The organism is Streptomyces sp. NBC_01314 (assembly GCF_041435215.1).
GTDB lineage: Bacteria > Actinomycetota > Actinomycetes > Streptomycetales > Streptomycetaceae > Streptomyces.
In genome coordinates this window covers 10,396,579-10,511,921 of record NZ_CP108394.1, presented here as the reverse complement: position 1 = coordinate 10,511,921, position 115,343 = coordinate 10,396,579, and the positions used below count along the sequence as shown (strand labels likewise).

Here is a 115,343-nt window from a genome sequence, read left to right as displayed (position 1 = left end):
CCTCCGCGGCAGGCGTCGGTCGGCCTGGGGACGAAGCCGACTCAGGGCCGGTCACAGCATCGTAGCCCGGCGGATTCCGGGCGGTCCTACGTCATTCGACCTGTTCATCGGCGGGACGAAGCGCCGATCGGGTTCAGTCAATGCTCGCGTTCCCCCTGCTGAGGGCGGCTGCCTAGGTTGGAAGAGCGCCCCGTGGACCGTTACTCCCCCCAAAGGGTCTGCGGGGCCGCACGAGCGGCCTGCTCGATCATGTGGTCCGCGCGAGCCATCGAGGACGAGGAGGTCCGAGACGTGGACGTGTCCATCGGCACGATCTGGGAGGCGGTGTGCCATGCGCTGCCCCACGCCGTCGCCATCACGGAGCCCGGGCGCGAGATCACTTACCGTGAGTTCGACGAGCGGGCGTCACGGCTGGCCACCGCGATGGAAGAGGCCGGGGTCGGCGAGGGCGACACCGTGGCCTGCTACCTGTACAACGGCGCCACCTACCTGGAGACGGTCTTCGCCGCCTTCAAACTCGGTGCCGTACCGGTGAACGCCAACTACCGCTACACCGGCGAGGAGCTCTCCGAACTCCTCACCGACGCCGACGCGGCAGTGGTCGTCTTCAGCGGCGCCCTGGCCGCCCGGGTCACGCATGCCGCCGACCATGTGAGCACGCTGAAGCTGCTCGTGAGGGACGGCGCTGAGCCTGCCGACGGCCCGGCCGGGCCTGTCGTACCCGAGCTGGAAGAACTGCTGGCGGCGCATGAACCGCGTAAGCCGCAGCCACGCCCCGGATCCGATCGGCTCTTCATGTACACCGGCGGGACCACCGGCAAACCGAAGGGCGTGGTGTGGCGACAGAGCGATCTGCTGCACTCCCTGGTGGTCCCGATCTTCCATCCGCTCGGTGTCACCGAGCTGCCGGCGACGCTCGACGAGGCCGTGGCCATCGCGGTCGAGGCACACCGCGAAGGCCGCGCGCCGACCACCATGCCCGTCGTGCCGCTGATGCACGCCACCGGACTGTTCAACACCATGGGCGCTTTGATGGTGGGCGGCAGGGCGGTCACCGCGCGGCAGGGCGGGCTCGACCCGGAGCACGTCTGGCGCACGGTCGCCGAGCAGCGGGTCGCGACGGTCATCGTCGCGGGCAATGCCGTGTGCCGACCGCTCGTCGACGAGCTCGTGCGGGCGGAGCAGGCGGGGACGCCGCACGCTCTGCGCTCCGTGCGCAGGGTCCTCAGCTCCGGCACAGCTCTCAGCGACGTACTCAAGCGGCGACTGCACGAGCGAGCCGAGATCACGGTCATCGACGCCATCGCGTCGAGCGAAGGGGGGCCTTTCGCCTTCGCGATCACCTCCTCCCTCAGAGACCTGCCCGCCCGATTCTTCCCCGTGCCCGCGACGAGGGTGATCGGCGACAACGACCGGTTCGTCGAACCCGGCAGTGACGACGTCGGGAAGCTCGCCTACTGCGGGCCCATGCCACTCGGTTACTACAAGGACACCGAGAAGAGCGCGACGACGTTCCGCACCATCGACGGAGTCCGGTACGCCATCCCCGGTGACCTCGCCCGTCTTGAGGCCGACGGCGCGATCCGGTTCCTCGGACGCGGCTCGGGCGTGATCAACACGGGCGGCGAGAAGGTGCACCCGCAGGAAGTGGAGAATGCCCTGCTCTCCCACCCCGGTGTGACCGACTGTGTCGTCGTCGGCGTCCCTGACGAGACCTGGGGCGAGCGGGTCGCCGCCGTCGTGGCGGTCCGGGCGGACACGACCGTCACCGGCGAGGAGCTGCGCGACTGGGCTCGGCAGAGCCTCGCCGGCTACAAGGTGCCGCGCTCCGTGGTCCTGACGGACGTCCTGCCCCGAACCCCCACCGGCAAGCTCGAAGTCGCCTGGGCCAAGAAGACCGTCCAGGAGTCCGACGCGGGCGACAGAGTGTGACAGTCGGGTGCGAGCAGCCATGGCCGACCACCACGCCGCCGCGCGGCCCGTACGGCGGTCCACGCGGCGTTCCAGCGGCAGCGTCGGTCCGCAGGAGGCGTACGCCTCGTTCCCGCTCCTGGAAGGCGGAAGGGCACTTCGGGTGCCGCGGGTCCGCCGTGGCCTGCCGCCGCGGCGGGGCTCAGCTCGCGCGTTCCTGGCGGGCTTCGAGCGTCCGCAGTGCCTCCACCACGCTGGCCACGTGGTCCCGCATGGCGGCTTCGGCCGCTGCCGGGTCCTCGCTGACGATCGCCACGATGATCCGCTGGTGCTGGGGCAGCGACACATGGGCCCGGCCCGGCACCAGGGAGAGCACGAACTGGTGCCGGACCACCTGGGCCCGCAGCCGTTCGAGGACCTGCTCGGCCGTCTCGTGGTCGGCGATGTCGCGCACACAACCGTGAAGACGGGCGTTGAGGTCGCTGTAGGTCATCAGTTCGCCGTCGGCGACCGCCTTTGCCATGTCCGCGCCGATGTCGCGCAGTTTCTCGGCCTGCGCCCGGCTGACCCGCTGCGCCGCGCCAGCGGCGATCAGGCCCTCCACGACCCTCCGCACCTCGGTGATCCGGATGGCCTCGGCGAAGCTGATTTCCCGGACGCGCGCGCCGCGGTTGCGCCGGATCTCCGCCAGGCCTTCCGCCGCCGGCTGCCGGAGTGCCGACCTGACGTCGGCGCGGCCGGCGCCGAACTGTTCACAGAGGTCCGCCTCGACCAGGCGCTGTCGCGGCACGTACTCACCGCGCAGCAGCGCATCCCGGATCGCACCGGTGACGTCGGCTTCAACAGGAGTGCTCACGGTGCTCAGTCACCATCCACAGCAGGTTCACGGCTGGAAGTCGGGGGCCGGAGCGGCCACGCGTCCGTCGCGCCGCCTGCGCTGTGCCGCCGGAGGCGGGGGCTCCGGCGGCACAGCGGGGGCGCGGGCGTGCGGTCAGTCCTGATAGACGACACCCAGGTCGGCGAGCTTGGCGCGCAGTTTGTAGTGGTGGACGCCCAGAGTCCCGGAGCGCAGGACCTCGCGGGTGGCCGCCTTCTTGGCGATCCGCTTCTCCGCGAGCTCGGCCGCCTCCTCCGCCTCCGCGAGGGGCACCACGACCACGCCGTCGTCGTCTGCGACGACGACATCACCAGGGGAAACGGTCACCCCGCCGAGTGTCACGGGCACGTTGACCGATCCCGGGGACGCCTTCACCGTGCCCTGGGCGGACACCGCCCGGGCCCAGATGTGGAAGCCCATGTCCCGCAGCTCGGCGGTGTCGCGGACACCGGCTCCCGTGACCAGGCCGATGACGCCCCGGGTGGCCAGGGACGTCGCCAGCAGTTCGCCGAACATGCCGTTCGTGGACGGCGAGGTGGTGGTCACCACGAGGACGTCCCCGGGCCGGCAGACCTCTACGGCGGCGAGGATCATCAGGTTGTCCCCCGGGTGGGAGCTGACCGTCACCGCCACGCGCACGTTCCACTGAGTCGGCAGCAGGCCGGTCCCCGCGAAGCCGCGGCGGCCGATGGCTTCGTGGACCGTGGACACCCCCGCCTCGGCGAGCCGGGCGACGACGTCGACGGCGGGCCGGGCGATGTTCCTCACGACGACGTGGCGGTCGGGCATGTCTCCTCCGGGCTGCTCAGGGCTGGTGTCAGCCGCCACGTACCTGTCAAGTCCGTGTCAGGGCACGGGACTTCGGCGGACACCCGAGATCTCCCACTCGGCACGCCCAGCGCCACTCCGGCCGTCTCCGGCCCACATCCGGGCCCCTGCCCCACCCACGCCACCACCCACCCCACTCGACCCAAGGAGTCCTGATGAGCCACGACACCTCCACTACGTCCGAAGGCGCGCTGCTGGTGATCAGCGCGCACGCGGGCGACTTCGTCTGGCGGGCCGGCGGCGCCATCGCCTTGGCCGCCGAACGCGGTCAGCGCGCGAAGGTGCTGTGCCTGAGCTTCGGCGAGCGCGGCGAGTCCGCCCGTGCCTGGCGGGACGGTCTGCGCCTGGACGAGATCAAGGAACTCCGCCGCACCGAGGCCACGAACGCCGCGGCCGCGCTGGGTGCGGAGATCGAGTTCCTGGACGCCGGGGACTACCCGCTGCTGGAGACCCAGGAGTTGGTGGACCGCGTCGTGCACGTGTACCGGGAGGTGGATCCCGCGGTCGTCCTCACCCACACCCTCACGGACCCCTACAACGGCGACCATCCGGCCGCCGCCCGCATGGCGCTCCAGGCACGCGTGCTCGCCCAGGCGGTCGGTTACGACGCGCCCGGTGAACCGCTCGGCGCTCCCCCGGTGTTCTTCTTCGAGCCGCACCAGCCGGAGCAGTGCGACTTCAAGCCGAACGTCCTGCTGGACATCACCCCCGTCTTCGACAAGAAGCGCAAGGCCATGGAGTGCCTGGCCGCACAGCAGCACATGTGGGACTACTACACCGACCTCGCCAAGCGGCGCGGCGTTCAGCTGAAGCGCAACGCCGGACCCAACCTCGGCCTCGCACACGGGACCATGGGTGAGGCGTACGTGCGGCTCTACCCGCAAACGACGGATGTCCTGGCATGACGGCGCACAACGCGACGGGTGCCCGCGAGGCCACACACGTCTGGGTTCCCTTCCTCGACACGTCCCTGTACGTGCAGTTCACGGACGAAACCGACAGGGTGCACGGAACGGCCAGAACGTACGATCCCCGGAGTCTGTTGGCCGAGGCCGTCCCCGAGGACGCGCTCACACGCGACGACCGTTACGGCGTGGTGATGTGGCGCACCGACGTCGAACGGCTGCACGCCGTCGTGGAAGCCCTCTGGAACGAGGACGACCGCCAGGTGCGGATCCACCTCGACCAGGCCCCGCAGGCAGGCAGGGACGACGACATGCCCGGCCCGCGCGACGGATGACGTAGTCCGGGCCACGACCATACGCCGCCCCGGTCCGGTCATTCGAGCGATGACCTGGGCATCCTGCGGTGGCTAGCGTCGATCGTGCCGCCACCGACACCGGGCGGCCCGCCCTGCCGACCGTACCGAGGAGATGACGAACGTGACGAGCCCATCAGCCACCGCCCCGGACACGCGCCCTCTCGGTTCCGCCGCGGCCGGAACGCCGTCCGGGACCCGGCGCGGCACCGAGTTCGAAGGCACCGTCACGGTGCTGGCCCGGCAGGCGGTGGCGGACGACGTCGTGTCGCTGGAGCTCGCGGCGAGCTCGGGCGAACCGCTGCCGGTCTGGCAGCCGGGCGCGCACATCGACGTCGTCCTGCCCACGGGCGCCACCCGGCAGTACTCGCTGTGCGGCCCGGTGGGAGACACGGCTCATTGGCGTGTCGCGGTGCTCCGGGAGCCCGACGGGCGCGGCGGATCGCAGTGGATCCACGACCACGTCGAGGAGGGCGGCGAACTTCGGGTGCGCGGCCCGCGCAACAACTTCCCGCTGCGGCCCGCCACCCGATACCTGTTCGTCGGCGGCGGCATCGGCATCACCCCCTTGCTCCCGATGATCGCCGAGGCCGATGCCGCCATGGCCGAGTGGTCCCTGCTCTACGGTGGCCGCACAGGCTCCTCCATGGCGTTCCTGCCCGAACTGGAGGGCCACGGCGAGCGCGTGACAGTGCGGCCGCAGGACAAGCACGGACTGCTCGACCTCGCCGGCTTCCTCGGTGATCCCGACCCGTCCACCCTGGTGTACTGCTGCGGCCCCGCAGGGCTCATCGACGCGGTCGAAGCGCACTGCGCCGACTGGCCGACCGGTGCGCTGAACATCGAGCGGTTCGCCGCGGCGGCCGTCCGGCAGCCCGCCGACGACACGGCCGAGCAGCCGATCGAGGTGGAACTGCGGGCGTCCGGGACCACGGTGACCGTGCCGCCCGGCCTGTCGGTCCTCAAGGCCGTGGAGCAGGCGGGCGTCCCTGTCCTGTCCTCGTGCGAGGAAGGCATCTGCGGCTCGTGCGAGACCTCCGTCCTGGAGGGCGAGGTCGACCACCGCGACTCACTGCTCACCGAGGACGAGCGCGCCGCGAACGACACGATGCTGATCTGCGTCTCCCGGGCGCGCGGCGGACGCCTCGTCCTGGATCTCTGACACCCCCGACTCGGTCCGGACAGCGCCCTGTCGGTCGCAAGCGGACCGGCACACCTCAGTACCCATCACCGACCCGGCACACGCCCGAGCCGGACGGCCGACGCCGAAGAAAGGACCGCGATGACATTGACACAGCACGTGCGCAACGGCTGGTACCTGGGAGCCTGGTCCGACGAGATCGGCCGAACCCTCAAGCAGCGCTGGATCACCGACATCCCGGTCTGCTTCTACCGGCTGCCCGACCAGACCGTCACGGCCGTCGAGGACCGCTGCCCCCACCGCAAGTACCCGTTGTCCCTGGGCCACTTGGACGACGAGGGAACCCTCCAGTGCGACTACCACGGCTACCGCTTCAACGGCCAGGGCGTGTGCGTCGGGGTCGCCGAGCAGGCCGACCGGCCCAAGGCGGCACTGCGCCGGTTTCCCCTGGTCGAGCGGGACGGTGCCATATGGATCTGGCCCGGGGACCCCGAACTGGCCGACGAGAGCCTGCTGCCCGACACCTCGTGGCTGACCGACCCGAGCTGGACCCATGTGCACGGCGTCGTCCCGCTGAAGGCACGGCACATGCTGCTCCTGGAGAACCTGCTCGACCTCACCCATGAGACGTTCCTGCATCCGACGAGCATCGGCAACGCCGCCGTCGCCGCGACCCCGATCGACGTGACCGTGGACGGCGACCGGGTCGGCTTCAGCCGACGCATGATCGGCATCGAGGCCCCTCCGTTCTACGAGAAGTCCTGCGGGCTGACCTCTCCTGTGGACCGCTGGCAGGACGGCGACTTCTACCCGCCGGGCATCTTCGTCCTCAACATCCGCGTCGCGGCCACCGGCACCGAGGAGCCGGACGGCTTCCACATGAAGGTGCTGTACGGGATGACGCCGGGGCGCGGCAACGAGACGCACGACTTCTACGCACTGGGCCGCGACTACCTCATCGACGACCAGGAGCTCACGAAGTTCCAGCACGAGCAGCAACTCGCCGTGATGCAGGAGGACGTCGACGCCCTGGAGGCGCAGGAGATCATGTACGCCACCGATCCGGGCGGCACCGCCGAGTCCAGCATCAAGTCCGACCTCGCCGCCCTCCGCGGACGCCGTGCGGTGGCGAAGATGCTCGCCCGCGAACAGCGCGCGCAGCAGGACGCCCGCATCCCTCACAGCAGGGCGTCCGTATGAGCGGCCGCCCCGTCTTCGTACTGCTCCACGGAGCCTGGCACGGCGGATGGGTATGGCAGCACGTCACACCGCTGCTGCGTGCGGCCGGGCACGAAGTGCACTCCCCCACGCTGACCGGAGTGAGCGACCGTGCCCATCTGCTCAGCCCGCAGGTCGGGCTCAGCACCCACATCCAGGACGTCGTGGCGCTGATCGAGGCCCACGACGCCCGGGACGTCGTCCTCGTCGGGCACAGTTACGCCGGCCAGGTCGTCACCGGGGTCGCGGACCGGATCCCCGACCGGCTGGCCCGGCGCGTGCACCTCGACGCCTTCGTCGGCGACGACGCAGACGCGGCGATCGACCTCCTTCCCGAACGCATCGCCGGGCACTACCGGGAGTCCGTGGCCGACCCCGGCTTCGGCTGGCTCATCCCGGTGCGCTCGCTGAGTGTGCTGGGTGTCAAAGAACAGTCGGACCTGGACTGGCTCGGCCCCCGGCTGACCCCACACCCCTGGCTGACCTACACCGAACCCCTCCGTCTCACCGGGAAGGCCGACCAGGTTCCCGGCACCTTCATCGAGTGCACCGACTGGATGCGGGTGTTCACCCCGCACGCCGAGCGGGCCGCCGCCCGTAGCTGGCCGGTCCACGAGATCGCCACCGGCCACGAGGCCATGGTCACCGCCCCCGGCCGACTGGCCGAACTGCTGCTGGAGATCGCGGCAGCCTGACCGTGAAGGAACGCCCCCATGGAATTCCTCGTCCGTACCGAGAACATACTGCCCCCGGACACCCCCGACGACGTACGCGAGTCCCTGCGCAAGGGCGAGCGCGAACGGGCCATGCAGCTCAGGAAGTCGGGAATCCTCAAGCGGCTGTGGCGGGTTCCGGGCCGCAACGCGACCATCGGCCTGTACGAAGCAGCCGATCCGGCGGAACTGCACGACGCTCTGGTCTCCCTGCCCATGTGGAAATGGATGGACATCACCGTCGAGGCACTCGCCACCCATCCGCAGGAGAAGGCGCCGTGACCGTCGGTCCTGACGGTCGGAGCCCACGGGTCGCGGTGGTCACAGGTGCCGCCGGTGGCCTTGGGCTCGCCGTCGCCCGCAGACTGGCCGAGGACGGATTCACGGTCGCCGCCCTGGACATCGCCGAACCCGACAACACGGACGCGACTCCGGGTGTCCGGGCCTGGCGTTGCGACGTCACAGATCCGGCCGCGACCCGCCAGGCCGTGACGGAGATCGCCGAAACGTACGGCGGTGGCCGTATCGATGTACTCGTCAACAACGCCGGACTGCTCTCCGGCCGGGCACCACTGCTGGAGACGACCCCGGAGGAACTGCACCGATTCTTCGCCGTCAACGCCGTCGGCCCGCTACTCATGGTGCAGGCCTGCGTGCCCTGGCTGAGCGCAAGCCCGTACCGAGGGCGGGTGATCAATGTCGCGTCCCGCACCTTCTTCACGGGAGCACCTGGCCAGATCGCCTACGTGGCCAGCAAGGGCGCACTCATCGGCATGACCCGGGTGATGGCCCGCGAGCTGGGCGAGCACCGGATCACCGTCAACGCGGTGGCACCCGCGCAGGTGGCCACTCCGGGCACCCGGGCGCACTCCGACGACGAGGTGTTCGCCGCGACCATGCGCCGACAGGCGATCGAGGAGTTCGTCACCCCGGAGCACTTCGCGGGGCTCGTCTCCTATCTCGCGTCCCCCGACGCGGTCATGGTCACCGGCCAGACACTCGTCTGCGACGGCGGCGGACTCCTGCACTGACCGGCGACACCACGGGAGAGGAGAGGAACGAATGACCGGCATCACACCCCAGGTCCCAGGCACCTACGTCTTCGACGCCGCGGAAAGCCGACGCGCCCGGGCGCTCAACCGGCTCTGCGGTTCCCTCAAGAAGGCCGAGAACCGGGAGAAGTTCAAAGCCGACGAAGCGGCGTACTGCGAGACATACGGACTCACGGCCCAGCAGCGGGACGCCGTCCTGCGACGGGACTGGAACCGGATGATGGAGCTGGGCGGCTCCATCTTCTACGTCTTCAAGCTCGCCATGGTCGACCAGAGATCCATGCAGTACCTCGGCGGGGTGTTCACCGGCATGACCACCGAGGAGTTCGCGCAGGCACTCAAAGCGGGAGGGCGGAGCTTTGGCTGAGGTGATATGGGGTCTGGCCACCTCGCACGTGCCGTCGATCGGGGCGGCCATGGACCGCGGGAAGACCGAGGACCCCTACTGGAAGCCGCTGTTCGACGGATACGCGCCGGCCCGGGAGTGGATGGCCCGGCACACGCCCGACATCGCGGTCGTCGTCTACAACGACCACGCCAACGCCGTCGACCTGAGCGTCACCCCGACCTTCGCGCTCGGGACGGCGGAGTCGTACCGGGTGGCCGACGAGGGATGGGGCAGCCGCCCGGTGCCCGCTGTCACGGGCGCTCCCGAGTTCTCCGACCACCTCGTCAAGAGCCTGATCGATGCCTCGTTCGACCTCACCGTCTATCAGGAACTGGACGTCGACCACGGCCTGACCGTTCCCCTGTCGGTGTACTGCCCCGACCCCGGCGAACGCTGGCCCTGCGCGGTGGTGCCCCTCCTGGTGAACGTCATCCAGTACCCACAGCCGACCGCCGCACGGTGCCTGGCCCTCGGCCGCGCGCTCGGCGAGGCGATCCGGTCCTTCCCCGAGGACCTCAAAGTCGCCGTCTTCGGTACGGGCGGCATGTCCCACCAACTCGCGGGCGCCCGCGCGGGACTGATCAACCAGGACTTCGACCGAATGTTCCTGGACGCCATCGAGCACGACCCTGTGCAGTTGGCCGCACTGACGCGCGAGCAGTACATCCGCGAAGCCGGCTCCGAGGGCATCGAACTCATCATGTGGCTGATCATGCGCGGTGCGTTGGGACCACGGATCCGACGCGTGCACGAGACCTACCACGTACCCGCGTCCAACACGGCGGCCGGCATGGTGCTGTTCGAGAACCTGAGCCGGTGATTCACCGTCAGTCCTGACCGGCCGACGCTGGTGGCGTGGGAGCGACAGGGTGCTGGATCGACTGCTCGGGGTTTCGCCCGGCGTGATCGACATGACGCTCGATCCGCTGGTCGGAGCCCCGAACGGCGGCGTGACGACGGCCTCGTGGATGACCGGCGCGGTTCACGCCGATGGGCAACTGCCCCGCGTCCATGGAGGCGATCTCGCGGCGCTTGCTGTGTACGCCCAGCCGCTTGGTGTTCTCCGGTTCGCCGTTTCCTGAGTGGTTGGTGTGCTGTCGGACGCGTCCGGAGTCGGTTCCGCCCCTGCGGGAGCGCACGCCGAGCCCTTTTCGACGAGGGAAGAACGCAGGTCGCTCGGTGCTGTGGCGGGAGACGCGTGTGACCCGGTCCGGCGTGGACCGCGGGCCGGGTTTCCTCCGGTGTGGGTCTCGCGATCGAACGGAGCCCGACGGCCCTACCGCACCCGGCACGGGTGCGCCGCGCGACGAGGCCTGTCCTGGACACCCTTCGCACCGGGCTCCGAGCAGTACTGCGGAGGCACCGTCGTTGAGGGGGTCCGCTCCTCTCTCTCCGGCCGTTCCGCAGCATCGCTGGTGGCCGGGGTCACCGCCGCGACCTCCACGCTCGCGAGCCACTCGTTGCCGCGACGCAGCCGACTGGACGACCTACCGTCACCAGCGCTGGTCGGCCTCATCCAACCCCCACCTGCTCGTCAGCCAGAAGACCGCGGCCGACCCCGACCACCCGCCCATCAGCATCGGCACCCTGAGCGGAGCCCTTCCCCGCGGGCTGACACCGGGCGGCCTGAGACAAGACCGCATCCTCGACGAAGCAGCCGAAAGCGCCGACCCGCTCAGGCTGATGCGCCTGTTCGGTATCACCGAGCAGACCGCCATGCGCTACGTCGGCGCCACTCACCCGGAGCGAACAGCCAGGCTACCTCGGTAGGTAGTCCCGTCACCTGGTGGGCGGCTCTGGATCACCGAGCAACTGACAAGATCGGCGAAGTATTCTCCCACGTCGACACCCCATGCGTCAGCGAGAGCGGGCCTTGTCCAGCGAAACGTTGCGGCGACCGCCTTCAATACCTACGTAGAAGACGCAGTTCATGCTCGACGAGCTCCTTTCGCCGGTCCTGTGCGGCGGTGTCCAGCGTGTTCATGTGCTGTCGGTCCCGGCGCAGCGTGCCCATGACCGGGCGACTTCGAAACGAGGGTCATCGTCGCCTCAGCTGTCGTAGTCAACGGTCACCATCTCGGAGACCGGGTAGGCCTGGCAGGTCAGGACGTAGCCGGCGTCGCGCGTTCAGATGAGCTTCGACCAGTTCACCAACCTGGTCGACGACGCACAAGCCGGCAAGCTGGACGGCATCGCACTGCCCTGGCCTCACCGCCGACTGCCGTGCAGGGTCGGGGGCCAGCGTGGTGGCGGAGTAGGTTCGCTCCGTTTCCAGCCCCGCCGCATCGAACCGGGCGGGCTACGGCCGCGTCGCGCGGCATCAGCATCACGTCACGATCACGTAGACCTTGCGCACGGTTTCAATGGTCTTCCAGACACCGACGAAGCCCGGCTTCATGACAAAGCTGTCGCCTGCCTTGTAGACCGCCGGTTCGCCGCCTTCCGGCGTGAGTTCGACGATGCCGGAGAGGATGTGGCAGAACTCGAAGGTCTCGCCCTTGATCGAGCGCGTCTCGCCGGGCGTCGCTTCCCAGACGCCCGTACGGATCATCTCCCCGCGGGCGACGTCCTGGGCCCAGGTCTTGAAGGCGGGGTTGCCGGAGATCAGGCGTTCCGGGAGCGGGGCGGACTCGTGCGGAGCGGAGGAGGGATTGGTGTCGATGGTCTTCAGAAGGGACATGCCATTTCCTTTCGTGAGCTTGAGAGGTTGGTAGCCGCGGCACCGGTCACGGCTCACCACCCCGACGAAACCGCCTGTTGCCCGCCGGGCCGGTACGCCGGGCATGTCAGGTCAGGGCCCGGCTCCGGCCGGCCACGACCTCGGGGCGCAGCAGGTCGGCGAGGGTCTCGGCCGGCAACAGGCCCTTCTCCAGGACGAGTTCGGCGACGCCCCGGCCGCTGGCGAGGGCCTCTTTGGCGATGTCGGTGGCCGCGGTGTAGCCGATGTGCGGGTTGAGGGCGGTGACCAGGCCGATGGAGTTCTCCACGCTCGCGCGCAGCGCCTCGGTGTTGGCGGTGATGCCGTCGACGCAGCGTTCGGCGAGGGTGAGGCAGGCGTTGCGCAGGTGGGTGATGGACTCCGAGAGGGAGTGCAGGATGATCGGTTCGAAGGCGTTGAGCTGGAGCTGTCCGGCCTCGGCGGCCATGGTGATGGTGACGTCGTTGCCGATCACCTCGAAGGCGACCTGGTTGACGACCTCGGGGATCACCGGATTGACCTTGCCGGGCATGATGGACGAACCGGCCTGCACCGGCGGCAGGTTGATCTCGTTCAGGCCGGCACGCGGTCCCGAGGAGAGCAGCCGCAGGTCGTTGCAGCTCTTGGAGAGCTTGACGGCGATCCGCTTGAGCACGCCGGACATCTGGACGAACGCGCCGCAGTCCTGGGTGGCCTCGACCAGGTTGGCGGCGGTGACCAGCGGCAGCCCGGTGATCGCGGAGAGGTGGCGGCGCGCGGACTCGGCGTATCCGGCGGGGGCGTTGAGGCCGGTGCCGATGGCGGTGGCGCCCAGGTTGATCTCGTGGATCAGCTCGACCGCCTCCGCGAGTCGGCTGCGGTCCTCTTCGAGCATGACGGCGTATGCGGAGAATTCCTGGCCGAGCGTCATCGGCACCGCGTCCTGCAACTGTGTACGGCCCATCTTGAGGACCTCGCGGAACTCGACGGCCTTGTGGGCGAAGGAGTCCTGCAGTACGGCCATCGCCTTGAGCAGCCCGTGCACCGCGAAGACCGTCGCGACCTTGACGGCGGTCGGGTAGACGTCGTTGGTGGACTGGCCGAGGTTGACGTCCTCGTTGGGGTGCACGTACTGGTACTGGCCCTTTTCGTGGCCCAGCAGCTCCAACGCCCTGTTGGCGACGACCTCGTTGGCGTTCATGTTCGTCGAGGTGCCGGCTCCGCCCTGGATGACGTCGACGACGAACTGGTCATGGAGCTTGCCCTCGCGTATCTCCCGGCAGGCCTCGACGATCGCGGCGGCCTTCCTCGGCTCCAGCAGGCCGAGCTCCTCGTTGGCGAGGGCGGCGGCCTCCTTGACCGCGGCGAGCGCGTCGATCAGGTGCGGGTAGGCGGAGATGGTCATGCCCGAGATGGGGAAGTTCTCCGTGGCGCGCAGCGTGTGAACACCCCAGTACGCGTCTACGGGAACGTCACGGTCGCCAAGCAGATCGTGTTCACTGCGGGTGACGGCGGTCATTCCGGAACGGGCCCTTCCTCGATGCGGTTCAGGCGTGGACGTGAGTGGGTGCGGCAACAGGCCGCGAGACCGGAGAGCCGCGGGGACGTCCCAGGACCCTTGCTGGGGAAGTCCCCGCGGTTTCGACGCCGTCGGCAACGGCATCGCCATCGGCTCAGAGCAGCTTGTCCTTGGCCTTGTAGTAGGCGCCGCCGAACGGCAGGAACCAGGGGGTGCCGTTGTAGAAGGGGACGGGCACCTTCGGGAAGCCGAAGCCGCGCAGGGGGTTGGCGTCCGGCTTGCCGTCCATCATCTCGGCCACGGCCCGGCCCATGTACGTGGCCATCTGGACGCCGTGGCCGCAGTAACCCATGGAGTAGTACAGGCCGTCGACGTCACCCGCGTGCGGAACGCGGTCCCAGGAGAAACCGACCATGCCGCCCCAGACGTAGTCGATCCGCGTCCCGGCCAGCTGCGGGAAGATCTCCGTCATCTCCCGCTTGAGGATGTCGCCGCTCTTGACGTCGGAGGCCGGGTCGGAGGGGGCGAAGCGGGCGCGGCCGCCGAAGGCGAGGCGGTTGTCCGGGGTGAGGCGGACGTAGTGGCCGACGTTCTTGTGGGCGACCAGCAGGCGGCCGTTGGGGATGAGTTCCTTGGCGCGTGCCTCTCCCAGCGGCTCGGTGACGATGATGAAACTGCCGACGTTGATCAGTCGCTTGCGGAACCATGGCATCGACTTGTCGGTGTAGGCGTCCGTCGCCGCCATGACCTGCTTGGCACGGATGGTGCCGTTCATGGTCTCCACCAGGAAACCGCCGCCGGGGAGGCGGGTGAGGCCGGTGGCCGCGTTGCGCTCGTGGATCTCGGCGCCGGCCCGCTCGGCGGCGTCCGCCAGGCCGCCGACGAACTTGCCCACGTGCAGGCCCGCGCTGAGCGGGTCGAGCAGGGCACCATGGTAGTAGTCCGTGCCGAGCTCGGCCCGCAGTTCGCTCTTGCTCAGGACGACCGTCTCGTGGCCGAAGTTGTCGGCCAGGTCGCGCTGCTTGGCCCGCAGGCCGTCGAAGTGCCCGGGCTTGCAGACCGCGCCGAGGCGCCCGGAGCGGTTGAAGTCGCAGTCGATGTTCTCGGAGCGGGTGAGCTCCTCGACGACGTCGACCGCCTCGCGGAAGGCGTCGTACAGCTCACGGGCCCGCTCCTGCCCGTAGCGCTTGCGCGCCTCGGCCGGGCTGATGGTGATGCCCTGGGTACACATGCTGCCGTTGCGCCCGGAGGCGCCCGAGCCCACCTTGTCCTTCTCGACCAGGACGACCCGGGCGCCCTTGCGGGCGGCGTGGTAGGCGGTGGACAGGCCGGTGAGACCGCCGCCGATCACCACCACGTCCGCCTCGTCGGGCAGGTCCTTTCCGGAACGGTCGGGGAAGGCGGGGGCTGTGTCCAGCCAGTAGGGGATCTGCTTCATGGCGTGCGTCCTCTGCGTTCTCGGTCTGTTTCCGTTGCGCCGTCGGTCAGCAGCCGAGCAGCTTCGGCAGGCCCGACAGGTCGGGCAGCTCGTCGTAGGGCTGGTAGTCGGCGCTGCCGGGGCGGCCGTAGCGGTTGATCCACACCCGGCGCTTCAGGCCGAGGTCGCGGGTCGGGATGTGGTCGTACTCCCAGCCCTGGGCGGTGTGGATGACCTGCGACGGCTCGACGCCCATGGTCTTGAAGGCGTACTCGAAGGTCTGGCGGTCCGGCTTGTAGGCGCCGGCTTGCTGGGCGGTGATGACGTAGTCGAACTCGACCCCGATGTTCTCCACGTTCCGCGCGATCAGGTTGTCGTCGGTGTTGGAGATGATGGCGATCTCGTACTTGGTCTTCAGGGCGCGCAGCGCGTCCGGGACCTCCGGGAAGGGGCCGAAGGTGGGGACGGCCTCGACGAGGGCGTCACCGTCGGAGTCGCGGTACTCCAGGCCGTGCAGCCGCATGGCGTTGCGCAGGCTGGAGTGCAGGATCTCGTGGTAGGGGCGGTACGCCTCCAGGACGGCCTGGAAGCGCATGACGCGGAAGTCGTCGAGGAACTCGTCGACGTCCAGGTTGTCCAGGTCCAGCCGGTCCTCGAGGACCTTCAGGGTCGTGGGGCCGAGCTCGAAGTTGATCAGGGTCGCATAGGCGTCGAAGGTGACGATCTCTCGCATGGTGTTCAGCCTCAATTCGGATGACGAAGGGGATTCGGTGACGTCAGACGACGCGTTCGCCGGGGGTGACGATCGCGTCGAGTGCGGCCAGGTCGGCCGGGTCGGGGATCCAGTCGGCCGCCGCCGCGTTGGCGGTGACCTGTTCGGGGGTCATGGCGCCGCAGATGACGGAGCCGACGGCGGGGAGCGCGGCCAGCGCGCCCACGGCGACCTGGAGGAGGGTGAGTCCTCGTGCGGCGCCGTACGCGGTGAGTGCCTCGGCCTTGTCGAGGGCCGCGTCGGTGAGCCAGCCCTGCCGCCAGGACAGACGGCTGCCGGCCGGGGGCTCCTCTCCGCGCCGGTACTTTCCGCTGAGCAGGCCGTTGGCCAGCGGGTAGTACGGCAGCAGGCCGACGCCGTTGCGCAGGCAGGCCGGGATCAGGCCCTGCTCCACGCCGCGGTCGAGCAGGTGGTAGCGGGCCTGGACCGACACGAAGGCGCCGGTGAGCTGCTCGGGCGGGAGGTTGGAGCAGCCGATGTGACCGATCTTGCCCTCGCCGACCAGTTCACGGAGCGCGGCGACGGTCTCCTCCAGCGGGGTGACGCCGTCCGGCTCGTGGTACTGGTACAGGTCGATCCGGTCGGTGCCGAGCCGGCGCAGCGACGCCTCGACGGCGTACCGGATGTAGGAGCGGCCACCGCGTCGGCCGTAGAGGTCTGCCTCCGGCCCCATCTCCATACCGAACTTGGACGCCAGGACGACGTCGTCCCGGCGTCCCTTGAGGGCAGCGCCGAGAAGGCGTTCGCCGTCGCCGCGCGAGCCGCCCTGTTCGCCGAAGCCGCCGTACATGTCGGCCGTGTCGAAGAGAGTGATCCCGGCGTCGAGGGCCGCGTGGACGACGGCCTTCGTGCCCTCCTCGTCCAGACGTGCGCCGAAGTTGTTGCCGCCGACGCCGACCACTGAGACAACCGGACCGCGCTCGCCGAGCGTGCGGTATCTCATGACCGGCTCCCGAATCCGATGCACACGTTCTTGGTCTGCGTGTAGCTGTCGAGGGCCGCTAGGCCCTTCTCCCGCCCCCAGCCGCTGTGCTTGTAGCCACCGAAGGGGAGTTCGACGCCGGTGCCGACGCCGGTGGCGTTGACGTAGACCTGGCCGGCCCGGATGCCCTCGGCCAGACGCATCGCCTTGTCGATGTCGCGGGTCCAGACGTAGGACGCGAGGCCGTACGGGCTGTCGTTGGCGATGTCCAGGGCCTCGTCGGTGTCGTCGAACTCGATGACGGTGACGACGGGGCCGAAGATCTCCTCGCGGGCGCACCGGGCGTCGTTGGTCAGGCCGGTGAGGACGGTCGGCTCGACGTAGTAGCCGTCGGCCAGGGCCGGATCGGACGGCGCACCGCCGCCGGCCCGCGCCACCGCGCCCTCCTGCCGGGCCAGGTCCAGGTAGCCCAGCACCCGGTCGCGCTGCCTGCCGGCGACGAGCGGGCCGATGTCCGGGTCGGTGAGACCCGGGCCGATGCGCAGGGAGGCGGCGTGGGCGACCAGCTTGTCGAGGAACTTCTCGGCGCCCCGCTGGAGCAGCAGCCGGGTGCCGGCCGAGCAGGTCTGGCCGGCGTTGCCGAAGGCCGAGGCCGCGACGGCGGTCAGCGCCAGGTCGAAGTCGGCGTCGGCGAAGACGACGACCGGAGACTTGCCACCCAGCTCGGTGACGGAGGGCACCACGTTGGCTGCGGCGGCCTGGGCGACCTTGATGCCCGTCGGCACCGAGCCGGTGAAGGTGACCTGGTCGATCCCGGGGTGCCCGGCGAGAGCCGCACCCGTCTCCCCGTCACCGGGGACGACGTTCAGAACGCCCGGCGGCAGACCGCATTCCAGGGCGATCCTGCCGATCTCCAGCGGCGTGAGCGGTGCCTCCGGCGACGGCTTGAGCACCACGGTGCACCCTGCCGCCAGCGCCGGGGCGGAGCCCCTCGCGGTGTTCTGCAGCGGGTAGTTGAACGGGATGATCTGGCCGGAGACACCGATCGGCTCGCGGACGGTGTAGTCGATCAGGCCGGGCCCGAGAGGGATCGTCGTGCCGCCGAGCTTGTCGGCGACGCCCGCGTAGAACTCGAAGTAGCGGGCCGCCGCCTCGACATCGGCCTTGGCCTGGCGGAGCGGCTTGCCGACGTCCTGGCTCTCCAGGCGGGCCAGCCGTTCGCCCTGGTAGCGGATGGCCTCGGCGATCCGGTACAGGACCCGGCCCCGGTCGGCGGCGCGCATGCGGGCCCATTCGGGAGAGGTGAGGGCCGAGCGGGCCGCCGCCACCGCCTGGTCCACGTCCGCCTTGCCGGCCAGCGCCACCTGGGCGATGACCGCACCGTCGGACGGGTCGAGGACCGTGAAGAAGCGTCCGTCGGCGGCGGGCACCTGCTTGCCGTCGATCAGCAGCTCGGTCAACCGCAGTTCGCCGGTCATGGCCGGATCTCTCCCTGCACCTCGCCGAAGATGACGACCTCGTCGCCGGGGCGGACGGTACGGATCCGGCGGACCCAGAGCACGATGCCGTCCTGCGGGGCGAGGACCTCCTCCAGCGTGTTGCCGTAGTGGTCGACGATGTGGGCGATCAGGTCGCCTTCCTTGCAGGTGTCCCCCGGCTCGGCATGGCCGACGAAGAAGCCGCCGGCGTCGGAGCGGGCGAAAGTGCCGGAGACCGTGGTGTAGGTGTCCCGCAACTCCGCCGCACCGTCGATCATGCCGAGTTGCCGGAGGATGTTGCGGATGGAGTGCATGTGCAGGGCGACGTTCTCCTCGCGGTAGGTGCCGCCGCCGACCTCGATGGTGATGGCGGGCTTGCCCGCCGCGAGCGTGGGATGGCGCACCGTGCCGCCCCATTTGCCGCCCTTCCAGACCAGCTCGTGGCCGGCCGCGAGGGCCATCTCCGTCGCCAGTTCCTCATAGCCGCCCTGAAGGATGACCAGCGGGGCGATCTCACCGAACGTGCCGCCGGTGTGCAGGTCGACCAGGGCGTCGATGGCCGGGACGACCTGCTCGACGAAGGTGGCGGCCAGGCGCAGCGAGTACGAGCCGTCCGCGTCACCGGGGAAGATGCGGTTGAGGTTGAGGTGGTCCAGGCCGCTGGTGCGGGCCGCCGCCTCGAAGGCCGGGGTGTTCATGCAGGGGATGGCGACGAGCGTGCCGCGCAGGGTGGCCGGGTCGATCTCGGCGACCACGCGGCGGACGGCTTCCTGGCCGTCGTACTCGTCGCCGTGCACGCCGGCGTCCACACACAGGACCGGGCCGTCCTGCGCGCCGTTGACGACGATCAGTGGGATGCCGAGTTCCACACCGTAGCTGCTGGTGCCGACCGGGATGAGGCCTTGGGCGCACTCGCCGGGGGCGACGGTCAGCGGACCGATGGAGTACATGTCGTTCCTTTCCGAAACATGGATCAGATGCGGGCGGACGCCTCGGCGAGGGTCTCCGCGAGGATGTCGGCGATACGGTCGAGAAGGGCCCGGTCGCTGATCAGCGGGGGCGCGATCTGGACCAGTGGCGCGGACCGGTTGTAGACGCGGGCGAGGAGGCCGGCCTCGCGCAGCCGGCGCGGGATCAGGTCGACGATCAGGTCGGCGCGGGCGGTGTCGCCGAAGCCGCCGTCCTCGTGGTCGCCGACGAGTTCGCAGGCGTAGAAGAACCCGGCTCCCCGGACGTCGCCGACGATCGGCAGGTCCGCGAGGGATGCCATGCGGCCCGCCAAGTGGCCTTGGAGGTCACGGACGTTCTCCAGGATCCGGTCCCGCTCCATGATCTCCAGGTTGCGCAGGGCGATGGCCGCGCTCAGCGGGTGCCCGGCGAAGGTGTAGCCGTGGTTGAGGACCGCGCCGGGCCGGTTGATGACCTCGACGACGTGATTGCTGACCAGGGTTGCCCCCATGGGGGCGTAACCGGCGGTGATGCCCTTGGCGACGGTGACCATGTCCGGGCGGGCGCCGTAGCGGTCCCCGCCGAACCACTCCCCGAGCCGGCCGAAGGCCGTGATCACCTCGTCGGCGACGAGCAGGAGTCCGTACCGGTCGGCCAGCGCCCGCAGACCCTGCCAGTAACCCTGGGGCGGGGTGATGCAGCCGCCCCGGTTCTGCACCGGCTCGGCGATGAGCATGGCGACGGTCTCCGGGCCTTCGGCCAGGATCGCGTCCTCCAGCTCGACGAGCAGCCGGGCCGTGTACAGGCCGTCGTCCGCGTACTCCGGTGCGAGACCGAAGCGGTTGGTGTTGGCCACGAACCGGGTGTCGATCGCCGGCGGGCCGTACGGCTCCGTCAGGCCGGGGTCGTCGGTGAGGGAGAGGGTGCCGATGGTCAGTCCGTGGTAGGCGCCGCGCCGAGCGATGGCCTTGGTGCGGCCCGGTTCGCCGCGCAGCGCGTGGTAGCGGCGGGCGATCTTCCAGGCGGTCTCGACGGCTTCGGCGCCGCCGCTGGAGAAAAAGGTGTGCTCGATGTCCACGGGGGCGATCCGGGACAGCCGCTCGGCGAGTTCGATCGCCGTCGGGTGCGCGGAGGAGGTCCACAGCGGGCTGTAGCACAGCTCGCGCAGTTGCTTCTCCGCCGCCTCGGCGAAGTCGGGGCCGTAGGAGTAGCCGAGCTGGCAGCAGTACAGCCCGGACAGGCCGTCGATGTAGCGCCTGCCGTCGGCATCGTCGACGTACGGGCCCTCACCCCGCCGGATGACGAGGAGGTTCTCGCCCGCCGGGCCGAGCGAGCCGTTGGGGGTCATGTTGAGCAGCAGGTGTCTGGCCGCGGTGGCGGACAGTTCACCGGCCGGGGTGCGGGTGCTGGTGGTCATGAGGTTTCACTCCCGGTGGACAGGCCCACCGCGGGCTCCGTCGGCAGCAGACCGTCCTGCTTTCCGCCACCGCCGAGTCGGCGCACGGCGGCGACCAGGACGAGGGCCAGTACGGCGATCGCGATGAGCACCGCGCTGATGGCCGTCACGGACGGGTCGACGTCGAACTGGAGGACGTTGAACACCTGGACGGGCAGGGTCGTGGTGTCTACGGAGGACAGGAACTGCGAGATGAAGAACTCGTCGAAACTGGTGATGAAGGAGAAGATCGCGGCGGCGATCATTCCGGGCATGGCCAGCGGGAGCGTGATGCGCCGGGCGACGGTGAGACGGCCGGCGCCCATGCTGGCCGCCGCGTCCTCCAGCCGTTCGTCGATGCCCTTCAGTGTGGCCATGAGGATCATCACGGCGATCGGTGAGGCGAGCACGGTGTGCCCGAGGGCGATGGCGATCGGGCTGCCGAGCATGGCGGCGGGCTCGAAGAGCAGGAACAGGCCGAGGGCGATGACCACTTGGGGGATCACCAGCGGGGCGAGGACCAGTCCGTACACCGCCGAGCGCAGCGGCAGGTTGCTACGGACCAGTGCCGTGGCCGCCGTGATGCCCAGGAGGAGCGAGAACACGGTGGTCAGTGAGGCGATCAGGGCGCTCAGGGAGAGCGCGGCCGGCCACTTGCTGCCGTCGGCGAACAGCACCTTGTACCAGCCCAGCGTCCAGGAGTCCGGCGGGAAGGCGCCGAAGGCGTCCTTGCCGAACGAGGTGACGACGATAAGGACGATGGGCAGGGCGAGGAACAGCAGGATCACCGTGGAGGCGACGGTCAGGAAGATCCGCCCGGCCAGTGTCGAGCGCAGCGCGATCACGAGATACCTCGATTCTTCGCGGCCTCGCTCACGGCCTTGATCAGCCGCAGCAGGAGCAGACCCGCGAAGGTCAGGAGCAGCAGGATGATGCCGAGCGCGGCAGCGCCGTTCCACTGGCTCTGTTTCATCACCTGTTCGCTGATGAGCGAGGCCACCATGGCCTGCTTCGGACCACCCATGAGGGCAGGGGTCAGGTAGTAGCCGAGGCAGAGGATGAAGCACAGGATGCCCGCGTTGATCAGGCCGGGAGCGACCATCGGCAGGTAGATCCGGCGGAAGATCGTCAGCCTGCCCGCGCCCATGCTGGCCGCTGCGGCCGGCAGCCGGCGGTCGATGCCCTTCATGACCGCGTACAGCAGCAGCACGGTGTAGGGCAGCATCACCGAGGTGGTGCCGATGACCACGCCGAGCTCGTTGTAGAGCATCTGGAACGGAGCACCCGGGACGTCCAGGTCCGTCAGGGCGTTGTTGATGACGCCGTGTTCACCGAGCAGGATGATCCAGCCGTAGGTGCGGACCAGGGCGCTGATGAAGTGCGGCACGATGACGATGATCATCACCAGGCCTGCCCACAGTGGCTTGAGCCGGGAGACGGCGGCGGCCAGCAGGAAGCCGATGACGAGGCTGAGCAGCGAGGTCTCGGCGGAGATCCGCAGGGTGGTGAGGAGGACCTTCAGGTTGGAGCCCTGGAGGGCGTCCGCGTACCAGTGCAGCGTCCAGCCGCCGTCCTCGCCCTTGAGGCTGAGGAGCAGGGTGCTGAAGATCGGGTAGACGAACAGCACCAGCAGATAGATGACCACGGGGGCGGCGTTGAGCAGCCCGAAGCGGGTGCGGCGCTCGGACAGCGCGCGGCGCACCCGCCCCCGGGAGGCCGCGGGGGCTTTGGGGCCCGGGGCGGGAGGCGCGGGCGCGAGAACGGATCCGGCCATGTCACCCGCCTCCTTCGACCGCGAACACGCTGACGTCGTCGGGATCGGCGGTCAGGCTGACCTGTTCGCCGATGACCGGGGCCTTGCCGGCCGGGAGTTCCAGCCGTACGAGGCCGGTGTCGGCGTCGCCCGCCGGGCGGACGGTGACGCGGACGAGGGTTCCCACGTAGGTGACCGTCTCGACGGTCCCGGTACAGAACCCGTCGCCGGGCGTGCACAGCCGGAGCCGGCCGGGCTGGACCGCGGCTCGTACCCGGGCTCCCTCGGCTCCCGCCTGCGGGCGGGCCTTGAGCAGGCCTCCCGCGTCCAGCCGTACGAGGGTCTGCTCGGACGTCTGCTGCTGGACGGTGCCGGGGAGGAAGTTGGCCGCGCCGAGGAAGTCGGCGACGAACGGGGTGCGCGGGCGCTCGAAGAGCTCACGCGGGGTGTCGAACTGGTCGATCCGTCCGTCCCGCATCACCGCGATCCGGTCGGACAGGACCAGCGCCTCTTCCTGATCGTGCGTCACATAGATGACGGTCAGGCCGAGTTCCTGCTGGATGCGCTTGATCTCGGTCTGCAGCTGGTCGCGCAGCTTCTTGTCCAGGGCGCCGAGCGGCTCGTCCATGAGGATCACCGGCGGCCGGTAGACCAGCGCCCGGCACAGCGCGACACGCTGCTGCTGGCCACCGGACAGCTCGCGCGGCCGGCGCCGGGCCATGGCCGAGAGTCCGGCGATCTCCAGGGTCTCGCCGACCCGGCGGCGCAGCTCCGCCTTGGGCACGCCCCGCAGCTGGAGCGGGAAGGCGACGTTCTCCCAGACCGTCATGTGCGGGAAGAGCAGGTACTGCTGGAAGACGAAGCCGAGGCCGCGCTTCTGCGGCGCGAGGCGGGTCACGTCACGGCCGCCGACGACGATCTGGCCGGAGTCGGGCTCGCAGAACCCGGCGATCATCATCAGGGTGGTGGTCTTGCCGGAGCCGGAGGACCCCAGGAAGGTGACGAACTCGCCGCCCGCGATCTCCATCGAGACCGTGTCGACAGCGGTCACGCCGCTGTACGTCTTGCGCAGGTCCGTGACGGAGAGGGGTTTTCCGGTGCCGGTCCCCGGCGGCGGGAAGACCACCGGGGACGACTGGTGCGGCGACTTCAGGTTCAGCTCAGGCATTGACCCACTCCTGCCAGCGCTTGGACACGGCCGTCTCGTTCTTGATCCACCACTCGACGTCCAGGTCGAACCCGGACTTCAGGTGCTCGGGCGAGCTGGCCAGATTCCCGGCGGCGGCCGAGGAGAGCTTCTTGTAGGCGGCGGGCACCACCGGGGCCATCGGATAGACCTCGGCGTAGGCGGCCTGGATGTCGGGACGCAGCGCGAAGTCGACGAGCTGGTAGGCGGCGTCGAGGTTCGCGGTCCCCTTGGGGATGCAGAAGCCGTTGCTCTGCCGGCGGGCACCGTTCCACTGGTAGGCGAGCGGCGAGCCGCCCTTGATCAGGGCGTCGAGACGGCCGTGCCACACGCTGGTGGCGACAACCTCCTCGCGGCCCAGCAGGACGCCGGGCAGGGCACCGGTGTCCCAGTACTTGCGGACGGAACCCCTGATGTTGTCGAGGGACTTGAAGGCGCGCTCCACATCAAGGGGGTACAGCTTGTCCAGGGGCACGCCGTCGGCCAGGAGGGCGAACTCCAGTTCGGGCAGGTCGGCGTCGCGGGCCTGGAGGGCGCGGCTGCCCTTGAACGCCTTGGTGTCCCAGAAGTCGGCCCAGTTTTCAGGCTTCTTGCCGTCGAAGGCGTCGGTGCGGTACGCCATGACGCTGGCCCAGTAGTTCTTGCCGATGCCGTGGGACATCATCAGGGACTCGGCGATGCCCGCGTTCTTGGTGCTCTTCAACCGGTCGTAGTCGAGCGCCTCGGTCGCGTCCTGGTCCTTGAAGCGGATGACGTCGGCCATGGAGGTGTCGATGACGTCGAACTGCGGGCGGCCCTGCTTGATCTGGGCGAGCAGCTGCGCGTACGCGATGTTCACCACCTTGATCTGGATGCCCGTCTCCTTGGTGAACGCGTCGTAGACCGCCTTCTGGTTGGCCTCGCCGTACGTGCCACCGCTGTTGCGCACGACCAGCGTCTTGGAGCTCTTGCCGCTACCGGCGGTCGTGCTGCGGCTGCTGCCGGTGCCACAGGCACTCAGGGCGGACGCGGCGGCAAGACCCGCCGTGACTCCGCCGACTCCGCGCAGGAACAGCCGGCGGTCTATCCGGACATCTCTCATCGTGTGCCTCCTGGGTGGTGCTGCAGGGAAGGGGGGCAGGGGGGTGTGGGGCGCTGCGGGCAGGGGGGCGGGGGTATTACGGGCGGGGGGCCGCCTCGTCGGACCCATGGCCCGCGCCGGGGGTGCGGAGGGTGTCGGGGCTCGGGGCCGTGGCGGGGTCCCACGGCACGGCGAGGGCGGCGAGTTCGGCGCCGGGGGCGACGGTGAGACCGTGCATGGCGTAGAAGATCCGTCCGCCGGCCGGGGCGTGGACCGTGTGCTCCGTGCCGTCGGCCGGGTCGACGATGCGGCCGAGGAGGTCGCCCTCGGCGACTTCGCCGAGGATGTCGGCGTCGAAGGAGAACTCCGGGTACCACAGGCCGGTGGCCTCGGCGGTGACACCGGCGGACCAGACCCACTCCCGGATCGGGGCCGGGGCGGAGCCTTCGTGGTCGAGGACGCCCAGGTGGCGCAGTGCCGTGAGGAGTCCGTCGACGCGGCGGAGGGCCGTGGGCTCGTCCCGCTGTCCGAGTGAGCCGACCTCGACCAGGACCGCCGAGATGCCCCGGCGGGCGGCGGCCGCGTGGCTGTTGCCGCCGTCGGCCTTCAGTCCGAGGATGACGTCCTCGATGCCGAAGGAGCCTGCCAGTTCGGCCGTGGCCTTGTCGAGGTCCGGGTCACCGGTGAGGCGGTATCCGACGAAGTCCCGCAGGACCTGGTCGATGCCGCCGCAGTGCAGGTCGACGTAGACGTCGGCACCGTCGACCAGGTGGGTGAAGAGCCAGGCGGCCAGACGCTCGGTGGGGCCGCCGGCCGGGTCGCCGGGGAAGACGCGGTTGAGGTTCACGCCGTCGACCGGGGAGATGTTGAGCCGGCCCTCGTACACGGCGGGCGGGTTGGCGACGGGGCAGATGATCACCTGCCCGTACACCTCCCCGGGCTCCAGCCTGTCCGCCAGTCGTACGACGGCGTCGATGGGCGTGAACTCGCCGCCGTGCACACCTGCGGTGATGACGACCCGAGGGCCGGGGCGGGAGCCGTTGACCAGGGTCAGCGGGATGTCCGTGGTGAGGGCGCCGAGGTCGGCCCGGACGGTGCCGCGTGCCTTGGTGCCGGGCCGGGCATCGAGGGAGGCGACGGAGAGGGTGGCGTCGTTCATGGTCATGCCTCCGTACGGCCGACGGTGGAGAGGAAGTCGATGGGCTGGGGCGAGGTGCCGTCCAGCGCCAGGTCGGCGGCGATGTCGCCGAAGGCGGGCGAGAGCTTGAAGCCGTGGCCGGAGAAGCCGGCGAGCAGGATCACGTTCTCGGCGCCGGGCAGAGGGCCGACCAGGGGGCGGCTGCTCTCGGTGTAGCCCTCCATGTAGACGGAGAGCCGGGTCGGGTCCGGGTTCAGGTCCGGCATGTGACGCTCGATCAACTCGGAGAAGATCTCCAGTTCCTCGGGCTGCACCGTCCTGTCCAGCTGGTTCGGGTCGCCCGCGGGCTGGTGCAGGGCGCGGGAGAGGCCGAGCTTGACCGAGATGCCGTCCGGGGAGGGCAGGCCGTAGCAGTGGGTGGGCGCGGTCCGGATGAACGCCGGGCGCTCCTCGCCGAACCAGGCCTCGGGGGCGGTCGGCACGTACCAGGCGCTGACCAGGCGGCGGACGTCCACCTCCCACGGCAGGTCGGGCAGCAGGTCGTTGACCCAGGGACCAGGGGTGACGACGACGGTGTCGAAGCGCTCGCTGCCGGAGTCGGTGCGGATCTCGACGCCACCCGCGACGGGGACGATCTCGCGGACCGTGCTGTAGCGGTTGATCACCGCGCCCAGCTGCTCGGCACGGCGGGCGGCGCTCTGGATGGTCAGCTCGGGGCGGATGAAACCGGCGCGGCGGTCGAGCACGGCCGCGTCGCCGTCCTCGATGCGGTACTGGGGGAAACGTTTCGCCAGAAGCTCGACATCGAGCACCTCATGGTCGAGGTCGTGCTCCGCGATGGACTGCAGGACGGTGGCCATCTGGTGGTGCTCGGTCGGCCCCATCAGCAGACATCCGGTCAGCCGGCGCAGCTCGCGGCCGGTCTCCTCCTGCAGCTGCTCCCACAGGGCGTCGGCGTGCTTGAGCAGCGGGACATAGCGGGAGTCCTCGAAGTGCGCGCTGCGGAAGATCCGGGTCTCACCGCCGGCGGCGCCGCGGTCGTGTCCCGGGGCGAACCGGTCGTACCCGACGACCTCGGCGCCGCGGGCCGCCAGCCGCCAGGCGGCCTGGCTGCCCATCGTTCCGACGCCGACGACGGCGACGCGCTTCTTGGCAGCTGACACAGGACTTTCCTTTCGTATCGCCGAGGCGCATGCTGAGCGCCCGACATGAGGCTGGTTGATTCAAGGTGGTTTGGGCGGGGCCGGGTTCTTTCCTCGGGCCCTCGGCTCACAGCCGCCGCGTCTCGCGGCCCCGGCCCACTTCTTCGGAATCTCCTCCGTCGAGTGCCGTGCCACATAGTGGAACGCTGTGCTAGAATCTGGCACGAGAATGACAGCGCCCCGAGGGGGAGTCAAGAGGTGTCCAGCAGAAATTCCGCGGATTAACGGGGGAAACCGGATGGAAATGAAGAGCGTCACGAGATCGCTGCGCATCCTGGAGGCGGTCGCCCAGCATCAGCCGGTCACCGTCGGGGAGTTGACGAAACTCTTCGGCCTGCCGAAGTCGACCGTGCAGCGCACCCTGGTCACCCTGGCCGAGGCGGGCTGGCTGCGCGCGAACCGCAGGGACACCACGCGCTGGGAGATCGGCGCCCGTGTCCTCGCCGTACGACCCGCAGCCCTGCAGGGCTCCAGCCTGTTCGCCGCCGCCCGCGAACCCATGATCCGACTCCGGGACACGGTGAACGAGACCATCCACCTGTCGGTGCCCGACGCACTGCACAGCATGGTCGTCGTCGACCGCGTCGACTGCGACCACCCCGTACGGACCTTCCACACCATCGGCGACACCTCACCCCTGCACGCCACCGCCGTGGGACGCGCGATCCTCGCCCAGCTTCCGAAGCAGGACGTCGAGGAACTCATCACCCAGGGCCTGGAGCGCTTCAGCGACACGACCCCCGCCGACCCCGACGAGCTGCGCGCCGAACTGGACCGGATCCGCACCGACGGCTACGCGGTCAACCGGAATCAGTACCGGCCGGGCGTCTGCGCCTTCGCCGCACCCGTGCTCGACGAGAACGGGACACCGTTGGCCGCCGTGGCCATCTCGATGCCTGACTCCCGGTACGACGTGAAACGGGAGTCCGAGTGGGGTGGCCTCGTGGCCGGCGCGGCAGAGGAGATCAGCGGACGCCTACTGGGCGGCTGACGGAGGCGGTGGCCCAAGAAGGCCCCGACCGGCGAGGGCCGGCTTGCACGCGTCGATGCGCGCAAGCCGGCCCTCTCCGCATGTCAGGGCAGCCGTCGCCCTGGGCCCGACGGGGGGTGTCGGGCCCAGGGCCGCCGCCGCGCGGCACGGCGCGACGGGGGCAGAGGCGCTCCCGCCGCTCATCGCCGGGAAGGCCATGGGGCCCCATCTCCCCTTCATGCCGCATTGTGGAACGCCATGCTAGAATGCGGCATGAATCATGCCCGCGGCTCCGGGGAGGGAGTCAAAGGTGAGCGACGAAGCCACGCGACTGATGGGGGCCCCGGATGGAAATGAAGAGCGTCATCAGGTCACTGCGCATCCTGGAGGCGGTCGCCCGGCATCAGCCGGTCACCGTGGGCGAGTTGACGAAGCTCTTCGGCCTGCCGAAATCGACGGTGCAGCGCACCCTGGTCACCCTCAACGAGGCGGGCTGGCTCCGGGCCAACCGCAGGGACACCACGCGCTGGGAGATCGGCGCCCGCGTCCTCGCCGTACGACCCGCAGCTCTCCAGGGCTCCAGCCTGTTCGCCGCCGCCCGCGAACCCATGATCCGACTCCGGGACACGGTGAACGAGACCATCCATCTCTCGGTGCCCGACGCACTGCACAGCATGGTCGTCGTCGACCGCGTCGACTGCGACCACCCCGTACGAACCTTCCACACCATCGGCGACACCTCACCCCTGCACGCCACGGCCACCGGGCACGCGATCCTCGCCCATCTCCCGAATCCCGAGGTCGACGAGTTCGCGACGGGCACGTTCGAGGGGTACGGCGAGGAGACCATCACCGACCCCGAGGAGCTGCGCACGGAGCTCCAGCGGGTCAGGGAGCGTGGCTACGCCGTCAACCACAACCAGTACCTCCAGGGGATCTGCGCCATCGCGGCACCCGTCCTGGACGGTGACGGCGTCCCACTGGCCGCCGTGGCCGTCTCCCTGCCCGACTCCCGCTTCGAGCCCGGCCGGCTCGCCGAGCTGGGGCAGCTGGTGACCGAGACGGCGGCCGAGATCACCGCCCGCCACATGCGCTGAGTACGCCTTCGGCCCGGCCCGCCCGCGGCGAGACCGCCCCTTCCCCGCGCCCGGCCAGGAAGACAGATCGGCCGGGCACGGGGTGGCCCACGCGGTGCGCGACGGGGCGTATGTCAGGGCAGGACCGCCGCCGTCATCGCACAGGCACCGCGAGGTACTGGTACTCAAGGAACTCTTCGATCCCGACCCGGCCGCCCTCGCGGCCCAGCCCGGACTGCTTGACACCGCCGAACGGCGCGGCCGGGTTGGAGACGAGGCCGGTGTTGACGCCGACCATGCCCACCTCCAGACGCTCGCTGACCCGCAGGGCGCGGTCCAGGCCCTCGGTGAAGACATAGCCGACCAGGCCCCAAGGGGTGTCGTTGGCCCGGCGGATCACCTCGTCCTCGTCGTCGAAGGTGAGGATCGCCGCGACCGGGCCGAAGATCTCCGTGTCCATCAGGCGACTGTCGGAGGCGACGTCGGTGAGCACGGTCGGCGGGTAGAAGCAGCCCGGCCCCTCGGGCGTACGGCCACCGACGAGCACCCGGGCGCCGCGCTCCACCGCGTCGGCCACCAGCTCCTCGACCTTGGCCCGTCCGACCCTGTCGATCAGCGGGCCGACGTCGACGCCGTCCCGGGTGCCGGGGCCCACGACCAGCGCGCCCATGCGCTCGGCCAAGCGCCGCCCGAACTCCTTCGCCACGGAGGTGTGGACGAAGAAGCGGTTGGCGGCGGTGCAGGCCTCGCCCATGTTGCGCATCTTGGCGAGCATCGCGCCGTCGACCGCCTTGTCCAGGTCGGCGTCCTCGAAGACGACGAACGGCGCGTTCCCGCCCAGCTCCATCGAGGTTCGCACGACCGCCTCCGCGCTCTGGGCGAGCAGCAGGCGTCCCACGTTGGTGGAGCCGGTGAAGGACAGCTTACGGATCCGCCCGCCGCGCAGGAGCGGTTCGCACACCTCTCCCGCGCGGGAGGTGGTGACGACGTTGAGCACGCCGTCGGGCAGCCCGGCCTCCTTGAGGATCGCGGCGAGAGCCAGGCTGGACAGAGGGGTCTGCGGGGCCGGCTTGAGGATCATCGTGCAGCCGGCGGCGATCGCCGGGCCGATCTTGCGGGTGCCCATGGCCAGCGGGAAGTTCCACGGGGTGATCAGCAGACAGGGGCCGACGGGGCGGCGGGAGAGCAGCATGCGGTTGCGGCCGTCGGGCAGGACGCCGTGGCCGCCGTCGATACGGACGGCCTCCTCGGAGAACCAGCGGAAGAACTCCGCCGCGTACGCCACCTCTCCCCTGGCCTCGGCCAGCGGCTTGCCCATCTCGGCCGTCATCAGGTGGGCCAGCTCGTCGGTGCGCTCGACAATGATCTCGTACGCCCGGCGCAGGATCTCGCTGCGCACCCGGGGCGCCGTACGGGCCCACTCCTCCTGCGCCTGAACGGCGGCCTCCTCGGCGCGCTGGGCGTCCTTGGCGCCCGCGTCGGCGACGTGCGCGATGATCTCACCGGTCGCGGGGTCGTCCACGGGCATGGTGGCGCCGTCCGCGGCGTCCGCCCAGGCCCCGCCGATGAACAACTGCGTGGGTGTGTCGGTCATGGGGTTCCTCCTGGTTGAACGGCTTGATCGGCGGCAGGGTCGAGGAGTTCCGCGAGGTGCAGGGCCCGGAGGCCCCGGTCACCGGCGAGATGGTCGATCTGGGTGGCGCAGCTGAAGCCGTCGGCCACGACGACGGTCGGCGTGTCCTGGCCGATGCCGTCGAGGCGTGGCTTCAGAGCCAGGCCGGCGACGGCCATCGAGGTGTCGTAGTGCTGTTCCTCGAAGCCGAAGTTCCCGGCGAGTCCACAGCAGCCCTCGGCCTCGTCGACCTTGCCCACACCCAGTCGGCGCAGCAGGTCGGTGGGGCGGCTGCCCTTGAAGGTGGCGTACTCGTGGCAGTGGGTCTGCAGGACGACGTCGTCGGGGAGCTCGCGGGGCGTCCAGTCGGCGGCGGCCAGGTCGGTCAGGGCGCCGGTGAAGGTGTGGACGCGGTCCGCGACCCGACGGGCGGCGTCCGTCCCGAGGAGCTCGGGCACGTCGCGCTTGAGCGCGGCGGCACAGCTTGGCTCGGCCACGATGATGGGCCGGTCGTCGCCGTTGTCGAGGTGGGCGACGGTGCGGGCCATGATCCTGCGGGCCACGGTCAGCTGGCCGGTGCTGACCCAGGTCAGGCCGCAGCACAGGCCGTCCTGAGCCGTGCAGGGGATTCCCGCGTCGGCGAGCACGCGGCTCGCGGCTCCCGCGACCTCGGGACGGAAGGCGCGGGTGAAGCTGTCGACGAAGAGCAGGGCCTTCGCCGGTTCGCCGCTCTTCACCTTGCGCAGGACCCGGCGCAGGCTGCGCCGGGGGGCGAAGGCGGGGATCCTGCGCTTCGTCGTGACGCCTCCAAGACGGGCGAGCAGTGTGCCGATCGGTCCGCGCAGCAGGACGTTGAGGGGGCGGGCGGCGTATCCGGCGAGGGCGGAGGTCAGGGGCAGCCAGCCCAGCGAGTAGTGGGAGCGGGGACGGATCCTGCCCTTGTAGTGCTGGTGCAGGAACTCCGCCTTGTACGTGGCCATGTCGACACCGACCGGGCAGTCGCTGGAGCACGCCTTGCAGGACAGGCACAGATCGAGGGCGTCGCGGACCTCCGTCGAGCGCCAGCCGTCCTGGATGGTCTCCCCCCGCACCATCTCCTGGAGGAGGCGAGCCCGGCCCCGCGTGGAGTCGCTCTCCTCCCCCGTGGCCCGGTAGCTGGGACACATCACGCCGCCCACGTCGCTGCGGCAGCGGCCGACGCCGACACAGCGGCGGGCGGCGCCCGCGAAACCGTCCTCGTCATGCGGGAAGGTGAACTCCGTCGCCAGGGGCTGGATCTGGTGCAGCGCGAGATCGGCGTCGAGCGGGGCCGGAGCCACGATGACGCCCGGATTCAGCAACCCCTCGGGATCAAAGACCTGCTTGAAAGCGGCAAACGCTTGGATCATCCGATGGCTGTACATGACCTCCAGCAACTCGCCGCGCGCCCGCCCGTCCCCGTGCTCGCCCGACAGCGTTCCGCCATGGGCGACGACCAGGGCGGCCGCCTCGTGCAGGAAGCGGCGGGCGGCGGCGCGGCCCTCGTCCGTGGCGAGGTCGAAGTCGATGCGCACGTGGACGCACCCCGCGCCGAAGTGCCCGTACATCACGCCGGTGAGCCCGTGGTCGGCCAGGAGTTCGCGGAAGTCCCGCAGGTAGCCGGCGAGGTTCTCCGGTGCGACGGCCGAGTCCTCCCAGCCCGGCCACGACTCTCCGCCGTCGACGAGGCGGGCGGCCAAGCCCGCCCCGTCCTCGCGGACCCGCCACAGGGAGCGGCGCTGGGACGCGCTCTGCACGACCCGCCCGCCGGTCATCCGGCCCTGTGCCTTGAGCACGTCGAGGAGCTCGGCCGCGCGCGTATTGACCGTGGCCTCGTCGTCGCCGTCGAGCTCGACGTACAGCCAGGCGCGCCCCTCGGGCAGTCCCGTGACGGAGTCGGGGCCGCGGCGGGCGCGCATGGTGGCGACGATCGCCTCGTCCATGCCCTCGACGGCGGTCGGATTCCACCGCAGGATCTCCGGCACATCCTCGGCCGCGTCGACGACGTCGTCGTAGCCGAGGGTCAGCAGCGCCGAAGCCTGTGCGGTCGCCACCAGGCGGACCGTCGCGGCGGTGACGACCGCACAGGAGCCCTCGGTGCCAACCAACGCGCGGGCCATGTCGAAGCCGCGCTCGGGCAGCAGGTGGTGCAGCTGGTAGCCGGAGACCTGACGAGGGATCTGGCCCAGCTCGGTCCTGATCGGCCCCAGGTTGTCGCCGATCAGGCGTCGTACGTCCGCTTCGAGGCGGGTGACGTGGTCGGTGTCGCGTGGGTCGATCGGGTGCAGGCCGGTACGGTCGGCGACGGCCCGCACACCGTCGGCCGTCACGATCTCCAGCGCCTCGATGTGGCTGCTGGTCCGCCCGTGCCGCACGGACCGGTTGCCGCACGCGTCGTTGCCGACCATCCCGCCGATGGTGCAGCGGCTGTGCGAGGACGGGTCGGGGCCGAAGGACAGCCCGTGCAGGGCGGTCGCGCTCTGCAGCGCGTCGAGGACGACTCCGGCCTCGACACGCGCGGTCCCGCCGGCCGGGTCGATGTCCAGGATCCGGTTCATGTACCGGGAAAAGTCCACGACGACGCCCGGCCCGACCGCGTTGCCGGCCATGCTGGTGCCGCCGCCGCGCGCGGTGATGGGGACGCCCGTCTCCTTACAGGCCCGCAGCACCGCGACCACGTCGTCGGCGCTGCGGGGGAAGGCCACAGCCTGCGGGGGGACACGGTAGTTGGAGGCGTCGTAGGCGTACGGGCCGAGGGCGCCCGGGCCGGATTCCACCCGCAGGCCGGGAGCCGTCTCGGTGAGGCGGGCGGTCAGCCGCGCCACGCTGTCGCTCATCGCGGCGATGCTCCTGAGGTACCGGCCTCGACCGCGGTCGCCCATGCCTGGAGGCCCTCGTCCACCGCCGTCTCGTCGATGACGAGTGCCGGGATCATCCGTACAACCTGGTTCCAGGCGCCGCACAGCAGCAGGAGCAGGCCCTCGTCGATCGCGGCGCGCTGCACGCGGGCGGCGGTCTCGGGGTCGGGGCTGCCGTCCTCGGTGACGAACTCGGTGGCCAGCATCAGGCCCAGGCCGCGGACGTCGCCGATGCCCGGCGTGCGGTCGGCCACCGCCTCCAGGCCGTGACGCAGCCGCTTACCCATCGCGTCGGCGTTCTCCACGAGCCTCTCGTCGCGTACGACGTCGAGGGTGGCGACGGCCGCCGCGCAGGCCACGGCGTTGGCGCCGTAGGTGCCGCCCTGCGAGCCCGGCCACGCCTTGGCCATCAGCTCCTCGGAGGCGGCGATGCCGGACAGCGGGAAGCCGCTGGCCAGGCCCTTGGCGGTGACGAGGATGTCCGGGGTGACGCCGAAGTGGTCGTGGCCCCAGAAACGGCCGGTGCGGCCGACGCCCGTCTGCACCTCGTCGAGGATGAGCAGGAAGCCGTGCCGGTCGGCCCGCTCCCGCAGACCCTCCATGAACGCGCGGGTGGCGGGCACGTAGCCGCCCTCGCCGAGCACCGGCTCGACGATGATCGCGGCCGTGTCGGCGGGCGAGGAGATCGTCTGGAGGGTGTAGTCCAGCTCCCGCAGGGCGAAGCGGGTCGCGGTCTCCTCGTCCCAGCCGTAGCGGTAGGCCGACGGGAACGGGGTGACGACCACGCCGCTCATCAGCGGGGAGAAGCCGGACCGGAAGCGGGTGCCGGAGGTGGTCATGGAGGCGGCGGCCACCGTACGGCCGTGGAAGCCGCCGTGGCAGACGATGACGTTGGGACGGCCGGTGGCCTGACGGGCCAACCGCAGGGCGGACTCGACGGCCTCGCTGCCGGAGTTGGTGAAGAACAGACTGTCCAGCCCGGCCGGCAGCACTTCGCCCAGCTTCTCGACGAGTTGCCGCAGCGGCCGGTGCATGACGGTCGTGTACTGGCCGTGCACCAGCGTGCCCACCTGCTCCTGCGCCGCCGCCACGACCTTCGGATGGCAGTGCCCGGTGCTGGTGACGCCGATACCGGCGGTGAAGTCGAGATAGCGGCGGCCGTCCTCACCGTAGAGGTGGACGCCCTCGCCCCGGACCGCCACCACGGGCGTGGCCTGGCGAAGGTGTGGCGACAGTGCGGTCATGTTCGTCTCCCGGCCTCGGTGTTCGGTCTGCTGCGGTATCCCGAGCATCTCCGCGGACCAGGGGTGCGCCAACCTACGATCTGTCCGGCCGGGCCGCGACATCCGGACGTTGTGTCAGCCTCATCGGGGGCATGCCGGGTGCCGATCGCTCACGGACCGCTCTTGCGCAGGTCAGCGACGCTTGTCACAGTGGCCGGGCACTCCCGGGCGCTGGCCCGTGCCCGAGCAAGGGACCCCATGGAGACACCGTGAGCGACAACCACCCGGCCGGCCATGGGCCCACCCGCACAGTCACCGTCGCCGACGTCCTGGCCCTTCCCGTCCTGGCCGCCGGACAACCCCGGGTCGTCACCGGTGTGCCCCACCTGGACCGGCCGGTCGGGTGGGTCCACATCACCGAACTGACCGATCCCGCGTCCTTCCTCAAGGGCGGCGAACTCGTCCTGACCACCGGAATGCCGCTCCCGGACGACGTGGCCGGCGTGCGCCGGTACGTCGACGAACTCGCCGACGTCGGGGCCGCGGCGCTGGTCATCGAACTCGTACGTCGCTATCACCGCCCGCCGGACGCACTCGTCGACGCCTGCCACCTGCGTGGCCTTCCCCTCGTCACGCTCGCCAAGGACGTCAACTTCCTGGAGGTCACCCAGGTCGTGCACGCCCTCCTGCTCGGCAACCAGGCGGACGCGATGCGCCGCACCCAGCGCATCCACGAGGCGTTCACCGCCCTGACCCTGCGCGGTGCCGGCCCGGAGGACGTGGTGCGTGCGGCGGCGGAGATGTGCGGCCGCACGGTCGTCCTGGAGAACCTGGTGCACCAGGCACTGATCTGCGAACCGTCCGGGGGCACGGTGGAGGAGGCGCTCACCGGCTGGGAACAGCGCTCCAGAGCCACCGGGGCCGACGATCACACGGCGACCCGCGGCCCGGCGGGCTGGCTCACCGCACCCGTCGAGTACCAGGGCGAGCGCTGGGGCCGCGTGGTCATGCTCCCGGCACGCGCCGACGGCCCCGCCTTCGGGCCGGAGGACATCACCGTGCTGGAGAGGACCGCGATGGCACTGACCGTCGCCCGCCTCATCCACTCCACGCCCTGGGAACGCACCGCGCACCGCAACGCCCTGCGCGACCTGGTGGACCAGCGCCACCGCTCCGCCGAGGACGCCCGCGCCCGCTGCGCCGCGCTGGGCCTGCCGACGGATCGAAGCCGGTTCGTCGCGATCCTGGTGGAACTCCGCACGGGCGGAGGGGGAACCGAGCCCGAGACCCGTCTGTGCCAGGAGCTGCGGACGGCAGGCATCTCGGCCCTCGTCGGCGAGCTGGCCCCCGACCGCCTCGGCATCCTGCTGGCTCTGCGTCCCTCCCAGCCCTGGCGCCTCATCGTCGAACGGCTGTGCAGCACCGCACTGGGCCTGGCCCCGCAGGCAGTGGTGAGCGTCGGCTCGGAGATCGCGGACCTCGCCGACGCCCCACGCTCGTTCCGCGAGGCGGCCCGCGTCGCCGAGGCCACCCCACCCGGCCAGCCCCTCCCCCCGGACCGGTCCTTCCACGAGCTGTCCGACATCGGCCTGCACCGCCTGCTGTACGCCCTCCGCGACGACACCCGCATCCAGGAGTACGCCGAGCAGCAGCTCGGGCGGCTCATCGATCACGACACCCAGCACGGCACCGACCTGCTGACGACCCTGCGCCACTACCTCGAAGCGGCCGGCAACAAAACCACCGCCGCACGCCGGGGCAGCCTCTCCCGCGAAACCATGTACCAACGCCTGCGCACCATCGAGCGTCTCCTCGACCGCGACCTGGAATCCGGCGAACAGCGCACCGAACTCCACGCGGCGCTCACGGCACTCGATGTGCTGCGAGCCCACTGACGGGCTGCGGCCTCGGCAGCGCTACTCCCACCACCGGCCTGGTCACACCAAGGCTACGAGAGGCACGACCGCACGGGCCTTACCGAGGACGCGCATCAAGCGGTCACGGTCGCTGAACGCTGTCCTGTGTCAGGAGTCAGGCCCGGATCCGGGACAGCATCCTCTCCCGCCCGTCACAGCCCCTCCCCCCAGAAACACAGGGCATGCTCAGTGCCAGCACCCGGAGCACCCTGGATCAGACACCGGCCGATCATTCCGCGGCACAGAGTCCGACATCTTGGTTCAGGTTGCTTCACCACCAGTGCGGGGGAGTGTCATGAATTAGGTGTGATCCTTCCCGAAGGAGTCATCTGATGAATGCGACGACAGGTCACCTGATTGAGGCCGTAGACCGCGTGTCGCTTGCCGTGGCCGACGGCAGTGTCCAGGGTGCCGACGTGAAGTCGATGCCGGTGTCTGAGAACGGTCTGTCCAGCGAATTGCTGGAGGAGCTGGCCGCGCTCGCGGCCGAGAAGGTCCATGGCGGCGAAGGGCTGCGGCTGATGGGCGAGGGCGGGCTGCTGCCCGAACTGGCCCAGCATCTGATGCAGGCCGCCCTGGAGGCCGAGATGGACGAGCACCTCGCCGCCGAGGCCGGCCGGGTCGGCGGGCGCGGGTCCCGCTCGGGCGGCAACATGCGCAACGGCTACCGGGCCAAGAAGGTCATGACGGAGGTCGGCGCCGTGACGGTGCAGGTCCCCAGAGACAGGCTGGGCACCTTCCGGCCCCGGCTGCTGCCCGTGCACGCCCGCCGCACCGGCGCGCTGGACGACCTGGTGCTCTCACTGACCGCGAAGGGCCTGACCTCCGGCGAGATCGTCTCCCACCTCGCCCAGACGTACGGGATGACGACCACGAAGGAGACCATCTCCACGATCACCGACAAGGCCCTGGAATCGATGGCGGAATGGCGCACCCGCCCGCTCGATCCGGTCTACCCTGTCGTCTTCATCGACGCCGTGCACGTCAAGATCAGGGACGGTCACGTCGCCAACCGGCCGGTCTACGTGGCCGTCGCGGTCACCGCGGACGGCTACCGCGAGATCCTCGGACTGTGGGCCGGCAACGGCGGCGAGGGCGCCAAGTACTGGCAGACCGTCCTGACCGAGATCAAGAACAGAGGCGTCCGCGACGTGCTCATGCTGGTCTGCGACGGGCTGAGCGCCCTGCCCGACGCGGTGAACACCGTCTGGCCCCAGACCGTCGTGCAGACCTGCGTGGTCCACCTCATCCGCGCCAGCCTGCGCTACGCATCGCGCCGCGACTGGGCCGAGGTCGCCCGCGACCTCAAGCCCGTCTACACCGCCGTCAACGAGGAAGAGGCCCGGCAACGGCTCGCGGACTTCGACGCCACGTGGGGCAAGCGCTACCCCTCGATCGCCGGCACCTGGCAGCGGGCCTGGAGCGAGTTCGTACCCTTCCTCGGCCTGCCCGACGCCATCCGCCAGGTCGTCTACACCACCAACGCCATCGAGTCCCTCAACGCCCGCTACCGGCGCGCGGCCCAGGCCTGCGGGCACTTCCCCAACGAGCAGGCCGCCCTCAAACGCCTCTACCTCGCCACCCTCGCCCTCGACCCCACCGGCCGCGGCCGCCAGCGCTGGAACAACCGCTGGAAGTCCGCCCTCAACGAGTTCGACGTCCTCTTCGACGGCCGCCTTACCGCCGGACGAGTGTAGGCCGAACAGCCCACCCACCAACTCGTAGGCCAAACAGACGAATCACACCTAATTCCTGATAGACCCCAGTGCGGCGCCTCTCGACGGCAGTAGGACAGGGCACCAACGAGCTGGCGTTCGGGTGGCCGCGCGGCGGCTCTCGTCGTGGGCCCTCGAGGAGGCGTTCGCAGACGCCGCAGAAGGATCGAGGAGCGGACGCTCGCTGCTCCGACGCTGTTGGTTAATTCGGGTGCTGGTCCTACTTCGTCCCGTCGAGTTGTTGCTCGGCGGGACGAAGTGCTGCGAAGTGGCGGGTGCGGGCTCGGGGTGTGTCGGTGAGGTGGGCGTCGATGCGGGCGAGGTTGATGGCAGCGCCGGTGAGCTGGTGTTGCAGGGCCGTCTTGGTCAGGCCGCGGTAGCGGGATCTGCGCAGGCCACAGCGCTGGATGGCTTGGGAGATGGTGCCTTCGACTCCGGCGCGGGTCTTGTAGCCGTCTTGCGCCGTCACCTCTGAGAAATGGCGGTGAGCTTGATGCCAACTATCCTTCTTTTGTGCCAACTATAAATCCTCGTCACAACACAGTGTGACCGGGCTCGCTAGTTGGCACCAGGCCGCGTTCACGACCTGCACTGATGCCAAGTAGCTTCAGCGGCCGGAGACGTAGAATCAGCGAAATAGTTGGCACTTTGGTACAGCGCAGGTCATGAGGCGTGTGTCGCCATAGAGGGGCCAGAGACCTTCGGCGGTGACAGCTTGCGATCAGGTCCGAGGAATACCCGTCAGTCGCAGCGCAGCGGCCGTCCGCCGCACGAGCCCTTTCGCAGGGGGCGGCCTGGCTGTCGGTCTTCTCCGGGATCGTGTGGCTGATGCCCCGTTTGCCGCAGGTAATCGCGGCAGTCCATTGCTGTAAGCCTTGTCGCCCGCCAGGCTGTCGGGTCTTGACCCAAGGCGCCTCGGTGTCGTCCCCCCTGAGGCGGACGCCGAGCCCTGCGGTCCGGGCAAGAAGAGCGCCCTGCCCTTGATGGAGATCGTCCGCGACACGATCCGTGAGGACCTCGGCGACGAATTCCCGAAGCTCACCATCGAGGTCATCGGCCGCCGCCGGGCCGCACTCGTCCGGTTCGGCAACCCGGTCGCACCTGGACAGGCCGACTTCACGGCGGACGTGATGACCGCGATCCCGCACCCATCGGGCCGTGGGCTGTACATCCCGAACACGAAGATCGCGGACCAGTGGGACCGTGCTGACCCGGTGAGCCGTCTCTGCCAGTCAGCGCCGGGGTGATCTTCGCGTGTCAGCGAACGTGATTTTTCTGACCTTAGGGACAATCCGCACATGCAGCCGCTGCCGATTCCGTGTCCCGCCCACCTCGTCCCGGACGCAAGCGGCACCGCCGCTTTCCACACGGCATACCGGCAGGCCATGGCGCACCGCGCCGTGTTCGTCGCCATCGAATCCGACGGCCCGCAGTGGACCGTGAAGGCGGACACCCTCACTGCCGGCCCCGGGCACACGGTCGACGACATCGTCAACGACGCCATCCGGGCCTCGATCACCCACATGATCCAGAACCGCGAGATCGGCGCGGACGCCTACACAGGCCCCATCTACTTCATGATGCACAACGTCTCAAGCGAAGAACGAGCCCGTGAACTCGCAGCCGCACTCCACGCCGCCCTGCACGGAGACCTGGAACCCCTCCACCGCGCCGTCGCACCCACCTGAGCCGAACGCCATGAGGTCCCGGAAATGGGTCGCCGGTGACGCGCCATGCCGGTGTGGCGGCTACGGCGCATGGCCGACCTGCCCGCCCACGCGAGCGCGATGCCCGAACACACCACAGCTGGGGCGACGAGTGGCCGTACTGTCCGGCTCTCACCGAGCCGAGACGATCGGCCCGCCAGACATAATGATCAAGGACATATGCCAGTGCCCTCTGCCGAGGCAAAGGGCACTGACCGAGGGCAGCGTGGGCAGAAGGCGGAGTGAGACTCGGTTCGGTGAGCGCCTTCTCCAGGTTGGCGTCCACAAGCCTCGTCGTGCCCGAGGCGACAAGACGCTGCCAGCAGGAATCGCCGCCTACCTGACGCTCCCGCCGACCGAGCAAATGAGCTGATGTCTCCGCGGTCAGATGGCTCCCGGCGCCGTGCTCAGAGGCTAGGAACGCACGATGACCATCGCACAGGCGGGACATCCGGAGCAGACGCCGCCCACGGAACCGGCGGACTCGACACTTGTGCTGGTCTCTCCCGCGACGTCATCGGCGCCCCGCGTACAGCGTGTTCCACCAGGCCCTGCCCCAGGCCAACGGCACGCTGGTGAAGGTGTTCGGCTGGTACGACAACGAGTGGGGCTGCACCCAACCGGCTCTCGACCTCACGGCACGGGTGACGGAGGATGAGCACAAAACCGGGCAGGACTGCTATGCCGCGCGCGCTGCGGGGCACAGTTGCTGTCGTCTTCGACACCGACGGCGTCATCACGGACTCCGCGCGGGTGCACGCCGCCGCGTGGAAGACGGCGTTCGACGCCTTCCTGACTCCGCACGGCCAGCACCCCTTCGATGTGGGGGACGACTATCTACGTCACGTCGACGGCAAGTCGCGTCTCGACGGAGCGCGGGCCTTCCTCCAGTCCCGGGGCCTGAATCCGTCCGAAGTCGACGTCCGGGCCGTCGCCGCGGACAAGGAGCGGCTGTTCACCGAGCGGCTGCGGGAACACGGTGTCGACGCCTACCCCGGCACGGTCCGGCTGTTGCGCGCTCTGCGCGCGGCCGGCATCCCGCTGGCCGCCGCCTCAGCCTCCCGGCACGCATGCGAACTCCTCGAACACGCCGGAGTGCGGGACCTCTTCGACGCCCTGGTGGACGGCGCGGAGGCCGCTCGTCTTCACCTGCCCGGCAAGCCCGACCCCGCCCTCTTCCTGGAGGCGGCCCGCCGCCTCGGTGTCCCCGCGAGCCGTGCGGCCGTCGTCGAAGACGCCCTGGCCGGAGTCGAGGCCGGGCGGCGCGGCGGCTTCGGCCTGGTCATCGGCGTGGACCGGGCCCACACCCCGGGTACGCGTGCCGAACTGCTGAAGCGCGGTGCGGACCTGGTGGTCGACGACCTCGCGGAGCTGCTCGCGGCCGAGGACTGACGAGGCGCGACAGGATCTGGGAGTACGAGGACTGCGACCCGGCACAGGAGCGCATACGCGAGTCCTTGTGCATCCTGGGCAACGGATACTCCGCGGCCCGGGGCGCGCCCTCCGAGTACGTCGCCGATTCCGCGCACGGCAGCCGACCCGTCGACCTCCAAGCACCGGAACAGTTGCTGCGGCTGCCCCGCACCGCAGCGGGGCACAGCGGGGAGCCGTGATGAGGTCGTGTACGTCGTGGTCGGTGAGCAGGGAGAGCTCGGACAACCCGGCGGAGTGGCGGCCGACCATCTCATCAGCGGGCTGCCGGTAGTGGGCGACGATGAGAAGGTCGTAGGGGGATCTCCGAGACGGACCCGCTGGTCCGGCAGGCCGAGGCCCCCGACCCGAGGGAGGTGCTGGTGCGCGCCCTGTGGCCGGCGCCGCGGAGCGCGGACGTCTCCGCGAGAACGTGTTCACGCTCGACAGCGCATGGAACGCACACAAAGAGTAGCGAGACGGAGATCGCCGCTTCCCTGACGCACCAGACCGACGGCGTGGTCGCGGTGGTCGACAAACTCGCCTACCACCTGGACGACTCGCGACTCCAGCCGGACGAGCAGACGCTGCACGGCGTCACCGACGACTGGCTGCGAAGGCTCTGACGAGAGGAGGCGAACCGCCGTGCTCAGCAACGTGTTGGTCGCCTACGGAACCACGAACGGATCGACCGCGCAGATCGCCGAGACCATCGCCGACGTGCTGCGTAAGGAGGGAACGTCGGCCGACGCCTCGGCCGCCCGGTCGGTGAGGAGCATGGAGTCCTACGACGCCGTGGTGCTCGGCGGCGGGCTGTACGCCGGGCGCTGGCACAAGGACGCCCGCCGCTTCGCTCGCCGCCACCGCCGCGCACTGGCCGAACACCCGCTGTGGCTGTTCAGCAGCGGCCCGCTCGACGCCTCGGCCTCGGAGCGGGACATCCCACCGGTGCCCGGAGTGAAGCGGATCATGATCCGGCTCGACGCTGTCGAGCACATCACCTTCGGTGGCCGCCTGGAAGAGGGCGCGAAGGGTTGGGTCGCACGGATGATCCTCCGCTCCGGAAAGGGCGGTGACTTCCGCGACTTCACCCAGATCGAGGAGTGGGCGGCGCGGATCGCCACCGGGCTGGTGCGGGCGGACGCAAGGTGAGGAGACTGTCGTGCTGATTCTGATGACGCGTGGCCAGGCAAGCGATCCTGGGAGGACGTCGCCGACCCGGTGACCCAGTGCGGGGCGATGTGATGGCGCGGGCCGACCCGGTCACCGGAAAGAGTGATCGACACCGTGGGCGCCGCGCCGACATCGCCCGCCGGGCTTGCTGTACCGCTGGCCACGGACCTTCGTCGCAGTCAGCGAACCGGCCTCCACGGCTCGGTGCCGGCGGCCGTGGTGACGGCCTACTCCGATGGCAACGCTTTCCGGGCTTGGCGCCGGACGGCAGTGGCGGTGAAAACCGCGGTGGCGCTCGCGGTGGCCGCCAGCAGCACGTATCCCCAGGTGTAGTCGTCCGCGGCTCCGTAGACGGCGCCCATGACCAGGGGCGGGAAGAAGCCGCCCAGTCCTCCGGCGGCGCCCACGACACCGGTGACCGAGCCGACCCGCTCCGGGGGCACGAGGCGTGCGACGAGAGCGAACACGGCTCCTGATCCCGCCCCAAGGGCGGCCGCCATGCCCAGAAAGGCGAGCGTTCCGATCGGGATCAGCGGAAGTTCGAAGGAAGCGAGGAGCGCGAGAGCGCCCACGGCCGTGTAGGCGGTGATGAGTACGGGCACGGGGTGCGCCCGGTCGGACAGCCATCCGCCGACCGGACGCATGGCGACGGCGAGAACGACGAAGCCCGCCGTACGCAGTGCGGCGTCGGACCGTCCGAGACCGTAGGCGTTGGTGAGGTACGTGGGCAGGTAGACGCTGAAGGCGACGAATCCGCCGAAGGCCACGGCGTAGAGGAAGGCCAGTTGATCGGTGGCGGGCATCCGCAGGGCTGCCGTGGTGCGTGCGAGCAGGGATCCGGCCGGTACGGCCCGGTCGGGTTTGTCGCGCAGGAGGAGGCGTGCCACCACGGCGTATACGGCCAGGAGGCCGGCGACCACGTCGAAGGGGAACGAGAACGCGACGGCGTCCGCCAGCTGCACCGTGGTGAAGGACGAGAGAGCGGTGCCTCCGGTGCCGATACCGAAGATCCCCAGCGCCAGTCCGCGCCGCTCAGGCGGGTACCAGGCGTTGACGAACGGCACACCGACGGCGAACGTCGTGCCGCCCAGGCCGAGAATGAGGCCGCCCACCAGCACCTCGGGCAAGGAATCTGCCAGGTGTCCGAGATAGAGCACGGGCAGGACGGTGAGAGCGGCGACGAGAGGGAACATCCGGCGTGCGCCGACCCGGTCGGTGAGCGCGCCCACGGGGATCCTGCCGAGCGCGCCGACGATCACGGGTACCGCCACGACGAGGGATTGCTGGAAGGAAGTCAGGTCCAGGTCCTCCCGGAGGGTCGGGCCGAGCGGTGCCAGCAGTGCCCACGCCCAGAAGCAGAGCATGAATCCGGCCGTTGCCAGAACGAGCATCCGCGTCGGCTGCGTGGGTGTCACCGCTCCACCGCTCCACGAGTCCGCGGCGATGACGTGCGATTCAAGGCAGTTCCTCCTTGGCAGATGCGGGGGCCCAGTTCTACGACTCGCTCACGATGCTGGTGTGTACCCGTCCACCCGGCCGTCCGTGACGCGCCCACCACCGCGGGTGATCACACGATTCGTCCATGCCCGCGCCCGGAACAGCCCTGCCGCTGCAGCCGCCCCCACTCGCCGATGCCGGGATGCGGCCCCGACTGGCTGCCGCCACGATGAGGGCATGGTTCCCGTAGGTCCTGCGGACCGTTTCGACGCATTTCGAGCCCTGGCCGACCGGCGTGGGCGGCCGGGAGACCTGCTGACCGAGTCGCTGGCCGAGGCCAGGGCGGGAACGACGGAAGATCCCGAGGTCTGGGCTCCCTCTGTCGCCACCGACATCGGCCTGCCCGCCGCCGCCGCGCTCGGCCCGGCCGAGTACTACGCGGATCTCGCCGCCCCGCACGGTCGCCGTCACGTCCGGGTGTGTGCGGCGACGGCGTGCTTCGCCGCCCGGGGCGGACGGCATCTCGCCGACGTGGAGGACGGACTGGGCGTCGCCGTGGGCACGGCCTCACCGGACGGCGGGACGTCGGTGCAGGCGGTGCGCTGTCTGGGGTACTGCTACGCGGGTCCCGCGGCGCTCGACGGCGACACGCCCTGCACCGGCCCGACGCTGGCCGGTCAGCTGGCGGGGCGCGAGCGTCCACAGGCGCCGGAGATCCCGGCGGCCGACGACACCGGCGATCCCGTTCTGCTGGGAGGCACGGTGGCCGGGGAACCTGCTTGGCAGGTGTGGCCACGGACGGTGACGAGGGGGACTCCTGACGAGGTCCTGCTGGAAGTGGCCGCATCCGGGCTGCGCGGGCGTGGCGGCGCCGGTTTCCGGGTCGCGGCGAAGTGGGAGGCGGTCGGCAGGGCGCCCGGCACCGTGGTCGTGGTCAACGGAGACGAGGGAGATCCCGGCTCGTACGCCGACCGGCTGCTCATGGAGGCCGATCCGCAGCGGGTGCTGGAGGGACTGGCACTGGCCTGCTTCGCGTGCGGGGCACGACGGGGGGTGGTGCTCGTGCGCTCGGAGTACCCGCGCGCACTGTCGCGGATGCGGGAGGCGGTCGGGCAGGCGTACACGGACGGGCACTTCGGTATGTCCGTACACGGCACGGCCACTGCGCTGGACGTCGAGGTGGTGGAGGGCGCCGGATCGTATGTCGCGGGTGAGGAGACCGCGCTGATCGCGAGCCTGGAGGGAGGCCGGGGCTGCGCACGGCCGCGCCCGCCCTACCCGACCCGGCACGGGCTGTGGGACGCGCCGACGGTGGTGAACAACGTCGAGACCCTGGCAGCCGTCCCGTGGATCGTCTCCCGGGGCGGCGAAGCCTACGCCCGACGCGGGGTTCTCGACGAAACCGGGACGAAGCTGGTCTGCCTGTCGGAGCGGTTCGCCCGGCCGGGCGCGTACGAGGTCGAGCTCGGCACGCCGGTGAGCCGGATCGTCACCGAACTGGGCGGCGGGCTGAAGGACGGCGCCGAGTTGGCCGTGCTCCAGGTAGGCGGGCCGCTGGGCGGCTTCCTCGCCCCCGACGCGCTGGATGTGCCATTGACCGCCGCCGACCTCGACGCCCGGGGCGCCGCCCTCGGCCACGCCGGTCTCGTCGCCTTCGACCAGCGCGTCGCTCCGGAGGATGTCATGCGGCACATCTGGGAGTTCGCCGCCGCGGAGAGCTGTGGCGCGTGCTCGCCCTGCCGCGTGGGCTCGCGCCGGGGCCTGGAACTGGCTGCCGCGGGCGCCCCGCCCGCAGAAGAGTGGCAACGGCTCTCACGCGTCCTGGCCGAGGCGAGCCTGTGCGCCTTCGGACGGCGGATCCCGCCTGCCGTGCGCAGCCTTGCCCGTGCCTACGGAGACCGACTGGCGGGATGGGCCGCATGACCGGCATCGAGACCGAGGTCGAGGTCGACGGCGCGGGCGTCGCCGTGCCCGAGGGAGCTTCCCTGCTCGCGGCGGTGCGGGCGGCCGGGATCGAGTTGCCCGCACTCTGTTCCGACGACCGGCTCAGCCCCGCCGGCTCCTGCCGGACGTGTCTCGTACGGGCCGACGGACGGATCGCGGCAGCCTGCGTGACCCCGGCCGCGGCCGGGGCCCGGATCGAGACGGCCACAGCCGATCTCCGTCAGCTGCGCCGGGACGCGGTGGAGCTCATCGCCTCCGCCCTCCCGTCCCGTGCACTCGCCGACGACAACCCCAGCGAGCTGGCGCAGGTCTGCCGGTCGATGGACATCGGCCCGGACACGGCCCAGGGCGTCGGCGGCCGGGGCCGCGACGAGTCCCACCCCTACGTGCATCTCGACCGGGACCTGTGCATCGCCTGCGGCCGGTGTGTCCGCATGTGCTCCGAGGTGCAGGGCACATTCGCCCTCACCCTGGTCGGCCGGGGCGCCGACACCGTCGTGGCCCCTGGCACCGGCGGCCTGTGGGCCGAGTCGGACTGCGTGGCCTGCGGCGGCTGCGTCGACACCTGCCCGACCGGCGCGATCACCGAGCCCGGTCCGGGGCGCGGCCTCACGTCCGGGACCCGTCAGGCGGCGGCCCGGACGCGCACCACCTGCGGCTACTGCGGCGTCGGGTGCGCCCTGGAGGTCGCCACCCGCGACGGCGAGGTCACCGCGGTTCTGCCCGCCCTGGACGGCCCGGTCAACCAGGGGCACGCCTGCGTCAAGGGGCGCTTCGCCCACGGATACCTCACCTCTCCCGAACGGATCACCCGACCGTTGCTCCGACGCGACGGCCACCTGGAGCCCGTCGGCTGGGACGAGGCGCTCGGCCATGTCGCCCGGGGGCTGCGCGCGGCCGTGGACGCCGGTGGCCCGGACTCCGTGGCGGCCATCTCCTCGGCCCGCGCCACCAACGAGGAGAACTACCTCGTCCAGAAGTTCATGCGCGTCGTCATCGGCACCAACAACGTCGACAACTGCTCCCGTCTGTGCCACTCCCCCTCAGCCGCCGGCCTGACCGCCTCCTTCGGTCTCTCCGGCGGCACCGACAGCTTCGACGACGTCGAGCGGGCCGACTGTCTGCTGGTGGTCGGGGCGAACCCGGTCGAAGCCCATCCCGTGGTCGGAGCGCGGCTGCTGAGTCGGGTGCTGCACGGGGCCAAGCTGGTCGTCGCCGACCCCCGCGCCGTCGGCCTCGCCCTGCACGCCGACGTCCATCTGCGCCCCCGCCCGGGCACCAACGTGGCGCTCTTCCACGGGCTCGCCCACGTCCTGCTCGCCGAAGGACTGGCGGACGAGGAGTTTCTGCGAGAGCGGGCCACCGGTCTGCCGGAACTCACCGCTCTGCTGGACGACTATCCACCCGACCAGGTCTCCGGCATCACCGGCGTACCCGCCGCGGACCTGGTCGCCGCCGCCCGGCTGTACGGCCGCGCCCGACGGCCCGCGATCGTCTACGGCCTGGGCGTCACCGAACACCTCCACGGCACGGACGGGGTGCGCTCGCTGGCCAACCTGGCGATCCTGCGCGGGGCCGTGGGCACCGACCGCGGGCACGGGGTCAACCCGCTGCGCGGCCAGAACAACGTCCAGGGCGCCTCCGACATGGGCGCGCTGCCCGACCTCCTGCCCGGCTACGGGAAGGTGACCGATCCGGACGCGCGGTCGCGGGCCGAGGCGGTGTGGGGCGTCCCGGTTCCGCAGCGGCCCGGCCTGCGCATCCCGGACATGTTCGCCGCCGCGCGGGCCGGGGATCTGCGGGCGCTGTGGGTTATCGGCGAGGATGTCTGCGCCACCGACCCCGACGCGAACCGGGTGGCCCAGGCCCTGGACGCGTGCCCGCTCGTCGTCTGCAACGAGCTGTTCCTGTCCGAGACGGCCCGCCACGCGGACGTCGTGCTGCCGGTCGCGTCCTGGCTGGAGAAGGACGGCACCTTCGTCAACTTCGACCGCCGGTTCCAGCGGGTCCGCCCCGCCGTGCCCCCGCCGGGAGAGGCACGCAGCGACTTCGACGTCGTACGGGCCCTCGCCGCGATGATGGGAGCCGACCTGGGCTGTGCCGCCCCGGCCGACGCGCTGGCCGAGTGCGGACGGGTCGCGCCCGTCTTCGCCGGTCTCTCCCACAACCGGCTGGACCGGGAGGGCGCCGTGCCGTGGCCCTGCCCGGACCCCGACCGTCCGGGGGAGGCCAAGCTGTACGTGGAGCGGTTCGCCACACCGGACGGGCGGGCCCGCCTTGCCGCGGCCCCCTATCTCCCGCCCGGTGAACAGCCCGACGACGACTATCCGCTGGTCCTGGTCACCGGGCGGCGCTGGGCCCACTACAACTCCGGCAGCATGACCAGACACGGCGCCAACCTCGTACTCGATCCGGTCGACTTCCTCGACCTCCACCCCGCCGACGCCGTCCGGTTCGATGTGCGGGACGGTGCGCCGGTCGCCGTGGAGAGCCGGCACGGGCGGGCCCGGCTCATCGCCCGGGTCGGCGAACAGACGGCGCCCGGTCAGGTCTTCTGCTCCTTCCACTTCCCCGCGAGCGGAGTGAACCGCCTGACCTCCGACCACGCGGACACCGTCACGTCATGCCCCGAGTACAAGGTCACCGCGGTACGTGTGGCCGCGCCGTGACCGCGTCCCGGCGAGGTGGCCGATGGGTACCGGAACTCCCGTACTGACGCCCGGTGACGGGGACCGCGCGCCGACGGATGCCAGCGGCAGTCCTGGTCCCGCCGTGCAGACCGTGTCGGCCGGGGACGTCTTCGCCACGCTGGGCACCTCGCCACGGGGACTGCCCTTCGCGGAAGTGGCGGCACGGCGGGACCGTTTCGGGCCCAACGAGCTGCCGCGCGCCGGACGCGGGGGGTGGTGGCGAGACCTCGTCGGGCAGTTCACCGACCTCTTCGCGGTGATGCTGCTCGTCGCGTCGGCGATCACGTTCCTGGCGTACGGGCTCCAGGAGCCCCGTGACGTGGGCACCCTGCAGCTGGCCGTGGCGATCGCGGGTGTGGTGGTGCTGAACGCCGCCATCGGCTTCGCGCAGGAGTACTCGGCCGAGCGGACGGCGGAGTCGCTGCAGGCGATGGTGCCGCACACCTGCCGGGTGCTGCGCGACGGGGAGCGGCAGGAGCTGCCCGCGCGTGACCTGGTGCCCGGGGACGTTGTGGTCCTGGAGGCGGGGGACGCGGTGTCGGCGGACTGCCGACTGGTCGAGGCGCACGAGGTCTCGGTGAACAACGCGGCGCTGACGGGGGAGAGCGACGCCGTGGGGCGGACCGGTGAACCGGTGGCGGGCGGGCCGGTGCTTCATGCCCGCAACTGTGTGTTCATGGGTACCGACGTCGTTGCGGGCTCCGCGAAGGCCGTGGTGTTCGCCACCGGGGTGGCGACGGAGTTCGGACGTGTCTTCCGGCTCGCTGCGGCGGCGCCGCGGCAGAAGACCCCGCTGCAGCGCCAGGTCGCCTTGATGGCCCGTCGGGTGGCGGGGGCGGCGCTGGCGATCGGGGCGGCCCTGTTCGCGGTGCGCCTTCCCACCGGGCAGCCGCTCGTGGAGACCTTCGTGTTCGCCCTCGGGGTGATGGTCGCCCTCGTACCCGAAGGACTGCCGGCGACGCTGTCGGTGTCGCTTGCGATCGGGGTTCGGCGCATGGCCCGTCGGCACGCGCTGGTCAAGCAGTTGCTGGCGGTGGAGGCACTCGGCTCCACCACTGTCGTGTGCACGGACAAGACCGGGACGCTCACCCAGGCCGAGATGACCGTCGTCCACGTGTGGGCCGGTGGAGAGCTCCATGCCGTGTCCGGGGTGGGGTACGCGCCGGTCGGCGAAGTGGCCGATCCCGGGCCGGTGCGCGAGCTGCTCCGGGCGGCGGGGCTGTGCTCCAATGCCCGGCTGGTCCCTCTCCGGGTCGGCGCCGGGAGGCGCTCCCGTTCGGACCGCGAGGGCCGGCGGGTGCTCGGCGACACCACCGAGGGGGCGTTGCTCGTCGCCGCGGAGAAGGCCGGCCTGGATCTGGCCGCCGAGGAAGCCGCGGCGCCCCGTGTGACGGAGTATCCCTTCGACTCGTCCCGCAAGCTGATGAGCACCGTGCACAGGACACCCGACGGGTACCGCGCCTACGTGAAAGGCGCACCTCAGGAGCTCCTCGCCCGCTGCACCGCCATCGACTGGAGAGGTGAGCGTCAGCCGCTGACCGGCGCACTTCGCGCGGCGGTGACCGACGCCAACGACCGACTGGCCTCCCAAGGGCTGCGCGTGCTGGCGGCGGCATCGCGGCCGCGGGCCGACTCCCGCCCCACCCAGGACGAGGTCGAGTCAAAACTCACGCTTCTGGGCCTGGTCGGCATGCTCGACCCGCCGCGGCCGGAAGTCAGCGACGCCGTCGACGCCTGTCGGCGGGCCGGGATCCGCATCGTCATGGTCACCGGGGATCACCCCCTGACCGCGGAGGCGGTCGCCCGCCGCGTCGGCATCGTGCGGCAGCCCGCGCCCGCCGTCGTGACCGGCACCCGGCTGGACGCGCTCGACGACGACGGCCTCGACACCCTGCTCGCGGACTCTGGCGAGCTTTTGCTGTGCCGGGTCAGCCCCGAGCACAAGATGCGGGTGGTGACCGCGCTGCGGCGGCGCGGTGAGGTCGTCGCGGTCACCGGTGACGGCGCCAACGACGCGCCTGCCCTCAAGCACGCGGACATCGGCGTCGCGATGGGCGCCTCCGGCACCGACGTCGCCCGCGAAGCCGCGGTCATGGTGCTGCTGGACGACTCGTTCGCCTCCATCACCGCGGCCGTGCGGCTCGGCCGGTCCGTCTACCAGAACATCCGCAAGTTCCTCATCTACCTCTTCAGCCACAACATCGCCGAGCTGGTGCCCATCCTGGCCGCGACCTTCGCCGGGTTTCCCCTGGTGCCGATCACCGCTGTCCAGATCCTCGCGATCGACCTCGGCTCCGACGTCCTGCCCGCTCTCGCGCTCGGCGCCGAGCCGCCGGAACCCGATGTGATGGACCGTCGACCGCGCTCCCGGCGCGAACGGCTCTTCTCCGCCGCCGTGATGGGTCGCGTCCTGTTCCTGGGCGGCATCCAGGCCCTCGGCGTGACCGCCGTGTTCTTCTGGCACATCCACGCATCCGGAATCCCGTACTCCGACTTCACCGAGGACGACATCGTCTACCGGGAGGCGATCACCATGGTCCAGGCAGGCATCGTTGTCAGCCAGTTCTTCAACGCACTGGCGGTGCGCACCGACCGGGAGAGCGTGTTCCGGATCGGGCTGCTGTCCAACCCGTTGCTGCTCGCCGCCGGCTGCTTCGGTATCGCCCTGATGGCGGCCATCAGTTACCTGCCCCCGTTGCAGGCGGTCTTCAACACCGCGCCGCTGGACGCCGTCGACTGGGCGGTCCTCGTGGGGCTCGGAGCAGCGCTGCTGGCCGCCGAGGAAATCCGCAAGGCGTGGCTGCGCCGCCGCCGACAGCCGAGTGCGAAGGGAGAAGCGGGATGAGAGTGATCATCGCGGGCTGCGGGCGGGTGGGATCCACGCTCGCCGTCCAGCTCGTCGCCGAGGGCCACGACGTACGGCTCATCGACCGCCTGCCCAGGACCCGCAGCCGGTTGCCCGCCGGCTTTCCCGGCCGGTTCCACGAAGGCAACGGGTACAGCCGCGCCGTCCTCGAGGCCGCCGGAATCGAGCACGCGGACGCGTTCGTCGCCGTCACCTCGGGCGACAACAGCAACATCGTCAGCGCGCGGACCGCCAAGGAGACCTACCGGGTCCCGATCGTCCTCGCCCGTATCTACGACCCCCGCCGTGCCGACATCTACCGCGAACTCGGCATCCCCACGATCGCCAGCGTCCGCTGGACGGTGCACCAGATCCACCAGATGCTGCTGCACCGCCACCTCACTCCGGAGCTCACCTTCGGCAACGGCGAAACCCTGCTGGTCCGGTCGGAACTCCCCGCCTACCTCACCGGGCGGCGGCTGACCGAGTTCGACGTCGACGGTGAGATCCGCGTCGTGGAGGTCACCCGCGCCGGGCGCTCGCTCGTGCCCGCACACAGCACACCCGCCGAACCAGGCGACCTGGTCACCTTCGCCGTCGCCGCCACCGCACTCAGCCGCCTGCGCGGCTTCCTGGACAAGGAGCTGGGGACATGAGGGCCCTCATCGCCGGCGCCGGGCGCCTGGGCACCCAGATCGCCCAGGTCCTCGCCGCCGCCCGCAACGACGTCACCCTCGTCGACATCGACGAGGACCGCATCGCCGAACTCGAAGGCCGCCTTCCCGTACGCCTCGTCGCCGGGGACGCCTGCGAGCCCACGTTCCTCGAACACGCGGGTGCGCTCACCGCAGACCTCGTCATCGTGGCCACCGGAAACGACGAGGACAACCTCGTCATCAGCCTCCTCGCCAAGCGGCAGTTCACCGTCCCCCGCGTCGCGGCACGCGTCAACGACACGGAGAACACCTGGCTGTTCGACCAGAACTGGGGCGTCGACACGGCGGTCCCCGCCGCCACTCCCCTCATCTCCCTCATCGAGGAAGCCACTGGTGCCACGGACACCGTGGCGCTCCTGCGCCTGAGCAGAGCGGGCGTCGACGTGATCGAAACCGCCATCACACCGCGGTCCCGCGCCGCGGGCCGCACTCTCGCCGAGATCGTCCTCCCCGCCGGCAGCGTCATCGCGACGGTCATCCGCGAGGGCCAGCCCACCGTCCCCGCCCCCGAGATGCGGCTCCGGCCCGGCGACGAACTCCTCGTCGTCTCCCACGCCGCCACCCAACAGGAGATCCACGCCGCCTTCGAGTGACGGCTGAAGGGTCAGCCGGCCGCGCAGACAGCCTCGACGAAGTGGCCCACCTGCTCCTCGGGCAGGCGGCGCGCGAGGTCGGCCTCACTGATCATGCCCACCAGACGATGGTTCTCGATGACCGGCAGCCGTCGGATCCTGTGCTCCTCCATGGCCCGCAGGACCTGGTCCGTGCCGGCCTCGGCGTCGATCGTGATCGGCTTGCCCTGCTCCAGCATGCCCGCCGTCATGGTCTTCGGGTCCTTGCCCTTGGCGAGACACTTCACCACGATGTCGCGGTCGGTGATGATCCCGTGGAGCCGGTCGTCCTCCCCGCAGATCGGGAGGGCTCCGACGTTCAGCTCGCTCATCCGGCGTGCGGCAATCTCCAGCGTCTCGCTCTCCAGGACACAGGTGCAACCTGCATGCATGATCTCCCGTGCAGTGGTCATGACCATCTCCTTCGAGCCTCACGATCCACGACGAGGAGAGCCCGGGATGCCGGGCCCGCCCCGGTTGGTGCTTCTTCAGCCAGTGTGGATTCCTCGTTCCCCGTACGCATGCCGAGGCCTCAACGACCCCGCGCTCGTGCCGCGACCCTGCGCGGTGGCCGTTCCGGTCTCAGCCTCGCCTGCAGGCGCATGACGACATGGCCGAGGCCGGACAGCACACAGGCGACGGCGAAGTCGCCGGCCGACAGTGGCTCCGTACCCAGCAGGTCCTGCAACGGAGGCAGATAGACACCGGCTGCCTGGAGGCCCAGCGCCGCACCCACGGCGACCAGCAGGAACGGGTTGGCCAGAGTGCCGGGACGGGCCCGGGAGCCGAGGGCCACGCCGAGCTGGGTCGCGCCGAGGACGAGGAACATCATGGACTGCCACGGGCGGCCGGTCTCCCGTGCCCAGATTCCGGCCGCGAGGGTCACGGTGGCGAGGAAGGCGCCCATGAGCAGGATCCGTGGCCACAGCCCGGCGCCCAGCACGCTCTCCTCGGGAGGCCGCGGCGGATGGCGCATCGTTTCCGGGGCGACGGGCTCCGCGCCGAGGGCGACACCGGGCAGGCCGTGCGTGAGCAGGTTGATCCAGAGGATCTGCGCGGGGAGCAGCGGCAGCGGCATCCCCAGGAAGGGGCCCAGGAGCATGACCAGGATCTCCGCGGTGCCCCCGGCGAGCCCGTAGAGCAGGAACCGGCGCACGTTCGCGTAGACCCGGCGCCCTTCCTCGACGGCCGACACGATCGTCGCCGGATTGTCGTCGGCGAGCACGAGATCGGCCGCTTGGCGTGCCACCTCGGTGCCGCGCCGCCCCATGGCGACGCCGATGTCGGCCCGGCGCAGCGCCGGGCCGTCGTTGACGCCGTCCCCCGTCATCGCCACCACGTGGCCCGCACCGCGCCAGGCCTGGACGATGTCCAGTTTCTGCTCGGGAGTGGTCCGGGCGTAGACCCGTACGCCCGTCAGGTCGCCCGCCGTGCCTTCCCGGATCCGCTCGCCGGTGGTGACCTCCTCCTCCCGGGAGGCGATGCCCAGGCGCTCGGCCACGGCCCGTGCGGTCAGCGGGTGGTCGCCGGTGATGAGTACGGGGACGATCCCGGCCCGTTCGCAGGCGGCGATGGTCGTCTTCGACGCGCTTCGGGGCGGGTCGAGGATGCCGACGAGGCCGAGAAGGGACAGCTCCGATTCCCAGGTCCGCGGCGGTTCCGCCGATGGTTCACGGTCGGCCGAGGCGACGGCGAGTACCCGGTAGCCGGTGCGTGCCAGCTGCTCCGCCTGCGTCGCCGCCCGGGTGACCGTTTCCGGGTCATCGGCCAGAACCTCCGGCCGGAGCAACGATTCCGGCGCTCCTTTGCACGCGACGAGCAGTCCGCCCTTCGGCCGACGGTGCACGGTCGTCATGCGCTTGCGGCCGCTGTCGAAGGGGATCTCCTCCACGCGCGGCAGCTCCCGGTCCAGCGCCGACCGGTCCAGCCCGAGCCGGGCCCCTGCCACGAGCAGGGCGGCCTCCGTGGGGTCGCCCAGCGCGCGCCATTCCGTGGAGTTGTCCGACGGGGGCTCCAGCGCCGCGTCGTTGCACAGCAGCGCGACGCGCAGCAACGCCGCCAGGTCGGGCGCGTCGCCCGGGGTGACCGTCTCGCCGTCGCGGACGACAGCGCCCTCGGGTTGGTAGCCCGTACCCACGGCGGTGGCTTCTCCGTGGGGCGTCCACAGCCGTTCGGCGGCCATCCGGCCCTCGGTCAGGGTGCCGGTCTTGTCCGTGGCGATCACGGTCACGGAGCCCAGGGTCTCCACCGCGGGCAGTCTGCGGACGATGGCATGCCGGTCCGCCATCCTCCGCGCCCCCAGCGCGAGAGCGAGTGTCACGACGGCGGGGAGGGACTCCGGGACGGCTGCGACGGCGAGGCTGATCGCCGCGACGATCATCAGCTCCACCGGCTGCCCGCGCACCAGCCCGAGAGCCAGGACCAGCGCGCACAGCGCCATGATGACAACTGCGAGAACCCGCCCGAACCTCGCCAGCCGGTGCTGCAGCGGCGTCAGACCGGGCGCGGCGCCCATGAGGGAGGCGATCCGGCCGAGCGCGCTGTCGGCCCCGGTCGCGGTGACCAGGACTCCTCCGTGGCCTCGGACGATGACCGTGCCCGCCGATACCGCGCCACGCGCCGCGTCACCGTCAGGGGCTTTCTCCACCGGAACGGACTCGCCGGTCAGCGAGGACTCGTCCGCCAGCAGCAGGGCGGCGGCCTGCACCTCTCCGTCGGCCGGAACGATGTCGCCCTCGGCCAGGAGGACCAGATCACCGGGCACCACCTCGGCAGCCGGGACGGACCGTTCCTCGCCGTCCCGGACCACTCTGGCAGCGGGGGCACTCATGGCGGACAGGGCCATGACCGCCGCTTCCGCCCGTACCTCCTGCACAACGCCGACCACGGTGTTCACGGTGATCACGAGCAGGATCACGGCGGCATCGGAGAGATCGCCGGTGGCGATCGTCAGGGCGGCGGCCACGAGCAGTACCAGGATCAGCGGGTCGCGCAGCTGCTGCAGCACCCGCCGCCAGACCGGGGTCCGTGGCTCCTCCGGCAGCTCGTTGGGCCCGTGAACCTCCAGTCGCCGTGCGGCCTCTTCCGCTGACAGACCCGCCTCCGCGGGCGTCATGCTCCGGAGTTCGTCGATGTCCGCATCGGGCCTCCGGCTGCCCCTGCGCTGGTTCACAGGCTCGGCGGACCTGTCGGCCAGGAGTGCCCGGCTCCGATCCGCCCTTCCATCGTGCGCTTCTTCGGCTCGTGTGGGAGATGGTTCCGGAGCGTCTTCTCGACGAGGTGGAGCCACTGGTCGGTTCGTCGACCAGGACTGCCCGGACCGGCCCGTCCGCTCTGTGCCATCGACCGCTCCCGTCGTGTGTGGGGCCGGCGCCCCGGAGGGCAGGGCTCCGCTTCTCAGGGTGCCACCACATTGGTTGGCCACCGGTGACTGACGGAACGACACGCACACCTCCAGCGGACCGAGTCGGGCCCTCTGGCTTCGGACGAAGCGGGACCCCCTCGCCCTGGGGACGGGCCGCGCCAGTCCGTTCCGAGGGCGTCCGCCGGGGGCGCCGTGGTCAGGACCGCCTCAGGCCGCGCCCGTGGTCGGCCGCGTACGCGGCGAAGACTTGCGCCGGAGTACCGCCGGTGTGGAGGAAACGCTCGTCGAGGATGGCGGCCAGGTCTGCCAGCGCGGCGGCGAGCAGGTCGCCGGTCAGGCGCACCTCCGGCCGCCGGGCCGCTCGTCCGCGCCGGGCGAGGTCGGCGGCGTAGCCGATCGTGGCCGCCAGGGACGAGTGGTCCTCACCGTCGTGGAAGTAGTAGGCCTCGGCGTACTGCGTGAAGTCGATCCGGACCCTGGCCACCTCGGTGGCCAGGGTCTCCAGCAGTACGGCGCCCATCGTGCAGTCGAGCTGCTCGTCGGTCGGGGCCGAGCGTTGGAGAAGAGCCAGTCGGATCGCCAGGACTCTCCTGCGGGTCAGCGCCGGGTAGATCTCCAGCACCCAGGAGACCGAGGCTGTCAGGAGGGCGAAGCCGACCAGGGCTTCCAGCGGTGAGACCAGGCGAAGCCAGCCCTCGGCGGGCGAGATGTCCCCCAGCCCGAGGGTGGCGACCATGACGAGTGACAGGTAGACGGAGTCGAGCAGCGGCGGCTGCTCCGCCGCCCTGGAACCGGGTGCGACGGTGAACGACTCCGGCATGTGCGGCCAGTAGACGATGGCCCAGCCCAGGATGATCGTGCCGGCCCACAGACCGACCACCGCCACCATGGCGAGCGGCCCGACGAGCCCGACCACCCGCCCGCGCACACGAAGATGCCGGGCCAGTCTCCACAGCGCCGCCATGACGAGGCGGCTCAGACCGGCATGGCGGGTCGGGTGCCAGAGCGTATGGAACAGGTCGCGCAGGGCGGCCATGACCAGGGCGGCACCTGCCAGCGAGACCAACCACTCCATGCACGACTCCCCGTCGGCGCCGGGCTCGCGGTCGCCCCACGGTCCTGTTCCGCACAGAGACCCAGGCAACGAACGGCCCACTTCCGGCACTCGACCGGGTCTCGTTCGGGAGCCTAAGCGGAAGGCAGCCCCGCAGGGTGCCGAATCGCCGCACTCCCGGCCGCCGTGTCCTCACGGCCGCGTGGTGGTCCGCCGGGCCGGAGACCGGAGGGGCTCGGTGCGGCAGCAGGACCACTCGGCTGGATCCCGTCCCGCCGTACGAGCCGTTCCGTCGCCACCGGACTCAAGAACCGGAAAGGGCCCAGGCTGCCCGGGAGGACGGCCGCCGCGCCGGCCGTGCACATCGGCCGGCGGGCGACAAAGATGGAAGGTGGCACTTTCAAAACCCGGCTGTTCGCCCCCGTCAGGCTCACCCGCACGGCGAACCCCGCCGACGAACGACCGGCGGTCGCCCGGTCCGACCTGGCCGTCAAGGGGTGCCCCCGCCCGTGCGGACGTCGCCCCGATGACCCTCACCAAGGCCGCGGTCCCCTCCGTGACCGGTTCGCGAACGTCCTGCCCCCGGGTTGTCCGTCGGCAGGACAAGCATCAAGGAGGCGGTGATGACGTACGAGGAAGGCGGGATGCCGATCGTGGTCGGCCTCGACCCCGATCCGGGCAAACGCATGGCGTCGGCCTGGGCCGCCGACGAGGCGGCCCGGCGTCGCCTGCCCCTGTTGCTGGTCCACGCACAGGGTGCGCCGACCCCTGGCTTCCGGCCGACGGGCGGGCGGCCGTCCTGGGAGGAGTGGAACGAGACGCTGCACGTGGCGGGCGATCACGTGCTGAAGGAAGCGGTCGCCTTCGTCGAGGCCCGGCACCCGCAGGTACGGGTCTCCGGGCTGCTGGCGGAGGGTGCCCCGGCCTGGGTGCTGCGCGAGCAGGCGCTGCACGCCACGGAGGTCGTGCTCGGATCCCGGCATCTGAGCGCCGCCCAGGAGCTGTTCACCCCGTCCGCCGTCGCCCTGTCGCTCATTGCCCACAGCCCCTGCCCGGTGGTGGTCGTGCCGGAGCCGGAGCACATCACCCAACAGCCGCCGTTCTTCGTGGTCGGCGTGGACGGCAGCCCTCGTTCCGCGGCCGCCGTCGACTTCGCCTTCGAGGAGGCGGCCCTACGCGGAGCTCTCCTGCGGGCCCTGTACGTGTGGCACCCTCCCCGGCACGGACACCTCGACGAGGACGTGGCCGTCCAGGAATGCCGTCGACTGCTGTCGGAGACGGTGGCCGGGCGTACCGCCGCCTATCCGGACGTGGAACTGCGCCACGAGGTCGTGCGCGGCCACCCGGTGCGGGTTCTGGCCGAAGCATCCGAACACTCCCTGGGGCTGGTCGTGGGCACACGCGGGCACGGCGGCTTCACCGGCATGCTCCTGGGCTCGGTCAGCCAGGGCGTACTCCACCATGCCCGTTGCCCGGTCATCGTCGTTCCGCACCCGCACGAGTAGACCTCCGGACCGGTGGGGCGGCAGCCGGTGGCGTCGGCGATGACGCCTCAGGCGGTCTGCCGGACGGGGCGGAGCCACGTGCGGACACCAGCGGACTCACTCGGCGGCCGACCGGTCGTCCGCCGCGGCCCGGGCGGCCCAGCGTCGGCGGACGGCGTCCTCGTGCTCGCTCTGCTCCAGGGCGAGATCGGCCCGTGCGAGTTCTTCGCGCAGGCGGGGGATCCAATGACGTCGCAGGGCACGGACCCTGTGACGAGTGCCGATGACCTCCGCTCCCACCAGCTCGGCGGCGGCGTGTGCGACCGCGTACTCACCGGCGGCGCGCAGGGCACGGCGGTAGGCGGCCTCCGCGTGCACCAGGGCGGTGTTGGAAGCAGCGGCGGCGGTGGGTGCACGTGCGGGTACGGCGAGGGAAACCTCCGCCGGATGGCGTACCCCCATGGAGGCGGTCCAGTGAACCGTGACCCCGGCCGGGCCGATGCCGGCGGCGGCCGAGTCGAGTGCCCCCTCCCCGCTCAGGAGCAGTCCGCGCAGCAGCCAGGTCTCGGCCTCGGGCAACAGGTCGCGCCATGCCAGGGCAGCCGCTTCTTCGGCGCGCAGTAGTTGTTCGTGTTCGGAGCGCAGGATCCGGAGCTTCTGCTCCAGGAGGTCGGCACCCCGGACGGCGACGTCGAGGTTGTGCCGCAGGCGCAACCGTCCCGCGCGGCCGGGGGGTGTGCGGCGGGCGGCGCCTGTCATCAGGGGGCCTCCTCGGAGGGAGCCGTCGCCCTGAAGGATGCCTCCGCATCAGGCGCGGGCCTGCTGGATCCCTCGGACGCGGCTCCCTTCGACGTCCGTGCGCCCTCCCCACCGGTATTGGTCTCCCTCGCACCGTCCCTCGCCCCGCGTGCGTCGAGGAGTCGGGCGGGGAGCATGGAGAGCTGGCCACGCGGCAGGGCGAGCAGGACTCCCCAGGCGCGTTCCAGAGCGTCGTCGAGTGTGCGCGGTTCGTCGCCGCGCTGAGCGGCGAAGTCGCGCAGGAAAGCTTCGTCGAGGTCCAGGTAGCTGCGGTCGGTGGGACTCAGCGCCGACTCGCCGACCAGGTCCGCGAGGTCACGGACCTGCCGGGCCCGGGCCAACGCGGCCAGCAGTTGCGCCGCGACGTCGAGGTGGTCGGCGCGGGTGCGCCCGGGACCGGCGCCCTTGCGCATCAGACGGGACAGCGAGGAGAGGGCGTCCAGCGGCGGGTACACGCCCCGCGCGTGCGTCGCGGGGGACAGGACGATCTGGCCCTCGGTGATGTATCCGGTCAGGTCCGGCACGGGATGGGTGATGTCCCCCGCGGGCATGGTCAGCACCGGCAGCACGGTGACGGAGCCGGGCCGGCCCCGGATACGTCCGCAGCGTTCGTAGAGGGAGGCGAGATCGCTGTAGAGGTAGCCGGGGTAGGCACGGCGGGCGGGGATCTCCCCGCGTGCGGCGGACACCTCGCGCAGGGCCTCCGCGTACGTGGTCATGTCGGTCATCACCACGAGGACGTGCCGTCCTTCGGCGAAGGCGAGGTGCTCGGCGACGGTGAGTGCGATCCGCGGGGTGAGGATCCGCTCGATCACCGGATCGTCGGCGGTGTTCAGCAGCAGGACCAGTTCCCCGGCCGCCGACCGTTCCTCCAGCGCGTCGCGGACGAAGGAGGCGTCGGCGTGGGTGAGCCCCATACCGGCGAAGACGACGCTGAAGGGCTCCCCCGCGGCGGTGGACTGGGCGGCGATCTGTGCGGCCAGTTCCAGGTGCGGCAGTCCGGCCACGGAGAACACCGGCAGTTTCTGCCCGCGTACGAGGGTGGCCAGGGCGTCGATGACGCCGACACCGGTGAGTACCGGCTCGGACGGCGGCTGTCGCCGTACCGGGTTGACCGGGTTGCCGCCCACCTCGGCGTCGGACGGGCCGAAGACCGGTGGGCCGCCGTCGACGGGCTCGCCGCGGCCGTTGCAGACGCGGCCCAGCCAGCCCGTTCCGACAGGGACGCGCAGCGGGCCGCCGGTGAAGGCCGCCCGGATGCCCGTCGGGTCCATTCCGGAGGTTCCCTCCAGGACCTGGACGACCGCCAGGTCGCGGTCGGCGTCCAGGACCACGCCGTGCCGCTGTTCGCCCGACGCGAGGGTGATGCGTACGTACTCGTCCCAGCCGACCCCGGACACACCTTGGAAGACGGCGAGCGGGCCGCGGAGTTCGCGCACCGCCGTGTACTCGACGGCGCCGAACGGGCCTGGCGCGCCGACCTCCCCGGACGGGTCATGTCCACCGGACGGGCCCGTCATGGCCGCACCTCCTGAAGCCTTGCGAGCATGGCGTCCCGCAGGGCCGCCACGCCCGCCGCGTCATGCGGGCCGGTGTCCTCCCGGGCGCGCAACAGCGGGCCGAAGTCGACCGCCTCGACGGCGGCCGCCGGGACACCCGCGCTGATCAGCTCGTGGCAGCGGCCGGTGACAGTCAGTACCGCGTCGACCAGTGCGGCCGTCTTCTCAGACCCGCAGTAGGCGTCCCATTCGGACAGCGCGCTCTGCTGGAGCACGCCCTCGCGGACCAGCCGCCCGGCCAGCACGCCGATCCGCTCCCGGGCTGGCAGCGCGGCGATGCCGATGAGATCGACGAGATCGGCCAGCCGGTCGGCCTCCGCCAGCAGCGCCGCCACCTGGTCGCGTCGCCGGGCCCACGCCGGATCACCGGCCGCCCGGTGCCCGGCGGCCAGGACCGGTACGTCACGGGAGAAGGACCCCGCCCATGACACCGCCGGGTAGTGGCGGGCATAGGCGAGGTCGCGGTCGAGGCTCCACAGACAGCGCACGAACCGCTCGGTGTGTGCGGTCACCGGTTCGGTCAGGTCCCCGCCGGGAGGGGACACCGCGCCGATCACGGTCACCGAGCCCCGGTCGCCGCCCAGCGTCGTCACGGCTCCGGCGCGCTCGTAGAAGGCGGCGATCGCGGAGGCGAGAGAGGCCGGGTAGCCCTCCTCGGCGGGCAGCGCGCCGGTACGGGAGGCGAACTCGCGCAGCGCCTCGGCCCACCGGGAGGTCGAGTCGGCGATGACCACCACGTCCAGGCCCATGTCCCGGAAGTACTCGGCGACCGTCACGCCCGTGTAGATGCTCGCCTCGCGCGCCATCATCGGCATGTTGGAGGTGTTGGCGACGGTCACGGTCCGCTCGGCGAGCCGCCCGCCCGTGCGCGGATCCCGAAGCTCCGACAGTTCGGCGATGACGTCGGCCATCTCGTTGCCGCGCTCGCCGCAGCCGACGTACACGATGACGTCCGCGTCGCACCACTTGGCGATCTGCTGCAGCAGCACCGTCTTGCCCGTGCCGAACCCGCCGGGCACCGCCACCGTGCTGCCCCGGGCGACGGGGAAGAGCAGGTCGATCACCCGCTGGCCGGTGTTCAGGGCTTCCCGGGCGTCGACGCGCTGCCGCACCGGGCGCGGCCGACGGACCGGCCAGACGCCGCTGACCGGCACCTCCGTACCACCCACCACCGCCGCCACGTCGTCGCTCGCACACTCCCCCGGGGCGGCGACCCGCTCGACCGTGCCCGCGCAGCCGGGCGGGACGAGGATCCGAAGGCGTACGGGCCCGGCGTCCTGGATGTCACCCAGGGCCTGGCCCTCGGCAGCCTGCTCGCCCTCCGCCACCACCGGGGAGAAGGACCAGGTGCGTTCCCCGGCCGCCGACCGTTCCGCCCCCGGCAGCAGCCAGTCGCCACCGCCGGACAGCGGCCGCAGCAGGCCGTCGAAGATCCCGCCGAGCAGCTCCGGCCCCAGGCGCACGGACAGCGGGCGGCCCAGCGGGCGGGCCAGGTGCCCCGGAGCCAGGCTGCCGGTGTACTCGTACGACTGAGCGGTGATCACGTCACCGCTGATGGCCACGACCTCGCCGGGCAGTTCGGCCGGGCCGAGCGAGACCAGGTCGTACATCGCGACCCCGCCGGTGTACTCGGCCTCGACCAGCGGCCCCGCCACCCGCAGAATCCGGCCGGGCCGTTCCGCCGGATGCCGGGGCAACCGTGTGCCGGGTGCTTCCGTCACCGCTCCCACAGGCTCGTCACCTCCGCACTCATCCGGTTCAGGGCCCGGGCTGCCAGGGCGTCCAGCGTGCAGTCCACGCGCCGCCCCGGCGCGCGGGCCACCACACCGCCGCGGGGGTCCTCGGTCACCTCCGCGTCCGGGCCGAGGACGCGGCGGGCCCGCTGCTCCAGCAGCCCCCGTATCCAGGCGTAGTCGGCCGAGCGGTGCACCGCCCGCACGCGTTCGGTGGCGCGTTCGCGCAGCTCTTCGTGCATCTGTCTGCGAACGGACAACTGGCGGGACCTGGCCTCCCGCCGAGCATGGACGCGGATGTCGCGAGCGGAGGCGGCGCCGTCGGCTTCTCCCTGCCGGCGGGCGTCGTCGAGGATCTCACGGGCCTTGTGGCGGGCCTTGTCGATCAGTGCGGTGGCCTCCCGTTCCGCACGGGCGCCGACCGCTTCGGCATCGGCGTGGGCGGCGCGCAGCAGCTCGGCCCGTACCGGAGCCAGAGCGTCGTCGGTCACCCGATCGGTCTCAGGAGTCGTCATGGCGGCATCACGGCTGTCAGCGGTTGACCGCCCCGGGGTGGTTCCGGCAGGTCGAGGGCCTTGGCCGCGGCGGGGGTGAGGATCACCAGCTGCACGTCGTCGGGCAGAACGCGCCAGGTGCGGCGCACCGCGCGGGGGTCCTCCGCGACGAGGACCAGCACCCCGGCCAAGGCCAGTCCGGCCACGCGCGCCTGTTCTCCGAGAGCGGCCACGCGTCCCACGGTCACGCCTTCCCGATGAGAATGATCGCGACGACGAGTCCATAGATGGCGATGCCCTCGGCGAGACCGACGATGACCATCGCGCGGCCGAAGAGTTCGGGCCGCTCGCTGAGCGCGGCCAGCGCCGCGGCGCCGGTGTAGGCGACGGCGATCGCAGCCCCGATCGATGCCCCCGCCACCGCGATGGCCGCCCCGATCAAGGCGGCGGAGCCGGAGCCGGAGTCCTGCGCGGCCGCCGTGCTCGCGGCCGCCGCCTGGCCGCCGCCGAGCGCCACGGCCAGCAGGACGGCCGCTCCCACCAGCAGCAGGACGTCTGCGGCGATCATCGACCACAGGGCCGCCCGACCGGAGCGCCGCAGCAGCAGACGTACGGCGACACAGACCGCCGCGATGACGGGCAGGGTGATGAGCCACGTGATCACGCTTCCTCCTTGCTCGCTCCGCCTACCCCGCACGCCGTGAAGGGCGGGCTCGCCGCTTCGGTGAGGGTGGGTTCGGTGCGCTCTACGGGCAGGTGCCAGGGGCGGAAGGGACGGCCCTCGCCTGCGAAGACCCGGGAGAACAGCTCGTAGAACTCCAGCCGGAGTGCCTGGACTCCGGCGATCAGCGCCTCCAGCGCGAAGGTCAGGGCATTGCCGGCCAGGAACACGAGCACGGCCGCCGCGACGGCGACCGGTCCGCCGCCCGCCAGCGCCGTCGTGCCGTCCCACACGATCGACCCGAGCGCGGCATGGGTGAGGCCGAAGGCCGCCAGCCGGGCGAAGGACAGGACGTTGGAACCGATCCGGACGACCGTGTCGAAGAGCTGGACTGCGGTCTGCGCGACGCCACCGGGGCCACCTCCCGTGGCCGCGTACAGCCCCGAGCCGGACAACACCAGACCGGTGACCGCGACGATGATGCCCACCGCCGCGTATGCCGGACCGTGCAGCCAGACGTACCCGGCGATCAGGACCAGACCGAGGTAGAGCGTCGCACCGGCGATACCGGTGGTCGCGTACAGGGCGGACGCCGGGCCGTGCTCCCGCCAGCGGTTCACGGTCCCCGCGCCGTACGAGACGGCGAGCAGCACGGCCCCGAACCCGACCGCGGCGCCCAGCAGCCGCATGGGGTCGTCCAGCGGGTCCAGCCACAGCACGGGCAGTACGCCGGTCGGGCCGAAGAACTCGCCGTACGCCACCCCCGCCAGGGTGCCGGCCACCCCGGCGCCCGCCACGAAGGGCCACAGCGGGCGCAGCGCCGACGCCCGGCGGGGCCGCCCCGCGCGCAGCAGCAGGGCGACGGCGAGCAGCAGCAGCCCGTGTCCGGCGTCGCCGAACATCAGCCCGAACATCACCACGTAGACGATCCCGGCCGGCATGGTCGGGTCGAGATCGGCGTAGGGCACGGTCCCGTAGGTCCTGACCAGCGAGGTGAAGGAGCGGCGCAGTTCGCCCGGGGCACGTGCCGCACCGGCACCGTCGAGCCCGTCGGTGCCACGGGCCGACCCGGCGGCCGGAGCCGAGGCGCGGGAGGTCGCGGAGGCGTGTCCGGCGACAGTCGACAGCGGTGCGCCGCCCCGCCCGGTCGCGGCCGGGGCGGACGGAGGTGCTGTGCCGGGAGTGGCCGGCACACCCGGACCGGCCGCGCCCGGGGCCGCCCCGGCAGGCAGCGCGTGTCCCGGGCCGGAGATCACCCCGGGAGCCGTGGTGGCGGGGGACGTTTCACCCACGTCGGCCGCGCCTGCACCAGCCGCACGAACCGCGTCGGCCGACGCGGGTCGTGCGGGCGGGAGCGGTGTGCCGGGGGATGTCGTGGGAGCCCCCGCGTCGCGGGTGGTGAGCGACCTGGGCTCAGCGGGGCCGCTCGGCTTCGCCGAGCCGATCAGCAGGGTCGGCGGGTCGGTACCGCGTGGGGTGCGCAGCGGCATCAGTGAGCCGCCCACGGAGGCGATGTTCCGCCCCAGCGCGCCCACCTCGGCCGCAGGGCACCATCCGGCGAGTGCCGCGACGTGCCCGCGCCGGACCGCGGAGCTGAGACGTCCCTCCAACTGTGCCTCGCCGGCCAGCAGGTCCAGCCGCCCGTCACGCTCCAGGGCGTCGAGGTCGGGAGGGCAGGCGCTGAGGACGGCGTCCGCCGGGTCCGCGCGCAGCCTCTGGATCCGGAGTGCCGCCGGTCCTCGGGTGCCGGGCCCGCCGTCTTCGCCACGGTCGATCTCGACACAGCCGGCCTCGGCGATCCGCACCAGGGTGTCCCTCAGCGCCTCGTACGGCGCCAGGAGGGCCACCCTGCGCATACGGACGGGGGCCGCCCCCTCAACCCGGAGCACCGAGCACCTCCGCGAGCCGGTCCACCGGTCCGCCGCCCCGGGAGGCCAGTTCCAACGCGGCGCGTGTGTGCCAGGCGTCGGCGGACAGCACCGCGACGGCCCCCACCACCGGTGCGGAGCCGAAGCGGGAGCGGCTCAGCAGTTCGCGGCCGTCCCGGTCGAGTTCCGTCCACCACCGTGCTTCCGCCCGCCACAGGTCCGCCGCCTCCGTGGTGCCCTCCAGCGCCCATCTCGCGGGCGGCAGCAGCGCCTGCCGGAACTCGGCGTACGCCTGGGCCCGTACCGCTCGGGGGCCGAGCAGTCGGGCGGCCCGCAGGACCGAGACCTCCGGGACGGCCCGTTCGACGACGAACCGCTCCCGCCCGACCAGAAGGGCGAGCCGGCCCGCCGCCCAGCGCGCGGCCTCGGGCACGGCGGCGGCGAGACGCACAGCCGCTGAGACACGCATGCCGGTGGCGACAGCAGCGGGAGAATCGCCGCCCGGGTCGCCCCAGAGGGAGGACGCCAGCACGGAGCGCGTCTCGGACGGTGAGCGGGTGGCGACGAGCCGGGCCCATGCGGTCGCCAGCGCGCCCAGGCGGTAGGGGGCGGGCGGCGAACGCCTGCCCGGAGAGAGGGAGTCCGGATACGGGGGGTTCCCGTCGCGCCGCTCTCGGTCCGGCGCGGTGGCCACGCCCTGATCCGGGTCCGGCTCGACCAGCGTCCGCAGATGCCCTTCGGCGTTGGAGATCTCGAAACCCGCGGCGAGTGCGCGAACGGCGCCGGCACCGTCCGCCGACTGCCAGCCGGCGAGGATCCGCAGATGCCACAGCAAGGTCGCCGTCACCGCCCGCTGCGCTTCGGCCAGGGAGCCGCCCGGCGTGACGTCGTGGCGGTAGGCGGTGGCCGTCAGGTAGTGCAGCGCGTCGTCGAGCGTCCGGCACGCGGCGACCTCCCGGACACCGTCCGCGCCCAGACGTCTGGTGCGCAGGGCCCGTGCCCGGGTCACACCGGCCACGCGTGCCGAGCCCATCAGGGGTTGCCTTCCCCGCGTGGGCCACCGTCGGGAGCGGGGCTCGCGTCCGGCCCGCCCGGGGGTTCGTCCGTCGCCGCCTTCAGAGCGGTCAGGTCGTCGTTCACCAGTGCGGACACACGGTCGACGAGTGCGGGCATCCGGGTCACTGCCCGCTTCCGTACGGCGGCGGCCTCCGCCCCGGCTGCGGTGTGCAACTCCGCCGCCTCTTCCTCTGCCTCGCGAACGACACCGTCCGCGCTGCGGGCCCGTACGGCAGGTGCGCCCTCCCGCGCGGCCATGATGATCTCCGCGGCCTGCCGCTCGGCCTCGCGCCGCGTCCGCGTGGCATCCTGCTCGGCCCGCTCGCGTATCGCCTCCGCTTCCGTCTGTACGTCTTCGAGCAGGGCGAGCGGAGGTCCGAGCTCCGCCGCGAGCTCTGCGGAGCGGTCGGCCGGAACACCTCCCGGTGCGGCGCGACCGGGCGCGGCCGCCGGGCGGAACCGTGTCAGGAAGTCCCGGAAACCCACCATGAGTTCTCCTCACGGTCGCTCGCCCCCAAGTCTTCCTCCCAGTCTCCCTGCTACGGAGACGGATGTCCTGCCGCGCCCGGCTCGCCGGCCCTGTGCGCGGCCACGCGGCCTCGGGCAGGCCGGTGCGGCCGGTGCGACACTGAGGGGGAAGGTGGGGGCACCGCCGTTGTGGAGGTTGTCGTGAGTGACGTCGAACACCGCGCCGCCGCCGATGAGGCCCGCCACACCACACCGGGCCGTCCCTGGACACCGCGCGAGGAGCCGCGCCAGGACGCACTGCGGCGTTATCTCGGCGCCGTCGCCACCGCAGCGGCCACCAGAGCCGCCGAACGGCCCGTGGCTCCGGAGGACCCCAAGTCGTCCACTTCCCCGGAACGCCGGCCCCCTGCCCGAGAGCCGGGTGAGCTCTGTGTGCGCGACGTCATGCGGGTGCCCGCGGCCGCCGTCCCCGGCGACATGCCGTTCCTCGATGTCGCCCACACGCTCTCCCGCGAGCACGTGAGCGCCTTGCCGGTGATCGACGCCGAGGACCACGTGATCGGCGTGGTCTCGGAGTCCGACCTGCTCGCCAAGGCCGCCGTGATGGCCGAACCCCACCGGCACAGCCCGGTCGGCAGGTTCCGGCAGCACCGGCTCTACGAGAAGAGCCACGGTGACACGGCGGCCACTCTCATGACCTTCCCACCGGTCACCGTACGGCCGGGGCAGCCGGTGGCGGACGCCGCCTGGACGGCGGCGCACGCACGGCTGAAGCGGCTCCCCGTCGCGGACCAGCAGGGCCGGCTGGTCGGTGTGGTGAGCCGGGCCGACCTGCTGCGAGCCCTGATGCGCGACGACGCCGACATCCGTGCGGAGGCCGAGTCGGTGCTCCGGCGGCAGTCGCCGGTTCCCGCCACTGCCGAGGTGACGGTCGAGAACGGCGTGGTGACTCTGACGGGGAGACTGGACGAGGCACTCGCCGCGCGCCTCCTCGAATCGCTGCGGGACATCGAGGACGTGGTCGATGTCGTGGACCGCGTCGATGCCGTCTGACCGTTTCGGTCCGGCTGGGGCCAGTCGGCGCGTTCGCCGAGGGTTCGAGAAGCGGGAGAAGTCCGGCGAATCACTTCTGGCGTGGCGCGGGTCCACCGATGCTCCATGCGGTCACCGGGCGGACCCCAGGGCCGCGACCTCCCTCCTCTCCGCAAGGCTGCGTGCACTCTGTCCCGAGCGCCGGTCGGCGTCGTGAATTCCCGCCCCGGTCCTGTTCCCGCGGGGACGGGAGACGCCGGTCCCGGACGACGGCCGCTCGCTCCCTGTGGCAGCGGTGCATCGCCGGGGTGAGGCTTGGGACGAGGAGTGTTGACCGAGGGAGGCGCGGTGAGCGGTCTGGTGGTAGTGGGTGTGGATGGCTCGACGTCAAGTCTTGCCGCGGTCGAGACGGCGGCCCGGGAGGCCCGGTGGCGCGGGGCGGGACTGCGCCTGGTGCATGCGTTCGTCTGGCCCGCGACGCATGTGCCGTTGGATCCGTCGCCGCTGGGCACACCCGAGAGCGCGCTGCGGAACATGGTCGATATCGAGCGTCTGGTGGCCGAGGCGGTGGCGCGCGCCCGGACGGTGGCGCCGGAGGTGGACGTCACCCCTGCCGTGGTGAACGGTGAGCCGCTCACCGCGCTGGAGGCGCAGTCTCGTGCCGCGGAGCTGGTAGTCGTCGGATCCCGTGGCATGGGCGGATTCGTCGGGCTGCTGGCGGGGTCCACGGCGGTGCACCTGGCGGCTCACGCCCGGTGCCCGGTGCTGGTGGTCCGGGAGCAGCAGGATCCCGCCGGGCCGGTCGTACTGGGGGTCGACGGTTCCCCGGCCGGCGAGAGAGCAGTCGATTTCGCCTTCGCCGAGGCCGTGCAGCGCGCGGTGGGCATGGTCGCCGTGCACGCCTGGACTCCGTGGAACGCGCCGATGTCTCCGCCGCAGGACCCCTCCAAGCCGTACGCGAACGAGCCCGGCACGCTCACCGAGAGAGAGGAGCGCCTCCTGGCCGAGGCACTCGCGGGCCATCAGGAGCGGTACCCGGGTGTCCTGGTCGAGCGCAGAGTGCTGCGCGGCGGCACCCGTGAGGCATTGATCGAAGCAAGCGGCACCGCGCAGCTTCTGGTCGTCGGCGCCCGGGGGCGGGGTGGTTTCGCCGGGTTGCTCCTGGGATCGGTCAGCCAGGCCATGCTGCACCACGCGCACTGCCCGGTCGCCGTGGTGCGGGGGTCCGGCGAGCGGCGATGACGGTCCCCGCTTCCCGTGGCCCGGACCAGGGCGGGTACATCCGCGCAGCACGGTGATGTCCAGCGGCGCGGCCAGAAAGCGTGGGGCGGCCGACGTCCGGGCACCGGGCACACCGGGCCCTCACCCACTTCGCCCCGTCGGACGGATCAACTCGTCGGCAGCACGAGTGCGCAGGTCTCCCCCGGTGCGATGGTGACCGCCCGGTCGGGCAGTACCACGCGGATCGGTGATTCCTCCGAGTCGGGCACGTCGATCCGCAGGCGGCCGCTCCGCAGCTGTACGGCGACACCCCAGTGCCCGCGGTAGCACAGCGAGAATCCGTACTCGGAGAGCGTCGGAAGGGGCACAGGGTCCAGCCACAGCGCGTCCTCGCGGGTCTCCAGACCGGTCAGGCCTCGTTGGACCAGGTCAACGGTGCCGGCCATGACGCCGAGGTGGATGCCTTCGCCGGTCGTGCCGCCCTGGAGGTCTGCGATGTCCGCCTCAAGGGCCTCCTGGCAGTACTTCCACGCCTCGGCCCGTCTGACCCGTGCGAGGACCCACCCATGGACTAGGCCGCTGAGTGTGGAGCCATGGCTGGTGCGTCGCAGGTAGTAGTCGACGGTCCTGTTCCAGAGCTCGTCGTCCAGTCCGTACCCGAGACGGTGGAAGAGCCGCTGGAGCTCGACGGGCGAGAAGAGGTAGCCGAGCATGAGGACGTCGGCCTGTTTGGATGCCTGGTACCGGTTGACCGTGTCGCCCTCCGCCTCGAGGATCCGGTCGAGGCGCCGGATGCTGTCGTACCGCTCGCGGTAGGCGTCCCAGTCCAGCTCGGCGAGGTCACCGTAGCCGTCGAACTGGCTGATGACACCCTGGTGGTGGGGCACCCGCAACCGCCGCGACACCTCCTCCCACTTCGGGAGTTCGTCGCCCAGCCGCATGCGCTCGACCAGTTCCTGCCGACGCCATGCCGGAAGGCGCCGCAGAAGTTCCAGGGCGCGGCCGAGGACCCAGGCGGCGGTGACGTTGGTGTACGTGTTGTCGTCCAGACCGGGCCGCGCGGCACCCGGGTAGCTGTCGTGGTACTCGTCGGGGCCGACCACTCCACGGATGCGGTAGCGACCCGACTCGGGGTCGAACACCGCCGTGTCCGCCCAGAAGCGGGCGACCTGCAGCAGCATCTCCGCGCCCTTGGTGTGCAGGAATTCGGTGTCGCCGGTGGCCTCGCAGTACTGCCACACGTTGTAGGCGATCGCCGAGCCCACGTGGTGCTGGAGCCGGGAGTGGTCCGGCAGCCAGCGCCCGGAGCGGGGGTTGAGATGCAGCTGCTGGGTCTCCTCGCGACCGTCGCTGCCGCTCTGCCACGGATACATGGCCCCGGCCCTGCCCGCCCGCGCGGCCGCCCGGCAAGCCTGCGGGAGACGTCGGTGACGGTAGGTCAGCAGTGCCCGGGAGACTTCCGGGAAGTGCAGGTTCAGATACGGCAGCACGAACAGCTCGTCCCAGAAGACATGGCCGCGGTAGGCCTCTCCGTGCAGCCCTCGGGCCGGTACGCCCACGTCGAGGTCCGCGGTGTTCGGTGACAGCGTCTGCAGCACGTGGAACAGATGCAGGCGCAGGACGCGGCCGGCCTGGCCGGGTACCCGGATGTCCGCGCGCCGCCACAGGCGTGCCCACGCGGCGACGTGGGAGTCCATGAGGGCAGGGAAGTCCGGGGCGGCGGAGACCCGGTCGACCGCCGCTTCGAGGGGGTTGCCGATCGCCGTGTCGCGGGAGGTGTGCAGCGCCACGGTCTTGTCCACGACGACGGGGCGGCCCGGAGCGATCGGGATCACCAGGCGGTGGGCGGCTCGGTGCCGAGCGGGACGGAGCTCCGACGAGTCCGGAGGCTGTCCGGTGACGACGGTCCGGGCCGCCATGGCGATGCCGATGTCGGAGCTGCTGGTGCGACAGCGCAGCCACACCGTGTCGGTGCCGGCCGCCCCTGTCCGTACCCGCACCAGGTGGCCTCGGTTGAGGGACCGGTAGCGGTGCACGTTGGCATTGATCACGTCGCCGTCGAGGGCGGAATCGATCTCGATCTTCCCCGACCAGTCCTCGGCGGTGAAGACGGTCCGCAGCGCGGCCAGGTGGGGGTCGGCCATGTGCACCAGGCGGATCTGTTCCACGCCAAGCACACCGGCCTCGTCGTCCCGGTAGCGGAACGTGCGGGTCAGCGTGGCCCGGCGCGTATCGAGAGTGTGCCGGTGGTCGAGGAGGGCGCTGGTGTCCGGGGAGAACCACGGGCCCGCCGTTCCCCGGGCGGAACGCGGACGGAACCTCAGGAGCAGCCAGTTCGGGAGATTGACCAGGTCCTCGTTCGCCACCTGCCGCCCGGCCACGGTCGACTCCAGGCGGTTGTAGCACCCGGCCGCGTAGGTCCCGGGGTAGTGCGTCAGGCCCGCCCTGCTCTCGGGCACCGCCCCACGGGTGGCGAAGTAGCCGTTGCCGAGCGTGCACAGCGATTCCCGCAGGCGTTCGGCAGCGGGGTCGTACCCCTCGTACTCCCAGATCCACTCCGGCATCCGCCGCCCTCACCCCTTCCTCCATCAGACGGAACAGGAGCGCGCCCGGCACATCGGCGGTCAGGCTCGCTGGGGGACCACGGCGACCGGGCACTCGGAGTGATGGAGCAGGACGTGCGCGACCCTGCCGAGCTGCAGACCGAAGTGGCCTTGTCGCCGTAGGGCACCGACGACCATCAGGTCGGCGCGGGCCGATGCGGCCAGGAGGACCTTGTGGGCGGAGCCTTCGACCGGCCGGCGGTCCACGTCGACGCCGGGATGATCCCGTACGGCCTCGCGCAGCGCGTCCGTGAGGGCGGCCGAAGCCCGTTCCTCGTACGCATGTGTGCCGTCCGTGAGGAGGGGGTGGTCCGGGTGCTCATGTGCCGGGCGGCGCCAGGCCCGTACGGCCTCGACGGCGCAGCCGCGCGCCTCGGCCTCGCGGAAGGCGAACCGTACGGCGCCCGAGCCCTCGGTCGGGTCGCCGACTCCGACCACCACTCGCCCGAAGGTCCCCCGCCGGCCCTGCTCCGAGCCACGGACCACGACGACCGGGCACACGGCGCGGGCCGCGACCGTGAGGCCGACCGACCCCAGCAGCAGCCCGGTGAGCTCGCTGCGGCCACGGGAGCCGGTGACCAGGGCGCGTGCCTCGTGCCCCGCCCCCAGCAGCGCGGACACGGCGTCGTCCGGCAGTACCTCGCCCGACACCTTCACCTCCGGCCGACGCCGCTGGGCGCGTTCCGCGCTGGACGCGACGATGTGCTCCGCCATGACCTGTTCGGCGGGACGGTCGGTCCCGAAGGACGGGCGGCCTCCCTCGTAGCGCTCCCACAGGGAGGCGTACACCAGGCGCAAGGGCAGACCGTGACGTGCCGCCTCGTCCGCTGCCCAGTCGACAGCCTGAAGACTGGAATCCGACCCGTCGACCCCCACGACCAGCGGGAGCTCCATCGTCCCCACCGCCTTCCTTCCGGCCTTCGAGAGCACCCCCATGAATACCGTCGCACCGCCCAGGGCTCACCGCGACAGGTGGATCGCCCCTGTAGTGGGACCTCGACCCCAGGTGCCGCAGTACCGATTTGCGGCGATGGTGGGGATACGGCCACGAGGAACGGAGCGATGAGTACCCGCGGCCGACGCGAGTGGACGCCGCCGAATCTCACCTTCGAACACCGGCGGGCCGCATGGCGAGACGTCCGGGGGCGAGGGCACCAAGTCCGGGCACCAAGTCCCTCTCGAGTTCGGCCCGGGAGAAGGGAAGGCCATGGTGGCTGCGAGGACCGGCGTTTTCGGCGCTCTGCTCAAGGATCATCGCGATCAGCTCATGTCGCTCGCCCATGAGGTGTCCTTCGAGACGGGCGAGCGCGTATTCGACGAGGGCGGGAAAGCCGACCGCTTCTGGATCATCCGCACCGGCACGGTCGCTCTGGATCTTCACGTGCCGGGACGGCGCGCCGCGGTCATCGCGACGCTGGAGCAGGGAGAGCTGCTGGGGTGGTCCTGGCTGATCCCGCCCCGGCGCTGGCACCTGGGGGCCGAGGCCGCCAGCCCGGTACGTGCCTACGAGTTCGACGCGTCGGCGGTCATGGAGATGTGCGGGAAGGACCCCGTGCTGAACCAGGCGCTGTACACCTATGTCGCCGGTGTGATCGCCGACCGCCTCAGGGCCACTCGTGTACGGCTGCTCGACCTGTACGCGCCCTACGGCGCCGGCCCGATGCCCTGAACAAGGCGGAGCGGAGACGAGGAGGTCCGAGATGCCGGAGACCCCGCACATCGTGAGCGATGTGATGACTCAGACGGTGGTGGCCGTCGGGCGCAACGCTCAGTTCAAGGAAATCGTCCGGACCATGGAGCAGTGGAGAGTCAGCGCCCTGCCCGTTCTGGAAGGTGAGGGACGTGTCATCGGGGTCGTCTCCGAGGCCGACCTGCTGCCCAAGGAGGAGTTCCACGAGGGGGACATGGGCCTCTACGAGCAGCGGCAACGCCTGCCCGACGTCGCCAAGGCAGGTGGGTTGACCGCGGAGGAACTCATGAGCACCCCCGCCATCACGGTGCATTCCGACGCCACCCTGGCGCAGGCCGCGCGCATCATGGCTGTGAGACACGTCAAGCGGCTCCCTGTGATCGATGGCGAGGGCATGCTGCAGGGCATCGTCAGCCGCGCCGATCTGCTGAAGGTGTTCCTGCGACCGGACGAGCAGATCGAGGAGGAGGTCCGCCGCACGGTGATCGCCTACCTCTTCCCCGCGTTCAGCCACGCCATCCACGTGAACGTACGCGAGGGGGTCGTCACCCTACGCGGCCAGATCCACGACACCTCGCTCGTCTCGGTCGCCGCTCGCCTCATCCGTGCCGTGGAGGGCGTCGTGGACGTCGAGTCCCACCTCACCGGCGCGTCCGCCACACCCACCGGGCCCGAAGACGCTCGATGACGGGTCCGAGGCGCGACATGGAGAACGCCCCCGGCCACGACGACGGTGCCGCGCACTGAGTGGCGGCGCCCTGGCCCGTCACGGCCGGATGTCGAGTACGTCCGGCACCGGGCGGCGCGGTGTACGGGGCCCCTCGGGCCCGTATCCGAGGCGCAGCACCATCTGTACGCGGCCACTCCCCGCTACCGGGTCGCGCATCGGCCACCGCAGGTCGGTCCACTCCAGGGCCTGGGTGGCGAAGGAACTGGACAGGCCTTCGAGGGTGGCCACCAGCAGTACGCGTTCCATCGCCTGACCGGCACGCAGCCAGTCCTCAGGGCGGTCCTCTACGGTGCTGAGAAGGGCCAGTTGGGGAGACCTCTCGAACTCGGTCGCGCCACGTCCCGTCACCGGCCTGGTTCCGGCGAAGTCCCGCATCGGGGCCTTGCCACCGCGTTTACGCGGTCCGAAGGCGTACTCCGGGACCCCCTCAGGAGCCGTGGTCCCGGACGAGCCGTCAATGCTGGTCCAGGCCGCCAGGTCCGCGTCGCTTTCCTCGTCCGTCCGATTGCGGGCCTCGGCCTCCTCGATCAGTTCCAGCACCTGCTGCAGATGCCATGAGGTGGGGAAGGTCAGTACGGCTCCCTCACGGTGGGCGGCGACGGCGAGCGCCGCGCGTACGGCCTGGGAGATCTCCGTCTCCTCGAACGGGAAGCGGCTGGTGTGCCTCTCGTGAATCGCCGGATACAGCGTGGCGAGGTCCTTCTCACCGCTTCCGGTGTCGGCCAGCCGCACGGCCGCGAGCAGCGCCCGGTCGGCGGGGTCGGGCAGCAGGCGAGTCGCCGGATACCAGCCCCCTTGAACGGCCGCGACCCGCAGGTTCATCAGGGCGGCGGCGCAGCCGAGGTGGAGGCCGCGGGTGTCGGGGTCGGCGTGCGGCAAGCCACGGCCGAAATCAGCTCGGACGTGGAAGGTGCGGCTGCCCTGGAAGTAGTCGAAGTGCCACGGCTGCGCGTTGTGCATCGACGGAGCGGCTGAGGCGTCGTGAACCAAGGCCATCACACGTTCTTCAGATGGTGCTCGAGGAATCATCGGAGCCTCCCTCCGTGCGTCGGAACGGCCGCAGGGGACCCGCTCACTGGTCGGCGGGACTGATGCGGCGCCCCGTGAGGCGCTGGGGAATGATCGACACCCACATCTCGCGTTCGCCCCCCGGCCACGGCGTGGTGTGGGCACGATCGGCCAGCCGGCGCACGGCGTCGGGCTCCGTGACAACCCTCGCGGGGCCGATGGCGAGCACGCTCCAGCCCTGGCTCATCGCCTCGTCCACATGGTCGACCTCGAAGGCGACTTCCGAGCCCACGGCAGCCGCGGGTACCGACTCGGGTGCGGTCCGGAAGGCGATCGTGTCGTCGACGACCTCGTAGTTCACCGGGACGACCGCCGGACCCTCTGCGGTCGACACCGCGACGCGGCCCACACCATGGGTGGACAGCAGGGCGCGACATTCATCGGGCCCCAGTTCCCGCAGCCGAGGGTGGAGGAGTGCCTGGCCCCGGCCCGGCGGCAGATCGATACCGGCCCCGCGCAGTGCTGTGGCCGTCGTACCCAGCGCGTCGGCCAGTCTGATCAGGCTCCCCACGCTCGGGTCGGCCGGCTGTTCTTCGAGGTATGCCAGGTAGTCCGGCGCCATTCCGGCACGTCGGGCTGTTTCTGTCCGGCTCAGCCCCTGGCGCTCGCGTTCGGTGGCCACGCGCCGACCGATGTCCCCGGGGTTGGGGGCCACGCTCAGCGGGGTCGTCTCCGGCACCACACCCGCCTCCTCCGCACCCGCCTCCTCCGAGCTCGGCCGGGAGGGCTCGGGGGTCCCGGGCTCCCGCTCGAAGTGTCGGACGTGGGCATCGGGCCCGGGGAACACCAGCGTGACCTGGTTCGTGTCCGACCAGCGCACATCGTAGGGAGGTGTGCCATCCGCATGGTGGAGTCCGACGATCTCTCCGTCGCGCCTGGTGGCACCGGTGGCCGGGCCCTCTATGACGAGTTGGTCGCCGAGGTGAGCTCGCATGATCGCCGCCCCTTCCTCAGAATGTTCCTGTACCCAACGTGCCACGCGCGACAGGCCGCCGCATGGGATGAGAAGCCCTGATCCGGGCCGACGCGGCTTGACCACGTGCCCCGGAAGAAAGGCGCGACATGCACCACCGAACGGTCGCAGAACTGATGACCCGGGACGTCGTCCGTGCGCCACGGGACCTGCCGTTCAAGGAGATCGTCAAGCTGCTCTCGGAGAACGACGTCACCGCCGTACCCGTCGTGGACGAACGGGACCGCCCCCTGGGGGTGGTGTCCGAGGCCGACCTGCTGCGCAAGTCCTCGGACCAGACCGATCCGTCCGGTCTGACCCCGATTCCGCATCTGGAGGCGTGGGAGCGGGCCAAGGCCGAAGGGACGAAGGCCGAGGAACTGATGTCGGCCCCCGCGGTGTGCGCGCGTCCGGAGTGGAGTGTGGTCGAGGCGGCCCGCCTGATGGAGGTCCACCACGTCAAGCGGCTGCCCGTCGTGGACGAGACGGACCGGCTGCGGGGCATCGTCAGCCGCGGCGACCTGCTGCGGATCTTCCTGCGCCGTGACGACGCCATCCGCGACGAGATCACGCGGGACGTACTCCGGCGCACGCTGTCCCTCGCGCCCACGGATGTGACGGTCGAGGTACGTGAGGGACAGGTCTCCCTCGGCGGATCCGTCGAGTTCAAGAGTCTGGTCCCCATCATCGAGCGGCTGTGCCGGAGCGTCGACGGCGTGGTCTCGGTCTCGCAGCACATCGCGTACCGGACCGACGACGCCACCGGCGCGTGAGCCATGCCGGCCAGGGCCGGAGCAGGGCCGACGGCGAGACGGTCGGCCCTGCGTGGATGGCACGCGAACACCGGCCTGCCGCAGCCCGCGCAACCTCGGCGCCAGCCCTTGGCAGCCGGGTCACGCCCCTCGCTCAGCCGCTGATCTCGATACGCTGCGGCTTGGACTTCTCGGCCTTCGGGACGCGCACGGTGAGGACTCCGTCGGTCAGATCCGCGCTGATGTGCTCGGGGTCGGAGTTCGGCGGCAGACTCGTGCGGTAGTCGAACTGCCCGATGTGGCGGGTGTGCCGCCGGACCACACCGGTGCGTTCCTTCTCCTTGATCTTGCCGTGGACATCGAGTTCGCCGTTGGCGACCTCCACGGTGATCTGGTCCTTGCTCACGCCGGGGAGTTCCAGCTCCACCAGATACGCGTCCTCGGTGTCCTCGACTTCGGCCAGCGGCGCCCACGCCTCGGGCGTGCCGAACTCCCCGGCACCGGGGAACGCGGACTGCATGAGCCGGTCCATCCGGCTGTGCAGATCCTCGAGTTCGCGGAACGGGTCCCACGCGGGGACAGCGCTCCTACTGCGACGGACAGGCAGTGTCATCGGTCATCCTCCTCACTTCCTTGTGGGGCGACAGCCCACCACTCCTCGGGCCGGGGCTGCTGCTCACTGAGCGGGGTTCCCGGACCGGCACCGGCACCCCCGCGAGGTTGTCCAGGTTGTTTCGCCGTCGGCGGTCACATGGGCCACCCGGCGGCCTGCTGGGTGCGCGAGCCGGTCCGGGAAGCACCCATGCCTTCGATGTCCTGCTCGGCGACCTTCACCAGTTGCGCGGAGAGGTCGCGCATGGCCCGGCCGGCCGCCAGCTCGTCACCGATCTCCGGCACGTCCGTGTCCGCCGGGTTGCAGTGCGCGACCCCGTGGCCGGTGAGTGTCGTGGCTCCGGTGTCCAGCACCACACGGGCCTTCGTCGTTCCCTCCTCCTCGAAGAGGTGGAGACGAACCTTCCACTCCACGGTATGCGGCATCGCTTTCCTCCTCACCTCGGTACGGAACGCTGCGATCCGTAGGTGCTTCGCTCCGGGTTCCGCCAACGGGCGGCGGGTGCCTGCGTCTGCTCGGCGATGCGGCGTCGGACCTGGTCGGTGAGCGCGCTCAGCTGCTCGGAGGTCGTCGCCCGCGGTGCCACGGGGGCTCGGATCCGCCGGGCCACCGGTGGCAGCACGGCAAGATCGGCGGCGAATCTCTCCCGACTCTCGCGCAGGGTCGGCGGCTTGCCTGTGCGCCGTCCGTCCCGCATCACCGTCTCCAGCAACGACCTGCCGTCTTCGGGTGGCCGCTCGTCGGCAAGGCCGATCACGTCGTCGAAGCCGGCGCGGCGGAACACCTGTTTCCGCCCGGGTGCCGTCACTTTCGCGGAGGAGAGCTTCATCATCGGGCGGCCGTCGTACTCCACCAGCTTGTAGGCCGAATCCAGATACGGGGCGTCCGCCGAGACGCCGACGCGGGTACCGACGGCGTAGGTGTCGATCGGCGCGCCGGAGCGGATCAGATCGTCCACGGCGTACTCGTCGAGACCGCCGCTGGCGACGATCCGTACGTCCGGCAGGCCGGCGGCGTCGAGGACGGCGCGCGCCCGTACCGCCAGGGCTCCGAGGTCGCCGCTGTCCAGTCGGATCGCCGAGCCGGGCCCGCGGGCCGCGTGGTCGAGGTCTCGCAGGACACGGGCCGCGATGCGGACGCCGGTCTCGGTGTCGTACGTGTCCACCAGCAGGGTGACCGGGCCGGGGTGAGTCCGGGTGAAGGCACGGAACGCAGCCTCCTCCGTCGGATGCGCCTCCACGAACGAGTGGGCCATCGTGCCGACCGCCGGCACGCCTTCAGCCGTCGCCGCGGCCACGTTGCTGGTCCCGGCGAAGCCCACCAGCGCGCTCAGCCGGGCAGCCTGATAACCGGCCTGTGGGCCATGGGCGCGCCGCAGGGAGAAGTCGACGACCGGGTGTCCGGCTGCGGCGAGCACGCATCGCGCGGCCTTGGAGGCGATCGTCGTCTGATGGCTGAGCTGGTTGAGTACGTACGTCTCGGCCAGCTGCGCCTGGGGAAGCGGGGCGGTCACCTCCAGCAGGGGTTCTCCCGCGAGCACGATCCGCCCCTCCGGCACCGCCCGCACCTGGCCGGTGAACTCAAGCCCGAGCAGCGGCTCCAGATCCCGGGCCGGCCGGCGCAGTGCCGCGGCGAATGCGGCGATGTCCTCGGAGCCGACACGAAGTCCGGCGAGGTAGTCCAGGGCCGATTCCAGTCCCGCCGCGACCAGGAAGCCGCGGTCGGATGGCAGCTCGCGGACGAAGAGGCTGAACGTCGCCGGGGCTGTCATCCCCTCACGCAGATACGACATCGCCATCGTCACCTCGTACAGGTCGGTGGTCGTCGCGTCGGACATCGCCCTCACCTCCTTCGGGACCCCAGCGGCCCACGGCCGGTCATCCGCGGAAGCGTGCCGACCACTGGGGTTCCACCAGGTCCCACTCGGCATCCCACCGCGCGTACCTTCCGCGGTCCAGCACCTTGCGCACGCCCGCCCTCGCCGCGCAGACGCCGGTGGCCACCGCGAGCGCCGCCATGCCGCCGACCAGCCAGCCGGTGGCTGTCGCGTTGCCCGCGCTCATCGGGGGATGGGCGACAGCGCCTTCCCGGTCCAGCCAGATTCGTGCGGTCGATCCCTTGGCCGTACCCGACTTCACGAGTGCCGTTCCGGTCCTTTCCTCGCCCTCGTTGTCGGTCCATCGAACCCGCGTCGGTTGCAGCGCGCCTTCCGCGCCGTCCCCCGCTCCTTCGGCGTCCGACAGCAGCCGGGCAGTGACCTGATGCCGCTCCGCGGCCTGTGCCCGCACGGTGTCCATGTTGGACTCGTACGCGGTCCGCCCCGCGCTCAGTGACGCCGCCGGCAGCCCGAAGAGGAGGACGACCATCAGGAAGCGGAGGACCCAGGACTCGATCCTGTCGGACGTACGCCTCAACGGGTTCGCGCCCCCGGCCAGGTGCTCCTGGCGCGGCGGATGGGCGCTGGACGGGTTCGGCGAGCCTTGTGCACTCATGGCCTGGCCTCCAGCCGTCGCTGGTCGGTTCCCCTACCACGATCGACCGTCAACGGATCCGGGTCAAAGGGCCGAAGGTCCCTGGGGGAGGCCACCCGGGCCGGCAGAGCCGACGGGCCACGAGCCCCGGGTCGGTAACCGTCATATCTGCGGAACGACCGCGGCCGGACAGGGCGCATGATGCAGCACCGCGTGGTTGACAAGGCCCAGCTGGAGACCCGTGTGCCCATGTCGCCTGCGGGCTCCGACGACGAGCAGGTCGGCGCGCGCCGCGGCGTTCAGAAGTGCCTGCCGGGCCGACCCCTCGATCACCCGGCGGCTCAGCGAAACGTCCGGGTATCGCTCGGCGGCACCCCGCAACGCGTCGTCGAGCACCTGCGCCGGCGGGCGCCGGTGGGCCTGCGTGGAGTACCCGGACAGGGGCGGGGGCTCGGCGAGAGCCCCGAGCGGGGCGTTCCAGGCGTGCACCGCCACCAGCCGACAGCGCCGCACGTGGGCCTCGCGGAAGGCGAACCGCACCGCCGTACCGCTTCCCTCCCCGTCCTCGACACCGACGACGACGTTCCCGAACCGGGCGTTCCCGTACTCCGCTCCATCGCGCACCACGACGACAGGGCAATCGGCGTGCGCCGCCACGGCCAGACTGACCGAGCCCAGCAGCAGCCCGGCGAGACCCCCGAGCCCTCTGGACCCAAGTACCAGCGCGAAGGCGTTGCGCCCCTTGCCGATCAGGGCGGACACCGCGTCCCCAGACAGCACCTCGCTCGACAGCCGTACCAGGGGAGCGACCTTTCTTGCCCGCTCCGAGGCGGAGGCGATCAGTTCGTACGCCTCGTGGTCCGGGGCCGCCGCATGCACGAGGTGAAGCGGCACATCGTGGCGGACCGCCTCACCGGCTGCCCAGTCAACGGCCTCCAGACTCGCCTCGGACCCGTCGACGCCGGCCACCAGGGGAATCACCACTTCTTTCACCTCCTCCTCGCGCCGGGCGGCACACCCCTCCTGAAGAGGCCGTACTCGGCATACGGGCGCAGTCTGGACGAGAGGACTCGTTCCCGTGACTCCAGCTTCGTACGAGACGGAGGCAGCCGCCATGGAGCCAGCGATCACCGTGGGCCTCGACGGCTCACCCGAGAGCCTTGCCGCCGCCCACTGGGCCGCCGCAGAGGCCGAACGGCGCAAGCTCACGCTGCGCCTGCTGCACGCATGGCCCCTGCTGGTGCCAGAGCCGACCGACATCCCCTCGGAGCTGGATCAGAACTACTGGGCCAAGCGGATCGTCCACAACGCGCGGGCCGAGCTCCAGGCACACCACCCAGGTCTCTCCATCGTCGGCAACCTGGTCGCCGACGACGCCCAGGACGCGCTGCTGCAAGCGGCTTCGGAGTCCGAGGTGCTCGTGCTCGGTTCACGTGGACTGACGCCTGTCGAGAGCTACTTCATGGGAGACGTCAGCATGCCCGTCGTGGCGAAGGCCGAGCACCCGGTGGTCCTCGTACGCGCCGAGGCGCGGGAAGGAAGGCCCCAGCCCACCGCGCCTACGACGGGCGTCGTGGTCGTGGCGCTGAAACTGCACGGCCCCTGCGACGAGTTGCTCGAGTTCGGGTTCGTCACCGCCGCGGCGCGTGGCGTGCCCCTCAGGGCCATCCACGGCCGAAGTGTGCCGATCCACGCACACGTTCCCTGGGGCGTGGACCATGACGTGACCGAGGAGATCACACAGGACATCCAGAAGCACCTGAGCCAGGCGCTCCGCCGTTGGCGCGAGAAGTTCCCCGGTGTGAGGGTGCTCGACGTGGTCCGGCTCGAAAGCCCCGCCAAGGCCGTCGTGAGCGAGGCCGAGAACGCCGGGCTGCTGGTGGTCGGCCGACGAAAGCACCATCCGCCCGTGGCACCGCACCTGGGCCACGTGGCCCAAGCCGCCGTCCACCACGCGCGCTGCCCCGTCGCCGTCGTCCCCCATGGCTGAACCGAACCACGGCGGGGAGCCGACGGAGGCGGTGCATCGGGCCGATACGTCCGTGGTCCGCCCCAGCGCCGGCCTCGACGCTCCGCCGCTTCCCCGCGCGGAGGTGTGCGAGACCCACACCGCAGTCGTGGTGTTCGTCGGCGACCGCGCCTACAAGGTGAAGAAACCGGTCGATCTGGAGTTCCTGGACTACACCACCGTCGCGGCCCGACGGGCCGCGTGCGAGCGGGAAGTCGAGCTCAACCGTCGCTTCTCCCCCGATGTCTATCTGGGCGTGGGGGAAATCCGCAGCCCTGACACGGACGTGCCCGAGCCCCTCGTGGTGATGCGGCGCATGCCGTCGGCGCGCCGCCTGTCCCGCCTGGCTCGGGACGGGGCCACCGTCGACGATGTCCTGCGCGCCGTCGCCCGGCAGCTCGCCACGCGTCACGCGGACGCGCCCCGCAGCCGGGAGGTGGACGAACAGGGCACCAGGGACGCGTTGTTGTCGCGCTGGGCAGCGAGCTTCGCACAGGTCCGCGCCATGGCCGACGACGGCCTGCCGCTCGACGGCGCAGAGGACGTCGAGGACGTCGAGGAGGTCGAGGAGGTCGAGGAGGTCGAGCGACTGGTGCGCCGCTATCTCTCCGGCCGCAAACGGCTCTTCGACGCCCGCATCGAGCAGGGGAGGGTGGTGGACGGCCACGGCGACCTGCTCGCCGAGGACATCTTCTGTCTCGACGACGGCCCCCGCGTCCTGGACTGCCTGGAGTTCGACGACCGCCTGCGTTACGTCGACGGCCTCGACGACGCCGCCTTCCTCGCCATGGACCTGGAACAGCTCGGCGCCCCGGAAGCCGCGGCGTTCTTCCTCGCCGAGTACAGCGAGTACTCCGGCGACCCCGCACCCCCTTCCCTGTGGCACCACTACGTCGCCTACCGCGCCTTCGTCCGGGCCAAGGTCTACCTGATCCAGGCCCGCCAGGGCACATCCGGAGCACAGGAAGCGGCACACCGGCTGGTGACGACGACGCTGCGTCACCTGCGCACCTCCGCCATCGGCCTCACCCTCGTCGGCGGGCTCCCGGGCAGCGGGAAGTCCACGCTCTCCGGTGCGCTGGCCGACCGTCTGGGCGTCACGCTGCTCAGCAGCGACCGCCTGCGCAAGGAGCTGGCCGGCATCCCGGCGGAGGAGTCCGCGGCCGCGGGCTACGGCGAGGGGCTGTACACGGCGGAGTGGACCGCCAAGACCTACGCCGCCCTCATCGATCGTGCGTCCACGCTGCTGTCCGCAGGTGAGTCCGTCGTCCTGGACGCCACCTGGTCCCATCCGGCACAGCGCGAAGCCGCCCAGCGCATGGCCGAACGCACCAGCGCCGACCTCGTGGCCCTGTACTGCCGGGTGCCGGGCGACCTATCGGCGGCCCGCCTGAGCACCCGCGCTCCTGGGGCATCCGACGCCGACCTCGACGTGGCCCGGGCCATGGCAGCCGCGGCGCCGCCGTGGCCAGAGGCCGTCACGGTCGACACAAGCGGCCCCCTGGAGGCCGCGGTCGTCCAGGCGCTGGCGGCCGTACGCCCCTACGGCACCGGCCAGGCCCCGGTCTTCCGCCGCCCCTACATGGAGCCCGACTGAGCACACTGGAGAGCGCGAAGGTCCCGGTTGCCTCCTCATCCCCTTCGGGGCGACGGTGGAGAGGGGGCAGCGAGGGAGTGGGCAACCATGCGGGCACTCGTCTACCACGGCCCCCAGCAGACCTCCTGGGACACGATCCGGGATCCTTCGATCGAGAAGGCGACCGACGCGATCGTGCGCGTCGACGCGACCACCGTCTGCGGCAGCGATCTGCACATTCTGCGCGGAGACCTCCCCGAGGTGAAGCCGGGGACGGTCCTCGGCCATGAGGCCGTCGGCGAGGTGACGGACATCGGCCACGAGGTTCATGCCGTGCGCCCCGGGGACCAGGTGATCGTGTCGTCCGTCTCGGCCTGCGGCCACTGTCGGTTCTGCCGGGCCGGTATGGGCGGACAGTGCCGCGAGGGCGGTGGATGGATCCTCGGGAACCTGATCAACGGCACACAGGCCGAGTTCGTACGTGTGCCGTTCGCCGACAATTCCACCCACCGGCGGCCCGCGAGCCTGCCCCTCGACGATGCGGTCCTGTTCGCGGAAGTTCTGCCCACCGCCTACGAGGTCGGGGTGCGCAACGGACACGTCGGGCCGGGAGACACCGTCGTCGTGGTGGGCGCGGGTCCCGTGGGGCTCGCAGCGGTCGTCATCGCGCGGATCTACTCGCCTCGCAGGATCATCGCGGTGGACCTGTCTCCCTCCCGGCTGGAAGCCGCCACCCGCCTGGGCGTCGATGCCGCCGACGTACCCGGTCGGCTGATCGCCGACCTCGCCGAGGGCCCGGGAGCCGACGTCGTCATCGAGGCCGCCGGCGATCCGGACAGTTTCGTCCTGTGCACACGCGTGGTGCGCTCAGGAGGGCACATCGCCAACATCGGCATGCACGGCAAGCCGGCCACACTGCATCTTGAGGCTCTGTGGCGGAAGAACGTGACGATCAGCACCGGTCAGGTCGATGCCTCCTCGACACCTTGGCTGCTCGACCTGGTGACATCCCGACGCCTGCCCATCTCCCGGCTGGTCACCCACACATTCGGCCTGGACCGCATGGGAGACGCCTACGAGGTCTTCGCCCACGGCCCCGACACCGGAGCCCTCAAGGTGGTGCTGCACCGCGAGTGAGGCGCCTGAGCCAGGGGCAACGTCGGAGGCGGTCGAGTCCCGACCGGAGCCCGGTCGGCATGCGGCCCGGGTCGGGGTCGGCGACTCTGGAGACAGAGGCAGGCGTCAGGAGGAGCGCCCATGCACTGGGAGACGATCCACAAGGACACCGCACCGGACGTCATACCGAATCTCGCCGACTACGACCGGATCCGTTCCGATTTCACCTGGTCGCTGGCGCGCACCGCTCTGGCAGGTCAGCCCGGCGGTGGGCTGAACATCGCGCACGAGGCGGTCGACCGGCATGCGGGCCCGGGTGAGGGGCAGAAGATCGCGCTGCGGTGCGTGGCCCGTGACCACACCGTCTCGACCGTCACCTACTCCGAGCTGGCCCGCCGCACCGCCCGCTTCGCGAACGCCCTGCGCGCGCTCGGCGTCGGCCACGGCGAACGGGTGTTCACCCTGCTCGGGCGCTGTCCCGAGCTCTACACCACGGTGCTGGGCACGCTGAAGAACACCAGCGTGCTGTGCCCGCTCTTCTCCGCCTTCGGCCCCGACCCGGTGGAGCAGCGGCTGCGTCTCGGTGACGCCCGGCTGCTGGTCACCACCGCGGCCCTGTACCAGCGGAAGGTGGCCGACCGACGGGCGTCGCTGCCAGGGCTGGAACACGTTCTGATCGTCGGGCCGGGTGCCGAGGAGCTGGCCGGCACGGTCTCCTTCGACGAGCTGATGTCCACCGCCCCGGACACCTTCACCATCCCGCCGACCTCGCCCGAGGACATGGCCCTGCTGCACTTCACGAGCGGAACCACGGGCACCCCCAAGGGCGCGATCCACGTCCACGAGGCGGTCGTGGCCCATCACGCCACAGCCGCGTACGCACTCGACCTGCACCCCGAGGACGTGTACTGGTGCACCGCCGACCCCGGCTGGGTCACCGGCATGTCGTACGGCATCATCGCCCCGCTCGTCCACGGCGTGACGGTGGTGGTCGACGAGGGCGACTACGACGCCCGGCGCTGGTACCGGATCCTCGGCGAACAGCGGGTCAGCGTCTGGTACACCGCCCCCACGGCCCTGCGGATGCTGATGCGCGCCACACCGCGCGAAGGCCCGTACGACCTGCCGCGCTCGTACGACCTGTCGGCCCTGCGGTTCATCGCCTCGGTCGGCGAGCCCCTCAACCCCGAGGCGGTGGTGTGGGGCGAGGAGGTGCTGGGCCTGCCGGTGCACGACAACTGGTGGCAGACGGAGACCGGTTGCATCTTGATCGCGAACTTCGCGGCGTGCGACATCCGGCCCGGTTCGATGGGACGTCCGCTTCCGGGGGTCGAGGCAGCCCTGTTGGAGCGCGGCGAGGACGGCCGGGCGCTGATCACCGACGGCCGGGTCACAGAGGTACGGAGCCCGGACGTGGAGGGCGAGTTGGCGCTGCGGCCGGGCTGGCCGTCCATGTTCCGCGGCTATCTGCACGACAAGGAGCGTTACGAGGCCGCGTTCGTCGACGGCTGGTACCTGACCGGCGACCTGGCCCGGCGGGACGCGGACGGCTGGTACTGGTTCGTGGGCCGTGCCGACGACGTCATCAAGTCGGCCGGGCACCTGATCGGCCCGTTCGAGGTGGAGAGCGCGCTGATGGAGCACCCGGCGGTCGCGGAGGCAGGAGTGATCGGCCGGCCGGACCCCGTCGCCGGGAACATCGTCAAGGCGTTCGTGTCGCTGCGCCCCGACGTCGAACCAGCCCCGGATCTGGAGCGGGAACTGCTGGCCTTCGCCCGCCGCAGGCTGGGCCCGGCCGTCGCGCCCCGGGAGATCGCCTTCGACCAGAACCTGCCCAAGACCCGCAGCGGCAAGGTCATGCGCCGGCTCCTGCGCGCACGTGAACTCGGCCTGCCCACCGGCGACTTGTCGACCCTGGAGGGATCCCAATGAGCCCCGCCCGCGGCACCCGCACCGGGAAGACCTCCCCGACGTCGAAGTCCGCGAAGAAACCCGAGAAGAAGGCCACGAAGAAGGCCGTGGTGAACAAGCAGAGCACGAAGACCAGGCGTCCCACCGACCGGTCGGCCACCGGGCACAGGGTGGACCTGCTGGAGGCGATGCTGCGCATCCGGCGCTTCGAGGAACGGTGCGTCGAGTTGTACAGCGCCGCCGAGATCCGCGGCTTCGTCCACCTCTACATCGGCGAGGAGGCCGTCGCCGTCGGCGTCAACGAGGCGCTGAACCCCGAGGACGCCGTCGTCTCCACGTACCGCGAGCACGGCCACGCGCTCGCCCGCGGCATCCCCGCCGAAGCCGTCATGGCCGAGATGTACGGCAGGACGACCGGCTGCAGCGGAGGCCGCGGCGGGTCCATGCACCTGTTCGACGCGAGCCGCCGCTTCTACGGCGGCAACGCCATCGTCGCCGGCGGTCTCCCGCTGGCCGCCGGTCTGGCCCTCGCCGACCGCATGCGCGCACACCCCCGCGTCACCTGCTGCTTCTTCGGCGATGGGGCCTTCGCCGAGGGCGAGTTCCACGAGACGGCGAACCTCGCCGCCCTGTGGAACCTGCCCCTGCTGCTCGTCTGCGAGAACAACCTCTACGCCATGGGAACCGGCATCGAACGGCACGAGGCACAGACCGACCTGGCCATGCGCACCGCCTCCTACGGCATGGTCGCCTGGGCCGTGGACGGCATGGACGTCGAGGCCGTCGAACAGGCCGCCCGTCGGGCCTGCGAAGCCATCCGGGCAGGCGCCGGACCCCACTTCCTGGAACTGCGCACCTACCGCTTCCGCGCCCACTCCATGTACGACCCGGACCGCTACCGGGACAAGGCGGAGATCGAGCGGTGGAAGGGCAGGGACCCGATCACCCGCCTCATGGACCGTATGCGCGAGGACGGCGAGCCGGCCGACAAGGAACTCGCCGCGATCGAGCGCCGGGTCACCAACGAGATCGCCCACGCCGTCACAGCCGCCGAGGAGGCGCCCGAAGAGCCGGTCGCAGACCTGCTGCGCCATGTCACGAGCGCTTCGGCGGAGGTGAGCTGATCATGGGCGCCGGACAGCCGCAGGAGCAGAAGACGACCTACCGAGAGGCGATGCGGGAGGCTCTGCGGGAGGCCATGCGGTCCGACGACCGTGTCTTCCTGATGGGGGAGGACGTCGGCCGGTACGGCGGATGCTTCGGGGTCAGCCTCGGCCTGCTGGAGGAGTTCGGGCCGGAACGGGTCCGCGACACCCCACTGTCGGAGTCCGCGTTCGTGGGTGCCGGGATCGGCGCGGCCCTGGCCGGGATGCGGCCGGTCGTCGAGATCATGACCGTCAACTTCAGCCTGCTCGCCCTCGACCAGATCCTCAACAACGCCGCCACGCTGCTGCACATGTCGGGCGGCCAGCTGCCTGTACCCCTGGTGATCCGCATGACGACGGGCGCGGGACGCCAGCTCGCCGCCCAGCATTCCCACAGCCTGGAGGGCTGGTACGCACACATCCCCGGCATCCGTGTGGTGGCTCCGGCGACCCTCGAAGACGCACGCCACATGCTTGCCCCAGCGCTGGCAGACCCCGACCCGGTGCTGATCTTCGAACACGGAAGCCTCTACAACGCCTCCGGTGAACTCGCGCCGCCCGCCGCCCCAGTAGATCTGGACCACGCCGCGATCCGCAGGCCCGGCACGGACATCTCCCTGATCACGTACGGCGGTTCGCTGCCAAAGACCCTCGCCGCGGCGGACGAGCTGGCCGCCGACGGCATCGACGCCGAGGTGATCGACCTGCGCACGCTCCGACCCCTCGACGACGCGACCATCACCGCCTCCGTGGCCCGTACCCACCGTGCGGTGATCATCGACGAGGCGTGGCGCACCGGCAGCCTCGCCGCGGAGGTGTCCGCCCGCATCGCCGAGCGGTCGTTCTATGAACTGGACGCCCCCGTGGAGCGGGTGTGCAGCGCGGAGGTCCCCATTCCGTACGCCCGGCAACTGGAGGAGGCGGCCCTGCCGCAGACCTCCGACATCGTGGCTGCGGCGCACCGGGCGGTGGACTGACCATGGCCGAGTTCACCATGCCGTCCCTGGGCGCCGACATGGACGAGGGCACGCTCCTGGAGTGGCTGGTTCAGCCCGGTGCCCCGGTCCGGAAGGGCGATCCCGTCGCGGTCGTGGAAACCGCGAAGTCCACGATCGAGGTGGAGTGCTTCGAGACCGGGACGATGGGGAGGCTGCTCGTCGAGCCGGGTACGACGGTGCCGGTCGGCACGGCGCTCGCACTGATCGAGCCGACGGCGGAAGAGCGCGAGAAGCGCGAAGAGCCCAAGCAGCGTGAGAGGCGCGGAGAACCCGGGGCGACCGAGAAGAAACGACCGCCCCGGCCGACGCCGAAGCGCGCGACACCCCCCGCTCCAGCCGAACCCATCCGGCCCGAACCTGCCCGGCCCGAACCCGCTCGGGTCCCGGTACCCTCCGACGCCCAGGACCACGGACAACACACCGAGGCAGGCCCCTTGCTCCGCCACCTCGCGGAGCGCAGCGGCGTCGACCTGGAGACCCTCCAGGGGTCCGGGCCCGGAGGGCGTGTCACACGCTCAGACATCGAGGGAGCGGCCGCGGCCTCCAGGGCCGTCGCTCCGTCGTCGCGCGTACGGACCACTCCGCTCGCCCGGCGGCTCGCCGCCGAACTGGACATCGACCTGACCGCCGTGACGGGAACCGGCAAGGACGGTGCCGTCCGCGCCACCGACGTGCGGGGCGCGGCACCGGGCCCGGCGACCGAGGCCTCACCCACACGCCACATCGCCGCCCCGGTACGTCCCACCGACGACCGGGCGGCCGCGATGCGCCAGGCGATCGCCGGACTGATGACCCGCGCCAACCGGGACATCCCGCACTACTACCTGTCCACGACCATCGACATGGCCACCGCCATGAACTGGCTGCACGAGCACAACCGGCGCAGCCCGGTCGGCGAACGGCTGCTTCCCGCAGCCCTGTTGCTCAAGGCGGCGGCCCGCGCGGCCCGGGAGGCCCCCGAACTCAACGGCTTCTGGACCGACGACCGCTTCACGGCGGGCGACGGAGTACATCTCGGCGTGGCGGTCTCCCTGCGCGGCGGCGGGCTCGTCGCCCCCGCGCTGCACGACGCCGACACCCTCGAACTCCCGAAGCTGATGACCACCTTGAAGGACCTGGTCGCCCGCGCCCGTACCGGCAGGCTGCGAGGATCCGAAGTGGCCGACTCCACCATCACGGTCACCAACCTGGGCGATCAGGGGGTGGAAGCCGTCTTCGGCGTGATCTACCCGCCCCAAGTGGCCCTGGTCGGCTTCGGCCGGGTCGTCGACCGGCCCTGCGCTGTCGACGGCCTGCTGGGCGTACGCCCGGTGGTCACCACCACTCTGTCAGCAGACCACCGCGCGACGGACGGCGCCGTCGGAGCACGTTACCTGACGGCGGTCGACCGCCTCCTGCAGAACCCGGAGCAGCTGTGAACCGAACCGAAGCACTGGCCACGGTCAAGGAGTCCATCGCCGGCGTCGTCCCCGATGCCGACTTCACCACTCTGGGGCCCGATGACCCGTTCCGCGACGCTCTGGAGATGGACTCGCTGGACTTCCTGAGTTTCGTGGAAGTCCTCAGCGAGCGGACCGGGCTCCGTATCGAGGACGAGGACACGCCCCAACTCACCACGCTGTCCGGCTGCGCCGACTTCCTCGTCGCCGGCACGCGGTGAGGTGGCACGGACGGGCCGGACCGCGCGCCTCTGTCATCGCCGAAGTGCGCTCCTTGACAAGGCCCCTGGTGATGAAGGGTGTCGTGATCGCGTGACATGGACCAGCCGTACTGACCCGACCTCCGCCTCGCCGAGTGGCCGACGGATCCACCCACCGGCCCCGTCACCCATGCCGCCATGCACGTCGGCCGCCCAGTGGCCGTCGTCCGCCACCAGTGAGAGGTCGCAGCCATGACGAACGTACCGACGCAGTACGTGTACGGATTCGCCGAGGGCAACCGTGAGATGGCAGGCCTGCTCGGCGGCAAGGGAGCCGGCCTGGCCGAGATGACCCGGCTCGGACTTCCCGTGCCGCCGGGCTTCACCGTGACGACCGAGGCATGCAAGGCCTATCTGTCGACCGGCGAGGAACCGCCCGAAATGGCCATCGAGACGGCCCGGGCCCTGGCAGTGCTGGAGCGCACCATGGGCCGCGGCCTCGGAGCACCGGACGACCCGCTGCTCGTGTCCGTACGATCCGGAGCCCGTTTCTCGATGCCCGGGATGATGGAGACGATCCTCGACGTCGGCCTGAACGACGACTCGGTCGCCGGACTTGCCAAGACCTCCGGGCAGGAGAGGTTCGCCTGGGACTCCTACCGACGCCTTGTGCAGATGTTCGGCCGTACGGTGATGGGCGTGGACGGCGCCTTGTTCGAACAGGCCATCGCCCAACGCAAGGCACGGCGCGCGGTCACCGACGACCACGATCTGGACGCCCACGAACTCGTTCTCCTCACCGATGAGTTCAGGACACTCATCCGCCGTGAGACGGGCGAGGACTTCCCGCAGGACCCCGTCGAGCAGTTGTACCGGGCGATCCGCGCGGTCTTCGACTCCTGGAACGGCGAACGGGCCCGGGTCTACCGCAGGCGCGAGCACATCCCCGACGACCTCGGCACCGCCGTCAACATCCAGGCGATGGTCTTCGGCAACCTCGGCCCGGACTCCGGTACCGGCGTCGCGTTCACCCGCGACCCGGCCACCGGTGCCCCCGACATGTACGGCGACTACCTGCCCGACGCCCAGGGCGAGGACGTCGTCGCCGGCGTGCGCGACGCCGTGCCGCTGGACGAGCTGAAGACCCTCGACCCGCGCGCGTATGTCGAACTCCGTGACCAGCTGCGGATGTTGGAGCGGCACTACCGCGACCTGTGCGACGTCGAGTTCACCGTCGAACGCGGTCGGCTGTGGATCCTGCAGACCCGCGTCGGCAAGCGCACCGCCGAGGCCGTCTTCCGCATCGCCCATGACCTGTGCGAGGAGAAGACCATCACGGCGGACGAGGCGCTGGTCCGCGTGGGCGGCGCCGAGCTGACCCGGCTGATGTTCCCCCGCTTCGAGGCGCGCCCCACAGACCTGCCCCTCGCCCGGGGTGTCCCCGCCTCGCCGGGCGCGGCGGTCGGCGCCGTCGTCTTCGACTCCGCGACGGCCGTACGGCGGGCCGCGGCCGGGGAGCCGGTCGTCCTGGTCCGCAGGGAGACCACCCCCGACGACCTCCCGGGAATGATCGCCGCCCAAGCGGTCCTGACCAGCCGCGGCGGAAAGACGAGCCACGCCGCCGTCGTCGCACGAGGCATGGGCAAGGTGTGCGTCTGCGGCGCCGAGTCACTCACCGTCGACCCCGTCGCACGCCGACTCACCACCTCCTCGGGCACTGTGATCCGGGAGGGCGACACGGTCTCCGTGGACGGCACGGCGGGAACGGTCCACGTTGGTGCGCTGCCGCTCACGGCGTCCGACGTGGGGCGCGTGCTGGAGACCGGAACCGCCACTGGCCCCCTGACGGAAGCGGTGCTGGTTTCCCTCGCCCATGCCGACTCCGTACGCCGCCTCGACGTCCGAGCCAATGCTGACACCCCCGAGGATGCCGAGCGTGCGCGACGGCTGGGAGCGCAGGGCATCGGCCTGTGCCGTACCGAGCACATGTTCCTCGGCGAACGCAGGGCGCTGGTCGAGGCAATGATCCTGGCCCGCGACGACTCCGCGCGTGAGCGGGCCCTGTCGGCCCTTCTGCCACTTCAGCGTGCGGACTTCACCGGGATCCTGAAGGCCATGGACGGGCTGCCGGTGACCATCCGCCTCCTCGACCCGCCGCTGCACGAGTTCCTGCCCGACCGTACGGAACTGGCCGTCCGCCTGGCGAGCGCCACCCATCCGGACGTCCACGACCGCGAGTTGCTCGACGCCGTCGAGCGTTTGCACGAGCAGAATCCGATGCTGGGCCTGCGCGGCGTACGTCTCGGCCTGGCTGTCCCCGGCCTGGTCGCGATGCAGGTACGGGCGATCGCCGAGGCCGTCGTCCAGCGACTGCGTGACGGTGGCCGCCCACACGCCGAGATCATGATCCCGCTGGTCGGAACAGTCGAGGAACTACGCCTGGCCCGCACGGAGGCGGAGCGCGTACTCGCCGACGTCGCCGCGGAGTCGGGGCTGGCCCTGGACTGCCCGATCGGCACGATGATCGAGCTGCCGCGCGCCGCACTCACCGCCGGACGCATCGCCGAGGCCGCCGACTTCTTCTCCTTCGGCACGAACGACCTGACGCAGACGACATGGGGACTGTCCCGCGACGACGCGGAGGCCTCCTTCTTCCCGCTGTACCTGAAGAGCGGGATCTTCACCGTGTCGCCGTTCGAGTCCCTCGACCAGGAAGGCGTCGGCAAACTCGTGGAACTCGCCGTCGAAGCGGGGCGTGCCGTCAACCCGCGGCTGGAGACCGGGGTGTGCGGCGAACACGGCGGCGACCCCGAGTCCATCCACTTCTTCCACCGGGCGGGCCTCGACTACGTCTCCTGCTCGCCCTTCCGGATCCCGGCCGCCAGGCTGGAGGCCGGACGAGCGGCCCTTACCTCCACCAGGACCAGCGACATCGGGTGAATCAGGGCCAGGGGGCACGAGGCCACCAGTACCTCGAGGAGTCCGCCTGCTCCACCGACCCCGTCCTACACACCCACCTGGACCCACCCACTCAATGGTGGTCGTCGCTGCGAACAGACCTGGAGTACGTGGGCAGCATCGCCACGGACCGCGTAGCCGTACGCCAGGAGTGGGTGGACCGCAACGTCCCTCGGTTTCTCGGTATACCCGGCCCACGGATCACGGAATGGGCCACGGCGCACGGTGATCTGCACCCCGCCAACCTCACTCGCGCGACCCCCTACCTGCTCGACTGGGAAGGCTTCGGCCAGGCCTCCGTCGGCTACGACGCCGCCATGATCCTTGCGTACTCCCTGCTCGTACCCGCATTCGCCCAGCAAGTCCGGGATACCTTCCCCATCCTCAAGACAGAACCCGGACGCGTCGCACAGATCATCGTCATGACCGAACTCCTCCAGTCAACCTCACGCGGAGACCACCCCGAACTCGTCCCAGCGCTCCGGTCCTTGGCCACAGAGCTAGCCTGATCAGGGAGAAGGTGACCAGCAGCGTCCCCTTGCCCATGCGGCGGGCAGATGATCAACTCGGGAATAGCGTGAGCACCTCAGGAGCGGCCGGCTTTGTGTCTTCCTCGGATACATCCAACGCAAGGCGTGGCCTCGTCATCGTCGCCGTGGCGTAGACCTCGTTTGCAAGCTCGAAGGGCAAGCCCGAGCGGGCGACAAGGTTGTCGAACGAAATGCCGGTCTCCTCGCAAAGGTGGACCGCCTTTTCGAGGAGGAGAGGTGCTTCACGAGGGCCGAGGTCACAAGGCTCGGGGTCGCCGTGCTGAGAGAGCATCATCATGGCGCGCTTGTGCGTTGTCTCCCGAAAGGCACCGAGGGCGTGGGCGCGGTAGACGAGGGCTTTCAGGGAAGTGCCCCACCGCCGCTTCAGGGCGTACAGCGCCTCCCAGTCCAGCCTCTTCGGCAGCTCCGCGAGGATCTCGGCGCTTGGCATCAGAAATTCAGCCGCGAAGTCGTGGGCCTGGTTCTCGCCGATCCTGCTCCCGGGCTCGGCGTCAAGGTGCATGACCAAGTGCCCGGCCTCGTGCGCTGCGTCGAAGCGGGATCGAGCCTTGTCGTTCTTGGCAGGGTTCCGGAAGACCAGTGGCCTGCTCCCGTACCAGTGCGAGAAGGCGTCCACTCGTTTGGACATCTCAGGAAGCTCCAAGACCACGGCGCCATGGGCTTCGAGTAGTCGTGTCACATGCGGGATCGGGCCGCTGGGCACCCCCATGGCCTCGCGAGCCTCGCGGGCAACGGCCACGATGTCCGCTCTGCTCGGCTCAGCCGACAGAGCCAGGCGCGGCAGGGCCGCAGGGGGGAGTTCCACGTAGTGCTCGACGGTCGTCACCAGCCGCCAGACGATCTTGCCGAACGCGACGGCCTGATCCCGTTGAAGTTGCGTCGTCGCCCTGAGGCTTCGAAAGTGGGCGGCACTGGGCACCGTTGGATGCGGGTGCCCCGTGGCGAAGAAAGTGGCGGGCACTCCCAATGCCATGGCCAACTGGGCAACGACCGTGCTTGAAGGCCGACTCTGGCCCAGCTCGTACTGACTGACCGCTGCTGGCGTGAGCCCAACCTGCTTGGCAAGCTCATTCTTGCGGAGCCCTCGAAGCTGACGAGCCGTGGTCAGAGCTTCGGGTTCGAAGGAACGGGAGGCGAGCTCAGCGCCTCTCGATCCTCGGGGCGGTGTCGGCATGAATTTCTCAGTCTGTGTTCTCGCGCTCTTCGCGCGTGTCTTCGGTGCGCCGACGAAGCGGCAGATCGTTCTCCTTGAGGTCAGTGTGATCAGGTGCCTTGGGTGTCTCCTCTTCAGCGGTACGGTCCTCGTCGGAATCCGTTTCAGACGCCAGCTCGTGGTCTTGATCTGAGGGGCCCTTTTCGGGCAGCTCCCCGTGCACCACAAGCTCGTCCACGGCCGATCGCGGAGCCGGAAGGCCCGACTGGAGATCATTGTGGATCTCGGTCGTCCCATCAAGCCAAGGCGAACCGCCCTCACGGTTGTCCCGCGGAAGTCCCACCTCGATGACGCAGTTTCCCGTCTCCGGATCACCGGTGTGGACGATCCGAACATGCCCCTGACGAACAGCTTCCGCGAAGCTGTCGGCCCAGTCCGGGTCCTGGTCGAACGCCATCTGCCCCTGCGCCGCGCTGTTTCGTACAGCGCCCCGAAGTCGAGCGGCGCTGCCGTCCCAGCTGAGCTGTTCGAGCTTGTCCCGCACCTTTCCAGGGGCAGTGAGCGGGAACTTGTAGACCCTCACGACCCACGGCTGGGAGATGACCTCGATCGCCCCGCCCGCGACCCTTCGGACCGGAATCCCTGCCTGGTGGAGCTTCTGGAAAGAGAGGTTGGCGATGTTCCGCCAGACCAACTGAGCAAAGGTGCCGTTGTCGTCCCCGTGAGACGGGTCGTGACGGTCGGCGTTGGTCGCGTACACATCGCGCGCGACGTCCCGGATGATCTCCAGCACCCGCCGGAGATCACTCACAGCCTGCTGCAGAGTGATTTCCACGCCACGTGGATAGCAGAAGGCCACCAGTTGTGCGCGAGAATCAAGTGGACGAGGGTCTTGGCATCTCGCCCCTCAAGCACACGAAGGCGCCAGCGCATCAGACCCCCACGAGACGGTCGACGACCATGGCACTCAAGTTCACTGCACAGCGACGGCTTTCCACCTTGACGTGTGGTCAGTGTTGGACTGGACTCCGAGGTCGTTGCGGAGGCTGCGGACTGGCGTTCGATGTCATCGCGGATGAGGCGGACGTCGTCGACGGTCTTGCCTTCGGGATCGCCGAGAGTCCAGTCGAGGTAACGCTTGCCGGGGAAGACTGGGCAAGCTTTGCCGCAGCCCACGCTGACGACGCCGGCGGCGCGGACGACTTCGTCGGTCCAGGGCTTGGCGAAATCGCGGGAGATGTCGATGCCGCGCTCGCTCATCGCAACGATGACTGAAGGGGCGACCTCGAAGCCGGGTTCGGAGCCGCCGGGCCAGGCGACGGCGTTGTCGTCGGCGAGGTGCTGGAAGAAGCCCATGGCCATCTAGCTGCGGCCATCGTTGTGCAGCACACGGATGGAGATCGGAAACGGCCCCCTCGACGCCAAGACCACGGGCCTCCCCCAAGGCCGGGTAGTTAGCGTTTCCTGGTCACGCAAGTGGGGCTGGAGACCGTGGTGTTGCGCTGTAGAGGCCGGGGCCGAGTTTGCGAATGAGGCCGCTGCCGGCCCACCGATTCAGTTGTCTGCACATGGCCTCCAGAGTGACATCGCTGAAGTGGGCGGCGATGTCACGGGGCGGTCAAAGACGCGTGGGGTCTTGCGTCGCACAGTGGCACGAAATCCCGCCTGCGTTCGCAACCCCAACAACACGCCGCGAGCACCTCGAATCCGAGTGGTGGCGGCTTGGGCCACACGGCGAGCAGATGGCGATCAAGTCGTACACGAAGGCCGACTTGGTTGAGCCGGCCCCAGTCGACCGTCGAGCGCGGAGGCTAGGCACTCCACCACAATCCATGATTTCCTGAATTCAGGATCATCTGTACTGTGAAGGTGTGCTGACTCTCGCCCCCGACATCGACGTGCTGGTCCGCTTCGGCCGCGCGCTCGCCGACCCCATCCGTTGTCGCATCCTGCTCGCGCTCCGCGAGGCTCCCGCCTACCCTGCGAACCTCGCCGACGCGCTCGGTGTCTCCCGCACGAGGCTGTCCAACCACCTGGCGTGCCTTCGGGACTGCGGCCTCGTCGTCACCGTGCCCGACGGACGGCGCACCCGATACGAGCTGGCCGACGAACGCCTCGGCCACGCCCTGGACGACCTGCGTACCGCCGTGATCGCGGTCGAGGCGGACAAGACCTGCGCCGACGCCACGGAGAAGGGTTGCTGTTGATGACGGCGATATCCCTCGGACCGTCCCCGGCCCAGCGTGACACGCTCGGCCGCCGGATACGCCTGCTGATCACCGTGACCATCGCCTACAACGTCGTCGAGGCGATCGTCGCGATCACCGCCGGGACGATCGCTTCCTCCACCGCGCTGATCGGCTTCGGCCTGGACTCGGTGATCGAGGTCTCCTCCGCCGCCGCGGTCGCCTGGCAGTTCTCCGCCCGCGACCACTCTCTCCGCATGGCCCGTGAGAAGACAGCGCTACGGATCATCGCCTTCTCGTTCTTCGTCCTGGCCGCGTACGTCACGGTGGACGCCATCCGTGCCCTCAGCGGCACCGGGGAGGCGGAACGCTCCGTCCCCGGCATCGTGCTCGCCGCCCTGTCGCTGGCCGTGATGCCGTTCCTGTCCGCTGCCCAGCGCCGTGCCGGGCGCGAACTCGGCTCCGCCTCCGCGGTGGCCGACTCCAAGCAGACGCTGCTCTGCACCTACCTCTCCGCCGTGCTCCTGGTCGGCCTGGCCCTCAACGCCACACTCGGCTGGTCATGGGCCGACCCCATCGCCGCCCTCGTGATCGCCGCGATCGCCGTCAAGGAAGGCCGCGACGCCTGGCGAGGCGAAGGCTGCTGTGCCCCGACCGCCGCGTCGGTGGTACAGCCGACCGACAACACGGAGGACTCGTGCGGTTGCCGTCCCCGATGCGACTACTGCGGCTGACGAACCCGGCGCCCAGCCGTTCCCTCACGTCACCACACAGCGGGCCGGCCGAGGTGCTCCCTGCGTCGGCGGCACCCGTAAGGTCCGGGGCCATGGTTGTCGCTCGTTCCGTTGCCCTGTTCGTCCTTGCCGCCCTGTTCGAGATCGGAGGGGCCTGGCTCGTCTGGCAGGGCATCCGCGAGCACAGGGCTGGATCTGGATCGGCGCCGGAGTCATCGCCCTCGGCCTCTACGGCGTGGTGGCGACCTGGCAGCACGACGACAACTTCGGCCGCATCCTCGCCGCCTATGGCGGGATCTTCGTCGCCGGATCGATCGCCTGGGGCATGATCGCCGACGGCTACCGTCCCGACCGCTGGGACGTCGCCGGTGCCCTGGTGTGCCTCGCGGGAACTGACCCACTCCGGGTCCCGCTCTGGCCGAGTCAGTGGCTCGGAATGCACCGTCTCGGCAACGCGCCCTGCTCGGACACCGGGTCTCGTCCGGGCCGAGCCCGGCGACCCCCCGCGGCCAAGAAGAGGCCATGGCGCCCGTGGTTCGACCGTCCGTGAGGCTATGACGTGGCGGTCGCGGGCATGTCCGGCTCCGACTCCGGCTCGGGCTCCGGCGGCGGCCGATGGGCCGCCGCCATCGGCAGGCTCAGCACCATCGTGAGGCCGCCGCCGGGTGTGTCCTCGGCGTGGAGGGTGCCGCCGATGGCCTCGGCGAAGCCGCGGGCCACCGCCAGACCCAGCCCCACACCGGCACCTCGCGGGGCGTCGCCGTAGCGCTGGAAGGGTTCGAAGATGCGGTCCTTGGCCTCGTCGGGGACGCCCGGGCCGCGGTCCACGACGCGTACCTCCACCCGGTTGGCGATGGCGCTCGCTGAGACCAGGACCGGGGTGCCATCGGGGCTGTACTTCACCGCGTTCTCGACGATGTTGGCGACGGACCGCTCCATGAGGCCCCGGTCGACGGCGACCATGGGCAGCGTCTCGGGGATGTCCAGGTCGGCGCTGCCCTCGGGGACGCCGCCGAGGGCCATCGGGATGACCTCGTCGACATCGGTCTCGCGGATGATCGGGGTGACGGTGCCGGTCTGGAGGCGGGACATGTCGAGGAGGTTGCCGACGAGGAGGTCGAGACGGTCGGCGCCCTCCTCGATGGCCTCCAGCAGTTCCGCATGGTCCTCCTCCGACCACTCGACGTCGTCCGAGCGCAGGGAGGTGACGGCCGCCTTGATAGCGGCGAGCGGGGTGCGCAGGTCGTGGCTGACGGCGGCCAGCAGGGCGGTGCGGATGCGGTTGCCCTCGGCGAGTTCCTTGGCCTGGTCGGCCTCCTGCTTCAGGCGTCGGCGGTCCAGTACGACGGCGGCCTGGGCGGCGAAGGCCGCGAGGACGCGACGGTCCTCGGCGGGCGGGACCCGTCCGGTCAGCGCGAGGGTCATGTGGTCGCCGACCGGTACATCGACGTCCGCCTCCTCTGGGGTGACACAGGGCCGGGGGCCCACGCTGCCGGCGCAGGTCCACGGGTCCACGTCGCTCTCGCGTTCCAGCAGGGCCGCCGACTCCATGGAGAAGGTCTCGCGGACCCGCTCCAGCAACGCCTCCAGGCTGGTCTCGCCGCGCAGGACGTTGCCGGCCAGGAAGGAGAGGATCTCCGACTCCGCTCTCAGCCGGGCGGCCTGATGGGTGCGACGGGCGGCGAGGTCGACGACGGAGGCGACGGACACCGCGACACCGACGAAGATCACGTTGGCGACGATGTTCTTCGGGTCGGCGATGGTGAGGGTGTGGACGGGCGAGGTGAAGTACCAGTTCAGGAGCAGAGACGCGGCCACCGCCGAGGCCAGCGCCGGGAAGAGCCCGCCGAGCAGGGCCGCCGCCACCGTCGTCGTCAGCAACAGCAGCATGTCGTTGGCGAGCCCGACGTCCGGGAAGACGCCGCTCAGCAGCCAGGTCAGCAGCACAGGGCCGCCGAGGCCGACGAGCCAGCCCCAGATCAGGCGGGCCCGGCCGAGGCGGGCACCCCGGGCCACCGGGAGTGCGCGCCCCTTGCCCGCCTCGTCGTGGGTGATGAGGTGGACATCCAGGTCGGAGCCGGAGTCACGGGCGACAGTCGCCCCGACCCCCGGCCCGAAGACGTACTGCCATCCCTTGCGGCGGGAGACGCCCAGCACGATCTGGGTGGCGTTGACCCCGCGCGCGAAGTCGAGCAGCGCGACCGGTATGTCCTCCCCGACGACCTGGTGGAAGGTCCCGCCGAGGTCCTCGACGAGGGTGCGCTGGACGGCCAGCTCCTTCGGTGAGGCTGCGGTCAGGCCGTCGCTGCGGGAGATGTAGACGGCCATCACCTCGCCGCCCGCGCCCTTTTCCGCCAGTCGCACGGCCCGGCGTATGAGCGTCCGGCCCTCCGGTCCGCCGGTCAGCCCGACCACGATGCGCTCCCGGGAGCCCCAGATCTTCGACACCCGGTGCTCGCTGCGATACTCGGTCAGGTAGGCGTCGACCCGGTCCGCCACCCACAGCAGCGCCAGCTCGCGCAGCGCGGTCAGGTTCCCCGGGCGGAAGTAGTTCGACAGGGCCGCGTCGACCTTGTCGGGCTTGTAGATGTTGCCGTGGGCCATCCGCCGCCGCAGCGCCTGCGGGGACATGTCGACCAGCTCGATCTGGTCGGCCCGCCGTACGACCTCGTCCGGCACGGTCTCCCGCTGCCGTACGCCGGTTATCGACTCGACGACGTCGCCGAGCGACTCCAGGTGCTGGATGTTCACGGTCGATATCACGTTGATCCCGGCGGCCAGCAGCTCCTCCACGTCCTGCCAGCGCTTGTCGTTGCGGGAGCCGGGAACGTTGGTGTGGGCGAGTTCGTCCACAAGCACCACCTGCGGGTGCCGGGCGAGGACGGCGTCCACGTCCATCTCCGTGAAGACCGTGTCCCGGTACTCCAGTTCCCTGCGCGCGGTCTGCTCCAGACCGTGCAGCATCACCTCGGTACGCGGACGGCCGTGATGCTCCACGAAGGCCACCACGCAGTCGGTGCCCCGCTCCACGCGGCGGTGCGCCTCGGACAGCATGGCGTAGGTCTTGCCGACGCCAGGGGCCGCGCCGAGGTAGATCCGGAGCTTGCCGCGTGCCATGTTCATCCTTCGAAGCGATAGCCCATACCGGGCTCGGTGATGAGATACCGGGGGTGGGCGGGGTCCGTTTCCAGCTTGCGCCGCAGCTGGGCCATGTACACCCGCAGATAGTTGGTCTTGTTGCTCTGGGTGACGCCCCAGACCTCCTGGAGCAGGTGTTTCTGTGTGATCAGCCGTCCCGGGTTGCAGACCAGGATCTCCAGCAGATGCCACTCGGTCGGGGTGAGGCGTACGTCGTGACCGTCCCGTACGGCCTTCTTGGCCAGCAGGTCGATGGTGAAGGCGTCCGTCTCGACGAGCGTCGTCCCGGGGTCGAGGGGTACCTCCTCGGTACGGCGGACCGCGGCTCGGAGCCGGGCGAGGAGTTCGTCCATGCTGAATGGCTTGGTGATGTAGTCGTCGGCGCCGACGTCGAGCGCGGCGACCTTCTCCTCGGACGCCTGGCGGGCGGACAGCACCATGATCGGCACCCGGGTCCAGGCACGCAGCGCCTTGATGACCTCGACCCCGTCCATGTCTGGCAGCCCGAGGTCGAGCAGGACCACGTCGGGCTGCCGCGCGGCGGCCAGCCGGAGCGCGGTGGCACCGTCGGGGGCCGCGTCGACCCCGTACTGACGTGCCTGGAGATTGATGATGAGGGCCCGTACGAGCTGCGGATCGTCCTCCACCACCAGCACCCGTGTCATGGGTGTGCGCCTTCCTGTCGTACGTCGGGCCATGAACGCCGGGGCCGTGCGACCGGCACTCATGCGGGCCGGAGTCGGCGGTTCCCGGCTCCCGCCCGGACCGCCGACTCCCCTGTGCACCGTGCGCTGCCGTCAGCTCTTCGCCGTGAGTGCCTTGAGCGCGATGTTGAGTTCGAGGACGTTCACGCGGGGCTCCCCGATGAAGCCGAGGGTGCGGCCCTCGGTGTGCTCGTCGACGAGTTGGCGCACCTGGTCGACGGGCAGCCCGTTCTTCTCCGCCACCCGGTGGACCTGGAGGTCGGCGTAGTCCGGGGAGATGTCCGGGTCCAGGCCGGAGCCGGAGGACGTCACCGCGTCGGCCGGCACCTCGGAGGGCTCGACCTTGTAGACCGTGGTCGAGTTGTCCTTGACGACGGCGGCCTTGGCTGCCTTCACCCAGTCGATCAGGTCCTTGTTGTCGGCGGACCGGTTCGTCGCACCGGACAGGATCAGCTTGTACTGGGTGTTGACGCTGTTGGCGCCGAGACCGTCCTGGGGGCGGCCCTGGAACCACTTCAGGTCGGGCTCCGCGGTCTCCTGGCCCTCCCTCAGCGGCAGGTTGTACGACTGCCCGATCAGCGAGGACCCGACGACCTTGCCAGTGCCGTCCTTGATCTCCGAGCCGTTCGCCTTGTCGTTGAACAGCGCCTGGGCGAAGCCGGTGACGACGAGCGGATAGATGACGCCCGTCACCAGGGTCAGTACGAGGAGGGCGCGCAGGCCCGCTGCGAACAGCCGGGCGGTGTTGATGACCGTGTTTTTCATGGCGCTCAGCCGATTCCGGGGATGAGGGAGATGAGCAGGTCGATGAGCTTGATGCCGATGAAGGGGGCGATCAGTCCGCCGAGGCCGTAGACGGTGAGGTTGCGGCGGAGCAGCTTGTCGGCGCTGACCGGCCGGTACTGCACGCCCTTCAGGGAGAGCGGCACCAGCGCGATGATGATCAGCGCGTTGAAGATGACGGCGGAGAGGATCGCGGAGTCCGGCGAGGACAGGTCCATGATGTTGAGCTTGTCCAGGCCCGGGTAGACGGCCGCGAACAGCGCCGGGATGATCGCGAAGTACTTCGCGACGTCGTTGGCGATGGAGAAGGTGGTCAGCGCGCCCCGGGTGATCAGCAGCTGCTTGCCGATCTCGACGATCTCGATGAGCTTGGTCGGGTTGGAGTCGAGGTCGACCATGTTGCCGGCCTCCTTGGCGGCCGACGTCCCCGTGTTCATCGCGACGCCGACATCCGCTTGGGCCAGCGCGGGCGCGTCGTTCGTACCGTCACCGGTCATCGCGACGAGCTTGCCGCCGGCCTGCTCCCTCTTGATGAGGGCCATCTTGTCCTCGGGGGTGGCCTCGGCGAGGAAGTCGTCGACGCCCGCCTCCTCCGCGATCGCCTTGGCCGTCAGCGGGTTGTCGCCCGTGATCATGACCGTCTTGATGCCCATGCGGCGCAGTTCCTCGAACCGCTCCCGCATGCCCTCCTTGACGACGTCCTTGAGGTGAATGACGCCCAGCACCCGGGCGCCCTCGGAGTCCTCGACCGCGACCAGCAACGGGGTTCCACCGGCCTCAGAGATCCGGTTGGAGACCGTGTCGGCGTCCTCGGCGACCGTGCCGCCCCGCTCCCGCACCCAGGCGATGACCGAACCGGCCGCGCCCTTGCGGACCTTGCGCCCGTCGACGTCCACGCCCGACATCCGGGTCTGGGCGGTGAAGGCGATCCACTCGGCGCCGGACAGCTCACCCTGCACGCGCTCGCGCAGGCCGTACTTCTCCTTCGCCAGTACGACGATGGAACGGCCCTCGGGCGTCTCGTCGGCCAGCGAGGAGAGCTGGGCCGCGTCCGCGACCTCGGCCTCGGTGGTGCCCTCGACCGGCACGAACTCGGCGGCCTGCCGGTTGCCGAGCGTGATCGTGCCGGTCTTGTCGAGGAGCAGGGTCGACACGTCACCGGCGGCCTCGACGGCCCGCCCCGACATGGCGAGCACGTTGCGCTGGACCAGCCGGTCCATGCCCGCGATGCCGATCGCCGACAGCAGGGCCCCGATGGTGGTCGGGATGAGGCAGACCAGCAGGGCCACCAGCACGACCATGGTCAGATGGGTGCCCGCGTAGTCCGCGAACGGCGGCAGGGTCGCCACCGCCAGCAGGAACACGATCGTGAGCGAGGCGAGCAGGATGTTCAGCGCGATCTCGTTGGGCGTCTTCTGCCGGGCCGCGCCCTCGACCAGGTTGATCATCCGGTCGATGAAGGTCTCACCGGGCTTCGTCGTGATCTTGATGACGATCCGGTCGGAGAGGACCTTCGTGCCGCCGGTGACGGCCGAGCGGTCACCGCCGGACTCCCGGATGACCGGGGCCGACTCACCGGTGATCGCCGACTCGTCCACGGAGGCGACACCCTCGACGACGTCACCGTCGCCGGGGATGATGTCGCCGGCCTCGCACACGACCAGGTCACCGATCCGCAGTTCGGTACCGGGGACGCTCTCTTCGGAGTCCCCGGCGAGCCGCCGGGCCACGGTGTCGGTCTTGGCCTTGCGAAGGGTGTCGGCCTGCGCCTTGCCCCGCCCCTCGGCGACGGCCTCCGCCAGGTTGGCGAAGATCACCGTCAGCCAGAGCCAGGCGCTGATGGTCCAGCCGAACCAGTCGGTCGGGTTCTTGAAGGAGAAGATCGTCGTCAGTACCGAGCCGACCAGCACCACGAACATCACGGGCGACTTGATCATCACCCGCGGGTCGAGCTTGCGGCATGCGTCCGGCAGCGACTTGACCAACTGCTTGGGGTCGAAGAGGCCCGCTCCCACGCGGCCCTCGGCGGGCTTGTGCCCGGTGGGGACGTCGCTGTGCGGCGCCCGGGTCGGAGTGGCTGTGGACATCGCGTCCTCTTGCTTCGTTACGTCGGTGGTCATGACGCCAGCCCCTCGGCAAGCGGGCCCAGCGCGAGCGCCGGGAAGTAGGTCAGACCGGTGATGATCAGGATCGCGCCCACCAACAGCCCGGTGAACAGCGGCTTTTCGGTGCGCAGGGTGCCCGCGGTGGCCGGGACCGGTTTCTGCTCGGCGAGCGAGCCGGCCAGCGCCAGCACGAACACCATCGGCAGGAACCGGCCGAGCAGCATCGCGATGCCGAGCGTGCTGTTGAACCACTGGGTGTCGGCGTTCAGCCCGGCGAAGGCCGAGCCGTTGTTGTTGGACGCCGAGGTGTAGGCGTACAGGATCTCGGAGAACCCGTGCGCGCCGGAGTTGGTCATCGAGTTGCCCGGGGTGGGCAGGGCCATCGCCGCAGCGCTGAGGACGAGCACCAGTGCCGGGGTGATGAGGATGTAGCAGGCCGCGAACTTGATCTCGCGGGTGCCGATCTTCTTGCCCAGGTACTCGGGCGTCCTGCCGACCATCAGCCCGGCGATGAACACCGCGATGATCGCCATGATCAGCATGCCGTAGAGGCCGGAGCCGACACCGCCGGGCGCGATCTCGCCCAGCTGCATGCCGAGCATGGTGATCCCGCCGCCGAGGCCGGTGAAGGAGGAGTGGAAGGAGTTCACCGCGCCGGTCGAGGTGAGCGTGGTCGCCACCGCGAAGATCGAGGAGGCGCCGACACCGAAGCGGTTCTCCTTGCCCTCCATGGCTCCGCCGGCGATGTCGAGCGCCGGGCCGTGGTGGGCGAACTCGGTCCACATCATCAGGGCGGTGAACCCGAGCCAGATGGTGGCCATCGTGGCGAGGATCGCGTAGCCCTGCTTGACCGAGCCGACCATGACACCGAACGTGCGGGTCAGGGCGAACGGGATGACCAGCAGCAGGAAGATCTCGAAGAGGTTGGTGAAGGGAGTCGGGTTCTCGAACGGGTGGGCGGAGTTGGCGTTGAAGATGCCGCCGCCGTTGGTGCCGACTTCCTTGATGGCCTCGGTGGAGGCGACGGCGCCGCCGTTCCACTGCTGCGAGCCGCCCATGAACTGGCCGACCTCGTGGATGCCGGAGAAGTTCTGGATGGTCCCGCAGGCGACCAGCACGATCGCCGCGACGAACGCGAGCGGCAGCAGGATGCGGGTCACCCCGCGCACCATGTCGGACCAGAAGTTGCCCAGCTCACCGGAGCGGGAGCGGGCGAAGCCGCGTACGAGCGCGACGGCGACGGCGATGCCCACGGCAGCCGAGACGAAGTTCTGTACGGCCAGCCCTCCGACCTGGACGACGTGACCCATCGCCTGCTCGCCGTAGTACGACTGCCAGTTGGTGTTCGTCACGAACGACGCGGCGGTGTTGAACGCCTGGTCGGCGTCGATGGAGGAGAAGCCCAGCGAGCCGGGCAGCACACCCTGCAGCCGCTGGAGGAGGTACAGGAACAGGACACCGACCGCCGAGAAGGCGAGCACGCCGCGCAGGTACGCGGGCCAGCGCATCTCGGTGTCGGGGTTGGCGCCGATGCCCTTGTAGATCCACTTCTCGACGCGCCAGTGCTGGTCGGAGGAGTAGACCTTGGCCATGTAGTTGCCGAGGGGGACGTAGGCGAGCGCCAACGCCGCTATGAGGGCCAGTAGCTGGAGCACGCCGGCGAGTACGGGACCCATATCAGATCTCAGAACCTCTCCGGGAAGATCAGGGCGAGGACGAGATAGCCCAGCAGGGAGACGGCCACGATCAGGCCGACGATGTTCTCGACGGTCACAGCTTCGTCACCCCCTTGGCGACGAAGGCCACCAGCGCGAACACGGCGATCGTGGTGACGACGAAGGCCAGATCGGCCATCGCGAACTCCTGGAGTGAGGTTCGGGAAGAACGGACAGTTAGAGGAAACCGCGACTCTGGCCGGATTCGGTCGGCCATTGACGGCTCTCATACGGCCGCACCCACACCTTTGACGGGATCCATACGTCCCTGGTCGTCATCGGTGGCGGAGCTCACGTGACGGTGCGGAGCGTCCCGCTCACAGCAGCCGGAAGCGCAGCCGACAGATCACCGCGTCGGTCTCGCGTCGTACGGCGTGGGCGACGACCGCGCCCCGCTGGTTCTGCAGCAGCCGCTGCCACAGCCGCTCGGGCTCGGCCTCCGGGATCAGGACGGTGACCCGGGTGGCCGGCTCCGCCGCCACCTCACGGACGTACGCGGCGATGGGGCGGCCCAGGCTGCGGCGCTCGGACGTCAGCCGGACCAGCGGCACACCGGGGTCCCACTGCGCCCAGGCACGCTCCAGCGCGTGCAGCTGGGCCCGGTCCTCGGGATCCGGGTAGCAGACGGTGACCGCACTGCTCCTTCACGCCTCTCCCACGTCGGCACGCGCCGTCTGCGGGCTTGAGTCCGGGTTCTGGTGCGAGTGGCGTCATACGGACGGGCGGCGCATCAGCTGTGCCGCGCAGCCGACCGCCGCTTCGGCTGTCCGATGGGCACGCATTCAAGTCCGCGTCATCGCCTCGGCCACTGAGCCGGCCTTCATCGACCTTCTCGTGGACCGACGCGCCCAGAGCTGGCTGGACGCCGTCTCAGCTCTTCAAGGTGTGGATTTCACGCTGCCGCTTGCAGCTGACGGCGGCCGTGGCAAAGTCCAGATGTGCGGCCAGCCGAGTCCAGGCTGATGGCCACCGGAATTCCAGGTGGATGGCCGTCTGACCAGTGGTGTTCCTGATCACTTCCTTAACTGGAGGAGACCCCTCCGACCGTTTGCTGGTGTTTGCGCGCATCAGCTACCGGCCGGAGAGGTCCTGTGACGAAGTCTGACACGGAGATTATGGAAATCCTTGAGGCGTACGACCTGACCGGGACGGTCTGGTCGGCGGCGACCTTGACGGGGCACGACCCGAAGACGGTCAAGCGGTATGTCGAGGCCCGCAACGGCGGGCGCAATCCCTATGAGCGAGAGCCGCGGCCGAAGATGATCGACGCGTTCCTGGAGAAGGTCGAGGAGTGGGTCGAGCAGTCGAAGGCGACGATCCGCGCCGATGTGGTCCACGACAAGCTCGTGAAGATGGGCTACCGGGGCAGCGCGCGCTCGACGAGACGGGCGGTGAACGCGGCAAAAGTGGCGTGGAAGGCGGGCAAGCGCCGCACCTACCGGCCGTGGATTCCCGAGCCGGGCCGGTGGCTGCAGTTCGACTGGGGCGAGGGTCCGCGCATCGCGGGGCGTCGGACCTGGTTGTTCTGCGCATGGCTGTCCTGGTCGCGGTTCCGGGTCGTGATCCCGGTCTGGGACTGCACGCTGGGCACGCTGGTGGCCTGCCTGGACACCACGCTCAGGCGGATCGGCGGGGCGCCGACGTATGTACTGACCGACAATGCGAAGACGGTCACCGTCGAGCACATCGCCGGGATCCCGGTGCGGCATCCACAGATGGTCGCCGCGGGCCGCCATTACGGCTGCCAGGTGGTCAGTTGCGTGCCCTACGACCCCGAGTCGAAGGGTGGTGCGGAGGCCACGGTCCGGATCGCGAAGGCCGACCTGGTGCCCACCAGCGCGAACCTGCTGTCCGCCTACGACACCTTCGCCGAGCTCGCCGATGCCTGCCTGACCTGGTGCGATGCCGTGAACTCGCGCCGTCACCGGGCGACTGGGCAGATACCCGCGAGCCGTCTGGACGTCGAACGCACCACACTGCATGTCCTGCCCATCGAGCCGCTCGCGCTTGCGCTGGGCGAGGAGAGGCTGGTCGGCTCGGACCGCACGATCAGCTTCAACGCGGTGCGCTACTCGACCCCGCCGGGCTATACCGGTGCCAAGGTGTGGTGCCGGGTGGTCGGCGAGGAACTGTCCATCACTGCCCGCACCAACTCCGGGGACCTGTCGGAGATTTGGCGCCACCAGCTTTCCACCCCGGGTGTTCCGCAGATCATCGACGAGCACTACCCCGACCATCCCGACGGCCGCAGCATCCACCAGCCGAGGCTGCGGCCCCGCTCGGAGGCGGAGATCGCGTTCGTTGGCATCGGCCCCGGGGCCGGGCGCTGGCTCAAGGAGGCCGGACCCGCCGGCGCGGTCCGCATCCGCGCCAAGATGGCCCGCGCGGTCGAGCTGGCCACCGTCCTGGGCAACGACAAAGTCGACCAGGCCCTCGGCCTTGCGGCCACGGCCGGGCGCTTCGCCGACGACGACCTGCTCTCGATCCTGGGACACATCGCCGACAGCAAGCCCGCCGGCGAGGTCGTCCGCGCGGACGAGTCCCACTCCGTCCAGAACGGAACCATCGGCTGGCAGGCCCTGGGCCGCTGAGCCAACACGTCGTCCACCACCCCAAACTGACTGCTCGTCATTCAAGAGAACGGCACCTTCGTGAGTTTTCCCAGCCCGCCCGCCCTCCCCGAGGAACTCGACAAGCTCATGCGCCGCATGCGCCTGCCCTATATGCGCAAAGCCGCCCCCGATGTGCTGGCCACCGCCCGCGCACAACGCTGGGACCCCGCCGAGGTGCTGCGGCTGCTGATAGCCGAGGAGGTCACCGGCCGCGACGCGGCCACCCGGCGTCTTCGCCGCCACTCGGCGAACTTCCCCACCGGCAAGACCCTGGGCTCCTGGCGGGCCGAGGACTCCACGATCCCCGAACCCACCCAGAACTCCCTGATCACGCTGGAGTGGATCGGCCGCGCCGAGAATCTGGTGATCGCCGGCCCGTCGGGGACGGGCAAGAGCCACTTCACCGAGGGCCTGGCCCAGGCCGCGATCGAGAACGACCTGCGGGTGTCCTGGTTCACCCTGGAGACGCTCAGCGCCGCGATCGGGAAGTCGAAGGTCGACGGGTCCACCGCTCGGACCGTCGCCCGGATCTGCCGCGCGGACCTCATCGTCATCGACGACATCGGCTTGCTGCCTGTCGGGGAAGACGCCGCCGAGGCGTTCTACCGGATCATCGACGCCGCCTACGAACGCCGGTCCATCGCTGTGACCAGCAACATCCACCCCTCAGGCTTCGACACGATCATGCCGAAGACTCTCGCGGGCGCGAGCACCGACCGCCTGATGCACCACGCTCACCTCGTGACCACCACCGGCGACTCGCACCGCCTCGCCGAGGCCCTCGCAGGGAAGGGGGTGGTCCCCTTGAGCTGACCCTCACCCCCAGGAACACCACTGGTCACACACCTGGGTTTCTGATGGCCACCAGCCTGGACACTCAACGGCCACCCACCTGGGCATCTCAATGACCGTTGACAGCAGCGGGGCCGTGCTCCTTCGTGTGGCATGCGCGCCCCGCCGCCTTTCTGCCCCTCGTCGGCCGTAACCCGATGCCCCATCTCCCAGGAGGGGGCCCGCCATGGGGGTGAGGCCAGGAGAGTTGTGGAGCCGTTTCGACTGGGCCGACCGCCAGCTGCTTCAGATGCGAGCAGACGAACGTCCCCGTGGCCAAAGTCGGCGAGATCGCGGTGGCGGGCACGGTACTTCCCCTCTGCGCCTGCCAGCGGTGCGTCTACAGGCTCGAACAGCTCCACTGGACGATGAGCGAGCGCGCCGCCCGCCAACGGAATGCCCAGGCTCCCGCGCAGCCCAGTCCCCTCGGCCAGTGGCCCACAAAGCGCCACTCAACAGACCGCCCGCCCACGTCGCGTAGGAGAACGGCCGCGTCCTGGGCGGGCCTTCAACCCCCGCTCCCGCTGTTCGAGCTGGAGGTATCCCCGACCTCAGAAGACAGGTCACAGCGGGAGCGGGCCGCACCGCCACGAGAAGAGAGAATCGCCTCGGCAACCGAGGAGCCAGACGACGACACGTTGTTCGACCTGCTCGGCGCCGTCGGTGCCGGAATCAGTGCCAGTAAGGACGAGGGCCTTCCCCTTGACGTGCGCGAACTCGCCGCTGACCTGGCCGACAACACCGCAGACAGGCTGGCCCAGTTCAAGAAGACGATGTAGTGCCCCTGCAGGCCGCGTTGGTGCGATCGATACGGAATCACTCGTTCGTGTGAAGGTCGCCGATCTGCCCAAGTCGCAGACGGTGACCGCCTTAGCGTCGTGGCCGGTCTTGGCGGCCGTATTCGTTCTGCTCAGGAGCGGTGGACATGCAAATGAAAGCTTCCGGTGCGAGTTCCGTCCGCCAGGTGCTGGAAGGGCCACAGAAGGAGACGTGGTCCGACTCCTGCCGCCTGGAGGATCTGGCATTCCTGCATCGGGGATTCACCGAGTACGCGCACCAGCTGGACCTCGACGAACGATGGGCCCGTCGCTGGACGACGAGATGGAAGTTCGGGCGGGACGCTGCCGCCACGTACTCGGTGCGCGACCTCAGCGAGGTGGTTGTCTCACGCACAGTGCCGGTGCGTCGGTTCACTTGGCGGACCGACCAGTACCACCGGCCCGGGCTCGAGTACATGGTGTCCACGAGTCGGCATCACGGTTATGAGAGCTTCGAGGAGGAGTGTCTGCTCCTCGTCGCCGACTTCGCGGCGGGGCTGCGTGAGGCGCTCTCGCAGCCGTTCCGGCTTCGCTTCTACGTGGGTGGCAAGCGGGTGGATCACACGCCGGACTACCTGCTGCTGACCGATACCGGTCCGTTCGTGATCGATGTTCGGCCGGCCGGTCGGATTCGCTCCGAGGACGAGCTGAAGTTCGCCGCGACGTTCGAGGCCGCCCTGGCCGCCGGATGGCGCTACGGCGTGGTGACCGGCTGGCGTCGGCACGTGTGGGAAACGGTGGACGCATTCTCCGCCGAGCGCCGGCCGTTGACCAATGTGCTTGACATGCACGGCCAGCTGCGCGCAGCTGCCTCCCAAGGACCACTGCCGCTAGGGGACTTGGTCGAGCGGTGCTCCATCCCCGCAGTGGCCCGGGCCCATGCCCTTCACTTGCTGTGGCGTAGAGAGCTCGGTGCGGACCTCTCCGCACCGTACAGGGACGCGAGCCTGATCCGGCTTGCATCCGTAGAGTCTCGCGGGGTGCGGTCGTGAGTACTGAGACGGCATCGACATGGGTGCTGGAGCCTGGCACCGAGCTGATCATCGATGGTGGGGCGTGGCGGGTCGAGACGTGTCTGCCTCATCTGGGCCGCGTGACACTGATCGGGGACGAGGGCGCGCCGTGGAAGGTGCAGCTGAGCGAGCTGATCCACCGCCCCGGTTGCCGGCCGTCCACCCGGACCCGCAAGGATCTCCCGGCCGCCAGCCGGGGCCGCCAGCCGAAGTCGATGGCAGACCTCCCGCCGGTTCAACGAGAACACGTGATGCGGCGGTTGGAGCACATCCGAGAGGTCGAGACCGGCTACCGCAGCGGCGATCCGGACGCCGCGCTGCCGCACGAACCTCTCCCACAGTACGACCCGGAGACCACAACGCTGACGCAGCGCCGAAAGGCAAAGGAGGCCGAGCTGCGCAAGGCGAAGGCCATGGATCTCGCGCTGGCGAAGTCGCTGGCCCTGCACAAGGTGAGCGCGCGGACGCTGGTGCGCTGGGACACGGCACGGCGCAAGCTCGGGCCGATCGGCCTCTCGGACGACCGGTGGCTACGGGAGGCGACCGGGCACCGAATCACCCCGGAGGTGCGCGAGGCGCTGTTCGCCGTACGTGATGAGAGCCTGCGGCGGGCGAAGCTGACAGGGCGGGACCGCGAACGTCTCATCCACCAGTACGTACGGGAGACCTTCGGAGAGAAGACCAAGGTCCCCAGCTACGACGTGCTGCGCCGGGTGTGGCGGGACTGGTTCGGCTCCAACGGCGGGCGGCAGCGCTATGCACGCTCGGCGGCCATGGCTCAGAAGTACGCAACGGGCCGGCACGTGGTGGTGCACCGGCCCGGGCAGGTGGTGGCCCTGGACACCACAGTGCTGCCGGTGAAGGTCCTGGAAAACGTGTTCGGCGATCCGGTCTCGGTGCATCTCACGCTGGCGCTCGACGTGTACACGCACTCGATTGTGGCTTTCCGGCTCAGCCTGGTCTCGGATTCCTCGATCGACGTGGCGATGGTGCTGCGGGACATGACGATGCCGCTCCCCATGCGCCCGGACTGGGGCGAGGACATGCGGTGGGCCTATCCCGGCATCCCGGGCACGGTGGTGGCCGACTTCGCCGGGTACGAGGTGGCCGGGCTGCCGTTCTTCGCCCCGGAGACCGTCACCACCGACCACGGCTCCGTCTACCGCAACCACCACCTGGTCGAGGTCCAGCGGGTACTCGGCGCGAACATCAAACCGAGCCGGGTGCTGCGCCCCACCGACAAGAAGGCTGTGGAACGCGCCTTCGGTGCCATCCGGTCGCTGCTGTTCGCTCCCCTGCTCGGCTATCAGGGCGTGGACACTGCCGACCGCGGCGCCGACCCGGAGGCTGACGCCTGCCTGACTGTGGCGGAGATGGAGCACATCATCGCCACCTGGATCGTGGGGATCTGGCAGAACCGCCGCTTCGACTCCTACGCACCGAGCTGGGATCCGGGCGGCGACCACAGCCCCAACAGCCTGTTCGCCGCCTCTATGACGCAAGGCGGCTTCGCCCTGCGGATCCCCTCGCCCGAGCTGTACTACCAGCTCCTGCCCAGCCACCAGGTCATGATCCACGGCAAGCGCGGCGTGAAGATCAAGAACCTGTGGTACGACGGCGAGGCCCTGGACCCGTACCGCGGGGAGCTCTCCCGGCGCGGCGGCAAAGACAAGAACCGCTACGTCATCCACCGGGACCCGCGCGATCCCTGTTTCGTGTTCTTCCGGGATCCGCTTACCCACGACTGGCACGCCCTGCGCTGGGTGGGCCTGCCCGAGGAAGGGCAGTTCCCCGCTTTCAGTGACGCCCGCGTACGCGAGGCCATGCGCGAACTGCGTAAGCGCGGGCTGACGCCGAAGTCGGACAAGGAACTCCTGCCCGTCCTCCTCGAAGTGATCGGCGGGAAGATCCCCGTCGAGCAGTGGCCGACGCAACTGACGAAGAAGCAGCGCACCGAGCACGCCCGCGAAGTGACTCAGGCCGCGGCCGCCGCGGCCGACCGCCCCGCCGACGCCACCGCGGCCCAGTCGGCGCCCGCCGCGCCTGCGCCCGCCGCCGTTCCCGCGGCGCGCACCGGATCGGACGACGGCAAGGTCGTCCCACTGCGCTGGCGCGAACGCGCCGAGCAGGGACGGGACGCGGTCACCAACGAACGTCGACGACGCCGTGAAGCCGCCGTCCCCGAACGCCCGATCCCGCCACCACAGGATCTGTCCGAGCGGCTGCGCGCCACCAGCCTGCTGGCCCTGCCCGACGACGACTTCGACGACGACACAGACGAGCCCGGTGCGGCGGCAGCGGCCGCACCCGAGAAAGAGGTCAGCCAGTGAATCGCCCGTACGACAGTCCGTCGTTCCTTCCCGGCCCGCCGATCGACCGCACTACCTGGGAGGGCTGGCGGCGCTGGTGCGAGACCCGCAGGGCGTTCATCCCCGCGCCTGTGCTGACGGCCGCAGAGTTCGCCCTCAAGTCACCGCGCCAGCAACGCCTTTATAACCTGCACCGACTCGCCACACACAGCAGTCTGCCCATCGACGTGACTCCGATGAGCGAGCGCGTCGCCCATGCTGTTCTGGCCCGCGTCGAGGACGGCGCGTTCAGCCACAAGGCTTGCACACGCGGCGGCATCATGGTCAACGGCGACGGCGCCCAGGGCAAGACCGAGACCGTGTGCGAGGCCTTGGCCATCTTCGAAGAGACGTGGATGGCCCTGAACAACTACATGAACCCGGATGCCATGCCCGGCACCCGCGACCTGGTCGCCCCCGTCGCCTACGTACGCTGCCCGGTCAAGGCCACACCCATCTCCACCTGCCAGCGCATCCTCGACTTCTACGGCGAGGACTACAAGGGCATGCGCCTGGAGGACCTGGTCCGTACCGTCAAGACCGCCATCGTCGAGCACGCCACCAGGGCACTCGTCATCGACGACATCACTCGCCTCAAACTCCACCGGGAAGCCGACCAGGACGTCCTCGACCTGATCCGCGAAATGATGAGCATGCCCGTCACGCTCATTCTCGTCGGCGTCGGCATCCCCACCTCCGGCCTGCTGCGGGAAGGCCGTCGCGACCCCAAGACCCTGGAATGGATCTACCAGCCGATCAAGGACCGCGGCCGCAGCCCGAATGATCACGCCGCCAGCCAACACGAGCGGCGCTTCCA

101 protein-coding genes and 3 pseudogenes (1 of these 104 running past the window's edge) are annotated in these 115,343 nt (G+C 70.6%); 50 read left to right on the top strand and 54 right to left on the bottom strand.

What is annotated here, in order from left to right:
- Window positions 1-192 precede the first annotated feature (192 nt).
- Complete coding sequence (locus OG622_RS46255) at window positions 193-1,932, top strand: AMP-binding protein (protein WP_371583101.1); 1,740 nt, start codon at window positions 193-195, stop codon at window positions 1,930-1,932.
- A 181-nt stretch (window positions 1,933-2,113) separates the two neighbouring features.
- On the opposite strand, the gene OG622_RS46250 is transcribed toward OG622_RS46255, so the two are convergent.
- Window positions 2,114-2,767 carry a GntR family transcriptional regulator gene (locus OG622_RS46250; RefSeq protein ID WP_371583099.1) on the bottom strand — a complete coding sequence of 218 codons (654 nt, stop codon included), beginning with the start codon at window positions 2,765-2,767 and terminating at the stop codon, window positions 2,114-2,116.
- Between the two features lie 135 nt (window positions 2,768-2,902).
- Window positions 2,903-3,577, bottom strand: coding sequence for a 4-carboxy-4-hydroxy-2-oxoadipate aldolase/oxaloacetate decarboxylase (locus OG622_RS46245; RefSeq protein ID WP_371583097.1), 675 nt, complete (start codon window positions 3,575-3,577; stop codon window positions 2,903-2,905).
- A gap of 194 nt (window positions 3,578-3,771) precedes the next feature.
- On the opposite strand from OG622_RS46245, the gene OG622_RS46240 reads away from it, so the two are divergent.
- The 10 genes from OG622_RS46240 to OG622_RS46195 all read left to right on the top strand — a co-directional run bounded on the left by OG622_RS46240 (window position 3,772) and on the right by OG622_RS46195 (window position 10,468).
- A complete protein-coding gene (locus OG622_RS46240; protein WP_371583096.1) occupies window positions 3,772-4,521 on the top strand; it encodes a PIG-L deacetylase family protein in 750 nt (249 codons plus the stop codon).
- Complete coding sequence (locus OG622_RS46235; RefSeq protein WP_371583094.1) at window positions 4,518-4,856, top strand: hypothetical protein; 339 nt, start codon at window positions 4,518-4,520, stop codon at window positions 4,854-4,856. Before OG622_RS46240 ends, OG622_RS46235 begins: the two co-directional genes overlap by 4 nt.
- 142 nt (window positions 4,857-4,998) lie before the next feature.
- Window positions 4,999-6,036: a 2Fe-2S iron-sulfur cluster-binding protein gene (locus tag OG622_RS46230; RefSeq protein WP_371583092.1), complete on the top strand. Its 1,038-nt coding sequence runs from the start codon at window positions 4,999-5,001 to the stop codon at window positions 6,034-6,036.
- Window positions 6,037-6,156: 120 nt separating this feature from the next.
- Entirely contained in the window at window positions 6,157-7,215 is a 1,059-nt protein-coding gene (locus OG622_RS46225; protein WP_371583091.1) for a Rieske 2Fe-2S domain-containing protein, read from the top strand.
- Complete coding sequence (locus tag OG622_RS46220; RefSeq protein ID WP_371583089.1) at window positions 7,212-7,928, top strand: alpha/beta fold hydrolase; 717 nt, start codon at window positions 7,212-7,214, stop codon at window positions 7,926-7,928. The genes OG622_RS46225 and OG622_RS46220 overlap by 4 nt, the downstream gene beginning before the upstream one ends.
- 18 nt (window positions 7,929-7,946) lie before the next feature.
- Window positions 7,947-8,228 carry a muconolactone Delta-isomerase family protein gene (locus OG622_RS46215; protein ID WP_371583088.1) on the top strand — a complete coding sequence of 94 codons (282 nt, stop codon included), beginning with the start codon at window positions 7,947-7,949 and terminating at the stop codon, window positions 8,226-8,228.
- Window positions 8,225-8,977, top strand: coding sequence for an SDR family NAD(P)-dependent oxidoreductase (locus OG622_RS46210; protein WP_371583086.1), 753 nt, complete (start codon window positions 8,225-8,227; stop codon window positions 8,975-8,977). Before OG622_RS46215 ends, OG622_RS46210 begins: the two co-directional genes overlap by 4 nt.
- A 31-nt stretch (window positions 8,978-9,008) precedes the next feature.
- On the top strand, window positions 9,009-9,365 hold the full coding sequence (ligA, locus tag OG622_RS46205) for a protocatechuate 4,5-dioxygenase subunit alpha (RefSeq protein WP_371583084.1): 357 nt from the start codon (window positions 9,009-9,011) through the stop codon (window positions 9,363-9,365).
- Between the two features lies 1 nt (window position 9,366).
- Window positions 9,367-10,206: a class III extradiol dioxygenase subunit beta gene (locus tag OG622_RS46200; RefSeq protein WP_371584431.1), complete on the top strand. Its 840-nt coding sequence runs from the start codon at window positions 9,367-9,369 to the stop codon at window positions 10,204-10,206.
- Between the two features lie 49 nt (window positions 10,207-10,255).
- Window positions 10,256-10,468, top strand: coding sequence for a hypothetical protein (locus OG622_RS46195; protein ID WP_371583082.1), 213 nt, complete (start codon window positions 10,256-10,258; stop codon window positions 10,466-10,468).
- A 1,244-nt stretch (window positions 10,469-11,712) separates the two neighbouring features.
- Here OG622_RS46195 and OG622_RS46190 read toward each other — a convergent pair.
- The 14 genes from OG622_RS46190 to solA form a co-directional block, all read right to left on the bottom strand.
- Window positions 11,713-12,066 carry a cupin domain-containing protein gene (locus OG622_RS46190; protein ID WP_371583081.1) on the bottom strand — a complete coding sequence of 118 codons (354 nt, stop codon included), beginning with the start codon at window positions 12,064-12,066 and terminating at the stop codon, window positions 11,713-11,715.
- 106 nt (window positions 12,067-12,172) lie between these two features.
- A complete protein-coding gene (aspA, locus tag OG622_RS46185) occupies window positions 12,173-13,582 on the bottom strand; it encodes an aspartate ammonia-lyase (protein ID WP_371583080.1) in 1,410 nt (469 codons plus the stop codon).
- Window positions 13,583-13,736: 154 nt separating this feature from the next.
- The gene (locus OG622_RS46180) at window positions 13,737-15,020 is read right to left on the bottom strand and encodes an NAD(P)/FAD-dependent oxidoreductase (protein WP_371583079.1); all 1,284 of its coding nucleotides are present in this window, start codon (window positions 15,018-15,020) and stop codon (window positions 13,737-13,739) included.
- A 46-nt stretch (window positions 15,021-15,066) separates the two neighbouring features.
- Window positions 15,067-15,732: a haloacid dehalogenase type II gene (locus OG622_RS46175; RefSeq protein WP_371583077.1), complete on the bottom strand. Its 666-nt coding sequence runs from the start codon at window positions 15,730-15,732 to the stop codon at window positions 15,067-15,069.
- A gap of 43 nt (window positions 15,733-15,775) precedes the next feature.
- On the bottom strand, window positions 15,776-16,714 hold the full coding sequence (locus tag OG622_RS46170; protein ID WP_371583076.1) for an aldo/keto reductase: 939 nt from the start codon (window positions 16,712-16,714) through the stop codon (window positions 15,776-15,778).
- Complete coding sequence (locus OG622_RS46165; protein WP_371583075.1) at window positions 16,711-18,171, bottom strand: aldehyde dehydrogenase; 1,461 nt, start codon at window positions 18,169-18,171, stop codon at window positions 16,711-16,713. The genes OG622_RS46170 and OG622_RS46165 overlap by 4 nt, the downstream gene beginning before the upstream one ends.
- Complete coding sequence (locus tag OG622_RS46160; protein WP_371583074.1) at window positions 18,168-19,121, bottom strand: succinylglutamate desuccinylase/aspartoacylase family protein; 954 nt, start codon at window positions 19,119-19,121, stop codon at window positions 18,168-18,170. Before OG622_RS46160 ends, OG622_RS46165 begins: the two co-directional genes overlap by 4 nt.
- Window positions 19,122-19,144: 23 nt before the next feature.
- On the bottom strand, window positions 19,145-20,536 hold the full coding sequence (locus OG622_RS46155; protein WP_371583073.1) for an aminotransferase class III-fold pyridoxal phosphate-dependent enzyme: 1,392 nt from the start codon (window positions 20,534-20,536) through the stop codon (window positions 19,145-19,147).
- Complete coding sequence (locus OG622_RS46150; RefSeq protein WP_371583072.1) at window positions 20,533-21,399, bottom strand: ABC transporter permease; 867 nt, start codon at window positions 21,397-21,399, stop codon at window positions 20,533-20,535. The genes OG622_RS46155 and OG622_RS46150 overlap by 4 nt, the downstream gene beginning before the upstream one ends.
- Window positions 21,396-22,328 carry an ABC transporter permease gene (locus tag OG622_RS46145; RefSeq protein WP_371583071.1) on the bottom strand — a complete coding sequence of 311 codons (933 nt, stop codon included), beginning with the start codon at window positions 22,326-22,328 and terminating at the stop codon, window positions 21,396-21,398. The genes OG622_RS46150 and OG622_RS46145 overlap by 4 nt, the downstream gene beginning before the upstream one ends.
- Window position 22,329: 1 nt before the next feature.
- Window positions 22,330-23,475 (bottom strand): ABC transporter ATP-binding protein, encoded by a 1,146-nt coding sequence (locus OG622_RS46140; RefSeq protein ID WP_371583070.1) that lies wholly within the window; start codon window positions 23,473-23,475, stop codon window positions 22,330-22,332.
- A complete protein-coding gene (locus OG622_RS46135; protein WP_371583069.1) occupies window positions 23,468-24,574 on the bottom strand; it encodes an ABC transporter substrate-binding protein in 1,107 nt (368 codons plus the stop codon). Before OG622_RS46135 ends, OG622_RS46140 begins: the two co-directional genes overlap by 8 nt.
- A gap of 76 nt (window positions 24,575-24,650) precedes the next feature.
- Window positions 24,651-25,712 (bottom strand): succinylglutamate desuccinylase/aspartoacylase family protein, encoded by a 1,062-nt coding sequence (locus tag OG622_RS46130; protein ID WP_371583067.1) that lies wholly within the window; start codon window positions 25,710-25,712, stop codon window positions 24,651-24,653.
- A 2-nt stretch (window positions 25,713-25,714) separates the two neighbouring features.
- On the bottom strand, window positions 25,715-26,854 hold the full coding sequence (solA, locus tag OG622_RS46125) for an N-methyl-L-tryptophan oxidase (protein WP_371583066.1): 1,140 nt from the start codon (window positions 26,852-26,854) through the stop codon (window positions 25,715-25,717).
- A gap of 283 nt (window positions 26,855-27,137) precedes the next feature.
- On the opposite strand from solA, the gene OG622_RS46120 reads away from it, so the two are divergent.
- Both OG622_RS46120 and OG622_RS46115 read left to right on the top strand, forming a co-directional pair.
- Window positions 27,138-27,884: an IclR family transcriptional regulator gene (locus OG622_RS46120; RefSeq protein WP_371584430.1), complete on the top strand. Its 747-nt coding sequence runs from the start codon at window positions 27,138-27,140 to the stop codon at window positions 27,882-27,884.
- 332 nt (window positions 27,885-28,216) lie between these two features.
- Complete coding sequence (locus OG622_RS46115; RefSeq protein WP_371584429.1) at window positions 28,217-28,960, top strand: IclR family transcriptional regulator; 744 nt, start codon at window positions 28,217-28,219, stop codon at window positions 28,958-28,960.
- A 133-nt stretch (window positions 28,961-29,093) separates the two neighbouring features.
- On the opposite strand, the gene OG622_RS46110 is transcribed toward OG622_RS46115, so the two are convergent.
- Genes OG622_RS46110 through OG622_RS46100 form a run of 3 tightly spaced genes read right to left on the bottom strand, consistent with a single transcriptional unit; the run spans window position 29,094 to window position 34,671 of the window.
- Entirely contained in the window at window positions 29,094-30,533 is a 1,440-nt protein-coding gene (locus tag OG622_RS46110; RefSeq protein WP_371583065.1) for an NAD-dependent succinate-semialdehyde dehydrogenase, read from the bottom strand.
- A complete protein-coding gene (locus OG622_RS46105) occupies window positions 30,530-33,406 on the bottom strand; it encodes an FAD-binding and (Fe-S)-binding domain-containing protein (RefSeq protein WP_371583064.1) in 2,877 nt (958 codons plus the stop codon). Before OG622_RS46105 ends, OG622_RS46110 begins: the two co-directional genes overlap by 4 nt.
- On the bottom strand, window positions 33,403-34,671 hold the full coding sequence (locus OG622_RS46100) for an aspartate aminotransferase family protein (protein WP_220644847.1): 1,269 nt from the start codon (window positions 34,669-34,671) through the stop codon (window positions 33,403-33,405). Before OG622_RS46100 ends, OG622_RS46105 begins: the two co-directional genes overlap by 4 nt.
- Window positions 34,672-34,919: 248 nt before the next feature.
- On the opposite strand from OG622_RS46100, the gene OG622_RS46095 reads away from it, so the two are divergent.
- Both OG622_RS46095 and OG622_RS46090 read left to right on the top strand, forming a co-directional pair.
- Window positions 34,920-36,545, top strand: a complete 1,626-nt coding sequence (locus OG622_RS46095) for a PucR family transcriptional regulator (protein ID WP_371583063.1) — start codon at window positions 34,920-34,922, stop codon at window positions 36,543-36,545.
- Window positions 36,546-36,991: 446 nt separating this feature from the next.
- Window positions 36,992-38,263, top strand: a complete 1,272-nt coding sequence (locus tag OG622_RS46090) for an IS256 family transposase (protein WP_371583964.1) — start codon at window positions 36,992-36,994, stop codon at window positions 38,261-38,263.
- 238 nt (window positions 38,264-38,501) lie between these two features.
- On the opposite strand, the gene OG622_RS46085 is transcribed toward OG622_RS46090, so the two are convergent.
- Window positions 38,502-38,801 (bottom strand): transposase, encoded by a 300-nt coding sequence (locus tag OG622_RS46085; RefSeq protein ID WP_371583062.1) that lies wholly within the window; start codon window positions 38,799-38,801, stop codon window positions 38,502-38,504.
- Window positions 38,802-39,156: 355 nt separating this feature from the next.
- On the opposite strand from OG622_RS46085, the gene OG622_RS46080 reads away from it, so the two are divergent.
- The 5 genes from OG622_RS46080 to OG622_RS46060 all read left to right on the top strand — a co-directional run bounded on the left by OG622_RS46080 (window position 39,157) and on the right by OG622_RS46060 (window position 42,549).
- Window positions 39,157-39,528: a hypothetical protein gene (locus tag OG622_RS46080; RefSeq protein ID WP_179201225.1), complete on the top strand. Its 372-nt coding sequence runs from the start codon at window positions 39,157-39,159 to the stop codon at window positions 39,526-39,528.
- 51 nt (window positions 39,529-39,579) lie between these two features.
- Window positions 39,580-39,969: a hypothetical protein gene (locus tag OG622_RS46075; protein ID WP_086750407.1), complete on the top strand. Its 390-nt coding sequence runs from the start codon at window positions 39,580-39,582 to the stop codon at window positions 39,967-39,969.
- 672 nt (window positions 39,970-40,641) lie between these two features.
- Entirely contained in the window at window positions 40,642-41,379 is a 738-nt protein-coding gene (locus OG622_RS46070; protein WP_371583060.1) for an HAD family hydrolase, read from the top strand.
- Between the two features lie 65 nt (window positions 41,380-41,444).
- A complete protein-coding gene (locus tag OG622_RS46065; protein ID WP_371583059.1) occupies window positions 41,445-41,600 on the top strand; it encodes a hypothetical protein in 156 nt (51 codons plus the stop codon).
- A 442-nt stretch (window positions 41,601-42,042) separates the two neighbouring features.
- Entirely contained in the window at window positions 42,043-42,549 is a 507-nt protein-coding gene (locus OG622_RS46060; RefSeq protein ID WP_086750409.1) for a flavodoxin domain-containing protein, read from the top strand.
- Between the two features lie 248 nt (window positions 42,550-42,797).
- Here OG622_RS46060 and OG622_RS46055 read toward each other — a convergent pair whose 3' ends face one another.
- Window positions 42,798-43,961 carry an MFS transporter gene (locus OG622_RS46055; RefSeq protein WP_371584428.1) on the bottom strand — a complete coding sequence of 388 codons (1,164 nt, stop codon included), beginning with the start codon at window positions 43,959-43,961 and terminating at the stop codon, window positions 42,798-42,800.
- 283 nt (window positions 43,962-44,244) lie between these two features.
- On the opposite strand from OG622_RS46055, the gene OG622_RS46050 reads away from it, so the two are divergent.
- From OG622_RS46050 to OG622_RS46030, 5 genes are read left to right on the top strand one after another with little or no spacing between them, the layout of a single operon-like run.
- Window positions 44,245-45,930 (top strand): NAD(P)H-dependent oxidoreductase subunit E, encoded by a 1,686-nt coding sequence (locus OG622_RS46050; protein ID WP_371583058.1) that lies wholly within the window; start codon window positions 44,245-44,247, stop codon window positions 45,928-45,930.
- Window positions 45,927-48,620, top strand: coding sequence for a formate dehydrogenase subunit alpha (gene fdhF / locus OG622_RS46045; RefSeq protein ID WP_371583056.1), 2,694 nt, complete (start codon window positions 45,927-45,929; stop codon window positions 48,618-48,620). The genes OG622_RS46050 and fdhF overlap by 4 nt, the downstream gene beginning before the upstream one ends.
- A 22-nt stretch (window positions 48,621-48,642) precedes the next feature.
- On the top strand, window positions 48,643-51,486 hold the full coding sequence (locus OG622_RS46040) for a cation-translocating P-type ATPase (RefSeq protein ID WP_371583054.1): 2,844 nt from the start codon (window positions 48,643-48,645) through the stop codon (window positions 51,484-51,486).
- Window positions 51,483-52,142 (top strand): TrkA family potassium uptake protein, encoded by a 660-nt coding sequence (locus OG622_RS46035; RefSeq protein WP_371583053.1) that lies wholly within the window; start codon window positions 51,483-51,485, stop codon window positions 52,140-52,142. Before OG622_RS46040 ends, OG622_RS46035 begins: the two co-directional genes overlap by 4 nt.
- On the top strand, window positions 52,139-52,795 hold the full coding sequence (locus OG622_RS46030) for a TrkA family potassium uptake protein (RefSeq protein ID WP_371583051.1): 657 nt from the start codon (window positions 52,139-52,141) through the stop codon (window positions 52,793-52,795). The genes OG622_RS46035 and OG622_RS46030 overlap by 4 nt, the downstream gene beginning before the upstream one ends.
- Window positions 52,796-52,806: 11 nt before the next feature.
- On the opposite strand, the gene OG622_RS46025 is transcribed toward OG622_RS46030, so the two are convergent.
- From OG622_RS46025 to OG622_RS46015, 3 genes are all read right to left on the bottom strand, one after another.
- Window positions 52,807-53,226 (bottom strand): CBS domain-containing protein, encoded by a 420-nt coding sequence (locus tag OG622_RS46025; protein WP_371583049.1) that lies wholly within the window; start codon window positions 53,224-53,226, stop codon window positions 52,807-52,809.
- A 119-nt stretch (window positions 53,227-53,345) separates the two neighbouring features.
- A complete protein-coding gene (locus tag OG622_RS46020; RefSeq protein WP_371583048.1) occupies window positions 53,346-55,928 on the bottom strand; it encodes a cation-translocating P-type ATPase in 2,583 nt (860 codons plus the stop codon).
- Between the two features lie 445 nt (window positions 55,929-56,373).
- Window positions 56,374-57,252 (bottom strand): potassium channel family protein, encoded by an 879-nt coding sequence (locus OG622_RS46015; protein ID WP_371583047.1) that lies wholly within the window; start codon window positions 57,250-57,252, stop codon window positions 56,374-56,376.
- Between the two features lie 602 nt (window positions 57,253-57,854).
- Here OG622_RS46015 and OG622_RS46010 point away from each other — a divergent pair.
- A complete protein-coding gene (locus OG622_RS46010; RefSeq protein WP_371583045.1) occupies window positions 57,855-58,736 on the top strand; it encodes a universal stress protein in 882 nt (293 codons plus the stop codon).
- A gap of 96 nt (window positions 58,737-58,832) precedes the next feature.
- On the opposite strand, the gene OG622_RS46005 is transcribed toward OG622_RS46010, so the two are convergent.
- From OG622_RS46005 to OG622_RS45965, 9 genes are read right to left on the bottom strand one after another with little or no spacing between them, the layout of a single operon-like run.
- Window positions 58,833-59,474, bottom strand: a complete 642-nt coding sequence (locus OG622_RS46005; RefSeq protein ID WP_371583044.1) for a V-type ATP synthase subunit D — start codon at window positions 59,472-59,474, stop codon at window positions 58,833-58,835.
- Window positions 59,474-61,033 (bottom strand): V-type ATP synthase subunit B, encoded by a 1,560-nt coding sequence (locus tag OG622_RS46000; protein ID WP_371583043.1) that lies wholly within the window; start codon window positions 61,031-61,033, stop codon window positions 59,474-59,476. The genes OG622_RS46005 and OG622_RS46000 overlap by 1 nt, the downstream gene beginning before the upstream one ends.
- Window positions 61,030-62,793 carry a V-type ATP synthase subunit A gene (locus OG622_RS45995; RefSeq protein ID WP_256960878.1) on the bottom strand — a complete coding sequence of 588 codons (1,764 nt, stop codon included), beginning with the start codon at window positions 62,791-62,793 and terminating at the stop codon, window positions 61,030-61,032. Before OG622_RS45995 ends, OG622_RS46000 begins: the two co-directional genes overlap by 4 nt.
- Window positions 62,790-63,320, bottom strand: a complete 531-nt coding sequence (locus OG622_RS45990; protein ID WP_143677448.1) for a V-type ATP synthase subunit E family protein — start codon at window positions 63,318-63,320, stop codon at window positions 62,790-62,792. The genes OG622_RS45995 and OG622_RS45990 overlap by 4 nt, the downstream gene beginning before the upstream one ends.
- Window positions 63,317-63,532, bottom strand: coding sequence for a hypothetical protein (locus OG622_RS45985; protein ID WP_256960879.1), 216 nt, complete (start codon window positions 63,530-63,532; stop codon window positions 63,317-63,319). The genes OG622_RS45990 and OG622_RS45985 overlap by 4 nt, the downstream gene beginning before the upstream one ends.
- Before the next feature lie 11 nt (window positions 63,533-63,543).
- The gene (locus OG622_RS45980) at window positions 63,544-63,963 is read right to left on the bottom strand and encodes an ATP synthase subunit C (RefSeq protein ID WP_086751947.1); all 420 of its coding nucleotides are present in this window, start codon (window positions 63,961-63,963) and stop codon (window positions 63,544-63,546) included.
- Entirely contained in the window at window positions 63,960-65,849 is a 1,890-nt protein-coding gene (locus OG622_RS45975; RefSeq protein WP_256960880.1) for a V-type ATPase 116kDa subunit family protein, read from the bottom strand. Before OG622_RS45975 ends, OG622_RS45980 begins: the two co-directional genes overlap by 4 nt.
- A complete protein-coding gene (locus OG622_RS45970; protein ID WP_319066155.1) occupies window positions 65,836-66,861 on the bottom strand; it encodes a hypothetical protein in 1,026 nt (341 codons plus the stop codon). The genes OG622_RS45975 and OG622_RS45970 overlap by 14 nt, the downstream gene beginning before the upstream one ends.
- Window positions 66,861-67,373 carry a hypothetical protein gene (locus OG622_RS45965; protein ID WP_179200853.1) on the bottom strand — a complete coding sequence of 171 codons (513 nt, stop codon included), beginning with the start codon at window positions 67,371-67,373 and terminating at the stop codon, window positions 66,861-66,863. The genes OG622_RS45970 and OG622_RS45965 overlap by 1 nt, the downstream gene beginning before the upstream one ends.
- Before the next feature lie 180 nt (window positions 67,374-67,553).
- On the opposite strand from OG622_RS45965, the gene OG622_RS45960 reads away from it, so the two are divergent.
- Together OG622_RS45960 and OG622_RS45955 are read left to right on the top strand one after the other, a co-directional pair.
- On the top strand, window positions 67,554-68,405 hold the full coding sequence (locus OG622_RS45960) for a CBS domain-containing protein (RefSeq protein ID WP_086747207.1): 852 nt from the start codon (window positions 67,554-67,556) through the stop codon (window positions 68,403-68,405).
- Window positions 68,406-68,732: 327 nt separating this feature from the next.
- Complete coding sequence (locus OG622_RS45955) at window positions 68,733-69,626, top strand: universal stress protein (protein WP_086747208.1); 894 nt, start codon at window positions 68,733-68,735, stop codon at window positions 69,624-69,626.
- Window positions 69,627-69,772: 146 nt separating this feature from the next.
- Here OG622_RS45955 and OG622_RS45950 read toward each other — a convergent pair whose 3' ends face one another.
- Both OG622_RS45950 and OG622_RS45945 read right to left on the bottom strand, forming a co-directional pair.
- Window positions 69,773-72,169 carry a glycoside hydrolase family 65 protein gene (locus OG622_RS45950; protein WP_086747206.1) on the bottom strand — a complete coding sequence of 799 codons (2,397 nt, stop codon included), beginning with the start codon at window positions 72,167-72,169 and terminating at the stop codon, window positions 69,773-69,775.
- A 60-nt stretch (window positions 72,170-72,229) separates the two neighbouring features.
- The gene (locus OG622_RS45945) at window positions 72,230-73,102 is read right to left on the bottom strand and encodes a universal stress protein (RefSeq protein WP_086747205.1); all 873 of its coding nucleotides are present in this window, start codon (window positions 73,100-73,102) and stop codon (window positions 72,230-72,232) included.
- A gap of 313 nt (window positions 73,103-73,415) precedes the next feature.
- Between OG622_RS45945 and OG622_RS45940 the strand changes: the two genes are divergently transcribed.
- Both OG622_RS45940 and OG622_RS45935 read left to right on the top strand, forming a co-directional pair.
- Window positions 73,416-73,877 (top strand): cyclic nucleotide-binding domain-containing protein, encoded by a 462-nt coding sequence (locus OG622_RS45940; RefSeq protein WP_371583041.1) that lies wholly within the window; start codon window positions 73,416-73,418, stop codon window positions 73,875-73,877.
- Window positions 73,878-73,908: 31 nt separating this feature from the next.
- The gene (locus OG622_RS45935; protein ID WP_371583040.1) at window positions 73,909-74,586 is read left to right on the top strand and encodes a CBS domain-containing protein; all 678 of its coding nucleotides are present in this window, start codon (window positions 73,909-73,911) and stop codon (window positions 74,584-74,586) included.
- 78 nt (window positions 74,587-74,664) lie between these two features.
- Here the strand turns inward: OG622_RS45935 and OG622_RS45930 are convergent, their stop codons facing one another.
- Both OG622_RS45930 and OG622_RS45925 read right to left on the bottom strand, forming a co-directional pair.
- A complete protein-coding gene (locus OG622_RS45930; protein ID WP_256960257.1) occupies window positions 74,665-75,624 on the bottom strand; it encodes a nitroreductase family protein in 960 nt (319 codons plus the stop codon).
- A gap of 76 nt (window positions 75,625-75,700) precedes the next feature.
- Complete coding sequence (locus tag OG622_RS45925) at window positions 75,701-76,630, bottom strand: pyridoxamine 5'-phosphate oxidase family protein (RefSeq protein ID WP_086747201.1); 930 nt, start codon at window positions 76,628-76,630, stop codon at window positions 75,701-75,703.
- A 128-nt stretch (window positions 76,631-76,758) separates the two neighbouring features.
- On the opposite strand from OG622_RS45925, the gene OG622_RS45920 reads away from it, so the two are divergent.
- A complete protein-coding gene (locus tag OG622_RS45920; RefSeq protein ID WP_086747200.1) occupies window positions 76,759-77,421 on the top strand; it encodes a CBS domain-containing protein in 663 nt (220 codons plus the stop codon).
- A gap of 133 nt (window positions 77,422-77,554) precedes the next feature.
- Here OG622_RS45920 and OG622_RS45915 read toward each other — a convergent pair whose 3' ends face one another.
- The 5 genes from OG622_RS45915 to OG622_RS45895 form a co-directional block, all read right to left on the bottom strand.
- Window positions 77,555-78,013 carry an Hsp20/alpha crystallin family protein gene (locus tag OG622_RS45915; RefSeq protein WP_086747199.1) on the bottom strand — a complete coding sequence of 153 codons (459 nt, stop codon included), beginning with the start codon at window positions 78,011-78,013 and terminating at the stop codon, window positions 77,555-77,557.
- Between the two features lie 134 nt (window positions 78,014-78,147).
- Complete coding sequence (locus OG622_RS45910; RefSeq protein WP_086747198.1) at window positions 78,148-78,438, bottom strand: DUF1876 domain-containing protein; 291 nt, start codon at window positions 78,436-78,438, stop codon at window positions 78,148-78,150.
- Window positions 78,439-78,449: 11 nt separating this feature from the next.
- The gene (locus OG622_RS45905; RefSeq protein WP_371583038.1) at window positions 78,450-79,850 is read right to left on the bottom strand and encodes a nicotinate phosphoribosyltransferase; all 1,401 of its coding nucleotides are present in this window, start codon (window positions 79,848-79,850) and stop codon (window positions 78,450-78,452) included.
- A 40-nt stretch (window positions 79,851-79,890) separates the two neighbouring features.
- Window positions 79,891-80,505, bottom strand: a complete 615-nt coding sequence (locus tag OG622_RS45900) for a hypothetical protein (protein WP_319066154.1) — start codon at window positions 80,503-80,505, stop codon at window positions 79,891-79,893.
- Between the two features lie 141 nt (window positions 80,506-80,646).
- Complete coding sequence (locus tag OG622_RS45895) at window positions 80,647-81,468, bottom strand: universal stress protein (protein ID WP_086749292.1); 822 nt, start codon at window positions 81,466-81,468, stop codon at window positions 80,647-80,649.
- A gap of 130 nt (window positions 81,469-81,598) precedes the next feature.
- Here OG622_RS45895 and OG622_RS45890 point away from each other — a divergent pair, with 130 nt between their 5' ends.
- The 10 genes from OG622_RS45890 (at window position 81,599) to OG622_RS45845 (ending at window position 94,344) form a co-directional block, all read left to right on the top strand.
- Window positions 81,599-82,474 (top strand): universal stress protein, encoded by an 876-nt coding sequence (locus OG622_RS45890; protein ID WP_086749291.1) that lies wholly within the window; start codon window positions 81,599-81,601, stop codon window positions 82,472-82,474.
- A 103-nt stretch (window positions 82,475-82,577) separates the two neighbouring features.
- Complete coding sequence (locus OG622_RS45885; protein WP_371584427.1) at window positions 82,578-84,089, top strand: AAA family ATPase; 1,512 nt, start codon at window positions 82,578-82,580, stop codon at window positions 84,087-84,089.
- A gap of 87 nt (window positions 84,090-84,176) precedes the next feature.
- A complete protein-coding gene (locus OG622_RS45880; protein ID WP_086749290.1) occupies window positions 84,177-85,205 on the top strand; it encodes an alcohol dehydrogenase catalytic domain-containing protein in 1,029 nt (342 codons plus the stop codon).
- Window positions 85,206-85,325: 120 nt separating this feature from the next.
- Complete coding sequence (acsA, locus tag OG622_RS45875; RefSeq protein WP_086749289.1) at window positions 85,326-87,116, top strand: acetate--CoA ligase; 1,791 nt, start codon at window positions 85,326-85,328, stop codon at window positions 87,114-87,116.
- A complete protein-coding gene (pdhA, locus tag OG622_RS45870; RefSeq protein WP_371583037.1) occupies window positions 87,113-88,219 on the top strand; it encodes a pyruvate dehydrogenase (acetyl-transferring) E1 component subunit alpha in 1,107 nt (368 codons plus the stop codon). Before acsA ends, pdhA begins: the two co-directional genes overlap by 4 nt.
- 2 nt (window positions 88,220-88,221) lie before the next feature.
- Window positions 88,222-89,217 carry an alpha-ketoacid dehydrogenase subunit beta gene (locus OG622_RS45865; protein ID WP_086749288.1) on the top strand — a complete coding sequence of 332 codons (996 nt, stop codon included), beginning with the start codon at window positions 88,222-88,224 and terminating at the stop codon, window positions 89,215-89,217.
- Between the two features lie 2 nt (window positions 89,218-89,219).
- The gene (locus OG622_RS45860; protein WP_086749287.1) at window positions 89,220-90,656 is read left to right on the top strand and encodes a 2-oxo acid dehydrogenase subunit E2; all 1,437 of its coding nucleotides are present in this window, start codon (window positions 89,220-89,222) and stop codon (window positions 90,654-90,656) included.
- Window positions 90,653-90,898, top strand: a complete 246-nt coding sequence (locus OG622_RS45855; RefSeq protein WP_086749286.1) for an acyl carrier protein — start codon at window positions 90,653-90,655, stop codon at window positions 90,896-90,898. The genes OG622_RS45860 and OG622_RS45855 overlap by 4 nt, the downstream gene beginning before the upstream one ends.
- 231 nt (window positions 90,899-91,129) lie before the next feature.
- Window positions 91,130-93,817 (top strand): pyruvate, phosphate dikinase, encoded by a 2,688-nt coding sequence (gene ppdK / locus OG622_RS45850; protein WP_086749285.1) that lies wholly within the window; start codon window positions 91,130-91,132, stop codon window positions 93,815-93,817.
- Window positions 93,814-94,344, top strand: a complete 531-nt coding sequence (locus OG622_RS45845) for a phosphotransferase (protein WP_086749284.1) — start codon at window positions 93,814-93,816, stop codon at window positions 94,342-94,344. The genes ppdK and OG622_RS45845 overlap by 4 nt, the downstream gene beginning before the upstream one ends.
- A gap of 52 nt (window positions 94,345-94,396) precedes the next feature.
- Here the strand turns inward: OG622_RS45845 and OG622_RS45840 are convergent, their stop codons facing one another.
- From OG622_RS45840 to OG622_RS45825, 4 genes and pseudogenes are all read right to left on the bottom strand, one after another.
- Window positions 94,397-95,305: an ImmA/IrrE family metallo-endopeptidase gene (locus tag OG622_RS45840; RefSeq protein WP_371584426.1), complete on the bottom strand. Its 909-nt coding sequence runs from the start codon at window positions 95,303-95,305 to the stop codon at window positions 94,397-94,399.
- 39 nt (window positions 95,306-95,344) lie between these two features.
- A pseudogene (locus OG622_RS45835) lies at window positions 95,345-95,560 on the bottom strand (helix-turn-helix domain-containing protein); the annotation flags it as partial.
- 7 nt (window positions 95,561-95,567) lie between these two features.
- Entirely contained in the window at window positions 95,568-96,374 is an 807-nt protein-coding gene (locus OG622_RS45830; RefSeq protein WP_179201088.1) for a hypothetical protein, read from the bottom strand.
- On the bottom strand, window positions 96,347-96,895 hold the full coding sequence (locus OG622_RS45825; protein WP_371583033.1) for a hypothetical protein: 549 nt from the start codon (window positions 96,893-96,895) through the stop codon (window positions 96,347-96,349). The genes OG622_RS45830 and OG622_RS45825 overlap by 28 nt, the downstream gene beginning before the upstream one ends.
- A 515-nt stretch (window positions 96,896-97,410) precedes the next feature.
- Here OG622_RS45825 and OG622_RS45820 point away from each other — a divergent pair.
- From OG622_RS45820 to OG622_RS45810, 3 genes and pseudogenes are all read left to right on the top strand, one after another.
- Window positions 97,411-97,746 carry a helix-turn-helix transcriptional regulator gene (locus OG622_RS45820; protein WP_086749282.1) on the top strand — a complete coding sequence of 112 codons (336 nt, stop codon included), beginning with the start codon at window positions 97,411-97,413 and terminating at the stop codon, window positions 97,744-97,746.
- Window positions 97,746-98,459: a cation transporter gene (locus tag OG622_RS45815; RefSeq protein WP_371583032.1), complete on the top strand. Its 714-nt coding sequence runs from the start codon at window positions 97,746-97,748 to the stop codon at window positions 98,457-98,459. Before OG622_RS45820 ends, OG622_RS45815 begins: the two co-directional genes overlap by 1 nt.
- Before the next feature lie 92 nt (window positions 98,460-98,551).
- Window positions 98,552-98,850, top strand: a pseudogene (locus OG622_RS45810) (YnfA family protein); the annotation flags it as partial.
- A gap of 161 nt (window positions 98,851-99,011) precedes the next feature.
- Here OG622_RS45810 and OG622_RS45805 read toward each other — a convergent pair.
- The 8 genes and pseudogenes from OG622_RS45805 to OG622_RS45770 form a co-directional block, all read right to left on the bottom strand.
- Window positions 99,012-101,576: an ATP-binding protein gene (locus OG622_RS45805; protein WP_371583030.1), complete on the bottom strand. Its 2,565-nt coding sequence runs from the start codon at window positions 101,574-101,576 to the stop codon at window positions 99,012-99,014.
- A gap of 2 nt (window positions 101,577-101,578) precedes the next feature.
- On the bottom strand, window positions 101,579-102,262 hold the full coding sequence (locus OG622_RS45800; RefSeq protein WP_371583028.1) for a response regulator: 684 nt from the start codon (window positions 102,260-102,262) through the stop codon (window positions 101,579-101,581).
- Between the two features lie 132 nt (window positions 102,263-102,394).
- A complete protein-coding gene (locus OG622_RS45795; RefSeq protein ID WP_371583026.1) occupies window positions 102,395-103,066 on the bottom strand; it encodes a potassium-transporting ATPase subunit C in 672 nt (223 codons plus the stop codon).
- A 5-nt stretch (window positions 103,067-103,071) separates the two neighbouring features.
- Complete coding sequence (gene kdpB, locus OG622_RS45790; protein WP_371583024.1) at window positions 103,072-105,204, bottom strand: potassium-transporting ATPase subunit KdpB; 2,133 nt, start codon at window positions 105,202-105,204, stop codon at window positions 103,072-103,074.
- Window positions 105,201-106,865: a potassium-transporting ATPase subunit KdpA gene (gene kdpA / locus OG622_RS45785; RefSeq protein WP_086749277.1), complete on the bottom strand. Its 1,665-nt coding sequence runs from the start codon at window positions 106,863-106,865 to the stop codon at window positions 105,201-105,203. Before kdpA ends, kdpB begins: the two co-directional genes overlap by 4 nt.
- Before the next feature lie 8 nt (window positions 106,866-106,873).
- On the bottom strand, window positions 106,874-106,963 hold the full coding sequence (kdpF, locus tag OG622_RS45780) for a K(+)-transporting ATPase subunit F (protein WP_086749276.1): 90 nt from the start codon (window positions 106,961-106,963) through the stop codon (window positions 106,874-106,876).
- Entirely contained in the window at window positions 106,960-107,121 is a 162-nt protein-coding gene (locus tag OG622_RS45775) for a hypothetical protein (protein ID WP_179201085.1), read from the bottom strand. Before OG622_RS45775 ends, kdpF begins: the two co-directional genes overlap by 4 nt.
- 100 nt (window positions 107,122-107,221) lie before the next feature.
- Window positions 107,222-107,539: pseudogene (locus OG622_RS45770) on the bottom strand (amino acid permease); the annotation flags it as partial.
- A gap of 480 nt (window positions 107,540-108,019) precedes the next feature.
- Between OG622_RS45770 and istA the strand changes: the two are divergent.
- The 6 genes from istA to OG622_RS45740 all read left to right on the top strand — a co-directional run.
- A complete protein-coding gene (gene istA, locus OG622_RS45765; RefSeq protein ID WP_371572548.1) occupies window positions 108,020-109,495 on the top strand; it encodes an IS21 family transposase in 1,476 nt (491 codons plus the stop codon).
- A 108-nt stretch (window positions 109,496-109,603) separates the two neighbouring features.
- A complete protein-coding gene (gene istB / locus OG622_RS45760; protein WP_371583979.1) occupies window positions 109,604-110,329 on the top strand; it encodes an IS21-like element helper ATPase IstB in 726 nt (241 codons plus the stop codon).
- A 656-nt stretch (window positions 110,330-110,985) separates the two neighbouring features.
- Entirely contained in the window at window positions 110,986-111,126 is a 141-nt protein-coding gene (locus OG622_RS45755) for a hypothetical protein (RefSeq protein WP_179201084.1), read from the top strand.
- Window positions 111,127-111,272: 146 nt separating this feature from the next.
- Entirely contained in the window at window positions 111,273-112,157 is an 885-nt protein-coding gene (locus OG622_RS45750) for a TnsA-like heteromeric transposase endonuclease subunit (protein ID WP_319066235.1), read from the top strand.
- Window positions 112,154-114,508 (top strand): transposase, encoded by a 2,355-nt coding sequence (locus OG622_RS45745; RefSeq protein ID WP_371583022.1) that lies wholly within the window; start codon window positions 112,154-112,156, stop codon window positions 114,506-114,508. Before OG622_RS45750 ends, OG622_RS45745 begins: the two co-directional genes overlap by 4 nt.
- A protein-coding gene (locus OG622_RS45740) for an AAA family ATPase (RefSeq protein ID WP_371583020.1) crosses the window boundary here: on the top strand, window positions 114,505-115,343 show its 5' portion. The gene runs 415 nt beyond the window's last position; only the first 839 of its 1,254 coding nucleotides appear in the window; the start codon lies at window positions 114,505-114,507; its stop codon lies off the right edge, out of view. Before OG622_RS45745 ends, OG622_RS45740 begins: the two co-directional genes overlap by 4 nt.

Bases quoted from the DNA above. Each gene is read 5' to 3' on its own strand.
- OG622_RS46245 (WP_371583097.1), bottom strand. From the start codon at position 3,577: ATGCCCGACCGCCACGTCGTCGTGAGGAACATCGCCCGGCCCGCCGTC.
- OG622_RS46240 (WP_371583096.1), top strand. From the start codon at position 3,772: ATGAGCCACGACACCTCCACTACGTCCGAAGGCGCGCTGCTGGTGATC.
- OG622_RS46235 (WP_371583094.1), top strand. From the start codon at position 4,518: ATGACGGCGCACAACGCGACGGGTGCCCGCGAGGCCACACACGTCTGG.
- OG622_RS46225 (WP_371583091.1), top strand. From the start codon at position 6,157: ATGACATTGACACAGCACGTGCGCAACGGCTGGTACCTGGGAGCCTGG.
- OG622_RS46220 (WP_371583089.1), top strand. From the start codon at position 7,212: ATGAGCGGCCGCCCCGTCTTCGTACTGCTCCACGGAGCCTGGCACGGC.
- OG622_RS46215 (WP_371583088.1), top strand. From the start codon at position 7,947: ATGGAATTCCTCGTCCGTACCGAGAACATACTGCCCCCGGACACCCCC.
- ligA (WP_371583084.1), top strand. From the start codon at position 9,009: ATGACCGGCATCACACCCCAGGTCCCAGGCACCTACGTCTTCGACGCC.
- OG622_RS46190 (WP_371583081.1), bottom strand. From the start codon at position 12,066: ATGTCCCTTCTGAAGACCATCGACACCAATCCCTCCTCCGCTCCGCAC.
- aspA (WP_371583080.1), bottom strand. From the start codon at position 13,582: ATGACCGCCGTCACCCGCAGTGAACACGATCTGCTTGGCGACCGTGAC.
- OG622_RS46180 (WP_371583079.1), bottom strand. From the start codon at position 15,020: ATGAAGCAGATCCCCTACTGGCTGGACACAGCCCCCGCCTTCCCCGAC.
- OG622_RS46175 (WP_371583077.1), bottom strand. From the start codon at position 15,732: ATGCGAGAGATCGTCACCTTCGACGCCTATGCGACCCTGATCAACTTC.
- OG622_RS46170 (WP_371583076.1), bottom strand. From the start codon at position 16,714: ATGAGATACCGCACGCTCGGCGAGCGCGGTCCGGTTGTCTCAGTGGTC.
- OG622_RS46165 (WP_371583075.1), bottom strand. From the start codon at position 18,171: ATGACCGGCGAACTGCGGTTGACCGAGCTGCTGATCGACGGCAAGCAG.
- OG622_RS46160 (WP_371583074.1), bottom strand. From the start codon at position 19,121: ATGTACTCCATCGGTCCGCTGACCGTCGCCCCCGGCGAGTGCGCCCAA.
- OG622_RS46155 (WP_371583073.1), bottom strand. From the start codon at position 20,536: ATGACCACCAGCACCCGCACCCCGGCCGGTGAACTGTCCGCCACCGCG.
- OG622_RS46145 (WP_371583071.1), bottom strand. From the start codon at position 22,328: ATGGCCGGATCCGTTCTCGCGCCCGCGCCTCCCGCCCCGGGCCCCAAA.
- OG622_RS46140 (WP_371583070.1), bottom strand. From the start codon at position 23,475: ATGCCTGAGCTGAACCTGAAGTCGCCGCACCAGTCGTCCCCGGTGGTC.
- OG622_RS46135 (WP_371583069.1), bottom strand. From the start codon at position 24,574: ATGAGAGATGTCCGGATAGACCGCCGGCTGTTCCTGCGCGGAGTCGGC.
- OG622_RS46130 (WP_371583067.1), bottom strand. From the start codon at position 25,712: ATGAACGACGCCACCCTCTCCGTCGCCTCCCTCGATGCCCGGCCCGGC.
- OG622_RS46120 (WP_371584430.1), top strand. From the start codon at position 27,138: ATGAAGAGCGTCACGAGATCGCTGCGCATCCTGGAGGCGGTCGCCCAG.
- OG622_RS46115 (WP_371584429.1), top strand. From the start codon at position 28,217: ATGAAGAGCGTCATCAGGTCACTGCGCATCCTGGAGGCGGTCGCCCGG.
- OG622_RS46110 (WP_371583065.1), bottom strand. From the start codon at position 30,533: ATGACCGACACACCCACGCAGTTGTTCATCGGCGGGGCCTGGGCGGAC.
- OG622_RS46105 (WP_371583064.1), bottom strand. From the start codon at position 33,406: ATGAGCGACAGCGTGGCGCGGCTGACCGCCCGCCTCACCGAGACGGCT.
- OG622_RS46100 (WP_220644847.1), bottom strand. From the start codon at position 34,671: ATGACCGCACTGTCGCCACACCTTCGCCAGGCCACGCCCGTGGTGGCG.
- OG622_RS46090 (WP_371583964.1), top strand. From the start codon at position 36,992: ATGCCGGTGTCTGAGAACGGTCTGTCCAGCGAATTGCTGGAGGAGCTG.
- OG622_RS46075 (WP_086750407.1), top strand. From the start codon at position 39,580: ATGCAGCCGCTGCCGATTCCGTGTCCCGCCCACCTCGTCCCGGACGCA.
- OG622_RS46070 (WP_371583060.1), top strand. From the start codon at position 40,642: ATGAGCACAAAACCGGGCAGGACTGCTATGCCGCGCGCGCTGCGGGGC.
- OG622_RS46055 (WP_371584428.1), bottom strand. From the start codon at position 43,961: ATGCTCGTTCTGGCAACGGCCGGATTCATGCTCTGCTTCTGGGCGTGG.
- OG622_RS46050 (WP_371583058.1), top strand. From the start codon at position 44,245: ATGGTTCCCGTAGGTCCTGCGGACCGTTTCGACGCATTTCGAGCCCTG.
- fdhF (WP_371583056.1), top strand. From the start codon at position 45,927: ATGACCGGCATCGAGACCGAGGTCGAGGTCGACGGCGCGGGCGTCGCC.
- OG622_RS46040 (WP_371583054.1), top strand. From the start codon at position 48,643: ATGGGTACCGGAACTCCCGTACTGACGCCCGGTGACGGGGACCGCGCG.
- OG622_RS46035 (WP_371583053.1), top strand. From the start codon at position 51,483: ATGAGAGTGATCATCGCGGGCTGCGGGCGGGTGGGATCCACGCTCGCC.
- OG622_RS46030 (WP_371583051.1), top strand. From the start codon at position 52,139: ATGAGGGCCCTCATCGCCGGCGCCGGGCGCCTGGGCACCCAGATCGCC.
- OG622_RS46025 (WP_371583049.1), bottom strand. From the start codon at position 53,226: ATGACCACTGCACGGGAGATCATGCATGCAGGTTGCACCTGTGTCCTG.
- OG622_RS46020 (WP_371583048.1), bottom strand. From the start codon at position 55,928: ATGACGCCCGCGGAGGCGGGTCTGTCAGCGGAAGAGGCCGCACGGCGA.
- OG622_RS46015 (WP_371583047.1), bottom strand. From the start codon at position 57,252: ATGGAGTGGTTGGTCTCGCTGGCAGGTGCCGCCCTGGTCATGGCCGCC.
- OG622_RS46010 (WP_371583045.1), top strand. From the start codon at position 57,855: ATGACGTACGAGGAAGGCGGGATGCCGATCGTGGTCGGCCTCGACCCC.
- OG622_RS46005 (WP_371583044.1), bottom strand. From the start codon at position 59,474: ATGACAGGCGCCGCCCGCCGCACACCCCCCGGCCGCGCGGGACGGTTG.
- OG622_RS46000 (WP_371583043.1), bottom strand. From the start codon at position 61,033: ATGACGGGCCCGTCCGGTGGACATGACCCGTCCGGGGAGGTCGGCGCG.
- OG622_RS45990 (WP_143677448.1), bottom strand. From the start codon at position 63,320: ATGACGACTCCTGAGACCGATCGGGTGACCGACGACGCTCTGGCTCCG.
- OG622_RS45970 (WP_319066155.1), bottom strand. From the start codon at position 66,861: ATGGGCTCGGCACGCGTGGCCGGTGTGACCCGGGCACGGGCCCTGCGC.
- OG622_RS45965 (WP_179200853.1), bottom strand. From the start codon at position 67,373: ATGGTGGGTTTCCGGGACTTCCTGACACGGTTCCGCCCGGCGGCCGCG.
- OG622_RS45950 (WP_086747206.1), bottom strand. From the start codon at position 72,169: ATGCCGGAGTGGATCTGGGAGTACGAGGGGTACGACCCCGCTGCCGAA.
- OG622_RS45945 (WP_086747205.1), bottom strand. From the start codon at position 73,102: ATGGAGCTCCCGCTGGTCGTGGGGGTCGACGGGTCGGATTCCAGTCTT.
- OG622_RS45940 (WP_371583041.1), top strand. From the start codon at position 73,416: ATGGTGGCTGCGAGGACCGGCGTTTTCGGCGCTCTGCTCAAGGATCAT.
- OG622_RS45935 (WP_371583040.1), top strand. From the start codon at position 73,909: ATGCCGGAGACCCCGCACATCGTGAGCGATGTGATGACTCAGACGGTG.
- OG622_RS45930 (WP_256960257.1), bottom strand. From the start codon at position 75,624: ATGGCCTTGGTTCACGACGCCTCAGCCGCTCCGTCGATGCACAACGCG.
- OG622_RS45925 (WP_086747201.1), bottom strand. From the start codon at position 76,630: ATGCGAGCTCACCTCGGCGACCAACTCGTCATAGAGGGCCCGGCCACC.
- OG622_RS45920 (WP_086747200.1), top strand. From the start codon at position 76,759: ATGCACCACCGAACGGTCGCAGAACTGATGACCCGGGACGTCGTCCGT.
- OG622_RS45915 (WP_086747199.1), bottom strand. From the start codon at position 78,013: ATGACACTGCCTGTCCGTCGCAGTAGGAGCGCTGTCCCCGCGTGGGAC.
- OG622_RS45910 (WP_086747198.1), bottom strand. From the start codon at position 78,438: ATGCCGCATACCGTGGAGTGGAAGGTTCGTCTCCACCTCTTCGAGGAG.
- OG622_RS45905 (WP_371583038.1), bottom strand. From the start codon at position 79,850: ATGTCCGACGCGACGACCACCGACCTGTACGAGGTGACGATGGCGATG.
- OG622_RS45900 (WP_319066154.1), bottom strand. From the start codon at position 80,505: ATGAGTGCACAAGGCTCGCCGAACCCGTCCAGCGCCCATCCGCCGCGC.
- OG622_RS45890 (WP_086749291.1), top strand. From the start codon at position 81,599: ATGGAGCCAGCGATCACCGTGGGCCTCGACGGCTCACCCGAGAGCCTT.
- OG622_RS45880 (WP_086749290.1), top strand. From the start codon at position 84,177: ATGCGGGCACTCGTCTACCACGGCCCCCAGCAGACCTCCTGGGACACG.
- acsA (WP_086749289.1), top strand. From the start codon at position 85,326: ATGCACTGGGAGACGATCCACAAGGACACCGCACCGGACGTCATACCG.
- pdhA (WP_371583037.1), top strand. From the start codon at position 87,113: ATGAGCCCCGCCCGCGGCACCCGCACCGGGAAGACCTCCCCGACGTCG.
- OG622_RS45865 (WP_086749288.1), top strand. From the start codon at position 88,222: ATGGGCGCCGGACAGCCGCAGGAGCAGAAGACGACCTACCGAGAGGCG.
- OG622_RS45860 (WP_086749287.1), top strand. From the start codon at position 89,220: ATGGCCGAGTTCACCATGCCGTCCCTGGGCGCCGACATGGACGAGGGC.
- ppdK (WP_086749285.1), top strand. From the start codon at position 91,130: ATGACGAACGTACCGACGCAGTACGTGTACGGATTCGCCGAGGGCAAC.
- OG622_RS45825 (WP_371583033.1), bottom strand. From the start codon at position 96,895: ATGGGCTTCTTCCAGCACCTCGCCGACGACAACGCCGTCGCCTGGCCC.
- OG622_RS45815 (WP_371583032.1), top strand. From the start codon at position 97,746: ATGACGGCGATATCCCTCGGACCGTCCCCGGCCCAGCGTGACACGCTC.
- OG622_RS45805 (WP_371583030.1), bottom strand. From the start codon at position 101,576: ATGGCACGCGGCAAGCTCCGGATCTACCTCGGCGCGGCCCCTGGCGTC.
- OG622_RS45800 (WP_371583028.1), bottom strand. From the start codon at position 102,262: ATGACACGGGTGCTGGTGGTGGAGGACGATCCGCAGCTCGTACGGGCC.
- OG622_RS45795 (WP_371583026.1), bottom strand. From the start codon at position 103,066: ATGAAAAACACGGTCATCAACACCGCCCGGCTGTTCGCAGCGGGCCTG.
- kdpB (WP_371583024.1), bottom strand. From the start codon at position 105,204: ATGACCACCGACGTAACGAAGCAAGAGGACGCGATGTCCACAGCCACT.
- kdpA (WP_086749277.1), bottom strand. From the start codon at position 106,865: ATGGGTCCCGTACTCGCCGGCGTGCTCCAGCTACTGGCCCTCATAGCG.
- OG622_RS45775 (WP_179201085.1), bottom strand. From the start codon at position 107,121: ATGGCCGACCGAATCCGGCCAGAGTCGCGGTTTCCTCTAACTGTCCGT.
- istA (WP_371572548.1), top strand. From the start codon at position 108,020: ATGGAAATCCTTGAGGCGTACGACCTGACCGGGACGGTCTGGTCGGCG.
- istB (WP_371583979.1), top strand. From the start codon at position 109,604: ATGCGCCGCATGCGCCTGCCCTATATGCGCAAAGCCGCCCCCGATGTG.
- OG622_RS45750 (WP_319066235.1), top strand. From the start codon at position 111,273: ATGCAAATGAAAGCTTCCGGTGCGAGTTCCGTCCGCCAGGTGCTGGAA.